We start from the raw sequence: 101,845 nt of genomic DNA on the forward strand, positions 1-101,845 counted from the left end.
TAAATGATTCGTTGGCTTATTTGCAGATTTGACTATTTTATTTGTAAATTTGCCTGATTTATTTGCAGTTTGAGCTTTTTTATTTGCAGTTGAAAAAACGATCTAATGAAAACATACTCAAATCAAAAGCAGATTTCTGATTTGTTACTAGGTCAGCAACAATCTCACCTACTACGCTTGCAAACTTAAAGCCATGGCCGGAGAAACCTGTGGCGATGATTAAATTTTTGTATTCAGGATGCTGATCAATAATGAAGTGCTCATCCGGAGTCATTGTATATAAGCATGTTTTACCTTTTACTAATCTACCATTTGCAAGTGGCATGTACTCACTTAAGAAATTTCTCAGATCCGATTCATCTTCAATGAACTCTCCAAATTCTCGGTTAAATTGATCCGGTTCTACAATTTGTCCTCCATCATGTCGACCAATTTTCAATCCGCTATTATGAAGACTAGGAAAGCCATAGTAATGTCGATCAATTAGATCGATTGTAAATGCCGGTAGCGAACTAGAATCATATAGCTGATGATCACATTCAAACCAAGCAACTGTTTTACGAGTAGGTTTTAGTGGTATATTAATACCAGTCTTTTCAAGAATTTTACCAGACCAAGCGCCTGCACATACTACAAGTTTATCCGCTGTGTAAACAGCATTCTCTGTACGTACTTGTGCCTTATTAGTTCCAACTTCAATATCTATAACAGGCGAGTTTGTTTTAAGACTATTTCCTTTCTCGATATATAGTTCTTTATACGCTCGAACACATTCTTCACTAAAAAGAATTCCGGAAGACGTTTCTAAACAACCAATAAATCCATCCGGTAAACGTAAGCCGGGCCATCTTTCATTGATCTCATTACTATCCATTATTTCAAGCGGCAACGAAAATTCTTTTGCACTATTTATTACTTCATTAGTAAAAGTCGAACCAGGTGCACCAGCACATAAAACGCCGGTTCTTGAGAATAATTGTTTTCCAGACAATTGTTCTAGTTCTTCCCATAGTTTTTGTGCTCGCAATGCTAGCGGCACGTATTCTCTACTTTCTCCATATGCATGACGAATGATCCTAGTATCGCCGTGGTGGCTACCTAAGCTATGAGGTGGATCATAAGAATCTATTAATAATGTATTTTGATTTCCTTTTGATAAGTAGTATCCTGCTGCCATTCCCATAGAGCCTGCTCCAACAATTATTACATCATAGTGATTATTCAATCATTTCACTCCTTACTTACTTCATTCGTATGACATATTCTTTTTGTTTTTACAATTTACCTTCTTAAATAAGCAATTTTTGTAAATCAAGCTTTTTCTAAAAAAACAAAAAACCCGTCTATGATTATTCATAAACGGGTTTTATAGTTTTTAAAGTTTTTCGTATGCTGCTTGGTATTTTTGAATATCTCCAGCACCCATAAAAATTAATACGCTATTTTTATGATTTTGTAAATTGCTGATATTGTCATCAGTCAATAGTTCAGCACCTGCAATTTTACAAGAAAGGTCTTCAATTGTTAAAGTACCTTTATCTTCTCTTGCAGAACCAAAAATATCACATAAGTAAACTTTATCTGCTTTTTCTAATGTATCAGCAAATTCATCTAAAAATTTACTTGTACGTGTAAATGTATGTGGTTGGAACACTGCTACGATTTCACGATCAGGATATTTTTGACGTGCTGCTTGAATCGTCGCTTGGATTTCAGTTGGATGATGAGCATAATCATCAATTAACATTTGATCTCCGAAGCGTTTTTCACTGAAACGACGTTTTACGCCACCGTATGTTAATAATCTTGCTTTAATGATATTAACATCGATTTCTTCATAATGGCAAAGCGCAATTACTGCTAAAGCATTTAAAATACTATGATCACCATATCCTGTAATATCAAAAGTAGCGTAATACGTATTACGGACGAATACATCAAATGTTGTACCATTTGTATGTTTTTCGATATTACGAGCTTGGAAATCATTGTCCTCGTTAAATCCATAATACATTACAGGTACTTTTGCATAAATACGTTGAAGATGTTCGTCATCTCCACATGCAATAATACCTTTCTTTACTTGATCAGCCATTTGTTGGAAAGCATCGAATACATCATCTACACTCTTATAATAATCCGGATGATCAAAATCAATATTAGTCATGATGCAATAGTCTGGAAAGTATGAAAGAAAATGACGACGGTATTCACAAGCTTCAAATACGAAATACTCGCTGTCTTTTTCACCTTTACCAGTACCATCTCCAATTAGAAAAGAAGTTGGACGCGCACCAGAAACTACATGGGCTAATAAACCTGTCGTAGAGGTTTTACCATGTGCTCCAGTAATTGCAACGCTAGTAAATTTATTCATATATTCCCCTAGGAATTTATGATAGCGTGCCATCGGGATTCCTTTTTCAATAGCAGCTGCAATTTCTTCATGAGTATCAGGAAATGCATTGCCTGCTATAACAAATTGGCCTTCTTTAATATTTGCTTTATCAAATGGTAAAATCGTAATATTTTTTTTTCTTAATTCATTTTCAGTGAAAAAGTGCTTTTCATAATCTGATCCCTGAACGGTCAAACCAGAATCATGTAATATTTGTGCCAAAGCACTCATTCCAGTACCTTTAATCCCTACAAAATGGTAAACTGTCATATTAAAAGAACCTCCAAAATCGATCACTAATACAACGGCCTATCTCTTAGACAGTATATGTGTGAATAAAAGAAATGGCATCAATATTTTATAAATTTGATGCATTGTTAAATTGCCGAGTCTAGTTATTTTTCTAATGATAACTAACTTAAATTTTTACGCAATTAGTATTATATCACTTTAACTCCCATAGGACTATTTATTTTAAGTCGCACTATAAGGAAATAGGTGGAAAAGTAAATACTTTAAGTTATCTGCTTATATTAAAATACTATCAATCTAAATTGATTTTTTTGTCCCTTTATAGTCTAGGGCTCATTTCTACTCTTTCTAATCGAGGATTTTCACGAAGCTTTCTTCCAGCTTTCGCTTGTTGTACACCATTTAACTCGACATTATCACCTGTAAAGCCTACATTAACTTTTAATAAACTTCCGCCTACACCATATAAATCTACTGGTACACCTTGTTTCTCAAAAGCTAAGATTCTTTCTACAGTAAATCCACCGCTTACTACAATTTGTACATGCTGATACCCTTCTTGATCTAGTGCATTTCGTAAAGCAAAAATTAATGGAGGATTTACACCCCTAGGGTCAAAACTTCCTAATAATTCTGGATTGCCAATAAAATACTGATCAATCATTGTTTTCGATGTATCTACACGTACAGCCTTTAATTTACTACCATATTCTCGTGCAACCTTTAAAGCGTCATTTATGACATCATTATTATAATCTACTAAGACAATTAAATCATCTTGTGGATAAACTTCTGTGTATGCACGCGCAGCTTCCACAACATCACCATTATACATTTGAATCAATGCATGAGGCATTGTACCCATACCTTCATTGCCCCACCACTCATTCATTGCATGAGTTGCTTGAGCAGTTGCACCACCAATAAATGCAGCGTAACCGTCACCTGCTTGTGTCGTGAAATGATCATCACGATCTCCCATGAAAATAACAGGCTTTTTAATACCTGCGGATTTTGCAGAATGTTTTACATTGTAAACATTTGTAGCAACAGAAGTACGTCTAGCCAAAATACCGTCAATAATTCCCTCTAAATAGCCAAAATCAGCATATTTACCTTTAATTGTTAATACAGTTTCAAATGGTTCAATCATATCTCCATCCTTTAATGAATGAACAATAAGATTTTCTGGATGATCTGCAAAAGTTTGTAAAATCGCAATTGCTTCATCTGTGCCACATAATACTGCACTTTCTCTTTGGAAAAATTGCATTGTTACTTCAGTATCTGGCTTCTTTTTTCGAATGATTTCTCTAGTTTTTAAAAAGTATACAGCTGAAAACCAGCCTTCTCCGATTCTCTCATCAAATTTGAATGTTTGGTTCGTTAATCGGCTTATTTTACCTTGTAATTTTAAATCTAATTCTTTTTCCATGAATCTTCACCTGCTGAAAAGTATCGTTCTTTTTTTTCTAGTATGGGTTAAAAAATCTTTAACATTCGTTACTTAATTTTTATCGAATTTCTAATTTATCACTCAGAACGAATCTCCTCTAATGATGTTATCAGTACATCACGAGGTTTACTTCCATTTTGACTCGATACAATCCCGTGATCAAACATTAGGTCAATTAATCTAGCTGCACGGTTATATCCAATTCGAAAACGTCTTTGTAACATTGAAACAGAAGCACCTTTTTGATCAATAACAAACTCCACTGCTTCTTCAAAAAGTTCATCATCAACATCCTGTGCATCCGCTTTTGCTACAAGTTCCTCTTGGTTAAATAAGTAATTCGGTTTTTGTTGGTCTTTAACAATCTCTACAACTTGTTCGATTTCATCATCCGAAACATAAACTCCCTGTAATCGAATTGCTTGAGATTTTCCATTATCTAAGAATAACATATCTCCTCGTCCAAGTAACTTTTCAGCTCCGCCAATATCAATAATTGTTCTAGAATCTACTTGTGACGATACTGTAAACGCAATACGCGTCGGTATATTTGATTTAATAATACCTGTAATGACATCAACTGAAGGTCTTTGAGTTGCAACTAATAAATGGATTCCGCATGCTCTCGCTTTTTGGGCAATACGACAAATATAAGTTTCTACATCCCCAGGAGATACCATCATTAAATCCGCTAATTCATCAATTATAATGACTAAGTAAGGTAACTCATCATTATAAGCACCTTTTTTCTTCGCTAAATCATTGAATCGCTTAATATCTCTTGCCCCAGCATGAGCAAATAAATCATAACGTCGATCCATTTCTTCACATGCCCATTTTAAAGCAGCAGTCGCGGCTCTAGCGTCCGTAATGACTGGCGAAATAAGATGTGGAATATGATTGTACGGTGCAAGTTCAACCATCTTAGGATCGATTAAAATTAATTTCACTTCATGAGGTTTCGCTTTATATAAAATGCTAACTAAAATTGAATTAATACATACACTCTTTCCAGATCCTGTTGCCCCGGCAATTAAACCATGTGGCATTTTTGAAATATCTGCATAGACAGGCTCTCCACCTATATCAAGTCCTAGAGCAACTGTTAAAGGTGACTCACTTTGCAAAAATTTATCCTGACTAACTAATTCTCTTAAGTACACAGGCTTACTTTCTTTATTTGGTACTTCTATACCAATGGCACTTCGACCTGGAATCGGTGCTTCAATTCGAATATCTCTTGCTGCTAAGCTCAATTTAATATCGTCTTGTAAGTTCGTTATTTTATTTACTTTTACGCCAGGATCAGGCTGTACTTCGAAACGAGTTACTGTTGGTCCTTGAGTTGCAGCAATTACTTTAGCTCCTACATTAAAATTATGTAATGTTTCTTGCAGGAGTTGCTTTTGACCTTCAACCCAATCTCCATCATTAAATTGTTCCATTGGGGGATCAACTAATAAATCTAATTCTGGTAATTCATAAAGGACTGGTGGCAATTCTTCTAAACTTTGAGATTCAACAGTCTGATCAATCTCTTTAGTGATATCCGTTTCTTTTTTACTTTCTTCAGTTTCAAGAACTGGCTGATCTTGAATTCCTTCAGGAGTATTTTCATGAGTAATTGCTTCATCAATTATTTCACTTGGTTGAACTTTCTCTAAAGGTAAAATTTCACTTTGTACAGATAAACTAGCATTCTCAATCATCTGTTCATTTTGTTTTGTCTCAACTTCTTCATTGACCTTTTCTACTGTTGCAGCAGATTCATTTTGTAATTCACGAAGTTGCCTCATTATATTTAATTTTCTTGACGCCTCTACGTCACTTTTAAGCATCATTACATTAAAAGGAAAATGGCGTTTTTTCTGACGTTTCTCGATTGGTTTAGGTTCAGATTCCTCTTTATTAGCTTCAATTTCAGTCTTTATCTGTTCATTAGTGTTTGTATCAGAATGTTGATTAATTTCAACTGATTCCTCTACTTTAGATTCTATAATTGAATTTTCTTGCTCTACCGCTTCTTCTTTAATCTCTTTTAAAACCTCATCTGTTAATTCTGACTCTACATCATACACTTCATTATTTTGAACAGGATCAATACCTTTGTCTTCGTTTTCATCATCTTGGACCAAAGTCTCAACATGATCATTCGAGTCATTTTGTTCAATGATGTCTTCCATATTTAGAGTAAAATCATCATTTTCTTTGTCTTCTTTAATGGAGGCAAGATCCGACTCATGAATATTTACTTCATGCTGTACTTCTTCTATCTCAACTTCAGCCTCTGCGTCGATTTTAATGGTTTTGAGCTGTACTTCTTCCTCTTCTTTCACTTCAACTTCTGTTTCAATTGGATGTTCAACAAGCTGTACAACTTCATTCGTCTCTTCAACTTCAATTTCATGAGTTTCAAGTTGTACATTTTCAACTTCATGTTCTATTTCATTTTGATGAACTTCAACTTGTAGAACTTCATTTTCAACTTGATTAGCTTCAGTTTGAATTTCTTCTTTTTCTACTAGATCTAATACTTCAATTATTTCTTGATTTTGATTGCCGAAACTTCCTTTTTCGAAAGTATCGATTTCAACTTTTTCAAACGAAGTTTCAAGTACATTATTAATTTGAGAAGCTTCAACTCTCAGTTCTTCTTTAGTTGAAGAAAGGTCAGAATCAGTAGCATTCTCTTCTTTTATCGGAGGCTTTTGATAACCATAAATTGGTGAAATATATTCACTTGGTCGAAATGGTGTTTTTCTTTTTGGACGAAAAACAATATCGACCTTTTCTTCTTTTTCTACTTTTACTGGTTCTTTTACTGGTTCTTCCTCACTTTTCGAGACCTGATGTTTTTCAAGTCGACTAGCTAAATTACTTTTATCGTATTGATTGCTTTGAAAAGTATTGCTTTGAAAAGTATTTCTTATAAAATTATTACTCTGGTTATATGTAGGTTTATATTCTTTATTTAAATTGTTTGGTGACTTTTTCCAAATATCATCATTTTTTTCTTGTTTAAAAACTGGTTCAATTTTTGTTTCCTTGATAGGTTTTAGTTCTGGTTTCGGTTTTGGTTCTGGTGTCGGTAATTCTTCATCTAAATCAATTGGAAACCTAAATTTTGGACGCTCAGATAAAGCGTTTCTCTTTTTTTCGATCGAGTGTGATTGATATACATTCTCCTCAACAGGCTTTTCTTCAAACTCTTCTTCAATCTCATTAAGGCTATTCGCCTTAAAAAGGCTTTTTAACCATTTTTTCATTTTTCTCACTCTCTCTATTTCTTTTCATACCTTTTATTTTACCATGTGACATAATGACAAAAAACACATTATTATTACAAATTGCGCTAGTTCAATCATATTTCGATATCAAATATATAATTTAATCAAATTATTATTAAAATAATAATTCTTTTATTGAAAAACATAAAAAATACTAGACCAATTATGGCCTAGCATTTATACGACATATTATTTAGTTAAAAAAAGCTTTTCCAACTTCAGCATCAGCTTCAAGAACTAAGATTCCTTTTTCTTGTGGAGCGTCAGGTAGGTCAAGTTCACGTGCAGAGCAAATCATACCGAATGAATCCACTCCACGTAAATTAGCATCTTTAATGACTAATCCTGATGGCATTACTGCACCAACTTTTGCAACAACAACCTTTTGTCCTTGTTCAACATTCGGAGCACCACAAACAATTTGTAATGTATCTGTTCCAACGTCTACTTTGCAAATATTTAATTTATCAGCATTTGGATGTTTTTCTTTTTCGATCACATATCCAATAACGAATTTAGGTGAAAGGTCTAATACTAATGTATCTTCAAATCCTTCTTTTGCTAGTAATTCATTAACCGTATTAACAATGTGTTCAGTAATCGTAACCATACCATTTTCTTGAACATCTACATAAGTAGATGCCTCAAACACATTAATAGCAACCGTTTCATTCGTAACTACACTATATACGCGTGCAATATCCCCTTTTCGTTCAACTTGACGATCTTCTGATGGAATTTGTTTTAATGTAATTAATAGAGTATCGCCGATTCCTTCTTTGTTATAAAAAATATTCACTGATTTCTTCCTCTCTATTGCTTCTTTTGTTTCCCTAAAATAAATACTGGCATTAGCTTCTCATTTTCGTAAGCAAATGACAATGATGTAATTGGTATTTTCCCACTTGCAAAGAAACTCATATTCATTTGCGCCATTATATCATAACCTACGTTATTTCGAATGTCAGCAAGGATTAGTACATCTCCATGAGGAATTCCTACTAATAATTCACCATTTACTTTTGATTGAATTTCTTTTATAAAAGTACTGTTTAGTACTCTACTCGCATCGTATCCATCATTTGTACGTACAAAATAAAAAGTATTATCTGCAACAATATCTTCTTTTATTTGAACAGGCATTTTTCTTAAATTAAATAAAGCAATAGAATGGAGTTGATCTTTTGTATAACCTGACTTTACTAATAAATTTTCATCGATTAGTTGATACGTTTTTTCTGAATCAATAGCATAGTAAATTCTAGTTTCTGCAGTATGCTCATCAGTTACAAATAAATTTCCTTCTTCCTTTTCTGTCGGAAACGATGTAGCTCGAATGACTGGTCGAATTTGTTCTTCAAGAAATACAGTTTCAGAGTGCATAGCAGAAAGTGCTTCTTTTATATAATAAATTAATTCATTAAATGCCTCTTCACCTTCTGCTTCATACTTTGCTACTGCACTATTTAAAGAGACACTCATCCCTTTATTACTTTCAATCCCTTCAATTCGAAGGTCTTCTTTTTCACGATCATAGATAAAACGCCAATCTTCATTTCCAAGGCGGTTTTCTATCATTTTTTTTAAGTCTAGTGTTGTTTTTTTAGCCAATTGTTTTACCTACCTTATTAGCCTCTTAATCCTTCAAGAAACTCTTCTACTTGTTCTTTTGTTTTACGATCCTTATTTACATAACGACCTATTTCTTCACCATTATTAAACGCTACAAAGCTTGGTATGCCAAAAATATCTAGATTTTGGCATACCTCAATGAATTGGTCACGATCTACATAATAAAACGTAAAATCTTTATTTTCATCAATTATTTCTTGAAAGAACATATCTAAAAATCTGCAATCCGGACACCAATCTGCTGAAAATTGGAAAACCACTTTTTCTCCTTGTTTCGCTTTTTCGAATTGTTCAACTGATGTAATTTTTTCCATTCTTTTTCCCTCACTTAATTCGTTTTCTTTTATTTTATCTTATTTTTATCGATATGCAAAAAGGACGACCTCAATTGTTTTCTTCTTTTCGTTTCTTGAATTCATATTGTCCAAATAGTAATTCACAAATATGTTCAAAGATTTCTGTCCTAGTAATTCGGCCATTCGTAAATACCCCTACTGCCCCTTCTTTACTACGTATATCTTTTTCATTCGTATAACGTTCCATTAATACAGCAAGCTCAGTTCCATTTCGTAGCTCATTAATAAATTCGCTAGGTAATAAAATTTTTGCTCCGCTTGCAAGTATTACTTCATTTTCATATACAAGTGCTCCCCAGTTACAAAGAAAAAGCCGATCGTTTTCTATAATGACCCCACCTTCTAACCCAATACCGATTTCGGACTCACCTGCGACTCTAGCATTATGCGCTCTGTTTATAGCACCTTGCATAGTTTCTTGATCTGTCAAGGGTTGATTCGAAACATTTGATGGAACATTTAGTCCCTCAACTTTATACTGATTAAAAACTTTTTTAACAGCTCCTACTTTTGTAGGATTTAAAGAACCAATTATTATTTTCATTGTCGTAACTCCATTCACTGGTCTTATGCTTTATTAAGTTATATATCTAATTTTAATATACAATAAAAAAGACACTTTCAAAATGAAAGCATCTTTACAATTATCTCACCTATTATTTAATTCAATGACATATCTTCATTGAATCATTCAACTATTACCTTATTTGAGACAATGAATTTTCTACTAAGGTAACATAGAAACATTATACACCTTCCATAACTTTTATCTTTTAGCTACAAAAGTATCAATATATCTATAAATGGCATGGGCAACGCCATTTTCAAAATTATTTAGAGTTGACGTTGTACAAATTGCTTTGATATCTTCTTTTGCATTCCCCATTGCAACACTATATCCGACTTTTTCAAACATCGAAATATCATTATTACTGTCGCCAATAGCCATGGACTGGTCTAATGAACCCCTCAATAAAAAAACTAACTTTTCTAATGCTAATCCTTTTGATGCAGAGCGACTCGTAATCTCAATATTATGCTCCGCAGATGAAACAACCATTAACTCATTACATTTACTAAATTGATTTCTAGCTTCTTCTAATTTTTTCTTATTAAACGTACATGCTAATATATTATTAACTTCTTCATTTCGTTGTATTATTTCTTGATAATGATTAACTAATACATACCCACACTGATCGAATTGTCTTTCAGCAACATTAACTAACTCCTTCATTTCTTCATCTAACTCAGTTCTTTTTAGGCTATTAATCTCATTTTGGAAAATCTTTCTTCTTTCTTTAAGAGCATAAATACTTTTATCTGTAAAAACTTCAAAATAATAGTTTCGGTCATCAAGCCACTTTATTATCTGTTCAACATTAGTTTTTGAGATTGTAATTGATGAGATACATTCTCCGATTTTTGAATGGATTGTTGCCCCATTTGTTCCAATCACATATGGCGAGATCCTGAATCTTTCACAAATTTTTTTGGCATCAAAATACGCTCGACCAGTTGAAATAACGATTTCAATTCCATTTTCCCCTGCAAATTTAATTGCATTAATATTTTCTTCACTAATTTCATTTTCATTATTTAATAATGTTCCATCTAAATCTATTGCAATGAAACTCATTGATTTTGTCCCCTTTAATTTATTATACTTCTCATCTAGTTTAATAATGTTCATTAGACGGTCATCAAACGAATGGCAAGCTTAAGAAGGACAATAACGATTCATTAATTACGCTATTGTCTACTTAACAAAAAAGAATAAATATTATTTAGTCCGTCGATTTTAATTTGCTTGAATCCATTTGATTTCTTCTAATTTTGAATGCTCCTTCCATTCTTCTGGAAATGAATGGTCACATACTATTGCATCAACCTTTTCAAGAGAACAAACTTTACAAAATGTATCTACACCAATTTTCGAGTAATCTGTTAATAAAATCACTTGCTTGGACACTTCCACCATTTTTCGAGAAACTAAAGTTTCATGGAAATGATAATTGCTTACTCCATTTTGAGCTGAAACACCGCCCGCTGAAATAAATGCCTTATCAATATTAAATTGACTTAGTAATTGTTCTGTAATACTTCCACTTATTGATTGTTGCTTTGGATCAACTATTCCACCAAGTAATAATATTTGCCCGGTAAACTTATTTTGATTTAATGATTCTGTTAACAGAGAAGACACAGGTAATGAATTAGTCAATATAGTTATATCTTTTTTATTTTCAATACACTGAGCAAATTCAAGCATTGTTGTGCCTACATCAATTGCAATTACATCTCCATTAGAAATTAAATCCATGGCCTTTTTACCAATCTTTACTTTTGCTTCCTGATTCACAGTCGTACGTTGCATAAAAGGAGGTTCCTCATTTTGATAAACTGTTTTTATTGCTCCACCATACACCTTTTTTAAAAGACCTTTTTCCTCTAATATCATTAAATCTCGACGAATTGTTTCTTCTGATACATTAAATTGTTCAACTAATTCGATAACTTTAACTTTTCCTTTTTTATTAAGTTCTTTTAAAATCTCGTTTTTTCTTTCCTCAGGTAAAACAGACATTTTAATCCTCCAGAAACTTTAATAATTTATAAGATAACGCATTCTTTCTTAGGTACAATAATGTTAACATGCTCACCTTGCTGGAACATTTCACCTCGGTGGTTAAGGTTGTCTACAAGAAATGCAGATTCTTCGGTTTCAACTTCGTACCTTAAAACGTTACCAGTCATCGTAACATCTGAAATAATCCCCTTTATTCCCCAGTTTCGTTGTAAATCCATGCTGTCATTTCCTACAGCTACTAATTTTAATACTTCAGGTCGAATTGCTACATCATTTCCAATTAATTCATTACTACGAACAAGTTTATGGAAAACGTCCATCTCATAAACATTGTAATTTCCGATAAATTTTGCTACGAACTTATTTACTGGTGTTGTATAGATCTCGGAAGGCGTACCTTCTTGTACGACATTTCCATTATTCATAACAAAAATTCGATCCGACATTGTCATTGCTTCTTCTTGATCATGTGTAACAAAAATAGTCGTAATATCTAGTTCTTGCTGTATTCTTTTTAATTCTTTTTGTAAGCTTTTTCGAATTTTTGCATCTAATGCACTTAACGGTTCATCTAATAATAGTACTTTTGGTTCCATGACAAGCGCTCGGGCTAAAGCAACTCTTTGTTGTTGCCCTCCTGATAATTGGTGGGGATATGATTCTTCTTTACCTGTTAAATCAACGATTTCAATCATTTTTTTTACTCTTACATGTATGTTTTTATCTTTTTTCATTTTTAGACCATATGCAATATTTTCAAATACTGTCATATTTGGAAAAAGTGCATATGACTGAAATACCATACCTACCTCGCGTTGGCGCGGAGATAAATTAGTTATGTTCTTCCCATCTATTAATATATTTCCTATATCGACGTCTTCAAGTCCAGCGATAGAACGTAATAAAGTACTTTTCCCGCATCCACTTTGACCTAAAAGCGTAACGAATTCTCCTTTATTAAATGTTAAGGAAATATTATTTAAGACGACTTGATTTTGATATTTTTTAGTCACTTGATCAATATTTACGTAGCTCATTTAACTTCACCTTCTATTGCAGTATTTTTTAAATGACCTTGTTTTTTTAAAATAGACCACCTTTTATTTATCACAGCAGGATTTTTTTTAGTTTTAAACGAGAGTTTTAAGACTGTTCCAGTTAAAAGTAAAATCACCAAATAATAAGTAATAACTATGGCACTTGTTAAATGACCACTACTATTTAGTTTATCGGCAAGATATATTTGAAGGGTTTCAAATCTTCCACCTACTAGTAAATTCGCAAATGCAAACTCACTAAATAAAAGAGCTACGGACAATAAACTTGATACTAATATTCCAGATAAAATATTCGGAAGCACAACTGTTCTAAACGCTTGAAATTTAGTTGCACCAAGTAATTCAGCTGCATCTACAAGTTGAATGGCATTTATTGTTCTAAGACTATTACGAATACCTTGATACATAAAAGGTAGAATGGTTATAAAGTAAGCTCCAACTAGTATCCATGGAGTACCAGCAATTTGAAATGGGCCATTAGAATATAGCTTAATTAACCCAACTGCTCCTACAATTGGTGGGATACCATACGGAAGCATCGCAATTGCTTGGAGAATTCCTTCAAATTTTTTAAAATATACAGTTATAATAAAGATTGTTGGGAGCATGATTGAAACACTTAAAAAGACAGTTATGATAATTAAAAATAATGTTCGTTGAAAAGCCTCAAAAAATCGTCCATCTTGAAATAATTCAATATACCAATTAAATGTATAGCTCTCAGGTAAGATTGAATGATCCCACTTATTTGCAATTGAAAATAAAAATGTACCGACTAGTGGGATTAATAAATAGATTACAAGTAATCCAACTATTACTTTAAAAAATGTTGTTTGTAATTTCATCGTAAATCCCTCCTAATGCGACGCATCATTCTTTCATTAATCCACATTGCTCCAATCATGGTCGCTGCTAGAAGGACTCCTAATGCGCTACCTAATTGTGGTTTTAATGTAACGTCACTTGAGACTAGCGAGGCAATTTGTAATGACAATAAATTATAATTGCTACCAACTAATGCGTAGGCTGTTGCATAAGCTCCCATAGCGTTAGCAAATAAAATACTAAATGTGCCTACTATACTTGGTAATAGTACTGGAATTCCAATTCTTAGCCAAAATGATATTGTTGATCCTCCTAATAATGCAGACGCTTCTTTCCATTGTTGCTTTATTCCTTGAAAAGAAGGGTATATCAACAAAATTGCTAATGGAATCTGAAAATAAATATAGACAAGTATAAGTCCGGTCCAAGAATATAAATTAAAATCCGCAAATATATTCCAACCGAGTTTTGCAAAAAGCAAAGTAAATAGTCCATTGTTTCCAAGTAAAATAATATATGAGAAAGAAAGAGGGATTCCTTCAAAATTTGAAGTCACATTAGCAATCATTAATAGACGATTTTGTATTTTACGTGAAAACTTTGTAAAGGAATAAGCTGTGACAACGGCTATTAGAATAGATATAACTGCCGAAACAATAGAAATAACAATACTATTTTTAATAGCTTGTAAGTAAAACTTACTTTTAAAAATAGTTATATATTGATTCATAGTTAAATGGATTCCATCATCTGCGTAAAAACCATTCTTAATCATTGCAATCATTGGCCCTAATTCAAAACCTATTACAAACAATACAAATGGCAATAAAAGAGCTAATAAGTAAATCTTATGTTTTTTTATTTTGTGCAAAGCTTCTCGCTCCCTAAAATTCTTTATACATTAGAGAATTGGTAAAATTTTCACTAAACCAATTCCCCTTCCATAAAAATCTTCATATCATTAAAACGTCAATTAATTTCTTTAAATCCGGGTAACTGATATGAAATCATCTTATTTGATGGCTCAATATTTAAGAGCTCACAAACAAGTGGAGCAAAAGCCAACTGAGGGATTACTTCGTTATAAACACCAGGCTCAACTTTTGGACTGATGATAAACAGTGGTACATCTCGTTCGCCTGCTGTTATTCCCCCGTGATTACCAGTTTCGCTCATCCCATGATCAGAAGTAATTAAAATGTGATAACCTTCTGACATCCAAATTGGAAGAAGTTGCGCTAACAAACTGCCCATTTTTAAAATTTGTTCTCTATATTCTTTCGATTCCGAACCATATATTTCTCCTTTAACGTCTACACCTAAAGGGTGAATGTATAAAAAGTGGGGATCATATTTTCTACGTAAAGCTTCTGCATCCATAAACACGTGACTGTCTGGATAATCGTCATCCCAATAGAATTTTCCGTATTGAATCGCTTTAGATTGATCATCTTGTTCTCGATCCTCAATAAAATTAAATGGTGCTCGATTATATAGTTCGCTTACCCAGTAATAAGAAACCGCTCCATTTCTAAAACCATTTTCCTTTGTAAGATGAAAGATACTTTTTTCATTCGATAAACGAACTGCTTGATTAGATGTAATTCCATTTACAGATGATGGTGTTCCGGTTAATAACACTTCATATAGTGGGCGAGAAAGACTCGGAAGCTCCGATTTCATCTTGTATAGTGCTGCTTGATTTAATTCCACTAAATGCTGTACATATCCAAGCGCTTCGCATGCTTTGTCATATCTCATTCCATCAACAACTATAGCTATAACTTTATTTGACATTTACTAACACCTCTTCTTGCCAAATTTGAGGTAAAGTTTTTGCAGTTTCTTCCCAAGCCTTAAAATCTTTAATTGGCTTTGCTTTTTTGTATTGCTCTTTTGGAATCATTTTTTCAGCTACATCCTTTGGAAGTTCAACATTACGAATTGGTCGAGCAAATCCTTTTGCTAAGTTGATTTGTCCTTCATCGCTTAAAATATATTCTCTTGTAGCCATAGCAGCATAAGGGTGTTTAGCATATTTATTGATAATAGTTGAGTATCCACTAACAACTGATCCATCACTAGGGATAGATACATCAAATTGACTACGCTTAATTGCTTCAGCATAACCAAGCGCATTAAAGTCCCAAACAAGTGCTACTTCAACCTCTCCTTTTTCGATGTTTGCTGGTTTAGCATCTGTTAAGCTTAAACGGCCTTGCTTAGCAAGCTTTTTAAAAAAGTCGATCCCTGGCTGGATATTTGATTCATCTCCACCATATGCAATAGCAGCAGCAAGTACGGCCATTTGGTTCTGTGAACCACGTTGAACGTCTCCAACCGTTACTTTATAATTCCCCTTCAAAATATCGTCCCATGATTTAGGAGGTGTTTTTACTAGTTCTTTATTTGTTAGAAAAGAAATAGTTCCTTGATAACCGACTACCCAGTCTCCATTGTCATCCTTTGCCCAATCAGGTATCTCGTCCCAGTAAGATGTTTTGTATGGAATAGTTAATTTCTTTTGTTCAGCGAGTGGACCAAAAGACATACCAACATCCCCAATATCTGCAGTAGCATTCTCTTTTTCAGAGTCCATTTTTGCAATTTCTTCCGCACTAGACAAATCTGTGTCAGTGTGTTTCAAATTATACTTTTCATTAACTTCATTCCAAGTTTCAACCCAGTTAGCCCATGAATCGGGCATACCTACACTATTTATTTCACCTTCTTTTTTTGCTTTCACTTCAATTTCTTTAAGAGTTAATGAATTTGGATTTAATACAGATTCACTTTTCGATTCCACGGCTTTTCCGCATGCTGTTAGTCCTAGAACTGTCATACCCATAACGACAACTTGAAATGCCTTGTAACTTTTCTTCTTATATTCAGTTTTCATTTTAGATCTCCTCACATTAATGTGGTTTATTTAATGTTTGTTACTGATTATTACGGTTTTATCATAAAACAACATCGTAAAACCCACATTAACTGCATGTTAAGAATTTATTAATAATATTAATTGAAAGAAGAGTTAAAGCTCTAGGATCAAATGAATGGGGATAGGATAGAGAAGGCATAGGAAGGTTTTTCAATAAAAAAAGAAGCCTATTTTTTAGGCTTCTTTTTTACTTTCTTAATAATTACGTAATGTTTCAACAGTTGTTTTATCAGTCGCTTTAACTAGCTTAACTAGTAATTCCTTTGCAGCTAAATAATCATCAACATGAATAATTGATGCCGCAGTGTGAATATAACGAGAGCAAATACCAATTACAGCAGATGGTACACCATCGTTTGAAACATGTACTCGTCCAGCATCTGTTCCACCTTGTGAAACAAAATATTGGTAAGGAATTTTATTCGTTTCTGCAGTATCTAAAATAAATTCACGGATTCCTTTATGAGTAACCATCGTGCGGTCTAAAATTCGTAATAAAACACCTTTACCTAATTGACCGAACTCGGATTTCGAACCTGACATATCATTAGCTGGGCTAGCATCTAATGCATAAAAGATATCAGGTTTAATCATATTTGCAGCTGTTTGTGCCCCTCTTAGTCCAACTTCTTCTTGAACAGTAGCACCTGAATATAAAATATTTGGTAATGTTTCATTTTGAACTTCTTTTAATAATTCAATTGCAAGTCCACATCCGTAACGGTTATCCCAAGCTTTTGCCATGATTTTTTTCTCATTAGCCATAGGAGTGAACGGACAAACTGGTACAATTTGCTGCCCTGGACGAATGCCAATTTTTAGTGCATCTTCTTTGTTATCTGCACCAATATCGATTAGCATATTTTTCATATCCATTGGTCTAGCTCTTAGCTCATCGCTTAATAAATGCGGTGGAATTGAACCAATCACTCCAATAACAGGTCCTTGATCTGTCATTACTTGAACTCTTTGAGCAAGTAATACTTGGTTCCACCAGCCACCTAGTGGTTGAAATCTTAGCATTCCGTTTTCTGTAATTTGAGTAACCATGAAACCAACTTCATCCATATGACCTGCCACCATTACAGTAGGTCCATCTTCAGTTCCACGTTTAACTCCAAAAATACTTCCTAAACGATCTTGCACAATCTCATTAGTATATTTTTCAAGTTCTTTTCTCATGAAGTGACGAACTTCATGCTCAAATCCTGGTGCACCTTGTAATTCTGTTAAAAATTTAAAAAGCTGTTGAGTGTCTTGATTCATAATTAAAGTTCCTCTCTGTACAAATCATATCTTCTTTTTTTATTTTATCTAAAAATATCACATAATACCAATGCTAACCGTTGAAATGTTGCCCAGGTTTGACTAAGATAAGTAGTAGAATATTTATTCAAGCGCATAATACATAAATAGAGGTGGTACAAATGAAACTTAAACGCGTCCTAATTGGCCTAGGTTTAGGTGTTGCTGGTGGACTATATTTACAAAAAAAATTATCTTCACAATATATTCCAGCAGAAAAAGCATTAAAAACAATTAAACCAGTATTTCTTTCATATGGTAATGTAACTGGAACTTGGATCCATTCAGAACCAAAGTGGGCAGATTTACCTGATTATGAAGGTGATGTTTATGAAGGTGGTTTTACAGTAGTAGAATCAGACAATGACACTACAAACTATTCATTCATCATTAATGCCGTAAATGGTGAGCTAATTTCTGCTCAAATTGTTTAACTACAATAGCCAAATTATTTGGTGCGTTCGATCGACTGTAACACTTGTCCTTCGGCGCTCCATTTTATTGCTCTAAATACATCATCATGATAGAACGTAAACCAAGATTTTTTTTGCAAACCAAAATTAACCCATTTTTCTTTTGCGTAAATAGAAGTCATTGGGTAATCATCATATGCCATAACCCATAATGGTGATTGATGTGCATGTGTAGGCATTAAATCACCCATATGTATTAATAGCTCATCTTCAGTTTCAATTTTTATAATACTGTGCCCATCGCTATGTCCACCTGTGTGAATAATCGTTATTTCATCTGTTAAAGAATATTCTTTTTCAAATGCAATTACTTGGTGCCCGATTGCTTCCCAATTTTCTTTCCAATATGTATTACTTGAACGAATATTCGGATTTCTCATCTCATCCCATTCAATTTGAGAAGTAATAATTTTTGCATTCGAAAATACAGGTTTGAATTCACCATTTTCAAGTTTTGTTAATCCACTTGCATGATCAAAATGCAAATGTGTCATAATGACATAATCAATATCGTCTAGTTTTAATCCGTGCTTCGCTAATGATTCTTCTACCGTTGAATCCTCTGTAACGCCAAAATTTCTTTTTTGTTTCTCATTTAATTTGTTAACACCAATTCCACTATCAATAATAATGTTTAAACCATTTGTTTGAATAAATACTGGATCAGTACGTAAAGGAATTTGGTTTTTCTCATTAACTATATATTTTTTTGACCAAAGTGCCTTTGGAACAACTCCAAACATTGCTCCACCATCTAAATGGGTATTCCCTCCAGTAAGCCACTGAATTGTACAAGTTCCAATTTTCAACTGTTCCATACTTATCCCCCTTCTTTTTTACTAGACTTAAATATTATACCACTTTTACGAATTTACTGAATATTTTAAGAGCAGGAATAGGGAAATGAATCAATAGTGAATATGAAATCAAAAATCGGTTTAGATTGCTTAAACATAAAGAATCTTATTAAAATTTCTTGTGTTGAAGCAAAATAAAAAAGACTATCATGATCAATATATCACGATAGTCTTTTGATTAGTTTCTATAGGCAGCTTCAACTCGGTAAATACGGTTACCTTTTGAAGAAAACTTTTCTTCGTATTCAGTCATAATATTCCCTTCAAAATCACTGTTATGAAGGTCTAGACTTAAGAAATGCATTGTCATTCCGTAGTTCGCCATACTCATGATTGAAAACTCGAATAAATCTTGATTATCAGTTTTAAAATGAATTTCCCCATCATTTTTTAAGATTTGCTGATACATATTTAAAAATGTTTTATATGTTAATCGACGTTTTTCATGACGAACCTTTGGCCATGGATCAGAAAAGTTTAAATATACTCGATCTATTTCTCCATCCTCAAAGAAATCCGTTAATTTTTGAGCATCTACATTTAACAGCTTTAAGTTCGGAACTTCAGCTTCAATTAATTTATCTAATGCATCAGAAACTACACTTGTATATTTCTCAATGCCAATATAGTTAATATGAGGATTGGCTTTAGCCATACCGACCATAAAACGACCTCTACCCGTACCAACCTCGATATGAATTGGTTGTTCATTTTGGAAAACTTCTTTCCATTTCCCTTTTTGTTCAGACGGATTTGGAATTACATAATGAACATTTTGTTTAACTTGATCTGCCGCACCTGGCTTATGTCTTAATCTCATAAGATTTTACTCCCTCTCGATTTTGCAATTTATATTTACTCAAAGAAAAAACCAAGCACGATGGCACTCGGTTATTCACGTATAGTATAAAATCATTTCTTGTAACACAAACTATTTCAAGTGTACTTAATAAAACAAGGATGTGAATTTATGCCTTTAAATCATGAACATCAACTAACAATTTTACGTGATATTTTAATGAATCACCAATCTGACTGTTGTGGAACTATATCAGAATGTGAGCAATTAGAAAGACTTGTTCAATCCTTATTAACGAACGACCAAATAACAGATGATGTAAAAAGCATGTTAAATGACGTTTACTATTATAGTCAGTCTGGAAAGTATTCTGCTGATTTAGACCAGCACATTACAAACCACCAAAATCAACTCTCTCAATGGGTGACTGATTTCAATACTTATTCTTAATCTATATGACAATTTCCGAGGAAATTTTTATTTAATCTAATATCTTCTCTAGCAGGCTCTTCATTTTTTGAGTCTGCTTTTCATTTTCACGAAGAGTATACCATTTAATCCAAATGATTGTTTGAGCGACTACATACCAAGTCATTCGATTGAATAGGTCATCAGTTAATTTTATTCCATAACTTCGAAGCCATTTGTCCCAATCGTTCTGTTCTACATATGTGAATAAAAACATGCCCAAATCAAATGCTTTATCAGCAATGATTGCCTCATCCCAATCGATTAAATATAAATTATTTGTCTCAGTAAGTAACCAATTATGATGATTTAAATCACTATGACAAACGACTAAATCCTCTGAATCAAAAGATGGCATATTTTCCTCTAAATATTCGATGCCTTTTACAATGATCTGGCTTTGTGTAAACTCTTCAGTAAGATTGCCTACAATTGTTTGCAGTAACTCCTGAGGTTCTAATGGATTAATCCCTAGCTTCGTTAACATATATAACAATTCTTTGGAAGAATGGATACGATATAAAAATTGCGCAACCCCTTTCGCAGAGAGCTCATAAGGTTCTAAACTGCGTGCGATCACCCACTCTTGAGCAGTAAGTACATCACCATTTTCTAGTCTTCTAGTCCAAACTAATTTTGGAACAAAACCAGCTGCTGATAACACTGCTAAAAAAGGAGAAGAATTTCGTTTTAGAAATAATCTCTTATCATTATTTTCTGCTATATACGCTTCACCAGTAAAACCACCGGCTGGCGAGATTGTCCATTCTTTTCCGAGTATTTCTTGTATAAGATTATCCATTGTTCTTCCGTTCCTTGTTGTTATATATGTTTGTATTTAAAATTAATTTATTACAAAAAGAAAGATAGCCTATTACAATTAGCTGTAATAAGCCATCTTTTACAAGTTTACATTGTTTAATTAGAATCTGCAAGTAGTAGCTAGTATTTTACTAATACAATAGTCGAAAGCGATGGCATTGGCAATTTATTACAATCCACTTTCATCCCTTTATTAACATAATGATTATTACCATCCCATATATATTCCCAATTGTCTTCTTCATTTCCTAAATCAATATATTTATCAGTAAGACCATTATGAAATAACACCATTATCTCTTTAACTTGGTCGATTTCTTCTAATCCGCTAATTCGGTAACCAATTAGATCTCGATGAAAATTGACTGGCGTTACATACTTTTCTATTTCTTCTTTTAAAGAAAAACGGAAACATTTAAAGCGCTTTCGAATTGCGATAAATTCTTTAACAATATTAATCCATGACGCTTCACGTTCTGCTCTTGCCCAATCAATACTATTAATTGTGTCGCCTGAATTATAACTGTTTTCTATACCCTTTTTTGTTCGAAAAAACTCCTGACCACAATGAAGAAACGGTACACCAAACGAAAATAATACAATACTTGTTCCAAGTATATGCCTTTTCTTTAGTATTTCCTCACATTCTTTCTGATTGGAAAGCTTTAATCTGTCCCACATAGTGTGATTATCATGTGATTCTACATAATTTATTGATTGATATGGCTCTTTAAATAAATTTACTTGTTTAGTAATCCCAACACTTCCTAAAAGTAAATCGGACAAATATTCATTATGAATATTATTACCTTGAATAAACCCTATTTCTTGAAATGAAAAAGTGCTTCCTTTTATTCCATCTCGAAATTTATCATTAAAAAACCCAACCATTGAAAGTTGATGACTTTGGTTAATTGTAGCTTTTCGAGAAGATGGACTTAATGATGTATTTAAATCCCAACCTTCTCCAAAAATGATTATTTCTGGTTTTAAGATTGTCAGTTCAGTTACAATTTGATTCATTGTATCCGTATCCAATATTCCCATTAAATCAAACCTAAACCCATCTATGTCATATTCTTTAGTCCAGTATTTTATTGATTGCAGAATAAAACGTCTAGCCATCAATCTTTCAGATGCAAAATCATTCCCTACTCCTGTTCCATTCGATGGTAATCCACGTTCATCTTGTCTAAAGTAATATCCTGGTACAATTTTTTCGAATTGGCTAGTTTGTAATTCATAAACATGATTGTAAACAACATCCATAATAATTCGTAAACCATGTTCATGATAAACTGAAATAAGTTTCTTTAATTCATTTATTCTTTCGATAGGGTCATCCGGTTTTAAACTATAACTACCTTCTGGTGCATTGAAATTCAATGGATTGTAGCCCCAATTATAGCTTTGGAAAGGATTATTTTCATCTATTCCTTCAAAATCAAAAAATGGTAATAATTCAATATGTGTAACTCCTAGCTTGCATAGATAATCCAAACCTGTTGAAAAATCATTGTACATCGTATCTTTTTCATGAAATCCTTGAAAAGACCCCTTTTTTTGAATCCCACTTAGTGGATGTGAAGTAAAATCTCGAATACTGGCTTCGTAAATAATACAATCAGTATACTTACTTGGTGGTGTACTTTTTACTTTACTAACTTTGCTACTCTTTGATAAATCAATCACTACACTATGTTTACCATTTACAGTAACTGCTTTTACATATGGATCAACAGCTTCACGCCAAATCAGATTCACACATACTAAAAAATTATAAACTAAACCGTCACAATCTCGATTGATTACTGCTTTCCATGTCCCTTTTCCATCTCGTTCCATAAACATTTCAGTAAACTTTTCTACTTCACCATATTCTTGATAAATTCTTAACTTAACCTTAGAAGCAGTAGGTGCCCATAATTTAAATTGTGTAGATTTACGTGTGTAAATCACACCTAAATCCTCTCCATCATAGGCATATTTTTCATCAAAGTCCTTTGAACGAATAACTCCACCTACTTGTAGATCTGTGCGAATACCAAATTCATCTTCAATCTCATACTTTTTTTCTAACAAAAGGACTTCAGTAGTCAAAACAGTATATTTAAAAAATCTATCAAACTCTATTCGAGATACGACAGGAAGCCTAGTTTTCCGACCATCCTCTTCAATTAGTTCAAAATATGACTGCACTGTATGTTTGTTCGACTTGGGAATAATCATTGTTATTTCTTGAAATCCATCTATATAAGCTTCAAAAGCCCTTTTAATATGAAACAACGCTATTCACCATCCAGACTATAAATTTAAAACTTTTACATAAAAACTACTCATTTTCGTTATTTATTAAATCGATATGATTAGTATATTCACAAAGAGATCAAATGGATTCTCAGAACAAACACTTAATGATGTTACTCACTTATTTTGAATGTCAATTCATTCCGCTTTAATGCTTCTTCAGAAAGTATTCGTTTGTTTCTTCAAATATTTCTTATATTTCATCAATTTGTTAAAGATTTTCGGGTAATATTTATTTACTTTAAGTTAATTGGTTTAGCAATATGGTAACTTGGTTTTTTAGAAGGTTGAATCTTATATAAAATGACTTCATTCACTTTGAACTTTAAAGGTTCTTCTTCCCAACTAAGCGGGATTTCAAATTCTTTATCGAACCTATCATTATATTTCTTTGCGATTGTAATATGCGGATTATATGGACGTTTATCAGTTGAAAAACCGATTTCTTCACATATGTTACGAATTCTATTTTGTAACTCCATTAATTCAACACTATTCTCTAAACCAAACCACCATACACGTGGTTGTATAGTACTCCCAAAAATACCTAACTGATGAATCGACAAATCAAAACTTTTAAAATCGTTAAGCTCTTTTTGTAATTGATCCATAAGCTCTTCACTTTTTGTATATGTAACTGGACCTAAAAATGATAAAGTAATATGAAAATCATCTTTAAAAGTCCATTTCTTTAACGGTAATTTTGTATACCATTTTTTTGAATAATCATCTAAAATTTCTTTTATTTGTATCGGCAAAGGAACAGCAAGAAAATAATGTTCACTCAAACTACGCAATCTCCTTTTTATCTTTTATGTTAGAATCCTTTTTTAAGTATTGCATGATTCCAACTGCAACTATACTAAGAGAACCAAATAAAATATAAATTGCTTTAATTGAAAATACCTCTGATATAAATCCACTTATGAAAGTACAGAACCATTCTCCCATCCCTAAGCCTAAACCAGAATATATTGTAACAGCCGTAGCTTTTAAAGAATCTGGTGCTTGATCTCTTACAAACTGGAGAGCTGCAGGAATAAATAATCCAACTGATAGTCCTTGTGTAAGACAGGATAAAAAAAGAATCGAAATCGGAGGATTTGTAAAATAAAAATACCATCTTAAGGCTGATACTAAAGCGGTTGCAATTAATATATTATATATCCCAAATCGATTAATTAATCTCTTTGCTACTTGCAAAAATGGTGCTTCACTACCTGCAGAAATTAGGAATGCAATACCAACACCTGTTAATGTTCCACCTAAGGATTGAATATATAAACCGAAGTAAGTATTATTTGCACTAATTGGTCCAAAAACTAAAAAGGCACAAATTAAAAATAATAAAAATCTTTTATTTGATAGCAAAATCGGGATTCCTTTTAAGATTGGCTCCCTTTTGCTAATTGTCGTAGCGTTAGGAATAAAAATTGAAATACCTAAGCCGACTAAAATACAAAAAGCAAATACGAAAAATATAATGAATAAACCGAAAACTTCAGCTAATCTTCCCGAAACTAATACAGCAAAAGCAAAACCAATTGAGCCATATAATCGAATAGCTCCGTAATTCCCACCAATTTTTTGGACATAATTCAGTGCAATACTATCTGAAAGAGGAATTAAAGCACTTTGTGTCATTGATAACATGATGACAACAAATAAAAGCATGCCATACGAAGTGATTGTAGAATAGAAAAGGGCAATTACGATTGTGGAGATTTGCGCTATAAGCAACATTTTTTTAGGATTAAGCGTCATGTCACTAATCATTCCCCATAAAGGCTGTGAAAAAATAGCAACGATCGGTGTTAGAGACATTAATATTCCAATTTGTGAATTTGATAAATCCAACACATTTTTAAAGTAAGAAGAAAGTAAAGGTCCTAGCGATCCTATTGCAAAAAATAAACAAAAATAATAGCCCTTAAATATTAGTAAGATGCTATTTTTACGTGCTTGTAATGTGTTCAAAATTATTCTCAACTCCCAAAAAAATACATAAAAAAGGGGAGGAATTTTTCTCCCCTTACTGATTAACCGAAAAACGCTCGCTTCACCTTATTGTCTCAAAAAATCGAGTCGTTTAATCAGTCTAAATCTTGTTTTTACTTAACTAACTCAGCAATAGACTGTGCATAAATTGCAATTGCTTTTAATAAATCATCAATTTCAGCATATTCGTCTTTTTGGTGAGCTACTTCCGGTTTCCCTAAGAATAATGGTCCAAAAGCTACACCTGCACTTAATGAACGTGCGTATGTGCCACCGCCGATTGTTAATAATGTTGCTTCCTCACCCGTTTGCTCTTCATATACTTTTTGTAAAGTTTGAATTAATGGGTGATCTTGTGGAACATGGTGAGGCTTCGAATTTTTAATTTCATTATATTCAAAGCTGTATTTACTTCCACGTTCAGTAAGTGTTGATATAACAAAGTCAATATCAGTTGTCACTGGATAACGTAAAGTTAAGCCAAATGAACCACCTTTATTTTCTTCGTATTGCATAATTCCTAAATTAATTGTTAAATCTCCAGTAATATCATCATTAAACGCAACGCCCAAGTTTTTACCACGAGAGTCACCTTTGAAGTTTTCAACGATAAATTTTAAGAATCGATCAGCATTAACATTAAATTCAAATTGATTTAAGAAGCTTGCTAATGCAATACCTGCATTCTTACCTTTATCAGGTTCCATTCCATGTACAGAAACACCTTCTACTTCTAAAACTTGGTGTCCATTTTCTTCAGTAACTTGAGCTTTACAACCTAATTCACTAATATGTTTTGTAAATGCTTCTTGATCAAATTTTGATCCTGTAACGATAGCTTTTGCATAATCAGGAACCATATTTACTCTTCTACCTGAAGAGAATGATACTAATTTATATTCACTCTCGTTATCTTCATTTAATTGCACTTGTTTGAAATTAATATCCAATATTCCCTTTTCAGCGTAAATAATTGGGAAATCTGCATCAGGTGCAAAGCCCATTGTTGGCATTTCTTCTTTTTCAAAGTAGTGATCCACACAACGCCATTGGCTTTCTTCATCTGTTCCAAGAATCATACGGACACGTTTATTAATTGGTAAACCTAATTCTTTCACAATCTTCATTGCATAATAAGCAGCCATTGTAGGACCCTTATCATCAATTGCGCCTCGTGCATAAATATTTCCATCTCTAATAATTGCATCAAATGGATCATGAGACCAGCCATCGCCAGCAGGTACTACATCTAAGTGACAAAGAATTCCTACTAGTTCTTCGCCGCTTCCCATTTCTAAGTGGCCAGCATATCCATCAACATTTTTTGGAATAAAACCGTCTTTTTCACCTAAATTTAACATGTATGTAAGTGCTTCTTTAATACCTTTACCCATAGGTGCTTCTTTTGAAATTGTCGCTTCATCATAAACGCTTTCAATATTAAGAAGTTCAATCGTTTGCTTTAAATAGTCTTCTTTACGTTTTAAAACTTCTTCCATCCAATTAATTTGTGTCATAGAAATACCTCCTTTAATATAAATAGTTTATCATCTTTTAAAATTTAAACATAATTTATTAATAAATGGAACGAAAAAAGAAGGAATATGACACTCTTTGTAGAATATATTACCTTAAACTTGCAACATGATTACGTTTGCGCAAATTTTCATTAAATTTTTGTATTTTTTTCATAAATTTCGTTATGAAACTACTGAAAAAGAGTAAAATGAAAATATAAGCTTAACTAGTAAAATACTTAACTAACCTGTTATGAAACAATGCGGTAGGTAAAGGAGTGGTTTTTTGAATTCTGGAACTTCTCGAATGCTGACTCGAATTAAAGCCATTTACATGTATATTAGTGAAAATGGTACCGTTTCTACAAAAGACCTAGTGGAGGAGTTTGGTATTACACCTAGAACAATCCAACGAGATTTAAACATTTTGGAGTTTAATAATCTAGTTTATAGTCCAAGTAGGGGAAAATGGGCCGTAACAGGGAAAAAAGTAAAAGCTTCTTCGTAAAAAAAGAAAAACAAAAACCTCTGATTGTCTTGTCTGACGTCTAATCAAGGGTTTTTGTTTTTCTTTTGGCTCTCTATCTAATATCCGATTTACGGTTACTCGACATAAGTGAGTCTCAACTGACCACACAAAATGCTCCTAAACTTTATGTTTACATTTTGATTCATCTAATCTCATTTATAAGTAGCACTTTATTTCTCTTCGTTAACAGATTTTAATAGGTCAATTTCATTATCAGTTAGTTCTCTATATTCACCTAACTCTAAATCTTCATCTAACTTTAAAGGACCCATCTCTAATCTTTTTAAGTAAGTAACTTTCTTTCCTACTGCTTCAAACATTCTTTTAACTTGATGGAATTTACCTTCCATAATAACTAGTTCGATCTCAGATTCTTCTCCGGATTCAAGAATTGTTAAATAACCAGGTTTTGTTAAATAACCATCTTCAAGAGTTACGCCTTTTTCAAATGCTTTAATGTCAGCTTCAGTTACTACTCCGTCAATCGTTGCATAATATTTCTTTGGTACGTGTTTTTTAGGAGAAAGTAATTGATGTGCCAAATGACCATCATTCGTTATTAATAATAATCCTTCAGTATCTTTATCTAAACGTCCAACTGGAAATGGCTCGAAAATGATATCTTCATATTCTAATAATCCGATTACAGTTTCATGCTCAGAATCTTCTGTGGCAGATATAACACCTGGTGGTTTGTTCATCATTAAATAAACAAACTCTTTATACTCTACTACTTCACCATTTACCGTTACAACTTGCTGTTCAATATCAACATGCTCTTTTGGGCTTTTTACAATATTATCTCCAACTTTTACAACACCTTGTTTTAGTAGAGACTTTACTTCTTTCCTACTGCCATATCCCATATTGGCTAAAATTTTATCAATTCTCATTAATTAGCACCTTTTCTTTCTAAATAAAAATTTAAGAAAACTCGCCGATTAGCGAGCTTTTTTAGCGAAGTCAGAGGCGTAGTTGCATTTATACTTCATTCCTGAAATTGGCTACTACTTCGTTTTTCTTCTCCGCTATCAATTTATACTTACTTTCTTAATGTGTAAAAAAAGGTGAACCATTACAAAAGAAGGTTCACCATATATTTTTATCCTCTTTTTCCAAACTTAAAACGATTATTTAAACGAGCTCCTAAAATAATTTCAAATAAGTTTAATTTGTAAGCAACACCTAAATAAACAATGGCTCCTACAATTGCTCCAATAATGACAAGGAACATTGAAATCATTCGACCATCTTTATAAGTCCACCAGAATCCTAATAAGTATTCTACAGCATAAACCGCTCCGGCCATTAAGCCAGATAAGATAATCATAAAGATAATCCTTCTAAACACTTTATTGAAAGAGAACTGCGCATTTTTACGAATATAATAGAAATTGTATACGATTGAAAATGAATAGCCTAATGCCGTCGCTAATACCGCGCCATATGTTTTAAATGCATAAATTAACGGTACATTTAATACGATTTTTAATATTACTCCGCCTATTAAACCAATAATCGCATATTTTTGTTTATCTAAACCTTGTAAAATGGCTACATTTACTGTGAAAAGTGAATACAATAAAGCTACTGGAGCATAAAAGCCTAGTATACTTCCACCAAGTGTACTTTTTTGATAAAAAGCACTATAAATTGGTTCAGCCAAAACTGATATACCTACTACAGCAGGAAGAGTTAGGAAGAATACAACCTGGTAAGTTTGGGTAATTTGACTTTGTAGCTTTTTATGATTTTTATTTACGAAAGCTTCAGTTATAGCAGGAACAAGTGTTAAACCAAATGCCGTTGCTAATGAAACTGGAATCATTACTAGCTTGTGACTTGTGTATGAAAACATTACATAAGTATTCTCTGCAATATCTTTTAATCCAATTGTTTCCATTGCTCTATTGTAAGTAAACTGATCCACTAACTGATATAACGGGATTGCAAGTCCAACAAACACATAAGGAATTGAATAAGAAAATAACTCTTTAAACATTTCCATTTTAGTAGGATAGATTAATCCTTTTGATTTTGGAAGAAGTTCATCTAAATGAACTTTTCGCTTTCTCCAATACCATAGTAAATTTAAAATACCACCTACAGCACCAATTGTAGCTGCAAACGTTGATAACCCTACTGCTTGTGTTATTGTTCCACCCATAAATTTTAGAATGATATAACTTCCAACTAGTGTAAATACAATACGTACAATTTGTTCAATTAGCTGTGAAACAGTAGTTGGGCCTGTTGATTGATGCCCCTGGAAAAAACCTCTATATAAACTTTGAGAAGGTACTAATATTAATGCAGTACTTACTATTCGCATAACTGTAACAACATCTTCTACACTATTACCTTTTGAATCCTTTGGAATCATAAGAGGTGCAATATAAGGTGCAATGATATATAACGTTAAAAACGAAAATATACCTGTACATATTAGGAGTAGCTGACTTGCATGAAAAAGCCTTCTACTTGTTTCATATTCTTCAATAGCATTGTATTTGGAAACGAACTTTGCTACAGCTAACGGAACACCTGCAGTCGCTATACTGATAAACAATGTATATGGAACGTAACCATAATTATATAATGCAGACCCTTTTGAACCAACTAGCGCATAAAAAGGGAATGTATAAATCATTCCTAGAAATTTTATTAAAAATGTACCAGCAGTTAATATGAAGGTACCTCGTAGCAATTTTGAATCTGACATAAACTGCCTCCTACCAATTCTCGATCAAACTAACTAATCTATCTTACCATATCATGTAAAAAGAAAAAATTAAAAAATGATAAGAAGTTGGAGCTTACTTGAAATAATGGTAAACTTACTAAAAGAAATTTGTAACGAAAGTAGTGAAATAATGGTTTATGATGTGATTGTAATTGGTGGCGGAACTTCTGGTCTGATGGCTGCAATTAGCGCTGCTGAAAACAAAGCTAAAGTACTTTTACTTGAAAAAGGAACTAAATTAGGACAAAAACTGCTTATATCAGGTGGTGGGCGTTGTAACGTAACAAATCGCTTACCTATTGAGGAAGTAATTAAACATATACCTGGAAATGGCCGGTTTTTATATAGCGCATTCTCTCTATATAATAACGAGGATATCATACAGTTTTTTGAAAACATGGGAGTCGCATTAAAAGAAGAGGATCATGGGAGAATGTTTCCTGTTTCAAATGACTCAAAATCAGTATTAAATGCATTAATGCAAAAACTAAAAAAACATCATGTAGATATTCAGACCAATCGAACTGTTAAAGACGTAATATATGAAGATGGTAAAGTAGTAGGAATCCTATTGGATGATCGAACAGTCATTCACTCAAAAAGTGTTGTCCTTGCGGTAGGTGGTAAATCTGTTCCACACACAGGTTCGACAGGTGACGGATATGCTTGGGCAAGAAAAGCTGGTCATACAATTACTGAACTCTTTCCTACAGAAGTACCAATTACTTCAAGTGAAGAATTTATTCAAAATAAATCATTGCAAGGCCTTGCTTTACGAGACATAGAATTAAGTGTATTAAATCCAAAAGGCAAAAAAGTGATCGGCCATAAAATGGACATGCTCTTTACTCATTTTGGAATTTCAGGCCCTGCTGCACTACGTTGTAGCCAATTTGTATATAAAGTACAACAAAAGTTTAAAACAAAAACTGTATCGATGGCGATTGATTGTTTCCCAGAGCAAAATGAAGAATCACTATTTCAAGAAGTAAACAGTATTCTAAAAGAAGAACCCAAAAAAGCGATTAAGAATGTACTGAAAGGTTATGTACCTGAAAGATACTTACTATTTCTGCTTTCAAAATGTGGAATTGAAGAGTCAACTCCTTGTAATGAAATTGCTACTATGAAATTAAGAGAGCTTGTCCAATTATTTAAGAGCTTTTCATTTGTAGTAAACGGAACTCTTTCAATTGAAAAAGCTTTCGTTACAGGTGGTGGCGTTTCAACAAAGGAAGTTCACCCAAAAGAAATGTCATCTAAAATCATGAATGGTCTTTATTTTTGTGGAGAAATATTAGATATTCACGGTTACACTGGTGGCTATAACATAACCGCTGCTTTGGTAACTGGTAGATTAGCAGGAGCATCTGCTGGGGAATACTCTCAAACGAATTTTTAACAAATAAACAAAGGACCGAACGAATACATTTTTTCGCTAGGTCCTATAATCTTTCCATATAGAAAAGCATAAGAATTGATCCATAAGAAACTTTATAAAGTCTAAACTGTTATTCCCCAAGGTTATTGCCATAGTTGTATTCGAAAAACAATCAAACTGATTTTCTAGTTTTAACTTATGCTTTTCAATTATTATATTTTTCTTTGGCACAAATCCACCGTCCCTAATTTAAGGTCAAAGGCGAGCGTTCGATTGTTCGTGTTGCAAGTTCACTAATAAATAGAATCGTCCATCCTCTTCAACATATCCATCTGCCAATTCGAAAGATTGTTTTAAGTCTTTAAAATAAAACCTTCCAATTAAATACTTTGAAGAATACAATTCCATATGCCCATCTTTAAATTTACCAATTATTTTATCGGTAATATCAATTTTTAATGTTTTAGGCAAATCAACCCCCTCCTTTCTAACAAGCAAAGACCTCAATGAAAAAATATATGAGGTTCTACTTTAATATATGTCACAACTCCATGGTTAATATTCCTTATGCCAAAAAACATTAGCCTAATTTAAACCAAATAAAGAAAAAATCCAACAAAAACGTTGGATTTCAGTAGTTTAGACAAAGTATAGACACAGACAATTTTTTTTATTCAATCTCGCCTTCCCAGGCCATCATTCCACCTTCCATGTTGATCGCCTTATAGCCTTGCTCATTTAAATATTCGCAAACATTCTCACTACGAACGCCTGCCTTACAAATAAAAATGTATTCAAATTCTTTATTAAAAACATCTAATTTGCTAGGAATTTGTCCCATTGGAATATGAACTGCTTCTGGAATTTTCCCATACTCAACCTCATAGTCCTCTCGTACATCTACTAAAAATAGCGTTTCTCCTGCTTCTAAACGCTCTTTAACTTCATTTGCAGAAATCGTATTCATCTTAATTCATCCTCCCTATATAGCAACATCTTAACAACTAATTATTTTCTATGCAAAAAGTACGTTTCATTGGTTAAATTTACAGATTAACCATAAGTTTTTCTATTTACAAAAATCTTTAAGGCAAAGTCTCTGGCTAACTTAAAGCTTTCATAAAGGTTTCATGAATTAGAAAGTAAAAATATGAAATAAAAAAAGAAAAAACCTCAATAAGAGGTTTTTTCGAATTAACTATTTAGTTAGCAACGATATTGACTAATTTACCTGGTACAGCAATGATTTTTCGAACCGTTTTACCTTCAACTTGTTCCTTAACTGCATCGTCTGATAATGCAATTTGCTCCATTTGCTCACGAGAAGCATCTTTTGCAACAAGTAATTTTGCTTTTACTTTACCATTAATTTGTACTACGATTTCAATTTCGTCTTCTACAAGCTTAGCTTCATCGTATGCTGGCCATGTAGCATATGAAATTGAATCACTAGCCCCTAGCTTACTCCAAAGTTCTTCACCGATATGTGGAGCTACTGGTGCTAATAGCTTTGCAAAACCTTCAACCATTTCTTTTGGTAATTGGTCAGCTTTATATGCTTCATTAATAAACACCATCATTTGTGAAATTGCAGTGTTAAAGCGTAAACCTTCAAAGTCCTCTGTTACTTTCTTTACTGTTTGGTGATATGTTTTTTCAAGACTGCTAGAAGTAAGACCTTCAACAATTTTATCTGAAAGTTCTTCGTTATCAGTAATAAATAAACGCCATACTCGGTCTAAGAAGCGACGAGAACCATCTAATCCATTTTCTGACCAAGCGATTGATGCATCTAATGGACCCATGAACATTTCATATAAACGTAATGTATCAGCACCATGGCTAGCAACGATATCATCAGGATTTACAACATTTCCTTTAGACTTAGACATTTTTTCATTATTTTCCCCTAAGATCATTCCTTGGTTGAATAGCTTTTGGAATGGCTCTTTTGTAGGAACTACACCTAAATCATAAAGGAATTTATGCCAGAAACGAGCGTATAGTAAGTGAAGAACTGCATGCTCTGCTCCTCCAATGTATACATCAACTGGTAACCAATGCTTTAGTAATTCAGAATCTGCGATTGCTTCGCTATTATTTGGATCAATATAACGTAAGTAATACCAACAGCTTCCGCCCCATTGTGGCATTGTATTTGTTTCACGTCTTCCTTTTTTACCTGTTACTGGATCAACTACATTAACCCAATCAGCAATATTCGCTAATGGAGACTCTCCAGTTCCACTTGGGCGAATATCTTCTGCTTTCGGGAGAATTAATGGTAATTCCTCATCAGGAACAACTGTCATCGTACCATCTTCCCAGAAAATTACTGGAATTGGTTCTCCCCAATATCTTTGACGAGAGAATAACCAATCGCGTAGACGATACGTAACTTTTTTCTCACCTGCTTTTGAAGAATCTAACCATTCGATCATTTTAACAAGTGCTTCTTCTTTATTTAAACCGTTTAAGAAATCAGAGTTAACATGTTTGCCATCTCCAGCGTAAGCCTCTTTTTGAACGTCTCCACCTTCAACAACTTCAACGATTGGTAATTTAAATTTAACTGCAAATTCGTGATCGCGCTCATCATGTGCTGGTACTGCCATAACTGCACCAGTTCCATAGCTTGCAAGTACATAATCAGCAATCCAAATTGGAAGTTTTTCGTTATTTACAGGGTTAATTGCATATGCTCCTGTGAATACACCAGATTTATCCTTCGCTAAATCAGTTCGCTCTAGATCACTTTTCGATTTAACTGAATCGATGTATGCTTCAACTGCATCTTTTTGGTCTGCGGATGTAATTTTATTAACGAAATCATGTTCTGGAGCTAATACAACATAAGTTGCACCGAATAATGTATCTGGGCGCGTTGTAAATACTGTTACTTTTTCATCGAATCCATCAACATTAAAGTAAACTTCAGCACCTTCCGAACGACCTATCCAGTTACGTTGCATTTCTTTTAAGCTTTCAGGCCAATCTAATTCTTCTAGATCTTCTAATAATCGATCAGCATAAGCTGTGATTTTTAAGATCCATTGCTTCATTGGACGACGTTCAACCGGATGTCCTCCGCGCTCACTTTTCCCATCAATTACTTCTTCATTAGCTAAAACTGTACCAAGAGCTGGGCACCAGTTAACTGGAACTTCATCTACATAAGCTAATCCTTTTTCAACCATTCTTAGGAAAATCCATTGAGTCCATTTGTAATAATTAGGATCAGTTGTATTTACTTCACGATCCCAATCATATGAGAATCCTAGCGCCTGAATTTGATTACGGAAAGTATTAATATTCTTTTCAGTAAACTCGGCTGGATCATTACCTGTATCTAATGCATATTGTTCTGCAGGTAGACCAAATGCATCCCAACCCATTGGATGAAGTACATTATAGCCTTGCATTCTTTTCATTCTTGAAAGGATATCAGTAGCTGTGTACCCTTCTGGATGACCTACATGTAATCCCGCTCCAGATGGATAAGGGAACATATCAAGTGCATAAAATTTCGGCTTGCTTGTATCGTCAGTTGTTTTAAACGTTTTATTTTCTAACCAATACTTCTGCCATTTCTGTTCAATAGTACGATGATTAAAACTCATATTATTGCCTCCTTTTTTCATGTATAAATGGCTCGGCTGTGGTACTAGCGGTCTACAAATAAAAAAAACCTCCCATCCCAAAAGGGACGAGAGGATTTCCCGCGGTACCACCCAAATTAATGTAAAAATACATTCACTTGTTTCCGTAACGTGGAACACGACATTTATTACTTGGTAAAAACCGTTCACAAATGTGGCTTATGGGCGAGTTCATGAATAGAATGGATTGACTTTCACCAACCGTCAACTCTCTAAACCTCTTCATATTCACTACTATTCCCAATCATTGCCGATCATTTAGATTTAATTTATACCATTTTATTATAACCAAAGAAAAAGGTCAATTATACATTGCCTATTTTTAAGAAGCAAAAGTTTGATTTTCTGCTTTTACTACTTTTTTTACAAATCTTTCATAGAGCACAGAGAAAACCATGCTAATTAATAAAAAGACAACTAAAATGATAAATAATACCCTCATATTAAAAGTATCAACAAGTGCTCCTCCAATAACAGGTCCAAGCATTCTTCCAACCGTCGCTGCACTATTTACAATCCCTTGATACATTCCTATACGATCTTTTGGAGCAAGCATATTTGCAATAGTTGGTACTGCGGGCCATACAAACATTTCTCCTATCGTTAAAATGATCATACCAGTCATAAACATTGAGAACTGTTCTGCAGTACTTACAAAAATAGTCGAAACGATAAAGAATCCAATTCCAAATAACATTTGCTTTCTCATACTTAAAGCATATTTACGAATAGCAGTTGATATTACAGGTTGAGCTAATACAATAAGTGCACCATTTACAGTCCATAATAGACTATATTTTTTTAAGCCAATGTGTAGATTTTGCATTTCTGAAGCAATCGTAGTTTGCCATTGAACATAAACTAACCAACATAAAACGTACGCACAACAAACAATCATCAAAGCCTTCATTGAAGGAGTAAATGAAAATTTTTGTTTTTCTGCTTTTTCTACTTGAGAAGTTTCTTTTATTTCCTTAGGTACTCCAATATCTCTAAATCCAAATAAAGCTACTAAGAAGAAAACAATGTATAATAGCAAATTAGCAGTGAAAATATAATTAATATTAGCGGCCGCAACAACTCCACCTAATGCCGTACCAATCGCCACACCAAGATTTTGAGCTACATAAATTGCATTAAAAGCTTTACGTCCACCTTCTGGCCATGCCGCTCCAACCATTGCATACATTGATGGAAATACAATACCAACTCCAAACCCTAATATGACGAAGAAACAACTGTAATATGTCCAAGAATGATTAATAACCAAACCTAAAATCGACAAAAACGTAATACTAATACCAGTAAGGATTGACCTATATCCTCCAAATTTATCAAAAAGCCAGCCTCCCAGCATATTACCAAATACACCGGCCAATGAATTAAACATTAAAATAAGCCCCGCAACAGACAAGGACTTTCCTAAATATATATGGATGTATACTGTATTGAATGGCCATAAAAAAGAATTACCTGTAACATTTAAAATCATACCGATTAACAAAAACCATAGTTTTTTTGGCATCCCGTACTCCCCTCAAAGCTGTCCCTTTTTATCTATTTTTATCTCTTTAACTCATTAATTGTAGAGGAGAATCGACCTACTTTCAAGAGGGACGCTTTGAGTGAGGAGAGCTAAGAAGGACAAAAAACCTAGATTGAGTTAGAAAAGCATCATAAAAACCCTAAAATTACCAAATAACAAAGAAAAAAGAAGGCAGTGATGCCTTCTTTTAAGATTGCTTTTCTATTTCATTATCCCTGCTTTGATCTCTGTGGTTGACCTTTTTTAGAGTTATTTATTTTGACTTGATCTACTGCTGAAAGTTCACCTGAGAATTCTGTTTTTGTTTTATTTTTTGTTGTTTGTTCAGGGTTATTACTTTTTGATTTCTTTTTTACCACTTTTGGATTCCTCCCAAGGATTGCATATTCTTGAACGTATTCTTGCATATTCTAATCTCCTTTAGTGCGGAGTTATAATCATCTGATGTTGTAGTTGTGTTAATTGTCTACGTAAACGATAGAACTCATCTTTATTTTCTGCATTTGCAAGGTTTGCAACTTTTTCAAGCTCAATAAGTGCTTCTTCAACACCTGCCTGTGCTTGTGAATATTCAATATCATTATAATGCTCTTGTCTCATCCCAATTTCTAATTGTTCTACTGCGTAATCATACGCTTCTTTTGCTTTTTGTACTTGTTCTTGTCCGAATGCGCGATCTGTTATTCCCATGAAAATACCTCCTTCAGACTTTAATGAAGTATCCGATATGTAGGTTACCTCAAGGATAGTATTTCCGAACCTTTCAATCAGAGTACAATTATTTCTTTACAAATAAGAAAGGTTTTTCCATTTGGTTTTCTTTTTAGAGCATGATAAAATCGATAATATTGACTTAAATTAAGGGAGGGATGAGGAATGACAAAAAACAATCCTTTTCCATATACAATAGATCATAAAAGATATCATTCGTGGAATTATCATTTAAGACAACAATTTGGCGAAAAAGTTTTTAAAGTTTCAATAGATGCTGGATTTGATTGTCCAAATAGAGATGGTACAGTTGCGTTTGGGGGTTGTACTTTTTGTAGCGCATCTGGTTCAGGCGACTTTGCAGGAGACCGAGCTGAAGATGTTGTAACTCAATTTCATAAAATAAAAGATAAAATGCATGAGAAATGGCAAAACGGAAAGTACTTAGGCTATTTCCAAGCATATACAAATACTCACGCACCAGTAGAAGTATTAAAACAAAAGTTCGAACCAATATTAGAGCAAGAAGGCGTAGTAGGTTTATCAATCGCAACAAGACCGGATTGTTTACCAGATGATGTCGTTGAATATCTTGCAGATTTAAATAAACGAACTTATTTATGGGTTGAATTAGGATTACAAACTGTTCACGAAAAAACTGCAAATATTATTAATCGTGCACATGATTATAAAACTTACGTAGAAGGCGTAGAAAAATTAAGAAAGCACAACATCCGTATTTGTTCACATATTATTAATGGGTTACCTCTGGAAACACCAGAAATGATGATGGAAACTGCGATGGAAGTTGCTAAACTTGATATCCAAGGAATTAAAATTCACTTACTTCACCTATTAAAAGGTACGGCAATGATGAAGCAATATGAAAAAGGACTAGTTGAATTCATGGATTTTGACGCTTATATTAACTTAGTCGTTGATCAGCTTGAAATCATTCCAAGTGATGTAATCGTACATCGTATTACTGGAGACGGTCCACCTGATTTATTAATCGGACCAATGTGGAGCTTAAAAAAATGGGAAGTATTGAATGCAATTGATCGTGAGTTTGAACGTAGAAATAGCTGGCAAGGTAAATTCGCAAACAATCGAGTACAATTAACATGATTCTAGATCGTATTTTACCGTACGCTAGAAAGCTTCTCCAATCAACTGTTAAAGAAGGCGATATTACCATTGATGCCACAATAGGTAATGGTCATGATACAGTATTTTTAGCAAAATTGGTTGGTGAAACTGGTCATGTATACGGATTCGATATCCAAGAATTAGCTATTCAAAAGACGACTGAAAAAATAAATAATGAAAATTTAAGCAATCAAGTTACACTTTTGCAAAGAAGTCATGCAGAAGTAAAAAAAGTAATCCCAGCTTCATTTCATGAGAAATTAAAAGGTGCAATTTTTAATCTTGGTTATTTACCTGGTAGTGATAAATCAGTTGTAACAGTACCCGAGTCAACCATTTCTGCAATTGAACACATACTCGAAATGATGGCTCCTGAAGGGATTATCGTAGTTGTGATTTATCATGGTCATGAAGGCGGAGAAATTGAAAAAGATGCATTAATGAACTTTGCTCAAAACATCCCTCAAGACTTGGCACATGTATTAACTTATCGATTTATTAATCAAGCAAATAATCCTCCTTTTATATTAGCAATTGAAAAAAGGGGTTTAGAAAAAAACTGTCTAATTTAAGACAGTTTTTTTATTTTCTCCCTCATTTTTTTAAAAAGTACTATATAGAATTTTGTTTTGACTCCCTCATATCCATTATAAATACCTTAAAAATTCATTAAAAATTCATTAATGGTAAATTTTTCTTTGGAAATTGGTAAAGATAAAAAAATCCAAATAAGAAAAGAGGTAATCAAAATGAAAAAAGCTATTTTTGCAAGTGCAGTAGTTAGTCTTTTTACACTTAGTACAATTACAGTAAATGCCGAAAACATTGCGGCAGCAAATTATTATGTGCATCCACATCATGATCACGATGCAACAACAGAAGATGGTGAGCATCATAGACATCATCACCATCACCACAAAGCAAATAAAATGTTAGAAAGCCACAAAAAAGAAGTTGTTAAGTATATTTCAAATTACTTAAACCAACCTGAAGCAAATATAAATAAAGCTGTTGATCAACATAAAATGGAAATGAAGAAATTAATATTTATTGCAGTTGTATCAAAACTTTCAAATAAACCTTTGGAAAATATCATCGCTCAAAAAGGTAAAACAAATTCATTTAAAGAAATTTTAGATAATAATAATATTAAACGTGAGCAATTTTTTGAAGAAATGAAAAGAGTTCATCGAGATATATTTACTCAAATTGAACCAACTAAAAATTAAATTAAACAGAGCGCCTTTTAAGTTGTTTTACTTATTGGGCCTCTTTTTTTTGTTTAAATTATTCGTTTTCTAAAGAAGTGTAGTAAACAGATCATCAAGTTTTTTATTAAGAACATATCCTTTTTAGATAAAACATAAAATTTATTTATCTAGTTACTTTATCGTTCTATAAATATTTACAAAAAATTATTTATAATATCTAATTACGGCGTATTCATGGAATCAATTGAATATTATGTAAAGATATTACCACTTAATTGATTTGTTCTCGTAGTTGATTGATCTAAACCAACTCTAGGAGCGTGAAGAGTTGACTACAAACCTAAACTATATGAATAAAATATTTCGTAATGTTTTTCAGTTCATTTTACGGAATTCGAATTGGATATTATTATTAATTGGATTAATTGCGTTCATCAATTACTGGTCAGTTTTTTATCTTGTCTCATTATACAGAGGATTTCGTACTGAATCTTCACAAGTAAATCAGATGACCCTTTGGGTAATTTTTGGATATTTCTATGGTTTTTTCGGGAGTATGATTTTAATTTATGTACACTCTTTTGTACTAAAACATATGTTATTTTTTCGAAAAATAAAAAGTGCCATTTCGTTTATACTCCTTCATTTTGCTTATTTTATTTCGCTTATTTTATTAATTCTATTAAACTAAGTTTCTATCTAATTGTTACCAATCTATTACTTAAGCTTGTTTTCTAATTCAATTTTAGTTTATACTTAGATTAAATTTAATGCATTGTTCGGAGGAGCCTGTCACGATAGGGATAAGTATGTAGTATTTTACTTACCCTATTGTGGCAGGTTCTTTTTTTATGCGATCAGACAGGAGATGAATTTATGCTTTATGTGCAACTTGCGATTATATTGATTGCCTCTAAAGTTTTTGGGGATTTAAGTACAAAGCTTGGTCAACCTGCAGTTTTAGGAAAGCTTTTAATAGGGATCATACTAGGTCCAGCTGTACTTGGAATCATTACTGAAACAGAAACATTACATGAAATGAGCGAAATTGGCGTCATTTTACTTATGTTTATTGCAGGTTTAGAAACCGATGTTAATGAATTTAAACGAACTGGGAAAGCTTCTTCTTATGTAGGTGTACTTGGAATACTATTCCCATTATTCTCAGGTTATCTTTATGGTATCTCTATAAATTTAAGCCAATTTGAAGCTATTTTTTTAGGGTTGATTCTTTCTGCAACTAGCGTAAGTATTTCTGTAGCTACATTAAAAGAAATGGGTAAACTTAAAACAAAAGATGGTGCGACAATTTTAGGTGCTGCTGTAATTGATGATATTGTTGTCATCATAGCTTTAGCATTTGTTATGAGTTTCAGCGGTAGTGCCGTTAGTTTACCAATTCTTTTATTTAAAAAGTTTATATTTTTTACATTTGCTATATTAATCGGGTGGAAGGTTGTACCTTGGTTCCTAAAAAAGTTTATAAAACTAAACGTTTCAGAAACACTAATCTCTGCTGCCTTAATAGTATGCTTCTTATTCTCGGCCTTTGCAGACCAAACAGGAATTGCTGCAATAATCGGAGCTTATATCGCAGGTATTTCGATATCCGTTACTAAGTTTAAACAAGAGGTTTTTGAAAAGGTCGAAACGATTGCTTACTCTGTATTTGTACCTGTGTTTTTCACTTTAATCGGTGTATCAGTTCAATTTACAGGGTTAAGCCATTCGATTCCGACCATTATTATGATAAGTATTATCGCTATATTAACGAAACTAATAGGTGGAGCATTAGGAGCAAAACTGGCGGGTTTTCCAACTAAAAATTCACTCGGAATTGGTTCAGCAATGGTATCACGCGGAGAAGTTGCCCTAATTATGGCATCAACTGGCTTAGCAAATAATCTTTTAAGTAAGGAAATGTTTGCGATTCTTGTTATAGTGGTACTAATCACAACAATTGTAACTCCACCACTTATGAAGAAATTTTTTACAGAGAGTAATGGAGCAACTATGACATGAGCCCGAATGGAGCTTATGGATTTAGATATAATATATTGAAAAAAAAGAATAAATAAATGAAAGCAGATTGTATATGTACGAAACAAACTGCTTTTTTATTTTACGATCATATTAAAAATTTAGTATTCCATTAAAAAGCCTTAACTAAATCAAATCACTCGAAAGATAAATATGACCAAGAAATTTTAAATTATTACACTCAAAAATAGAAGTAGTTTTTATAGACAAAAAATTTAAAGTTAAATAATAGGTTAATGATTGCAGGGTTATATGCAGCTTTTAAAATTGTATCCGATAATGTTGATTATGCAAGAATGTATAAAATATCAAATAGTTGTAAAAATAAAATATCCTATTTACCCCTATTTACCTGTATTTTCATTTCCCTTTTATAATTATGTGTAAATATAAAAGGGAAATCTAAATCAAATGAAAGGAGTTTATTTATGGAAGAAAACCAAAATAAAATGAAAACATTACTTAACAAAGTACCAGAAGTTACAATCTATTTCTGGATTATCAAAGTTTTATGTACAACGGTAGGGGAAACATTTGCTGATTTCCTAAATTTTAACTTAGGTTTAGGATTAGGACCTACTACGTTTATCATGGGTGTAGCATTTTTCATCTCATTGTTTTTTCAATTCAAAGTAAATAAATATACTCCAAGTATTTATTGGATAACTGTTGTTCTGATAAGTGTATTCGGAACATTGGTAACTGACAATTTGACAGACGCAATGGGAGTACCTCTTGAGACAAGTACAATTGTTTTCTCAGTACTACTAGGATTAACGTTCCTTTTTTGGTATCTTAGTGAAAAAACACTCTCTATTCACTCAATTTTTACAAGAAAAAGAGAAGTTTTCTATTGGCTTGCCATTCTTTTCACTTTTGCACTAGGAACTGCAGTTGGAGATTTATATTCCGAACAACTTGGTTTAGGGTATTTTAATACAGGATTAACAGTAATTGTTATCATTCTTTGTGTATTTTTAGCTTGGAAGTTTTTAAAACTTGATGGGATGTTAGCTTTTTGGATTGCATATATTCTAACTCGCCCACTTGGGGCATCTTTAGGAGATTACTTATCTCAGCCCAAAGTGAATGGTGGGTTAGGTTTAGGAACAACAAGTACAAGTATCATTTTTCTTATCGCAATCTTAGCGATCATCGTATTCCTTGCTGTTACAAAAATTGATTCTTCAGCAAAAGATGAAACTACAAAAACGAAAGAAGCAAATAGAAGTAAGAAAAATGTAATGACACAAACTATTTTGGTACTGTGCATTTTCTTAGCAGTTGGTATTGGCGGTTATGTTAAATTATCATCAAAAGCCGCATCTACTAAAACAACATTATCAGGCCAATTATCTGATTTTGTAACAATAGAAAATAAAATACTAACTGAAGTGAATACTAAGAACTTTGCATCAGCCAAAAAAGATGCTGATACTCTGGAGCATCAATGGGATACGTCAGAGGCTAAACTTAGAAAAATAGATGGCTCGACATGGACTAAAATTGATGGAACCATCGACGTTGTATTAGCAACTGTACGCACATCAAATCCAGATGCAAGTAAATGTAAAACTGCAATTAATCATTCGCTTAGTGTAATAGACGCCGCGAATAAATAAAAACCGTTTAAGAATTGCAAATTGAGATTCCTTATTTTATTAAGGATCTAACTTAAAAACCCCCTTATCAGTAAAAAGACAAAAAAGGATAGAGGGTAAGGCAAGCGTAATTGATAAATTCCCCATATACATTATGATTGATTTTGGCACTAGTTTTTTGAAGATCAACTTCATATGCTAGTGTCTTAATTTTTATACAGCCCTTCTTACAAGTGTTTCTTCTCTTCGTTTGTCATAATAATTAGCACCCATTTTTTAATAAGGTTCTCTCTTCTTTAAAAGGTTATAAACGTTCTTTAAAACCGCGTGACTAATCGAAATGGCAGCTCGATTTTTAAATCACCTTGAGCCATTCAATGATATTTGGATGTTAAGAACTTCCATTTGTTGTACAATAAATTCATGCTTAATTTATTGAGCAAATAATCTTTTTTGATTTTTTAGCTGTCTATATTTAGAACTGCATTCAAAAATATATCTGTAAATAGAAGAGGAATCGTTTACTACTTTATATGAGACTTTAAGATAATAGAATAATTACGGATTCCACATGTTAAGTGGGCTTGAAATCTATATTTATTTTTAAAGAAAAATAAAAGGAACTAGTTTTAATTTAAAATAAAATAGTGCATTAAAGCATTTTTTATTATTTCCATATATTATTAATCGTTTTAACTGATTTACTTGTACCTGCATGTTCTAATCCGTAAATATCCTCAATAGTATGTAAGAGATTAAAATGGTTTAACTTTTCGTTAAATTGCCCTTTTTTTACCATGGGACCGACAAAAAAAGTGGGAATTTTGTTATTATGTGAAAGGTCATCTTCATCCCATGTTACAATTAATAGACTATTATTCATTTTTGCCCAATTGACATAAGCACTTATTTGTTTTTTTAACCACTGGTCTCCTTCTTTAATTGATCCATCGTGCATGTCATTTTGGATATTAGGGATTATAAATGAAACAGTTGGCAGTTGCCTAAAATTTGTTGGGAATTTTTCTAATGGCTGATTTGCTTTTTTTGTGACGTTAGTAAAATTAACCCAGGGATTGTGCCTACGTGCATAATCTTTGTTGTATTCTCCATTAAATCCAATTGAAGGTAGGTCTTCAGAATAACCGACAAACGTTAATTTTTTTTCAATAAGCTCATTTGCTAAATTTTCTGATGAGAATTTTGTTTTTGGTAAATCATCGTCAGTGATACCTTGATTTGATCCAGAGAACAAATCCAAATAATTCGGCTGGCTAGGATGTTCTATTGCATGATAGTTAGTTAAATTGGCACCTTGGGCCATTAGTGAATTTATATAAGGTGCCGAATGATTTCCCATAATCTGTTGCTTCGCGTGATTTTCCTCAATTACTATAACGACGTGATCAATTTTCGGAATTTTCAACTCTTTTGACGGATTAATTATAAATAATTTATTCGTAGTCTGTTTTTTTGTATTAATTTGAATACAAGCAATTAAAACAAAACATACTGAAAAAAGTACTAAACCCCATTTTTTCAACATAACACTACCCTTTATATTAATTATTTTATTGTTTTAATAAAATTAAAGGATCTTTAACATCCTCTAATTATTTCCTCTGTATTATTCCTTAAAGCATAAATTCTCTGTGCATAAGCAAAAGCAATTACCAATCTTGGATCCTTCTTGTCATTTAGCAAAAAAGAGGGTGTTCAAAATTAAGATCATCTTCTTATTAATGTTGAAGTATTTGAGGACATTTAGTACAAAAAAGAACAGATAAAGCAGCTATATATTGCTCCTTATCTATCCTATTTTCTATACTTTTACAATGAGAGACTTTTATAAAAGTATAACTTGCAAGTTTTAAAGGATATGCTCTTTCTTAATTTAAACTTCTTAACACTTCAGAAATACATTTAAAATCAATTTCCAATGTAAATCTAACTTTAGACTGATCCCATAGACATATATTCAGAGAAATAAAGGCTAGTAAAATCAACTTAGATTACTAAATTAATACTCTTGTTTATCAAAAAAATAATATCCGATTATAAAAAAAACGATCATGTATCCTAATAGCATGAAAAAATGATTTAAATTATATAAAAGTGTTCCACTTGATAACCATTCGTGTGACCAGTTTAAATAATTGGTAAATAGTATATTATTAAGACCTGAGATAAATAAAGTTATTATTTGTATACCAATATAAACTAAAATTCCACTGATCAGTGCTGTACTGCTACTTTTAAAAAATTGCACCACAAAGGTTGTGAAAACCATAAAAACAACAGCCGGAATAACATCCATAAAATAAGTACTTATCACATATAAAATATGGTCAATGGGTAATTTTAATATCATACTTGAAATAATTGAAACCAATAACGCCATCACTAAACAACTAACAATATAAAAAGCAATTGCTATATTTTTTGAAATAAAAACTTTTAAACGACTTATCGGTCGAATCAATACTAATTTCATCGTTCCGTCAGCTACTTCTCCAGAAAAAAGTTCTGCAGACACCATAAATATAAATAATGGTAATAGTAAATTCGTTAGTATACTTAAGATAATGGAAGGATAATCTATAGAATCCATCGCTATAAAAACTAATTTTTGTTTTATTGAAGAGATAAAGAATGCAGGTAAGAAGCTGATCAAAGCTATTAAAAGTAAAGAGACAATTGTCTTTTTCTTCAAAAAAAGCTTCTGTGTTTCGTTTAAAACATTACCAACCAATGTATCCATTATTTTAATACCTCTTTTTTTATTGAGGACATATAAAATTCCTCTAATGAATTAACCTCTTTTTTAATTTCAGAAATTTCTTTTCCATTATTCACTAATTCTCCATAATGGATAATTGCAACTCTACTACACATAAGTTCAATTTCATGGACAAGATGACTAGAAATAAAAAATGTAATTTGCTGTTCTTTAGCTAATTTTATTATTAGATTTCTCATTTCAATGGTACCTTCTATATCGAGACCATTTGTAGGTTCATCTAATATAACGAACTTTGGCTTTGATAACAGTGCTATCGCTAATGCTAGTCTTTGTTTCATACCTAATGAAAAATTTCTGACTTTCTCGTTTTTATATTCTTTTATTTTAACAACGTCCAGAATCTCGTCAATATCAGTTTCGCTTATTGACTTATAAAATCTTGATGCTATTTTCAAATTATTATAAGCCGTCATATATAAATATAAATCAGCTGTTTCAATTATCGATCCAACATGTTTTATAGCTTCTTCAAAATTTTCATGCAAGTTCGTTCCAAATATGCTCACGGTCCCAGTTTGAATTGTATTTAATCCCACTATCGCCTTCATTATTGTTGTTTTGCCCGCCCCATTAGGGCCAAGAAATCCAAACACTTCACCTTTATAAACTTCAAAGTTTATATTTTTAACTCCTCTACCATTTTTATATATCTTTGTTAAATTATTGACCTCAAGAATTTTTTCCATATATGCCTCCATTTAGAAAAGCCAAGCGCCTACGTCAATATCAGACCAATTACGATGTTTTTCTCGTATTTTTAGATACTATTTGTCTGTTAAAATATAGAAATCTGAAATTACTTCAAATTTTTCACTACAAGTAATAACATACTTAAGGCTCTCATTACATATAACAATGAGTTTGTTTTATCATGTTCTACCATCTCTATATTAATTCTATTTATTATTTAAGATAAAGTTGAAATTTGAAAAACAAAGAAGGGAGAACCAAAAGCTAAGCTTTTGGATCGCTCCCAATCAAAATATTATTATTCTCTATGGTCTTCTTTAAAATGGCGAGTGATAACCTTTACTTTTTTACCAGATAAGTTAATAGTATCTGGTGTTGTTTTGTTTATATTTGATAAATCTAGATTAACATCAATTTCGATGCTGTGAGTTTTACCTTTAGCATCTGTACCATTTATTACGATTACAGCATCTTGGTGATTAATAACTTTATTATTAATATCCACATTAGATTTCACACTATTTATTGTAATATCGCTCTGAAGTTGTGGAATTAAATTTTTTAAATTTTCTACCTCTGTAAATTGTTCATCTTTGTTATTTTCCTTGTTATTATCCATTTCGTCATGAGATTCACCAGCTTTAGTTAAGGCAATTGATGCAAATGCATTTACTAACGGAGTAACTTGATTTTTATCCATTGCAATTGTTAATTTAGATCCATCTTGATTAGCTGTTACACTATCTTTCATATTACCAACTAAAGAGTCAATGATAACTCCCACACTCTTTTGTATTTGAGGGTTCACTTGATCATGATGGTCTTTAAATTTTTCAAATTCATTTTCATGAACTAAATATTGATTACTGCTACTTGATTTTGTAATTTCTTTTCCACCTTGATTGTAGGAATTAATAGTTTCAGTCTTAGCTCCTACTGTGATAGTCTTTGTGCTGCTAGAAGCATTTTCTTTTTGGTTTTGTTTCATGTTTGCGCTAGCATCAAATAATTGAACTCCATTATCCTTAACAGCAACATGTAAAGCAACCGTTTCATTTGTTAATTGCTTAGTTTGCATTACAGCTTCTTTATATGCTTCATAGCCAGATACTTGAGAGGCACTAGCAAAAACCGTACCACCTAGTAAAGCTCCACCTATTGTAAGACTTGAAATCATCATAATATTTTTTTTCTTCATAATCAGTTCCTCCATTTACTTATTTTAATTAAAGTATTTTAAATAAATTCCGTTCTCGTCCCAAGTTCAACCCCAAAAAAGAAGTAGCATTTATGTATGACTAATCTAAAGGTTGATTTTGACTCCTAAATCATTTTAAACAAGGAAACTATTTCATAAACATTTAAGAAAGTAACTTAGGTAACATTGTTATATTCTAATTACATATACATCACCACCTATTTCAAAGATTCTTTAATTACGATAATACAAGTTATTTCAAAGTCTCTTTAACTTTCAATAAATATTTAGCATTATAATTAGATACGATACAAAATAAAAATGAAAACTTGATGAAAATATGTTCCAATTCTATTTAATTTTTGGTGTTTACAAAAACGAGCTTCAATTAAACTGCCAGTTACTTCGAAATCGAGTAGGAGGCGCGTTACCGCGCCGACCTCTCACACCACCGTACATACGGTTCCGTATACGGCGGTTCGAAAGTTTATGAAATTATCTCACTCAATAATTTTAATTTTAGTTCTTTCCAGTAGTTATTATTTAAGGCATAATCTAGAGTAGGATTATTTGAGGTGCGCCAATATCCTTTCCTTGAGTTGGCACATCTCTAAAGAAAATGCCATTTTAGTGGGCTTCCTCACTTTTCGAAAAGTCGCCAACTTACTCCGCCGCCGTGCTTCACACTTCTTGCATTAGGGTCTATCTTTTCGTCTACGGGTCTCTCGATTTACCGCATCTCCTTCAGACAATACCTCGCGATAATGCCCTAGATTAGACTTCTCGAGCTAGGGCAGTCTCCTCGAGTATGGATTTTCACCATCTGGAATTCATAATTTTATCCTTCATCCAGTCGTTAAACCGAAGTGTCGTCTCTGTCTAAATAAAATAATTGAATGGCGCTGACTAGGTCAGCACCCTATGCGACTGCCCGTCGCACAAAAAGTTACCATTGGCAACTTATACTAGTTGAGTAGAATGGAGTATTTGATTGAGGTGATTTAATGGCAGTTAAAGAGGTTGGAACACTAGACGTATTAAAATGGATCGAATTGCTATTAAAGTCAAAAATCATTGAAGAGAGAAATAATGGTTACACCTGAGGCTACCCATTAATTATTAGTCTACTCTGTTTAGGATCTGTTTTAATTGGGTTAGGAGTTTTATTTGGAGGGGAAAACTCATTGTTCAAGAGTCTGTCGATCAGGAAAATAAAGGGATTGCGCTTGCAACTGTTCCGTTATTCCAGACCATAGGTGCTACAGTAGGGGTTAGTCTGTTTGGAAATTTATTATCAACAACACTTACATCCAAATTACAAAGCTTAGGTGACATACTTCCTGAAAGTATGGCAATAAATATGAAAGGTTTAGCTGGTGCGGGTGTTCACATGGGTTAACTGGTGAGCTATTAACACAAATTAAAACATTATTTATTGAATCATTTCAGCATATTTACATGTATTCATTTTTCATCGCAATACTTGCGTTTGTCTTAAGTTGTTTTTTGAAAAAAGAAGTATTATCCCCGAAATCAGAAGAAGAAAACTTACAAGAAAATTAGTCGAGGAAACTGTAAAGTAGTTATGCCTTGATAAATAATTAAGTGTAGTTAAACGAATCTTTTAAAAAATAGCCTTTGCTCTCAAAAAAAGAGCAAAGGCTATTTTTTAGTATTTTATAACACTACTTATTATTAACAAACTTAACACTTTAGTTTTCATGTAATTATTTTCAAACTGATTCCTTCACCCTTTTATTACTCGCCTTTAACTCTTTTAATTTAAAATATAACTTAGCATTTCCGTAGAAAAAGAATGATGTCAAGCCACCGTTCTTAACAATCCCTCTTCTAATTCTTTTCATCTCGTCTGGTCCTGCCATTTTTTTATCGGCCAAGTAAATGCCTAACAATCCTTGACAGATCATTCGATGAAAACGATAGTCTTTTAAATCTTTTAAGGCTTGATTACTCTTAGTTGAAAAATACTCAATCCTTTTTAACATGACATCTTTTGAAGGATAATAACTGCAGAAATTTAAATCTCCGCCTTCTTCGTCTTCCTTTTGATCAATTACATAATCTAGTAGTATATGAAGTCCTTGGACATAAGGGAAATAACTCTTATAAACTTGTTCAAATAATTCTTCAGAAATCACTTCGTTAAATGAATAAGAAACTAAACAAAAAATCCCAAGAGTTGAACCTGCGCACGCAGAGAATTCATACCATTCTAAGTCAGAAAGTTCTGGTTGATATTTTTCAAACCAATTTGTTAATCTAGGAACTCGCTCTTCTTTTTTTACATGCTTATGTATTTGTAACTTACAATAATAATCAGCAAGCTGGACTAAGTACTCTTTAATTCCCTCATAATGCTTCGATTGATTTAAACTACTATGACACTTTGAAACTAGTGCACGTAAATATCCACCATCATCTTGTTCTTCTCGGAAGCGATAATACATTTGATCTGATTTTTGACATTTTACTGCATCAATCATTGACTCATGTAATGCTTCAAAATCAACTGGATCAAGCGAAGTACTACGATCGCATAAATTATCTAAGTAATCACTAATTGTTTGATATGCAACGATAAACTCTATTACTGGTTTTAAATTCTTTTCAGAAAGTAATGCTAAAATTGCACCACCTTCACAATGGAATGTTTTTGTATCGATACTCATTAATGCTTGTTTTCTAAGTTCTCGATTTGGAATTGTCGTCGCAAAATTTCTCCAATAGTTTAATTCCTGATGCACTAAAGGAAAAACAGCTTTATAAACTTTCGGCATTAATTGTATCGGATTTTTAGGTAGTGACATTTTTTCACTCCTCCCTATTTTTCATTAATTACATATTGTTAAAATAAGTTATACTCATATTGAAGTAAATATTATGGAGGTGAACTACGTTGCCTTGTTGTTTAGACAATAACACTAAACAATCATCGTATTTTTTATATGCTTGGCAACGGTATAGTATGATATTACCATACAAAGGGAAGCAACCCAAAATCGAACCATCAGCTTTTATCGCTTCAACTGCAACTGTTACCGGTTCTGTCACAATTGGAGCAAATAGTAGCGTATTTTTTGGTGCAGTAATCCGTGGCGACGTTAATGATACAATCATTGGAAATGATGTAAATGTGCAAGATTTATCTGTTCTTCACCAAAGTCCAAAATGCCCTCTTATTTTAGAAGATGGCGTAACAATTGGACATAGTGTTATTTTACATAGCTGTACAGTTAAAAAGAATGCATTAGTTGGGATGGGTTCAATCGTTTTAGACGGTGCCGAAATTGGTGAAGGTGCAATGATTGGTGCAGGAAGCTTAGTCCCAGGCGGAAAAGTAATACCTCCTAACACATTAGCCTTTGGTAGACCTGCTAAAGTAGTTCGAGAATTAACAGAAGAAGACATCACTGATATGGATCGAATTCGTAGAGAATATATTGAAAAAGGACAATTCTATAAAAAAGCAGAAGAAGAAAATCTGTCAAAGTAATTTGAGGATTTGTTTACATACTAGTGAAAAAGAGAAGGACTGGATTTAAGCCTTCTCTTTTTGTTTCACTGATAAATTTATTAATTTCGGTCTATTTTAAATCTATTTTATGAGAATTTCATGTAAATACTGTTGTTTTGGCTCAGTTTATTTATCATTTGTGATCTTATTTGCAGTTTTACAGGTTTTATTTGCAGTATTGACTTTTTTAATTGCAGATTTGATAGTTTTATTTGTAGTTTCAGCTTTTTTATTTGCACCTTCAAGGATTTATTTGCTGTTTTAGCCTTTTTATTTGCACTTTCCTATTTTTTATTTGCACTTTTCATAAATTTATTTGCACTTCACGGTTAATGCATACCCCAATCATCCCCGCTCCAATCCGTTTAATAAAAATTTACATATCTAAATTATTCATTTACAAAAGCTTCTATTTAAATCCATAAACCCTTTTTATAATGAAGTTACAACAATCAGCATATTGGAGGATGAAAAATGAGCGCTATTCTTCAAAAGATTCACACTTATGAATGTCAACTGTTTTATCGCGTTAATTCATTGTTCCAGAAGCGTTACTTGAATTTTTTCTTTCGTAATATTACACATCTTGGAGGAGCTACTTTTACAATTGCATCAGCATTAATTTTATTAATTTATTCCAAAGGTGAATTGCATGAAGCATCAATCTTATGTTGTTGTACCCTTGCTCTTAGCCATATTCCAGTTCATTTTCTTAAACGTTTTTATCCACGTAAAAGACCTTATCTTAAACTAGAAGGTACTTTTGTTCTAAAAAACCCTTTAAAAGATCATTCCTTCCCTTCTGGTCATACAACAGCATTTATTTCTGTTGCACTTCCAATTATGATTTATATACCATTTACAGCATTTATTTTACTTCCTTTAGTTTTGTGTGTTTCTTTCTCTCGAATTTATCTTGGCTTACATTATCCATCTGATGTATTTTTCGGAATTTTACTAGGTATATTTACTACATTTATTTCACAATTTTTCATCTATCATTTGTAAGGAGGAGAAGTTATGAGAGTAGCTATTTTTACAGACACCTATATTCCTCAAGTGAATGGTGTTGCCAAAACATTAAATAGATTTACAAATTACTTAAAAGATCATGGCCATTCATACCATGTGTTTGCTCCTGAGGACTACGGTTTATCTTCAACGGAAGATGTAACAAGATTAAAATCTGTTCCATTTAAAATTTATCCTGAATGTAAAATTTCATTTCCAAACCTTTCTAAAATGAAAAAGACACTCAAAGAATTTAATCCTGATATTATTCATATCGCAACGCCATTTACTATTGGATTAAGTGGTCTTCATATTGCTAAAAAAATGAAAATACCTTTGGTAGCTTCGTACCACACAAATTTTGATCATTATCTTCAGTACTATAACTTAACCTTCTTAGAAAATATTTTATGGAAGTATTTAGATTGGTTTCATAAACCTACTCAAAAAATATTTGTACCTTCGAAGGATACATTCAATCATTTAGTGACGAAAGGTTTTAATAATCTTTCTATTTGGACCCATGGCGTTGACTGTTCAATTTTTCGTCCAACTCTAAATCATAATGAAATAAAACAAAAATATAATATTACTTCTAAATATACGGTTTGTTTTGTCGGAAGAATTGCACCTGAAAAAGATTTAGAAACCTTATCGAAAATAATAAACTATACTAAACAACGTTTTAACAAAAATTTAACTTGGTTAATCGTTGGAGATGGTCCAAAAAAAGAAGAAATGATCAAGAAAACGGGTAATGATCAAATTATTTATACAGGCTATCTTCAAAAAAAGGAGTTAGTTGAGATATACGGTTTGTCTGATTTAATGGTCTTTCCTTCAGATACTGAAACATTTGGAAATGTAGTACTTGAAGCAATGGCGTGTGGAACACCAGTGATTGGTGCAAATGCAGGTGGAGTTAAAAATATAATTAGAGATTATTCAACTGGTGTTCTTTGTGAGCCTCAAAATACATCTTCTTTTTGCCAAGCAATTGAGGATTGCTTACTTGGAAACGAGATGTTGAAGCATATGTCAAAAAAAGCAAGAGATTATGCATTAACTCAAGATTGGAATAGCATCTTTAATAAATTAGTACTGGAATTTGAACTAATCTTTAAACCACAACCACCAATCCTCATATCTAAGAAGGCTTGAGATTTTTCAAGCTTTTATTTTCTGAATATTTTTAATAAAACAACAAAAAAACTTATCGATCAGTAACTCATCAATCCTCAACTTATGTGAATAATGAATAATTCAAAAACAAACAATATATATTGAGTAGTTACACTAGCGACTATTGTACAGTCGCTTTTACTTTTGATACGTACTTTTTCACTTTGTAAAATTAGGAGGACAATAGATGAATATTTCATCGTCAAATAATTTTCAACTTTATGGTTTTAATAACTTAACGAAATCACTAAGTTTTAATATGTATGATATTTGCTTTACAAAAACGAAAGCAGAACGTGAAGCATATATTCAGTACATCGATGAACAATATAACGCTGATCGTTTAACAAAAATTTTAACTGAAGTTACGCATATAATTGGAGCTCACATTCTAAATGTTGCAAAACAAGATTATGATCCTCAAGGAGCAAGTGTAACAATTCTCGTTTCAGAAGGTCCGGTTGATAATCCTTCATCTGAAACCTTTTCCGAATCACCTGGTCCATTACCGGAGCTAGTAGTAGCAGCTTTAGATAAAAGTCATATTACTGTTCATACCTACCCAGAATATCATCCGGATGATGGAATTAGTACGTTTAGAGCAGATATTGATGTATCTACTTGTGGAGAAATTTCTCCCTTAAAAGCCTTAAACTATTTAATTCACCAATTTGATGCCGATATTATGACAATTGATTATCGTGTTCGAGGATTTACTCGTGATGTTAGTGGTTATAAATTATTTATTGATCATGATATAAACTCAATCCAAAATTACATTCCTCAAAAAATAAAGGACATGTATCAAATGATTGATGTGAATGTGTTCCAAGAAAATATTTTTCATACGAAATGTAAGCTGAAACAATTTAATTTAGATAATTATCTTTTTGGCTACACAAAAGAAAAATTAGATGCGGATGAAATTTCAGAAATAGAAGAAAAAGTGAAGTATGAGATGGATGAAATCTTTTACGGTAAAAATTTGTGGAATGGTCCTGATGTGGAGGATATTGATGGATGATGGATCACAGTAAAACACCTCTTTTAACTGAATTAGTCCGTTATGCTAAGGAAGATATTACAAGCTTTGATGTTCCAGGGCATAAAAGAGGTAATTCACTCGAGGAATTAAGAGAGCTTTGGAGTGATCTGGCTCTTAAAATGGATGTCAATTCTTCGAAGCGTGTTGATAACTTATCGCATCCAACAGGTGTAATCCAAGAAGCCGAAACTTTATTAGCAGATGCGTTTCATTCAGATAACGCTTATATGTTAGTAAATGGTTCGACTTCTGGAGTTCAATATATGATTATGAGTGCACTTGAACATGGAGATAAAATTCTCCTGCCAAGGAATGTACATAAATCAGCAATAAATGCATTAATCTTAGCGGGTGCTAAACCAGTATTTATTGAACCAGAAATCGATTATGAGTATGGAATTGTAAATGGTGTTTCAGTAAAATCTGTTCTTCATGCCCTAGATTTAAATTCGGATGTTAAAGCCATTCTTATTATAAATCCAACTTATTTTGGAGCAACTTCAGATTTAAAACAAATTATCGACATTGGTCATTCCAGGGGGATTCCTGTTTTAGTAGACCAAGCCCATGGTGCTCACTTTTCGTTTCACCCTGATTTACCAAGTAACGCTGCCCTTCTTGGTGCTGATCTTGTTACCCTTAGTTTGCATAAAACTGGTGGTGCTTTAACACAAGCATCAGTTCTATTACATAATGATGGGATCATTACTAAAAATAGGGTTCGATCTACAATTAATTTATTTCAAACAACATCTGCTTCCTATTTACTTATGTGTTCAATCGACGTTGCAAGAAAGAAATTAGTTTTAGAAGGTCAAGAGCGTTTTGAAAAATTACTCAATTTATCAAGACAAGCTAAAGAAGAAATTAACTCTATAAAAGGATTAAAATGTATTACGCGAGATTCATATCGAAATGGCGTTGGAGTTTTCGATTATGATGAGTTAAAACTCGTTGTGAAAGTTTCAGATTTAGGAATGTCTGGTTTTAAAGTATATGACATGCTTGCAGAAGAATATAAAATTCAAATCGAACTTGCCGAACCTAATGTCATTTTAGCAATTATCTCGCTAGGTGATAATGAAGACACCATTCAAACATTAATTGATGCATTAAGAGATATTAGTAACCGATATTACGGTAAACTTCCAAAACTTGAGACAGATATAAGTGTTGCATTAAAAAATCCTAAAATGGTCATGACTCCTAGAGAAGCGTACTATCATCCAAAACGTATTATTTCAATTCATGATGCTAGCGGTTTAATTAGTGGTGAATCAATCATGATTTACCCTCCTGGTATCCCTCTTTGTATACCTGGTGAACTAATTTCAACCGAATTGATTCAGCATTATCTTTATTTAAAATCAGAAGGAACGATCACAATCAACGATGATGATGATCCTTATATTATAAAGGTCGTCGATCGAAGTTTGGAGGAAAATTTAATGGATTTATGGTATACAGAGAATCACCAAGAAGATACGAAGTTCTCCATAAAAGTTCAAGAGCATATTCATTCTGAAAAAAGCGAATTTCAACAAATCGATTTCTTTAGAAGTGAAACATTTGGAACATTCTTTACTCTAGATGGATATATGATGGTGACTGAAAAGGATGAATTTATTTACCATGATATGATTACGCATGTATCAATGGCCGTTAATCCAAACATAAAAAAAGTGCTAATTATCGGTGGAGGCGACGGAGGTACTGCTCGTGAAGTACTACGTTACCCAAGTGTGGAAGTTGTTGATATGGTAGAAATTGATGAGCGAGTTGTTAGACTATGCCAACAATACTTGCCTTTAACGGCTTCAAAATTAGATCAAGACAGTCGATTAACCTTATATTTCGAAGATGGCCTAAAGTTCGTACAAGAAGCTGATGAAGGTTATTACGATTTGATTTTGGTAGATTCAACGGATCCAATTGGACCTGGTGAAGGGCTTTTTACAGTTGCTTTCTATAACAATTGCAAACGGGTATTAAGTGAAGAAGGTATACTGATTAACCAGCATGAAAGTCCATATTACGCTAGTTACGCCCACGAAATGAAACGTGCTCATTCCAAAATTAAAGAAACATTTCCGATTTCAAAAGTCTATCAATTCCATATGCCAACTTATCCATCTGGTCATTGGTTATTCGGATTTGCTTCAAAAAAATATGACCCAATCAAAGACATTAAAGCTGATGAATGGAATAAGTTAGGGATTGAAACAAAATATTATAATACAGACCTACATGTTGGGTGCTTTATGCTTCCTACTTATGTAAAAAAACAATTAGATAATGAAGAGTAAGTAAATTTAATGTACTTTGTCTACAAACTAAAACCAGCAAACTGCTGGTTTTTAAATTGCAATTAAAAAAGCTGCCCCAAAAGTACTTTTACTTTAGGGACAGCTAGATTTTATTATAGTACTTCAGCATCCTTCGTTCCATTTAAAGTGAAACTTGCTGTAATGTTAGCGTTTAAAGAATGAGCTACTGAGCAATATTTATCCTTTGATAATTTGATCGCTTTTCGAACTTTTTCTGTATCTAACTCTCCACCTAATATATAATGCAAGTGAATATCAGTAAATCGCTTAGGGTGCTCCTCAGCTCGTTCACCATTTACTTCAATTTCGAATGAAGTTAGTTTTAATCTCATTTTTTCAAGGATTAATACGATATCAATCGCTGTACATCCTGCTACTGCATTAATTAAAAGTTCAACTGGTGTAGGTGCACTATTGTCCCCACCTAATGACTCAGCAGTATCCATTTTTATCTCATGGCCAGATGGTGCAATTCCTGAAAAGGCTAACTTACCATCCCATTTAATACTTGTTTTCATTACCTATTTCCCCTCCAATAAATAGATTCTTTCATTTATTATTTTTTCATTTCTACTACTAAATAATGTGAAAAATCTTTTGATTTTATTTTAATATCTTCTTCAATTATTTTTGCAGCATCGCTAGCTTCCAATAGTTCTCCATTCACAATGGCATTTCCTTCTAATAAGACTAAATACGCTTGTCGATCCTTTTTCATTTCAAAAGTAATTTCTTCATTTTCATTTAATGCAAGCGAGTAAATATTTGCATCTTGGTGAATTTTAATTGGGGCACTCCCTTCAACAGGAGATACCATATGATACCATTTTCCTTCTCTCTCTTCCCAATCTGATATTAAGTCACCGTAATTTGGAGTATGACCTGCTTTGTCAGGAATAATCCATAATTGAATTAATCTTAATAAATCCTTGTCCATATTGTGTTCACTGTGATATACACCCGTACCTGCACTCATGTACTGTATATCGCCACGTCCTATTTCATGTTTATTCCCCATACTATCAGCGTGTGTTAAATTCCCATTAATGACATATGTTATGATTTCCATATCACTATGTGGATGAGTACCAAATCCTCTGTGTGCTTTAATTAAATCATCATTTAATACTCTTAATACACCAAAGTTCATATTACTTGGATCATAATAATTTGCAAATGAAAAATGATGAATTGTTTTTAACCAACCGTGATCAGCGTGGCCTAATTGTTTACTATTGATTTTTTCGAACATAGTTTATCGCTCCTTTAATTTTTATCTTTAATTCGAGATATTTAACAAAGAATAACTCATCTAGATATCTTATTATTTTACATGTTTAAAACGATATTTTATATTTCATTTTACCGAGCTCTTAACTATATTGTATCAAAAAATATCTTTAATTCAAGATATTTTTTTGTAGAAAGTTTAGCTAAACTTCCTATCCAACAACTAAATATAAAAATCCATATGTGGTTTTGTTTGCTTATAATATTCGATTCGATCTCGCAGGGTACCAGTATGAAATTCAAATTTATGTCCATCTGAATCAGTAAAATAAATTGAATTTTTATCCCGGTTATCTCTTTCACGTCCATTTAATATATTCACCTTAAGTTGAACTAATTTATCATACATTTTTTCAAATTGGTCTTCATCAATTGTAAAAGCCATATGGGTATATGAATGATGAATTTCATTTCTAGGAATAGCCTTCTCTTCATTTAATGCAAGCCATATTCCATTCAAATCAAAATAGGCTGTTGTTTTGCCCTTTACTAAGAGAGTTGCATCAAATACGTTTCTATAGAAGTCGATCGCTATATCAAGATTAGATACTGAAAACAACAAATGATTGATTCCTTTAATCTCCATTTTTACTCCCTCATTTCATAGCTAATTATCAATATTTTACTAAATCCTCCATTCGAACCATTTCCCATGACCTTCTGTTTCACCAATTACTTCGTCATGCTTTACCCCATCAATATAATAGTCAAGATGTAGCATTCGATCCCAAATATTGTTATATAGATGAAACACATCTCTATTTTCACCAATACCTTCAATAGTTTTTAGTAAACTTTGTTTTCCCTCAACTGGTATTTGATTTGCGACATGTGTATGAAAAATACATAGAATGGAATCATTTGATAGCTGTTTAACTACTTCTGGAAGTATTTTAATTCCGTCTGCTTCTATTAAATTGATTTCATTTTCCTTCATACTTATAACAGCTTTTTCAAATAATTCTCTTCGTTCAAAATGCTCTGGCCATATTAAGGCTTTTAGCCACAAATAGTCTTCTTCGTTTGTTAAATCATTTACGTGTAAATCTATTCCATATCGATCAACAACTGGAGGCACTTTGTCTAATAATGGGAGAATAGTTGGACCTTTATCTTTTACCTCTGAATCAATGAGTACATTAGATTTTATATTCCCATAAATAGTTTCGCTTGAGCTATAAGAATACTTATATTGATCCCATAATAGTTGAAGTCCAGCACTAGTTCCTATTTCTATTAACGAGATTGGTTTATTCACCTTTTGATAAATGTAGGAAAAGCATGGATAAAGATATGCACAACGTCTAACTTCATTTGTTTGGACAATTTTCGTTTGAATAAGCTGAATAATTTCGTTTCTAAATTTTTTACAAAAATCCTGAAAATATGGATAAGAATCTTCTAATTTTTTTGGCCTTTCTACAAGACTCGGATAGTAATCTTTCAACGGATGATGATTGCCATTCATTAATAAATAATGAATGGAACCTAATAATAAATTAGGAATAGGCTGACCACCTTCCGCAAAAGTACACAAATCAAGTATCTCTTCGTCTTCTGATATTTTTAATGATAAATATTCATATAATCCACTAGAATTTTCACATTCATTTTTCGCAAATTGCTTAAAACGTTGCTTCAGCTGAATATTCATATTAATCATCCTTAATATTTTTATTTTTCAAACTTCTATTTACATAATTTTACCATAATATATAATTTCCTTATTGTACTATGCTTTGTTGATCTTTAATCTTAAAACTTTGAGGTGATTAATAATGATGTCTAGACCAAATTCAAACGAATATAACCCACACTTTAAAGGTTATATTGGACTAGTTCCTGAAGGGGACTTACAAACTATTTTGAGGAAGCAGTTAGATGAATCAATCAGTTTTTTTAAAGGAATCTCTAAAGAAAAATCCGAATACCGATATGCGGAAGGCAAATGGAGTATTAAAGAAGTTCTTGGACATTTAGTCGATACTGAGAGAATAATGTGCTATCGTCTATTGGCAATTGCAAGAGGAGACCATACTCCATTGCCATCTTTTGATGAGAATGCCTATAATGATAATGCAAACTTTAACCGGCTTGAGCTAGAGCAAATTATTTATGAATTTCAAACTGTTCGCCAAGCGACTTTATCTATGCTAGAAAATTTATCTAATGAAACATTAGATAATGAGGGGAATGTTCTAAATCACCCAACGACACCTCGTGCCATTGCTTATATTATTGCAGGACATGAGTTACATCACTTAAAAATCATCAATGAACGATATTTTTAAATTAGAAAGAGCAGGAAAATCCTTTTCCTGCTCTTCTTTGTAAACTTACTTTTAAGCAAATCTACTCTGTAATCGATTTACTTCTGCGATTACTTTTTCTTCATCAATTGTTAAACTAATACGGTCTTTTACGATTGCTTTTCCATCAATGAAAACATCACATACATCGCTACCACGTGCAGCGTATAGTAAGTGAGAATATGCATTACTTAATGGTTGTAAATGCTCTTTATCAAATGGATAAATTGTAATAAAGTCTGCCTTTTTATTGGCTTCAAGTGAGCCAGTATGTCCCATTCCTATAGCATCTGCGCCACCTCGAGTAGCCATCGTTAATGCAGTTTGTGCTGAGAATTTCGTAGCATCTTTATACATTCCTTTTTGTAGCAGAGCAGCTATCCTCACTTCTTCAAACATGTCTAGATTGTTATTAGATGCTGTGCTATCCGTTGCTATACCTACTTTTATTCCGGCGTCTAATAAACTAACCACATCAGCAACCCCAGAACCTAACTTCAAATTACTAATTGGATTATGGGCAACTCGTACATCATATTCCTTTAGTATCGCTCTTTCTTCATCATTTAGAACTACACCGTGAGCCATTACTGTCGGCTGATTAAATACACCTAATTTGCGAAGATGTTCTACAGGTCGATTCAAATAGCGGGTTTCAATATCTTGAATTTCAAAATCTGTTTCAGATACATGAATGTGCATCATTAGATCATTTTCTTTTGCAATACGTGCACTTTCAATTAGAGCTTCTGGTGTACATGCGTATGGACTATGAGGTGCAACCATCGTTGTTAGACGGCCTTCAGCAAACCTTTTGTAGTCTTTTGAGAATTGCTCAGCACCTTTAAGATTCAATCTTTGCTCTTCTTCTGTTCCAAAGCTAAATATTGAATATGAAAATGCTCCTCTAATTCCAGTTTCACCAATCGTCTCCATGACAACATTTGGATCGATTCCATTAGGGTTAAACATATCTGAAAATGTTGTAGTTCCCGACTTAACCATTTCTAAAATACCAAGCTGTGCACTTACAGAAGCAATTTCCGTAGTATATTGTCTTTCGATTGGCCATATTTTAGTTTCTAACCAAGGCTTTAGTAGCATGTCATCTCCAATACCACGTAAAAGCGTCATAAGAATATGAGAATGTGTATTTACAAGTCCTGGCATTACCCATTTCCCTTGAAGATTAACTACTTGATCCGCATCCTTCATTAATTCTTCAGAATGATTTCCGACATAAGTAATGAATTGATTTTGTACAATCATCATCCCATTTTCAAAAATTTGATTCTCCTGATCCATTGTAAAAATTGTTGCATTTATATAGACTGTTTTCATTATTATTTCCTCCCTAATCCTCTTTAAAATTGTTTGAAAATAAAAAAAATCCTGATTACGAAGAAGGATGTAAATAAAATTACATTCTTTTTCGTAATCAGGATTTTACGGTTCCTGGTAGAGACCCTCATACCATATCAATGAGGTTATACAAGTTTTGTATGTTGTTATATTAAAACATAATAAATGATTAGTAAGTTTTGTTCAAGCATTTCCATAATTTAACAAACAAAAGAGGGCATCGTCGAAATTCCTCCGCTTTGATATACTCTCTATTCTAATTTGCCAAGTATTCTTATGATCTTGTGCATTGAATAATCTAAATCAAGCAAGTCCTCCTCATCAAGTTGTCCAATCCGTTCACAAAAAATATGATAAAAATCTTCCCATCGTTTTGTGACAACTTTTTTTCCTTTTTCAGTCAGTATAATTTTTACACTTCGTTTATCATTCAGATCCTGAATCTTAGATACATATTCTTTTTCTTCTAATTTCATAATTAATGGAGTCATTTGCTGTTTAGAAATGCTTATATTTTGAGCTAGCTCTGTAATTGAGATTCCATCTGCTGTTTGAAACAATTCTTCTAGTATATGACTTTGTAAATGCGTTAACTCGGACTGCTTATTCTTTAAAGAATTTTTTGAGCCCGGCTTGTTAAACTTATTAAAAACTAGAGGAAGTAGTTGAATAAACTTCTCTGCAATTTGATTTGGATTTGAATTCATTTTATTACAAACCTTTCTAGGAAAAATTTAAAAATTGACATATAGTAAATAAAAGTTTATTATTTATCCGAGATATAATTCGATATTATCATATTTAAATAAATAAAACCAATTTAATAAGTAAATATCTATTTACTATTTAACTAAAGGGGTGATGTAGATGAATTCAACTGGATTAACTTTTGGTATCTATCCACTTAGCGTAGCTGGTACACCAATAGGATTAGCTACAGGTCCCGATGATAATTATGAAAAAATATCATCCGCTCTTAAAGAGCTAAAGGGTAATGCTAATCAGCTTTTACCAAGAATGTATGCTGTCTATATGGGACCAGAAACAGAAGAAAAAGTATTTAACGCTCTAAATCGATATAAAAACGCAGATTTATTAGGTGATTTAACAATAGGCTGCCTTATGGATCCAAGCCTGTCACTGGATTATTGGTTGAATTTTGTTCGTAAAGTAATTAAAGAATTTGGCATCTTCCTTGATTCCATTCAAATCACGAATGAGCCTAATTTATCGTTTATGGATGGATCTAAACCTTATGTATTAGAAGCGCTTGTACAAGGCGTTCTAACTGTAAAAGAAGAAATAGAAAAAAGCAATTTACCTATTAAAATTGGATTTGGCTCGGTTCCTGAGGGAGATAAGACCATTCCACATTTTTGGGAAAATCTAATGAAAATTGGTGGGGACGAATTAATTCATTCAATTGATTATGTAGGCCATAATTTTTATGTGGATGTATTTGAGGAACCATTAAAAATTGAAGAAGTTGCTGTTTCAGTAGAAAACATACTACGCAAATTTCGAAAAACATTGAAAAATAATGGTTTCCCTTTCACTCTTCCAATCCACATTACAGAGAATGGGTGGCCAACCGGGAAAAATCCGTTTATACAAATTGAAAGGTCATATGAGCAACAATCAATCGTACTTGAGAAAATTATTCGAACAGTCTATTCATTGCGTCAGGAACTAAATATTACTCATTATGAATTTTTTGGTTTAAGGGATGCTGATAGTTCCAAAGACGACCTATTTCATCAATTTGGAATTATGAAGGATGATTATACTATTAAGCCTGCTTATCTAATCTTTCAAAAATTAATAAATGAATTAAGCGAGTAAATCAATTACTTCTATAAATTTGAATGAAGTTAGTCAATTCGTTAAGACTAAAACAACGGAGTTTCATCGACTTTCTACTATTTATATGGAGGCAATATAATTGAGCAAAAAAAATAAACCCATCATAAACGAAGAGCAAATGAAAATACAAGCTGACCTTAATAATCTCGATCCAGGGCATTCCGTGGATGAGCACCGTAAAATTGAAACAGCTAATATAATGTTTGCTGGAGAAGAAATCCGACAGCAAAATGAAAATCTATAAAAGAAATCCCTCAAAAGGTCATTTTGAGGGATTTCTTTGTAGATAAAGTTAAAAAGTTGCACTTTTCTTTCGAGGCGCAGAGTTACCCAATATGGTAGTGAGCATGGTACAAGCAGGCAATTTTAACGAAGAAAGCGAGCGTTTGTCAACAGTCTGATATCCCTCGAATGTTAATTACGACATTCCCCTTCTTATGCCCTTTTTCTACGTAACGATGCGCTTCAACAATTTGATCAAGCGGGTAATGTCGATCAATAACAGCTTTTAACTTATCCGCTTCAATAAGTGCTTTTATATAATTTAAGTCTTCATTGTTCATATTTGCTACACCAAATATAGCTTTTTTATTACTAATCAAATTACACCATATTGCTTGAAAATAAACTGAAAGCTTCCATACAGCACTTAATAAATAGACGCCATCTTTGTTAAGCAATCTTTTACAATTTGAAAAGGTGCTTTTTCCTACCGTATCAAAAATAATGTCATAAGTTTTCTTACCCTTAGCAAGATCTTCATTTGTATAATCTATAACTTCATTTGCTCCTAGAGATCTCACCAATTCTAAATTAGATGTACTACATAATGCGGTAACTTCTGTACCAAAATATTTAGCTAGCTGAATTGCATAGGTTCCAACACTTCCTGAAGCACCATAAATAAGTACTTTTTGTCCATTTTGAATAATACTTTTCCTTAGAAAATGTAGTGCAGTAAGCGCCCCAACAGGTACTGCTGCAGCTTGCTCAAATGACATATTTATTGGCTTTTTAGCTAGAACACCTTCTTCATGTAAAGAGATATATTCAGCATTAGCCCCAAAAGTAAAACCACTATATCCAAAAACTTGATCACCTGTTTTAAAATTTCTTACGTTTTTGCCAACTGTGACTATTTCTCCTGCAAGCTCACAACCCGTTATTTTATTTTTCGGCTTAGTCAGGCCAAACATAAGGCGGGAAGGCAGCCAGTACATATAAGGAAAATCGGAGCTTCGAAGTTTTACATCTCCTGCGGTTACAGTTGTTGCATGGATTTTAATTAATACTTCATCATCTTTTATTTTTGGTTTTTCAACTTCTGTTATTTGAAGAACTTCTGGTGGACCATATTTTGTACATATAATCGCTTTCATAGGTTCCTCCATTACAAACTTTAATTTAGTCATTTAAACCTATGAAAAATGATTTTTAAGTATACCTATATGTAGAATAAAACAGATGTAATGTAATTCTAGCTAAACAAAAAAGACTGAATATAGCATATGCCATATTCAGCCTTAATCATTTTATTATAGACCTGCTTCAGTTTTTAAAACTTCTGCTTTATCAGTACGCTCCCAAGGAAGATCGATATCTGTACGGCCAAAGTGACCATAAGCAGCAGTTTGTTTGTAAATCGGGCGACGTAGGTCAAGCATTTTAATAATTCCAGCTGGACGTAGGTCGAAGTTATTGCGAATTACTTCAACTAATTTTTCTTCTGAAACTTTACCTGTACCAAAAGTATCAATAGCGATAGAAACTGGTTTAGCTACACCAATTGCATATGCTAATTGAACTTCAGCTTTATCAGCTAAGCCAGCAGCTACGATGTTTTTCGCAACGTAACGTGCAGCGTAAGCAGCAGAACGGTCAACTTTAGTTGCATCTTTACCAGAGAATGCGCCACCACCGTGACGAGCATATCCACCGTAAGTATCAACAATAATTTTACGACCTGTTAAACCAGCATCCCCTTGAGGTCCACCGATTACGAAACGACCTGTTGGGTTGATAAAGAATTTTGTGTTTTCATCAATTAACTCAGCAGGTACAACTGGTTTGATTACAAGTTCTTTAATATCATTTTCAATTTGAGCTTGAGTAGCTTCTGGACCATGTTGTGTTGATACAACAATTGCATCAATACGAACTGGTTTGTTGTTTTCATCATACTCAACTGTAACTTGAGTTTTACCGTCTGGACGTAAGTAAGAAACTGTTTCATTTTTTCTAACTTCAGTTAAACGGCGAGCAATTTTGTGAGATAATGAAATTGGAAGTGGCATTAATTCAGGTGTTTCATTAACAGCGAAACCGAACATTAAACCTTGGTCTCCTGCACCGATTGCTTCAATTTCTTCATCTGACATGCTACCTTCACGAGCTTCTAATGCTTGGTCTACACCTAAAGCGATATCTGCTGATTGCTCATCAATAGAAGTTAAAACTGCACATGTATCTGCATCAAATCCGTATTTTGCACGGTCATAACCGATTTCACGGATTGTTTCGCGAACGATTTTTGGGATATCTACATAAGTAGAAGTTGTAATTTCACCTGCAACAAGTACTAAACCTGTTGTAACTGAAGTTTCCGCTGCTACACGAGCATTCGGATCATTTGCTAAAATTGCATCAAGAATTGAATCTGAGATTTGGTCACAGATTTTATCTGGATGTCCTTCTGTAACTGATTCTGAAGTAAATAAACGACGTTGTGACATTGAGTCCCCTCCTAAATTGAATTGACGGATCTCTTTTTTCTCAACATAAGAATAAAAAGTTTGTTCCTATTCCTATGTTTCCCATTTAAGATAAAGATAACTCAGTGTAAATTACGAAATTGCCACTGTACTTAAGTTTTGAGCAAAAAAAAAGCCTTCCTCTTATCAAATATTACCTGAGGAAAGGATTCTTGGTATTTGCCTTTCGCTCTTATCGTCCAAGACATAAAAAAAAGTCTTGCATCAGGTTCAGCACCTTTCACTAAAAGTGAGGTTGCTGGGCTTCGTAGGGCCTGTATCCCTCCACCTACTCGGGATAAGAGAGTATCCGTATGAAAAGTATCATATTAAAATTTCACTTTCTTGTCAACAATTTTCATCATAACTTAGACATAATTCTACAATAACTTTATCTCTACATTCATTTCTATTTAATGGGAAATTACTAAATATTATATTTACATTTATATAACTTACTTCATTTAATAAGTAAATTTTACTCAAATTTATTTTTTAATCAAATTCATAACACATTTTGCCAACTAATAGTATACACTATTAAAATAAATGTGTTATACTATTTATCGAGATACCTACATGGCAGACAAATATATTTAAAGGATGGTATTAGTATATGAAGACAGTTGATGTAAACTTTGAATTAAACGAATTACTTACTAGTAATCAAATGTATAACCAACTAAGCGTTTCTGAGTTAGTTGAAAAAGTCCTAACAAGACAAGAAGGAATTTTAACGTCAACAGGAGCAGTTAGCGTTTCAACAGGCAAATATACTGGACGTTCACCTAAAGATAAATTTATTGTTCAAGAGGCATCTGTTGAAAATTTAATCGATTGGGGTTCAGTAAATCAACCAATCTCTGCTGACGTATTCGAAAAATTATATAGCAAAGTACTTAACTACTTAAAAGATCGTAACGAATTATTCTTATTTAAAGGATTTGCTGGTGCTGATACTGAGTATCGTTTACCTATCCAAGTAATTAACGAATTTGCATGGCACAACTTATTTGCTCATCAATTATTTATTCGCCCAACTGAGCAAGAGCTTCAAACACATGAAGCAGAGTTTACAATTGTTTCTGCTCCGACATTTAAAGCAGACCCTGTAGTTGATGGAACAAATTCAGAGGCATTTGTTATTGTATCATTTGAAAAGAAAATAATCTTAATTGGTGGTACGGAATATGCTGGAGAAATGAAAAAATCTATTTTCTCAATCATGAATTTCCTATTACCACAAAATAATGTTTTACCAATGCACTGTTCTGCTAACGTTGGTAGCGAAGGCGATGTAGCATTATTCTTTGGACTTTCAGGAACTGGTAAAACTACATTATCTGCAGATGCAGACCGTAAACTAATCGGTGATGACGAGCACGGCTGGTCAGATAATGGCGTATTCAATATTGAAGGCGGTTGCTACGCTAAATGTATCAATTTAACATTTGAAAAAGAGCCACAAATTTTCTCTGCAATTAAATTTGGTACAGTTTTAGAAAATGTAGTTGTTAAATCTGATAGCCGTTTAGCTGACTATGATGATACAACTTTAACAGAAAATACTCGTGCTGCATACCCAATGCAAGCAATTCAAAATATCATTGAGCCAAGCGTTGCTGGACATCCACATGCAATTATCTTTTTAACTGCTGATGCATTTGGAGTATTACCTCCAATCAGTAAATTAACAAAAGAGCAAGCTATGTATCACTTCTTAAGTGGATTTACTAGTAAATTAGCAGGTACTGAGCGTGGTGTTACTTCTCCACAAGTAACATTCTCAACATGTTTCGGATCACCATTCTTACCGCTTCCAGCTGTAGAATATGCAAAAATGCTTGGTGAAAAAATTGAAAAGCATAATGTAAATGTATTCTTAGTAAACACTGGTTGGACTGGTGGAGAATACGGCGTAGGTAAACGTATGAATCTTTCTTACACAAGAGCAATGGTTCACGCTGCACTTGAAGGTGATTTAAACAACATTGAAACTACACAAGATGAGTTTTTCGGTTTAGCAATTCCAACTCATGTACCTGGTGTACCTGATAGCGTATTAGTTCCTTCAACAACTTGGGAAGACAAATCAGCTTATGATCAAAAAGCTCTTGAATTAGTAACTAAATTCAAAGAAAACTTCAAAAAGTTTGAAGGCTTTGATGCTCAATTAGCTGAACTTGGTGGACCTTTAAAATAATCTAATAAATTAAAATGTAAGGGCTGTCCAAAAAGTCGGAATCTATGACTTTTTGGCAGCCTCTTTTTATTTTCAGTATTAAAAAACAACCTCACTCAATAAAAGGAAATTATTAACATTTATAGAATAGGATTAAAGTAACATTAAATAAACTGAACATGAATACTAATCACTATTTATTTATCGAATTAAATGGAGGATTAAAATGAGATCCATAAAGATATTCACTCTGATTTTTTCATTTACTGCAATTTTATTAACTTCCTTTTTTTTATTTAATACTGGTACCTCGTCTAAAAATTTAGATAAGCATGATTCACTGTCTTCTAAAGAAATTGAACCAAAAATTGAATCATTATCCAAAAGAGATTATGAGATCAAAGATTCTGTGAATAATCAATTACTTTATGGAGTGGAATATTATTTAGTCTTATCAGTACCAGAACGTTATAAAAACGATATAGAAAATGCTCAAATAGAAATCCTACTACCTAAAAAAGTCCAATCAATATTTGGAGTCAATATTGAAGAAATAAATCATAATCAAGTATACGAAACCATAAATGGAAGAGCCTTTTTTAATCTCTCTAGTTCTATTGCTACTTCAAATATAACAATAGATCAAAAAAATTATATTAAAAATAATAATGATCTTTACACTATAAAAATTTATTCTAATAAAAATAAATTAATAAAAAGCGATGTTATAAAAGTACAAAATTTTAATAAGAATTGAAAAATTTCATTAAAAAAATGAGCCAATCTTCGGCTCATTTTTTATTTTTTAATTTTATTAGGATATTATTTTTCAGCTGGTCTATTTCCCATAGAAATAGAGATACGATTCCAACTGTTAATTTGATTGATTGTGAATACAAGATTTACATATTCTTTTTCGCTAAAGTGTTTACTTACACGATTATATAGTTCCTCAGGTACACCTTTATTCGAAATCAGTGTAATATGCTCAGTTAATTCTAAAGCTGCTTTTTCTGCATCTGTGTAAAAGTCACAATCTCTCCATGCACTAACACAGTATAAACGTTGTTCAGTTTCTCCTATTTCCCTCGCTTCAGAGGAATGCATGTCAAGGCAAAATGCACAACCATTTATTTGTGAAGCACGAATTTTAATCAGTTCACGAAGTTTATCATCAATACCCGCTGATTTAATATACTTTTCCATTTCCATCATTATTTTAAGTGCTTCTGGTGCTAATTTTGAATAATTAATTTGTTTTTCCATTTTAATTCCCCCTAAAAAAGTTAATTCTAAAAATAATTAAATTAAATGTAGTTTTTGGAAATATCAAAATTAGCGACATAAGTAATCGCCGATTCATATTATCTATAATAAGTCGTTTATCTGTTTATGTCAAACTTCTTTTAACATTGAATTGCTCCTAAAAGTAAATGTTTGACAAAGAAATAAAACATTTCTAAGATTAATTAAAAATAATCTCATTTATGAAGAAGGTGTTTTCATGCAGTATAGCGTTGGAGTTGAGTATGCACTTCACTGCCTTGTTTATTTAATTGACACTCCTGAAGATTCTCCAATTGGAATAAAGGAACTATCCTTCTTTCAAGGTGTTTCAGATACATATCTTTCAAAGATTTTTAGTAAGCTGTCTAAAGCTGGTATTGTAAGTTCCGTTCCAGGAGTTAAAGGTGGCTTCAAACTTGCCAAGTCACCAGAAGAAATTTCTTTTTGGGATGTAATTGAAGCAATTGAAGGCTCTAAGCCAATATTTCAATGTAAAAATATTAAAGATAACGGATATCTTATTAGAGAAAAAGGTTGTACTCCAAGTGCCACCTGCACGATTAATTTAGTCATGCTCTCTGCCGAAGAAAAAATGCATGATTATTTACGTAATAAAACACTTTCATGGTTAAACAAAGAATTAGAAAGTGTTTTACCTAACGAAATACGGGAAGATACTCGAAAATATTTTACAAAAAGTAGATAAAAAACCTCTCTAATTTCCTAAAAAGGAAGTAAGAGAGGTTTTTTCTTTGTTCAACCACCTCAGATTACACATAAGTAACCGAGCTATTTTAGTAGAGTCCGTACTCCGCATTCACCCATTTTCTCCTATTGCATAGGCTAATTGTATATTTTCGATTAGGAGGGATTAAATGAAAATCAAATGGCTTGTTATTTTGTTTTTATTAGTTGCTTCTATTTTAGGTGCATGTTCGAAAGATAAACCTAAAGATGGTACTACAAAGGTAAGAGTTGCAGAAGTGACACATTCATTGTTTTATGCACCTCAATATGTGGCCATTAGTGAAGGAATCTTCAAAAAGCATGGTTTGGATGTTGAGATCACAACTACTGCTGGTGGAGATAAAACTATGACTGCTGTATTGTCAAACGGTGCAGATATAGGATTAGTTGGGCCTGAAACAACAATATATGTATACGCTCAAGGTGCAAATGACCCAGTAAAAAGCTTTGCCCAATTGACTCAAACTGATGGAACATTTCTAGTAGCTAGAAATCAAACTGTACCATTTAATTGGGACCAACTAAAAGGCAAAACATTTTTAGGTCAAAGAAAAGGTGGAATGCCACAAATGGTTGGCGAGTATGTCCTAAGTAAACATGGGATCGATCCACAAAAAGATTTGAACCTTATTCAGAACATTGACTTCGCAAATATCGCGAATGCATATGCTTCAGGTACTGGAGAGTATGTTCAATTGTTTGAACCTACAGCAAGTATTATGGAAAAAGAAGGAAGAGGTAAAATTGTTGCTTCATTCGGCTTGGAATCTGGAAAAGTTCCTTACACAGCTTTTATAGCAAAAGAAAGTTATTTGAAGAAAAATGCGAAAACAGCTCAGAAATTTACAGATGCAATTTATGAAGCTGAACAATGGGTTGATACTCATTCTGCAGAAGAGATTGCAAAAAGTGTTGCACCATTCTTTAAAGATACTCCCTTAGACATTTCAATAAAAGTTATTGATCGTTATAAGTCTCAAAATTCATATTCAACAAATCCAATATTAGAAGAAGATGAGTGGAATAATCTTCAAAAGATTATGAAGAACTCTGGTGTATTACCAAAAGAAGTTCCACACTCAGTTTTAGTTGATACAAAATTTGCCGAAAAATCTACGGAGAAGTAGTAGGTTAACAAAATGAGTTATCTAACAGTTAATGATATTTCTCATGTATTTTTATCGAAGGAAAAGGCAATTAAAATATTGGATGGCTTAACGTTTGAAGTTGAAAAAGGTGAATTTGTATCTGTATTAGGTCCAAGTGGCTGTGGAAAAAGCACACTTTTATCGATTATTTCTTCATTGCTTACACCATATGACGGTTCAGTAAAGTTTAAAGGTAAGCCTTATGATATAAAATCGGGAGAAATTGGTTACATGCTTCAGCATGACTATTTATTCCCTTGGAAAACAATTAAAGAAAATATCTTTCTAGGTCTTCAGATTCTAGATAAGGATACCGAAGAAAATAAAAATCGAACGCTAGAATTGTTAAATGAAGTTGGACTAAAGGATTATGAAAATGCATACCCAAGAGAACTATCCGGCGGAATGAGACAACGCGTTGCATTAGTGAGAACTCTTTCTACAAGTCCATCAATTGTATTATTAGATGAACCATTTTCCGCTCTAGATTATCAAAATAAAGTAAAGCTTGAAGAATTAGTTTTCAACTTATTTAAGAAGTTAAATACTACTGCTATCTTAGTAACTCACGATATTGAAGAAGCAGTAGCCATGTGTGACCGGGTTATAACGCTAACAAATGCTCCTACAAAAATATCAAAAATTTTCAATTTACCAGAAGAATTAAGTATTCGCTCCCCTTTTGAAACACGACACCAATCACTCTTTTCTTCTTATGTTTCTGCGATTTGGAAGGAGTTGGAGAAACGTGGCTAAAGTAAATGACGAACTAAAATCCTATCACGCCAGTATCGTCAAAAAAAATCGCCGTAAAAAGCTACTCATATTTTTCTTCCAACTATTAATTATTATTGTCTTTTTTATAGCTTGGGAGCTTTTAAGTCATCGAAGAGTAATTGATCCTTTATTGTTTAGTTCACCTACTAAAATTTACGATTTACTCAGTGCAAAATTGGGAGATGGCTCTATTTATCATGATGCTATGACTACAATCACTGAAACACTCGTTGGATTTATTTTAGGAACAATTATCGGGGTCATTCTGGCAATCATTCTTTGGTGGTATCCATTTGCCTCAAAGGTACTTGATCCATTCTTAGTAGTCTTTAATGCCATGCCAAAAGTCGCGCTTGGTCCAATCATCATTGTAATTTTTGGTCCTTCATATTCGTCCATAATTGCAATGGGGATCATAATAAGCTTTGTCATAACAGCGCTTGTTATTTATCAAGCCTTCTTACAGGTAGATGAAAATTACGTAAAAGTCATTAAGAGTTTTGGTGCTACTAAAACTCAAATCTTTAAAAATGTCATCTTTCCTGCTAGTATACCTACCGTCATTTCAACATTAAAAGTAAATGTCGGATTAGCTTGGGTAGGAGTGATTGTCGGAGAGTTCTTAGTTTCAAAAAGCGGACTTGGCTATTTAATCGTTTATGGTTTCCAAGTATTTAATTTCACTCTTGTTCTAATGAGTGTATTTATCATAAGTGTATGTGCTGGTTTGATGTATATTATTGTTGAATTTATTGAGAGAAAAACAGTAAAGAAATAATTTAAGATAAAAGTATTGGAAAAGTTTAATATAAAGAAGTTCACTTAAAATAGTAAGCTTTTTTTACGCTGTTGAAAAAGAGATATCAATTAAATTGTTGGATTGATCATTGATAAGTAAGTTGTGTGATATTGATTTCCACTACAGGCTCTAGATAAAAAATAATAATCTTAAATACAATAGAATAGTCAATTGAATAATGCATTACCCTTTATTAATCTAATTGTAAGTTATGATGACGCCTTACACATCTTTACAAATATTGATTGTCAAAAAAGATTATTTTAATTTTTTTGCAAGTTAGTTATAACACTTTAAAATAAAACAAAATCACTTGTTTACCAATAAAATTGCTCAAACAGATTAATATTTAGAATCATTTATAGATCATGAACCTCTCATGAGTAACCTTTTTTCCTTTTTTTCCTGTTTTACTTACTCATGAACCCCATATGATATATTTCAACACTAAAAATGCTCACCTTATAAAAGTGAGCTTTTTTTAGTATTCAAGTAACTTAAACTTTGTGAAAATACTTCGTCACGCATGATAAAACTAAATCGGCGATCTTTTTTTATGTTTGGTGGAAACTCGTCTAACAATACAGGGCCGTTTGTTTCAAAATAGTGCTTTTGGGTTAAAAGTTCTCCTATTTCGGCAAAATAAATATTTTTGATGATAATTTTATCCTTACCTGTAACACGGTATTGCCCTAAATATTTAATTTTAGATACATTTCCACCTGTTTCTTCTAAAACTTCACGTTTAGCTGCTTCTTCAGGTGATTCGCCTTCCTCGACTTTTCCGCCTGGGAATTCGTATCCTCTTCTTTGATGGTCTGTGAGTAACCATTGATCATTGTATTTACAAATAACCCAAACATGTTTTGGATCGGGTGAAAATGGATGTTTCTCAAACGATAATTCAACTGTATTATGGTAAAAATCTTTAAATATGTACATTTTAACCTTCCTACATTCATACTTGTTTTTCCATTGTACTATTTCTATTAAAATGTTTCATCATTATTAAAATAATATTCCTGAAACTTTATGAAAATATTTGATTGCCTTGCATATTGGACAGTATACTATATCATAGTAGTATAACTATTTAGGAGGATATAGTATGACTGGAGTATTTGTTGTTAGTGGAATTATTATCGTTGTTGTGTTCGGTGCTTTCGTTCTTACTGTAAATAAAGGCTATGGTGTACAACATAAAGTCGATAAGCTAGAAGACGTAAAAATGAAAAATAACCATGAAGAGAAATAATTCTAGCAGACGAAAGGTTTGTATATGAATAAAATTTTAATTGGAATCATTAGATTTTATCAAAAATGGATTTCACCTGCAACGCCACCATCATGTAGATTCTATCCAACTTGCTCAAGTTATGGACTAGAAGCAATACAAACCCATGGTGCGCTTAAAGGAACTTATTTAACGACTAAAAGAATACTTAAGTGTCACCCACTACATCCAGGTGGATATGATCCTGTACCTGATAAAATAAATAAGGAAACAAAAAATACGGTCAAAGAAACTTGAAACGAATAACAAGTTTAATTTGATCGTATTTTTTTTAGGCTATTTCTGTATAGATTGAGTGTGTTGAATTCCTAGACAGAATGCGCGATTTGCAGTGTAAGATCTGAGCTAACAAATCTTCTATTTTTGAGAAGAATATTTATAAATCTTTTTAGAAATACTTCGGATTCTCTCTTCATCCACTTCTACCCCTAAACCAGGACCAACTGGTACTTTAACTTTTCCATTTATTAAAGCTACCTCTGGAAAAATGAGATCATGCTCCCAATGTCTAGATGAAGCCGAAATATCTCCTGGTATTGTAAATCCGGGAAGAGATGCTAATGCAACGTTTTGAATTCTAGAAATCCCTGTTTCAATCATGCCTCCAACCCAAATTGGAATATTTTTTTCCACACAATAATCATGAATTTCAATTGATTTAGTTAATCCTCCGACTCTCCCAGGCTTTACGGTAATGATTTTGCAAGCGTTTAATTCATACGCAATTTGAACATCCTCTAAGGAACATATACTTTCATCTAAACAGACTGGAGTAAAAATTTCCTTTTGAAGAATGGCGTGCTCGATGAATTGGCGTTCGCCGAAGGGCTGTTCAATCATTAACAGATTAAATTCATCTAATTTTTTTAGTTTCGGAATGTCTTCAATCGAATAATCTGAATTGGCATCAATCATTAGAGGGATTGTTGGATAGCTTTTTCGTATAGTTGATACAATTTCATAATCATTTTCTTTTGAAACTTTAACTTTAAATCGTTCATATCCTTCTGCTATATATGCACCAATTTGTTTCAACATTTTTATTGGCTCGTCTATACTAATGACAACCCCAACTGGTATATCTGCCTTATTGCCCCCTAAAGCTTGTGCTAAAGTGATTGAATTTAGTTTACTATACAAATCCCAATATGCACCTTCAAGCCCAGATTTAGCCATTTGATTGCCTTTAAATTGATTTAATAGGATCGCGATTTCACTGGGATGATTAAACTGTTTATTTAATAGGATTGGTATAAAGAAATCATTTAAAGTATGAAGAGCTGTTTGAATCGTTTCCTCGGTATACCAAGGCTCTGAAAAAGCAACGACTTCTCCATAACCGCATATTCCATTAGCATCTAAAATTTTAACAATAATACTTTCACGTTTTTCATATGTACCATAGCTTGTTTTAAAAGGTATTTTTAAAGGCTGTTCAATTAAAAATAATTCAATTTGCCAAATCAACATATTTATTCCCCTTATAGAAGCTTAAGTAGCTCTCTTCTAACTAGCTTGTTTGTTGCATTTCTTGGTAGGTTGTCCACATAAAATATTTCCTTTGGTATTTTATACCCTGCGATTTTATCTCGACAATACTCGATTAGTTCTTCTTGTGACGGAGGATTAGAGGATTTACTTACAACAAATCCAACAGGTACTTTCCCCCAATTTGGGTCTTCTTTACCTGTTACGCCAGCTTCAATGATATCTGGATGCGATAATAATACTGATTCAATCTCTGCTGGATATATATTCTCTCCACCGGAAATAATTAAGTCACTTCGACGGTCAACTACAAATAAAAAACCATCCTCATCTACATAACCCAAATCTCCTGTATATAGATACTCAGACGAATCAGATAACTTAGCGAGTTTATAATAACCTTTACTCACGTTTGGCCCTTTGACTACAATTTCTCCTACTTCTTTTGGTAAACAAGTTCGATGATCGTCTCTTATTTCTAGCGTACATCCAAATAAAGCTTTACCTGCGGAACCAATTTTAGAAAGCATATATTCAGGAGAAAGCGTTGCAATTTGTGAACAAGTTTCTGTCATTCCGTAAGTTTGATATACTGGCACATTTAATGCTCTTGCCTTTTGTAAAAGAGGTAATGGAGCAGGTCCTCCACCAAGTAAAGCTGCCCTTACGCTGTTTAAATCATTTGTATCCTCAACAATCGTTAAGAGGTCATTTAATACTTTTGTTACAACAGATAGTATTGTTACATTATGTTTTTTGACACATTCCTTAATGGTATGTGCATCAGCTTTATTCGTTAACACAATTTTCATGCCATAAATCGCACTTTTATATACAGTAGATAAGCCACCTACATGGAACATTGGCAAACAAACTAGCCAAACATCTTTATGATCTAATCCTAAATTTAATACTGAAGCAATTGCACTGCTCCAATGATTAAAATAAGTTTGTAAAACTGCTTTTGGGAAACCTGTTGTACCAGATGTGTACATCATAGTTGCGATTTTATCTCCATCAAAGTTTGACTTAATCGGAAATTCTTTAGAACCACTGTTTTCCATTTCATTTCTATTTAACAGTTTTATATTTTCAGGTATCTTCAACGTATTTGAATTCGCTACGATTAAAAATTCAGAATCACTATTTTCTAATTGATACACTATTTCGTCATGACTTAATCTTATATTCAGTAAAATTGACGTCGCTCCAATATAATGAAGTGCATAAACAACTTCTATAAATTCAACGGAATTATTCATTAAAACCGAAACGTGAGATCCGTCTTTTATGCCACAATGGTGAAATTTGTATGCAAGATTTATAACTCGTTCATGTAAATCCTTAAACGTAATTTCTTTCCCATCTGTTGCAATTGCTATTCGATTAGGAGTTAATCTGACTCTCTCAAGCAAAAAATTCGGAATTTGGTTCATCAAAAAACACTTCCTGACTATTTTCAAAATGTACAAAATTTCATTTAAAGAAAACTCTCCGATTGGCGAGCCTTTAGGCGAAGACAGAGGCGTAGTTGCACTTATACTTAATTCCTAAAATGGGCAACTACGTCGGTTTCTTCTCCGCTGCCAAATTTTACTTTCTTAATGTGCAAAAAAAGCTTGATGATTTCTCATCAAGCTTTCAGACTGTTGGCAAACGCTCGCTTTCTTCGTTGCTTCGCCTGCCTACGGTGCTCATTACCGTCAAAGGTAACTCCGCTCCTCATCAAGCTTCGCGCCTCGAAAGACAAGCGTTTTCAATCAGTCTGAAAATCAAACTTTTAGGATATTTTGATTATAAACTGAAAAGCTTGATGATTTCTCATCAAGCTTTTATCATCTTTCAAATCAAGGAAAACGTGGGAACTTATCGAAATCTGGTGTACGTTTTTCTTTAAATGCATCGCGACCTTCTTTTGCTTCCTCAGTTGTGTAGTAAAGAAGTGTTGCATCTCCAGCTAGCTGTTGAAGTCCAGCTAAACCGTCTGTATCTGCATTCATTGCTGCTTTTAAGAAGCGAAGTGCAGTTGGACTTTTTTCAAGCATTTCTTCAGCCCATTTAACTGTTTCAGCTTCTAATTCTTCTAAAGGTACTACTTTATTAACTAAGCCCATATCTAATGCTTCTTGTGCATTATATTGACGGCATAAGTACCAAATTTCACGAGCTTTTTTGTGTCCTACTATACGAGCTAAGTAGCCTGAGCCATAACCAGCATCAAAGCTACCTACCTTTGGACCAGTTTGTCCAAATTTAGCGTTTTCAGCTGCGATTGTTAAGTCACATACTACGTTTAATACGTTACCTCCACCAATTGCATAACCAGCTACCATTGCGATTACAGGTTTTGGAATAACACGAATTAAGCGTTGTAAATCTAATACATTCAGGCGAGGAATGCGGTCTTGTCCAACATAACCACCGTGTCCGCGAACACTTTGGTCTCCACCAGAACAGAATGCTTTTCCACCTTCACCTGTTAAAATAATAACACCAATTTTTTCGTCGTCTCTTGCATAAGCAAAAGCATCAATCATTTCTGATACTGTTAATGGTGTAAATGCGTTATGTACGTGCGGACGATTGATTGAAATTTTAGCAATTCCATTATATGTAGAATATAAAATTTCTTCATATTTTCTTTCTTGTACCCATTCAATAGTCATGAAATTTCCTCCTTTTCACTTTTCAATAAAAACCCAATTACTATTGTAGCAAATTTTTCCGAATGTTCCACATGAATTGCATGGCCTGCATGTGGAATTTTAATAATTTCGCTTTTTTCTAGCTTCTCGTTCATTTTCCCCATTATTAAACAAAACTTTTCATCATATTCTCCACAAACTAATAAAGTAAGTTTTTTAAATTGCTTCAAGTAGCTCCATAGAGATGGTTGAATGCCCGTCCCCATCCCTTTTAGACTATTACTTAACCCAATTGGTGACTGATTTAATCTTCCTTGTTTAATCTTTTGTTGTGACTCTGATGTCAAATACTTTTGAGTTGAAAATAACGGAATGTTTTCCCAATAATTAACAAATACTTCAATACCTTCATTTAGGATCATTGAAGATAAATGATCGTCTTGTTCGATTCGAGCTAATCTTTCATTTTCAGTTATAAGACCAGCCGTGCAGCTTTCTAAAATAAGCGATCTAATTTTTGTTGGATAGGCTAAAGCGAAATAGAGGGCTAGTCTACCTCCCATCGAATAGCCTAATAGATGCACAGAATCAATTTGCTTTTGTACTAAAAAATCATGTAAATCTTTAGCAGCAAACTCCATTCTATACCGCTCATCATTAATTGGACAATCTGTCATTCCATGCCCTAATAAATCAATTGCTATTACATGATAATTTCTTTCTAGTTTACTTATTAAACTTCCCCATGTATCCTTTGAACCTGTGAAACCATGCAATAATAGTATTGTTTGCCCTTGGCCAGATTCAATATATGAATATGTGACTTCATTTATTTTAATTTCCATGAACAAGAACACCTAATTTCATTTCTCGTATTCTGCTTTTACAAAACTCCAAACTTTTTGATGAAGATCATAATTTTCTTTACGATTTGTCTGAATTTCAATTACATGTAATCCATTATTCTTTTTAGCTAATTCATCTTCAAGTTCAAACCAATTATGAATTTTCGTATGAATTCCACCGAAAAGGGCTGTTGCATGCTCGAATTCCAATCCTAAAGGAGTTCCGAATAGTGCTTCGAAATGTTTTTCTTCTTTTGATTGAGGTAAAAATGAGAAGATTCCACCCCCATCATTATTAACAAGTATCACTCTTAAAGGTAAATGATGTAGTTTAGAAAGGACTAGACTATTTAAATCATGGTAGAAAGATAAATCTCCAATTAATAATGTGACTCTTTCTCCAGCTGCTGCCATTCCTAATGCTGTTGCAATTGTCCCGTCTATTCCATTTACCCCTCGATTACAAGCAATTTTTAGCTTTTTAGATTGATTATGTAAAAACGTATCCACATCACGTATAGGCATACTGTTTGAAACAAACAATGTACTTTCTTCAAGTAAATTTTTTGCTAAAACTTGAACAATTTTCCCCTCAAAAAGTTCATCAAACTGTTCTGCTTGTTGTAGTCCATTTTTTGTTTTTTCATTAATTGTTTTCCATTTATTCAACCAATCTATTTCTAGACTACTTGTTTTCAGATATGACTCCAAAATTGCATTACAAAACTGGATATCATCACAAGAAATCATTTGAGTTGCTTTTAACGTCGGATCCCTCCATAAGTCTCCTTCATCAATTACAATTAGCTCGCAATCTTTTTGCTTTTGTATATATTGGCTAAACGTTTTCGATACAGGCATTGCCCCGAATCGTACAATCACTTCAGAATCAAGCGAATCAACAACGTCTTCAAAACGAAGAAATGTATCATATGTATCAATTACATTCGAGTCTTCATTACCACTAATCGTTCTTCCATTTGAAAGAGGATCACATAGAACTGGATAGTCTAATAAATTCCCTAAAGTTTTAATCTTCTTTAAAGCTCCTTCTTCAACATAAGGACCACAAACTAATAAGCCTTTTCTTTTTGATTGAAAAAGCTTGATAAACTCACTACTTGTTTCGTTTGAAATTGTCGCAAGAGTTTCAGTAAGTATCGTGTGGGCAGAATTTTTACGCTTTCCTGCTGAAAACAAATCATCAATCCCAAAGTTTGGAACCAATGGTTCTCGAAGTGGCACATTCATATGTACTGGCCCCATTGGAGCGGTCACACAAGAACGGTAAAGTCGATTAACGCTTGAACGTGCATATTGGTACATTGCCTCAGAAGCCTCTGGTAAGGCTAGTTCAATGAATTTTTTTACAAATGAACCGTATAAACCAATTTGATTCATAGCTTGTGGTGCGCCTATATCTCGAAGCTCATGTGGTCGATCAGCTGTCAATACGATTAATGGAATTCTAGATTCTTTTGCCTCAGATATAGCTGGCAAATAGTTAGAAGCAGCTGTTCCAGAAGTACAGATTAATACTGTAGGCTGTTTCGTGCTTTTAGCGATACCTAAAGCAAAAAATGCTGCCCCTCTTTCATCTATTGCGATATAAGACTTTAACTTTGAATGCTCATTTACTAACATCGATATTGGTGTTGAGCGTGATCCTGGACTTATTACAACGTTTTGAATATTTAATGCACTTAGTTCATCTACAAGAGCACCAATATACTTTGTTAGTGCTTCATTATCTTTCATTTCGTAACCCTCCTAATGCATTTAGCATTGGCAGAAACTTTACACCAGTTTCAAAAAATTCTTCCTCTGGTTTTGAATCTTGTACAACACCACAACCGGCATATAATTTTGCTTTATCTTCTTTTATTAAGGCACTACGTATACCTACAGCAAAATCGCCATTTCCGTTTAAATCAATCCATCCGATCGGTGCACCATACCATCCCCGGTCCACAGGTTCAAGTTCACGGATTAATTTACATGCCTCTTCCTTAGGAAATCCTCCAAGTGCGGGTGTTGGATGTAATGCTTGAATCAACTCAAATAAAGAAACGTGATTATATAATTTCCCTTCAACTGGCGTGAATAAATGCAATAAGCTTTTTGTCGCCATTATTCTTGGTGTTGAAGGTATTGATAATTCATTACAATATTGTTGTAGCGTTTCTCGTATATAGTTTACAACAAAAGCATGTTCACCATTATTTTTTTTACTATTTAATAACCAATCGGCGGCTTCTGTGTTTTCTTCCTTAGTTATTCCTTTTGCGGCAGATCCTGCAAGACACATCGAAGAAACTGTATTATTTTTCTTTGAAATTAATCTCTCAGGTGTAGCGCTTATAAATACAGTATCTTTTAATTGATAAGAAATAACATAGTTAACATTTCTCGTTGCTTCTAGTTCATAAATTACTGTTGTTGAATTTACTTCTGAAGAAAATGTTGTATTTAACGTTCGATTTAAAACAACTTTTTCTAATTCTTCGTTTTTCATTTGATGAATTGCTTCTTTTACACTCTGAATCCATTCATCTGGTTCAAATTCATCTTTGTTTATACATTCTGATTGTGTAAAGCTTGGTTGCTTCATTCCAAATTTTTCTAAAAAGTCGTCATATTCTTTATATTGAAGCAATAAATCCTCTACTGAAGTTTGTTCATTTATTTCATAATTAGAGGTGATGAATGTCCCTTCGTTTGTAACCGTCACCATTAATTTAGGTACATAGAAATGAGAAGTACCAAAATTCTTCCAATCTTGATCATTTTTATAATTATCAAAAAAAGAGAAACCCCCAAGAGCTATCGGTCCTGTACCAAAGCAATTTTCTTGCTCGATATACACTTGCTCTCCAAAGCGTTTCCATTCTTTTTCTATTGCAGAATACTGTTCTTCTGTACTATGATGAAAAGGAACTAAAGTACCAATTCCTGTGAGAATTAACGAGTTTTCTTGGTTTGACCAATAAAAGCGTTCAGTAAAACCCAATTCATGATAAAAATGGTAAACACTTAGGGGATGGATATTCATTATTTTTTCCACTTTACAAATGAAGCGTTTTGAACAAGCTTTTGCCTTTTGAAGAGAATGCTCAAAGAAGGCAATCGATTCCAGTTGACCTGTTCTAAGCATAATAGTTCCCCCTAGCTTAAATATACGTTAAATACATGATATAACTAAAGATACAACGATGAATGTAGACTGTCAATTTTATGAAGTTCGTCCATACTTTTTTAAAGTAAAATGACCTACATTTTCAAATAATATTAAAAAGGAGGATGTTAACATGCAACCAACTGTTCAATCTCCAACTTCCTCAACAGGTTTTAGAACATGGTGGAATTTATTAAGACCACATACATTAACCGCAGCGTTCATCCCTGTTGCGATTGGAACAATGTTAGCGCACATAAATCACTCATTTCATTTACTTTTATTTCTTTCAATGCTTATTGCAAGTTTACTGATCCAAGCCGCTGCAAATATGATTAATGAATATTATGATTATAAAAGAGGGCTAGATCATGAAGGTTCTGTTGGTATCGGAGGAGCAATCGTAAGAGATGGTATTAAACCTTCAACTGTCTTAAATCTTGCTTTTACTTTTTTTGGTATCGCTCTTCTACTAGGCATTTATATTTGTATTCAAAGTAGCTGGTGGATAGCAGTTATTGGACTTATTTGTATGGCAGCAGCTTATTTTTATACTGGAGGACCACTTCCAATCGCATACACTCCATTTGGTGAGTTAGTTGCGGGCTTTTTTATGGGAGTTGTAATTATTGGTATTACTTACTATATTCAAGCTGGAAATTTACCATCAAATGTGATCTTACTTTCTATCCCTACTTCAATTACAATTGGAGCAATTTTAACTGCAAACAATATTCGTGACCTAGATAATGACAAAGAAAATGGACGTAAAACACTTGTTATCTTATTAGGTAAAAAGAATGCAATTATCTTTATTGGTTCATTATTTGCAGTTGCATATGCTTTAGTTATTGTATTTGTTATCATGAATTTAATTACACCTTTTGCCCTTATTTCATTAATAAGTATTCCTGTTGCAATTAAAGCAACAAAAGGATTTATAGGTAAAACTCAACCAATGGAAATGATGCCAGCCATGGCAGCAACAGCAAAAACAAATACTATAATGGGATTCCTTCTTGTTATAGGCTTAATAATTGGAAGTATTTTTTCCTAATTAAGGCAGAACAATTCCTCAAAAAACTTAATTCATGTTTTCCTCCTTTTTGAACAAAATATGGATAGTCATATTCATTTATTGAAAAGGGGGAGCATGATGCTTTCACAATCACAAATCCAAACATTTAAAAACGAATTACTGAAACAAAAACAACATATAGAAGAAAGACTTAATGATCCAGCCTTTACACCATACTCACTTAGAGATTCAGTTGATGAGCTTTCTCTTGCAGACAACCACCCAGGTGATTTAGGTACTGAATTATTTGAGCGTGAAAAAGACATATCTCTTCATGAACATTTAAGAAACGAATTAATTGATGTTAATGCAGCGTTAGAAAAAATTGAAAATGGAACATATGGTATATGTGAAGTAAGTGGTGAAGAAATACCGTTTGAACGGTTACAAGCTCTTCCTACAGCAAAAGCGATGATCGAACATACTCACGATCAGCATATTTCAAGTTCTAGTATAAGATACGATCGTCCCGTTGAGGAAGAAGTACTAAACCCTCCGTTTAGTAGAGACCCTAAAGATCGCTCAATGATGTATGACGCTGAAGACGCTTTACAAGATGTTGAAAGATATGGAAATTCTCAAACACCGTCTGATTTTGAATTTAATAATATTGAGGAGTATGGAAGCACATTTACTGAGAGCTATGAAAATGTAGGTTATGTCGAAGAATTTGAAAACTTTATCGGTACTGATATTTATGGAAAAAATCAAACTGTCTACCCTACAAAAAAACATGAACAATATGAACAAGATCTTGATGACTATGAAGAACAAGCTTTAAACGGAGAATTATCTGAAATTGATGTGAAAGATATTGAAAAGTACTAAATGAGTTAAAATTTCATTAAAAAACGATTACTACAATGTGGTCGTTTTTTTTATATTTTTAAATTAACTACATATACTTAATCAAGACAACTTAATTGAGGAGGTTTTATGAATATTAAGTTAATTGTATTATTTTTCTCCATATACTGTTTATTTTTTGTTTCTTCTATTTTATTTCCGATCGACTACGAGTGGTATAGTCATCTAAATAAACCAAGCTATACTCCTTCAGGTAAAACAATCGGAATCATTTGGGCATTCTTATATTCTTTCATTTCTTTAAGCGTATGTATAATCGTTTCTTTAGGAGAATCCTTTAAAAAAGCAAAATGGTTTTATATTCTATTGATTATTAATTATATATTTAACCAGTTGTTTAGCTATTTTCAATTCAAACAAAAAGATTTACTGATGGCTACAATCGACTGTGGACTCGTCTTTGTCACAGCAATTCTTTTAACGGCCATCGCTTATAAACATTCAAAAACTTCATTTGTATTACTCATTCCCTATTCTATTTGGTCATTATTTGCAACCTATTTAAACTACAATATCTACTTACTAAATAGATAGATATCTAGATTAATATAAAAAGGCATCCTAAAAAAGGATGCCTTGAACATAACAAAAATTATTTTTTGTTTACGTTAGCTGCTTGTGGTCCACGGTTTCCTTCGATGATTTCGAATTGAACTTCTTGACCTTCTTCTAAAGTTTTGAAACCTTCGCCTTGAATTGCAGAGAAGTGTACGAATACGTCGTTTCCACTTTCAGTTTGGATGAATCCAAATCCTTTTTCGCTGTTAAACCATTTAACTTTACCGAATTCCATCGATAATACCTCCTAAAAATACATATATACACTATTAATGCGTGCATAAAAGAGGGGTAAAGAAAAAGAACGTCATTGTTCAATCGGTTTAAGATCGCTACAACATTGAAAGTGGTCAAAACTTCTTTTCAAGACAAAGAAAATGAGCGTTACTAAAAATTTTGTAGTGCAAATATCGTTAATTTCTTACCTTCAAATAAATATGCAGTTAATAGTAAGTTAAATATAACATATCTGAAAAAGAGCGTCAATGACACTCAGGCTAAATTGAGAGAATTTTTTATATAATTCTTAATATTTATCTTTTATACATTTAGACTACCCTAGCTCTCTATAAAAATGGTAAATTTTCTCATTAATTAGTCAAAATAAATGAGGATTCTGTAATAATTTATCAAATTTTTTATTATTAAATAACTGGATTTTCGTATTACAATATTTGTATAGTTAAACTAAAAGGAGGCATAAAAATGAAAAATTCACATGAAGTTACATATAAAATTCATGGCCATGATATGCAGTTTGTACAAGTAGAGCTTGATCCAAAGGAAACAGTGGTTGCTGAAGCTGGAGCAATGATGATGATGGATGATGGAATCGAACTTGAAACAATTTTTGGCGACGGTTCTTCACAATCAGGTGGTTTATTTGGAAAATTGGTTGGTGCGGGTAAGCGCCTTGTTACAGGTGAGAGCTTGTTTATGACAAGTTTTACTAACCAATCAAGCTCACTAAAAACGGTCAGTTTCTCGGCACCATACCCTGGAACAATTATACCGTTAGATCTACATGAGTATGGAAATAAAATTATTTGTCAAAAGGATTCTTTCTTGGCTGCAGCAAAAGGAACTTCAGTTGGAATCGAGTTTAGAAAGAAATTAAGTACCGGCCTATTTGGTGGCGAAGGCTTCATCATGCAAAAACTCGAAGGTGATGGCCTTGCTTTCCTACATGCTGGTGGTTCAATTTACAAAAAAACTCTTCAACCGGGTGAAAAAATTAAAATCGATACTGGATGTATTGTTGGCTTCACCGGAGATGTTAATTATGAAATTGAATACGTTGGAAATGTAAAAACTGCTCTTTTTGGAGGAGAAGGTCTATTCTTCGCTACATTACAAGGCCCAGGAACAATTTGGGTTCAATCATTAACTTTAGCAAGATTGGCGTCCCGTATTGGTCAATACTTACCATCTTCATCTAGAGAAGAAGGAAGTATATTAGGTGGTCTTGGTAATCTATTAGATGGTAAAGATTAATTCAGACTATTGAAAAGTGTTTGTTTTGTTTACGTACAAAAAAACTAGTCAAGAAATTTTGACTAGTTTTTTCTGTACAATTAGATTACTTCCTCTTCCTCTGGCTCCGCTTCTCGTAATTTATAAGTAAATGTAGGAGTATAATCATAATCCAACTGCATCTTTTTAACGCCTTCAATATAAGTCGATAGATGATGACTATTCTTAATAGACCCTTTATTTAGTGAAAAAGTGATTGGATGCTTCACTTGAACGTATTCTAAATAAATGTTTAATGGCTTCACTTCTACTTTAAAGGGCGGGCTTAATGGGACCATATCATATAAATTTACAAATCTTAAACTATGCCTAACATTTTCATCGTAGTTTTCTTTAAACTTTATATTTCCTACTTTAGGAGAGCCAAATGAATAGACATTCGGGTTACAAATTCCAGTCATTGCTATTTCATATCCTAATAACGTGGCCAATGAACCGCCTAAACTATGACCGGTTATGAATATTTTTTTTGAAAGTGCCTTTTCCTTCACAATTGCTAAAAGCATTTCTCGACAAGATTGATAAATTGATAGAAACCCCGAATGGACACTCCCACCGTTCATCACATAAGGAAATAAGTCTTGATCAATTTTTAAATCAGCTAACCAATCCAAATCTGATTTCGTTCCTCGAAACACAATGATCACAGATTCATTATTTTCAATAATATAGCCAAACCATTCTAGCTCGCTAATTACACATGCCTTAATTGTATCTACTAATGAATAGCTTGCTGGAATCATAAATTTACCATCATTATCAAACTGAGCATATGCCTGTTCAATGCAAAGTAATAATTCTAAGGCCTTATCATAGTCAACTGAAAGGAATTTCAACGTATCTCTCCTTTCTCGCTTTTCATCATTATATGAAAAACCTCCTAATAATCTAAGAGGAGGTTAAGAATGGTGTAACGTTCTTTGATGAATATTCCATATTTCTGATGCGTATTGACGAATCGTGCGATCACTCGTAAAAAATCCCGATTTCGCAACATTGTTAAGACTCTTTATAGCCCAATCCCTTTTATTTTGATACGTGTTATTAATACATTCATGCGCTTTTACATATGAAGAGAAATCTCTAAGTAAGAAATACTCATCATTATAAGACATAAGCGAATCAAAAATTGGTTCAAATTCTTCTCTTGGTAACGGAAATAATCCATGGAGCAATTGATCTAACACCTTTTTTATTCGCAGATCATGATGGTAATAATCACTGCTTTTATATCCACCGTATTGGTAATAATTTAATACCTCGTCAGCTGTAAGTCCGAATGTGAAAATATTCTCCTCGCCAACTTCTCTTAAGATTTCAATATTTGCACCGTCAAGTGTACCAAGCGTTAAAGCACCGTTCATCATAAATTTCATATTCCCAGTACCTGAAGCTTCTTTACTTGCTGTCGAAATTTGTTCACTAACATCCGCTGCTGGAAAAATAATTTCACCTAATGAAACTCGATAATTTTCAATAAAAATTACTTTAATAAATTGGCTTATATAGCGATCATTATTAACAATATCAGCCACTGAATGAATTAATTTAATGATTTTCTTAGCAAAGTAGTAGCCAGGAGATGCCTTTGCTCCAAAAATAAAGGTTCTAGGATGCATTTTAAAATGTGAATCTTCCTTCAAACGATTATATAAATACATGATATGTAAAACATTTAGTAATTGTCTTTTATATGCATGCATCCGTTTTACTTGAATATCAAAGATTGAATCTGTATCTAATGCAATTCCATTTGTATAGTGAACATAATGTTCGAGAACTTCTTTTCTCTTTTTCTTTACATTCATAAATTGCGATAAGAATGCATCGTCATTTTGATATTCTAATAGATTCTCAAGTTGAGTTGGTTCGTGTATCCAATCGTCTCCGATCGAATCATTTATTAAGCTACTAAGCTCAGGATTACATTGGAGTAACCATCTTCTATGAGTAATACCATTTGTTTTATTATTAAACTTGAATGGTTCATACTCATAAAAAAGCTTCATTTCTCTTTGTTTTAAAATTTCAGTGTGGATTTCAGCAACCCCATTAACGCTCTTACTGCCTACAATTGCTAAATGAGCCATTTTAACGACTCCATGAGCAATAATAGCCATTTGTTCAATTCGATCCCAATCACCTGGGTATTTGTTCCAAAGCTCTTTACAATATCTTTCGTTTATTTCTTCTACAATCATATAAATTCTTGGCAATAAAGGCTTAAATAAATCAACTCTCCATTTTTCGAGTGCTTCCGATAAAGTTGTATGATTCGTGTATGAAATCGTTTGAGTTGTAATTTCCCATGCTTCATCCCAGGATAACTTTTCAACATCGATTAAAATTCTCATTAACTCTGGAATCGCTAAAACTGGGTGTGTATCATTTACATGAATAGCAATTTCTTCATGGAGCTTACGAATATTACCATACTGCTCCTTATATGAATCTACTATTCTTTGAATACTTGCAGAAACTAAAAAATATTGCTGTTTTAGACGTAAAATCTTTCCTTCATCATGTGTATCATCTGGATATAAGAATTCTGAAACTGCTTCTGCCTCTCGCTTATATTTCATCAGTGATTTATTTGAGGAATGAGTAGACGCTTCAGCACTCCATAGTCTCAATGTATTTACCGTGTTTGTATGGTAGCCAATAATCGGTAAATCATACGGTACCGCTGTGATTGCTTCTGCATCATGTAGGCGAAATTCCAATCGATTTTTATTATTAAATGATTCTACTTCTCCCCCGAATAAAACTTCAATTGCTTCATCATCTCTTCTAACTTCCCAAACATTTCCGTATTTCAGCCATTGCTCAGGTAGCTCCACTTGATATCCATCAACAATTTTTTGGTCAAATAGGCCATGTTTGTAGCGGATGCCACATCCATGACCTGGCAAGTCTTGTGATGCTAACGAATCCAGAAAACATGATGCTAGCCGTCCAAGTCCACCATTTCCAAGTCCAGCATCGCTTTCAAACTCCTCAAGATCACTTAAAGAAATTCCTAATTTCTCAAGGCCAGATTCACATAGTTCTCTAAGCCCTAGATGAATTAAATTACTTTTCAAAAGCTTTCCTAATAAGAATTCAATTGATAAATAATAAACTTGTTTTTTTCGCTCTAAGCGGTATTGTTCACTCGTTCCTAACCAATTACCGCTTATATGTTCACGAATCATCGTTCCAAGTGTTTGAAATTGCTCTTGAGTAGTACTATCAGCAGTACTCTTTCCATGCATACTTTCTAGTTTCTCTTTAAAACACCACTCAAACTCCTCCACACTAGAAAACATGGAATCACCTCACCCTAAAAGATTTTTACTTTGAAGACTGCATATATAGTTTTGCATATTCTTTAGCTGATTTTAACCAACTTGAATCTCTTCTAATTGCATTCCTTCTGACTGATTTCCAATGTTTTTTATTCTCATAAATACTCAATCCACGTTCAATTGTGTGAAGCATATCGTGAGCATTATAGTTACTAAAAGTAAAACCAGTTCCACTCTTCGTCTCTTCATTATATGACTGGACAGTATCATTTAGCCCCCCAGTCTCTCTTACAATTGGAACACACCCGTACTTCATCGCAATAAGTTGACCTAGTCCACATGGCTCAAATTGTGAAGGCATAAGGAATAAATCTGCACCTGCATAAATCCGATGAGCAAAGCATTCATCAAATCCAATATAAGCTCTTACTTTATCGTAGTAGTTATGCTCCATTGCCTTAAAAAAGTTCTCGAATTCTTCATCACCAGAACCTAAAATGACTACTTGGACATTATAATCCATAATTTGAGGGAATACGTGTTGAATGAGATCAATGCCTTTTTGACTTGTTAATCGGGAAACCATTGCAATAATAGGAATATTTTCATCTATTTTTAATGCAAGTGACTCCTGCAATTTCAATTTATTTTCTGTCTTATTTTCGATTGTAAATTCATCGTAACTAGAGTGAATTTTTCGATCAGTAGCTGGATTATAAATTGTTTCATCAATTCCGTTTACAATTCCAAAAAGTTTGTGATCTTGCTCACGTAATAGTCCATCTAATTGCTCTCCAAAAAATTCATGCTTAATTTCTTCTTTATATGTTGGACTAACAGTTGTTACGAAATCGCTTGAAATGATTCCAGCTTTCATAAAGTTGATACAATCGTAAAATTTCAAATAGTCATCGCGAAAATATTGTTCATCAATCCCTAACATATCGTCCATTACTTCTTTTGAAAATACGCCTTGGAATTGAAGGTTATGGATTGTAAAAACAGATTTCATTTTTGGATTAATATCTTTTAATGCACCATACTCTTTCATGAAAAATGGGATCATTGCTGTATGCCAGTCATGACAGTGAATTACATCAGGTTTAAAGTCTAATTCTTTAATACATTCGATTGCAGCTAGAGAAAAGAATGCAAAACGCTCCCCATCATCAAAATGACCATACAACTTATCTCGATTGAAATAGTATTCGTTATCAATAAAATAATAGGTTGTACCTTCTACTTTCAATTCAAATAAACCACAATACTGTTTTCTCCATCCTAGATTTATAGAAAGCTCTTTTACTAGCTTAGCTTCTTCTCTAAATTTAGCGGGAATTAACGAGTAGAATGGAAGCATTACTCTTACATTCATATTTAGTTTATTTAAATACTTAGGGAGAGCGCCTGCAACATCTGCAAGCCCTCCCGATTTAACAAATGGTACACATTCTGAAACAATATATAAAACATTTACCACTGAATCAACGCTCCTTGGACTGAACCTTTTTGAAGCACTACTGGCTCACTTAAGCTTCCTTTTATTTCAACACCATCTTCAATTCGAACATCTTTATCTAATATAACGCCATCTAATATACAATTATCTCCAATGATTGATTTTTGCATAACAACACAATTGCGAATAATCGTATTTTTTCCAATTTTCACAGCTCTTGAAATAATACTATTTTCAACTGTTCCCTCAATTTCACATCCATTAGCTACAATTGAATTTTTTACAATTGCTTCTTTTGAATATTTTGTTGGTGGCTCATCTTTAACCTTAGTAAAGACAGGATAAGATTTTAAGAATAATTGATTCCATATCTCAGGATTTAATAATTTCATACTTTGCTCGAAATAATCCTCAATTGTTTGAATGATTGAAACTTGTTGAGGTATTTCATACGCACTTAGTTCAACCTCATTATTTTGATCGCGTACAACGTCCATAATTGTTTCATAGCCTTTTTCGTGGAAGTTTTCAAAAAGCTTTAACAATAACTCTTTTTCAAGGATATAGATATTTAAAGATTTACCGAATTGCTTTAACTCAGTAATTTGTGCATTTGTTTCGATATGTCTCTTTAAAACTGGTCGAAAATCAACTGAACAAATCGTATAAGTATTTGCTACTACTACATACTTTTGAGTAGAACGTTGTAAAAACTGAATATGCTTTTCAATAAAATCGAATGTACCAAAAGCGCCATCAGTTGGCTCAGGCGTAAAAATAAATAGTCCATCCTTTTTACGATTTAAGTCCCAATGTTTACCAGAGCCTAAGTGATCAATAATTGATCGATAAGGTTGATCAGGAAATACAGCGACACTCGTAATACCTGAGTTCACCATATTACTTAACATAAAATCGATTAAACGATATCGACCTGCATAAGGAAGTGTTGCCAATGGTCGATGCTGTGTTAACGGCTTTAAAGATTCAAAATGTGTTGACGCCTCAATTATTCCTAGCATAGTATGTTTCATCAAATAACCCTCTCAATCTATTTTTCTATTTGAGGAATGAGCCACCTCTTATTCTTCGCTTGTAACTAGAATTACCTCTTCATAATCTTTCACTGGACCCAGAAGACTTCCATCAGGAATAACCATACCAGGCGCTACTACTGCACTTTCAATTCGAACATCTTTTCCAATAACACAACCTGGCATAACGACAGAATCTTTAATCATACTGCCTTCTCCGATTGTTACTCCTTGGAATAATACAGAATGCGATATAAACCCTTCAACAACACACCCCTCATTAATTAGAGAGTCTTCAACGATTGCCGTAGGTGCAATATATTGTGGTGGTTGATTCGGATTAACTGAATAGATGCGCCAATCACGATCATATATATTTAGTTCACTATCTTCATTTAACAAATCCATATTAGCTTCCCATAAGCTTTTAACTGTACCAACATCTTTCCAATAACCTTTGAAAGGGTAAGCAACTACTTTTTTCTTTTCTTCTAATAAAAGTGGAATAACGTCTTTACCAAAGTCATTACTTGATTCTGGATTGCGATCATCCATCTCTAAAAACTCTTTTAAAACATTCCATTTAAAAATATAAATTCCCATTGATGCTAAATTACTCTTTGGATATTGAGGCTTTTCTTCAAATTCTATAATATCCATTTCATCATTTGTATTCATAATTCCGAAACGGCTAGCTTCATCAATCGGAACTTCGATAACTGAAATAGATACATCTGCCTCTTTTTCAACGTGATAGTCTAACATTTTACTATAATCCATCTTATAAATATGGTCACCTGAAAGAATTAACACATATTCAGGCTGATATTGCTTTATATAATTTAAATTTTGATAAATTGCACTTGCAGTACCTGTATACCATTTAACGCCAGATGCTTCTGAATATGGTGGTAAAACAGTTACTCCACCATTTAAGCGATCTAAATCCCATGCACTTCCAATACCAATATATGAGTTTAGTACTAGTGGTTGATATTGGGTTAGCACCCCAACAGTATCAATACCTGAATTTGTGCAATTACTTAAAGTAAAATCTATTATTCGATATTTACCTCCGAAAGCCACGGCTGGTTTTGCTAGTTCTTTTGTTAAAGAACTTAATCTACTCCCTTTTCCCCCTGCTAGTAACATTGCTACGCATTTTTTCTGAACCATTGCTGCTAATCCCCTTTCGCATTTTAACTGGACGAATGATTGTAAAACTAAAGGCAGGTAATGCTATTTCAATACTGTATGGTAAACCATGAAATGGTATTTCTTCTGATTCAATGGCAGAACGATTTATTTTACTATCGCCACCAAATTGTACATAGTCACTTGAAAGCAATTCTTTATATCGATGCTTTGCAGGTACTCCAATTCGATATGTGTCATAAGAAATTTCTCTAAAATTACAGATTACGATGACATAATCGTCTTTGTTTTTTCCTTTTCGGATAAATGAAAATACACTTTGATCTGCATTATTTGCATCAATCCATGAAAATCCATCCCAATGATTATCAACTTCATAAAGTGATTTATTTTTTTTATAAATCGATAATAACTCTTTGAAATATTTGTTCATCTTGGAATGATATTCATAATCTTTAATGATCCAATCAACTTGCTCTAAATCCTTCCACTCATCAAATTGCCCAAATTCACTTCCCATAAATAAGAGCTTCTTACCTGGATGAGATAAATAATAACCAAATAGTACCCTTAATTGAGCAAACTTTTCTTCGTATGTACCTGGCATTTTATTTAGCAAAGATTTCTTACCATGTACTACTTCATCATGTGAAAAAGGTAAAACAAAATTTTCTGAGAAGGCATATAAAAACGAGAAAGTCATCTGATTATGATGATGCTTTCTTTCCGTTGGGTGAGTCTCCATATAAGTCAAAACATCATTCATCCAACCCATATTCCACTTAAAATTAAAACCTAATCCACCTTCGTATGTAGGTGCAGTAACTAATGGCCAATCAGTAGAATCTTCTGCAATCATTAATACTTGTGGATCGTGTTCAAATACCGCTTCATTTAATCTTCTTAAAAAGTGAGTTGCAAAAGGATTCTCTTCATTTCTATTTTTCCAATATAATATATTTGCAACAGCGTCTACTCTGAAACCATCAATATGAAAATATTCCATCCAATATAAGGCGTTTGAAATAAGAAATGATTTTACTTCTGGTTTTGATAAATCAAAATTCGCTGTTCCCCATACTTCATTTTCTCTAGCATCATAACCTTCATATTCATATGTAGGTTCACCATCAAACATGTATAATCCGTGAGAATCCTTACAAAAATGACCAGGCACCCAATCCATAATGACTCCTAATCCTTGCTGGTGGCATTCGTCAATAAAGCTCATTAGCTCATGGGGATTTCCATATCGACTAGTAGAAGAAAAATAACCTACTCCTTGATACCCCCAAGAACGATCATATGGATGTTCGACTAATGGTAATATTTCAATATGTGTAAAACCATGATCTTTTACATATGGAATTAGTTCTGTCGCTAGTTCTGCATAAGTGTAGAAGTCACCGTTTTTCTTCTTTTTCCAAGAACCTAAATGTACTTCATAAATCAAAACTGGTTCTTCATATACAGACTTTTTAAATTTCTGCTTACGATATTTTGCATCTTTCCATTTATAGCCCGAAAGATCATAAACGATCGAAGCTGTACTTGGTCGTAGTTCACTATAGAAAGCAAAAGGATCACTTTTTAATAAAACATCACCCTGTTTGGTTGAAATTTCATATTTGTATATCGTCCCATGACCAATTTCGGGGATATATATCGTCCAAATCCCTTGATCGTTCAACTTTTCCATTTTATGATCAGAACCATTCCAATTATTAAAGTCCCCAACAACTGAGACACCTTGCGCATGTGGAGCCCACACTGTAAAAATAGTTCCAACTTTATCCCCTTTTTTTACTACATGTGCCCCAAAACATTCATGGCTATGGAATAAACTTCCCTCATGGAATAAATGTACATCAAACTCAGTTGGCCGTGTCAAAAGCAACATCCTCACCTCATTACAATCTCTTAAATTCTTCTATCTCTTAATATTCTACAAATATATATATTCACCTTGTTTTTATGCAAAAAAAATTCAAAAAATTTTTTCGCAAAATGAATAACCATTCATGAAACCGTTGTCATTATTGCATTTGTCGTAAAAATGTCGAATTTGTCGAACGAATATTTATGTATTTTTATACATTGCGTTTCGGAATTCCCTTGTAACAATTTGTAAAAATTTGATTTTTCATAAAATTTCATTCATATTTCACACTTTTATCTCATATAAACTTTATATTTAAAAAGATTTGTCGAAGATTGTCGGATTAAGAGGGAGAGTTTTTTTTGAAAAATATTTAGAAATCACTAACAAATTATTTGGAAATTCAGGTGCAAAATTAAAAATAATATCTAAACTAAAATTCAACTTATGCGGTTATATGGAAGACCAAGCAAAAATACATGTTGATCAAAATAGTGGAATTAAATTAACTAACATTCGTTTTAGGCAATGCAATAAAATTATTGAGATCCATGTAAATAGCTTCACTTCAAAGTTACTAAATCTCGTGTCAATATCATTATTTTCCTAGATGTGCTACCTCCTATGTTTAGACACCTTTTTTTAGCTCAATAAAACAACAATCGTAATATAGTAAAAAGGATCTTCGTTTTTACGAAAATCCTTTTTTGTCTTATTATTTAAAAACCTATTAAACGTGCATTCGCTTACTTGATGATACTACACGTAAACGAATATCTGAAATTAGAAATACACCACATAAAATGACTAGAAAACCAAACAACATTCCTAATGTAATATGTTCTTTCAAAATAAGAACTCCCCAGATCATTCCAAACACAGGTATTAAAAAAGTAACACTTAATGTTTTGGTAGGTCCAACACTTTCGATAAGATAAAAATACAATAAATAGGCTATAGCAGTACATAATAATGCTAATCCTAGAACTGCTAATATCGCAACTCCCGATACTTTATCTGTAAATGCAGTGAAATTTAGAAATGTAAAAGGTAAAAGTAAAATTGCAGCACCAATTTGTTGACCAGCTGCAAGTGAAAGTGGTGGCACCCCAATAAATGCTTTCTTTGCATAAACACCTGCAAGTCCATATGAAATAGTCGACAAAACTGCAAGTCCAATTGCTATTTTAACATCATAAGTAAACGGAATTGAACTCCATCCTACTAACAAGATCACTCCTATTACTCCCACTATTATTCCAGTCCACTTTCGCATACTCAACTTTTCTTTCGTCCATAAAAAGACAACAAGCGCAGTAAATAGTGGCGTCAAAGAGTTTAGAATGGATGACATTGAGGCTGTCAGATGCAATGCTGATGTAGCAATTAATGTAAATGGAATTGCTGCATTTAATGCCCCTATTATTAAATATTGTCTCCATCTCTTTTTAAAGTTTAATGATTTTTTAGTAATAACCAAATATAGTACCAGGGCAAAAGCAGCAATTGTAACTCTTCCTTGTATTGTTAAAATTGGTCCAAAAACTGGTGAAGCTATTCGAATAAATAAAAATGAAGCTCCCCATAATGCAGCTAGGCTCAATAAAGCTATTCCATCTTTTAATTTCATTTATTTAACCCCTTTCTGAATGTAGTTGGAGTGTAATTAAAACGATGACGAAACATGCTTGAAAAATGTGCCGAGCTTTTAAAGCCAAGTTTATGCGCTATTTCAGTTATCGTTTTCTCAGTATCTCGTAACAATCCTAAAGCTTCTATCATTCTTAACTTAGTTGCGTATTCTAACGGTGATAAACCAGTGGATTTTTTAAATAATCTTTGCAAATGAAATTTACTTACTCCAACTTCAATTGCTAACCGATCCAATGTTAAGCTATTTCGATATTCTTTTTCAATAAAATGTTTAGCTGATAAAATAATATCCTCTTCATTTGAGTAAAGTAAATCAGGGCGACACCTTTTACATGGACGGTATCCATCGTTAATTGCCAAAGAAAATGACGGATAATATGATACATTTTCTTTTAATGGGATTCTTGACTTACACGAGGGTTTACAACAGATCCCAGTAGACTTAACTGCATAAATAAACACTCCATCATAGTTTTCATTGCATGATTCAACTGCATTCCACATGACCTCATTATTTAATCCGTTCATTTAATCACCTCATCTTTAGCTATTCACATTTTAACACTAAGATAATGCGCTTGCTTTCAATTTCTTGCTTTCTAATTTCTATGGAAGAAGGATAATAGTTAATAGACCAACTCTTGATGTTTGGATTTAAAATGAGTGAAAAGGATATTAGTATTGAAAATGAAGAATATGTGATCCGAATAAAGATTAATGGGTAAGGGGAAGAGCGAGACAATGGAGAGAGGACAAGGATATGAATTTAACGAATTCAAAGAATACTTGAGTTGAGTGAAACGCTTAGCAACTAATATCTTTTCAGATGATGAAATTAAAGCATATCAAAAAATGATAAAGAATGACCCAACGTAACTCCCTGTCATCTTAAAACGAACGAGAACACTCTAATATAATGAAGAAAGCCGTATTGAGCTAAATATCGTTCACTAAAATCCTAAAAAAGACAAATAAAAAACTCAGTTACCTGTGTTATCACAAATAACTGAGCTTTAGATATGACCCGTACGGGACTCGAACCCGTGTTACCGCCGTGAAAGGGCGGTGTCTTAACCGCTTGACCAACGGGCCAAAAAAAATATGGCAGAGAAGAAGGGATTCGAACCCTCGCACCGGTTACCCGATCTACACCCTTAGCAGGGGCGCCCCTTGAGCCACTTGGGTACTTCTCTATCATATGGCTCCGCAGGTAGGATTCGAACCTACGACCACTCGGTTAACAGCCGAGTGCTCTACCACTGAGCTACTGCGGAAAAACTAATTATAAAATTAATGGTGGGCCTAAATGGACTCGAACCATCGACCTCACGCTTATCAGGCGTGCGCTCTAACCAGCTGAGCTATAGGCCCATTAAATTTTATAAAAAGCGGGTGATGGGAATCGAACCCACGACCGAAGCTTGGAAGGCTTCTATTTTACCATTAAACTACACCCGCAAAATATGGGGCGACCGATGGGAATCGAACCCACGAGTGTCGGAACCACAATCCGATGCGTTAACCACTTCGCCACGACCGCCATAAAGAGTGCCGACTAGAGGACTTGAACCCCCAACCTACTGATTACAAGTCAGTTGCTCTACCAATTGAGCTAAGTCGGCTTATTATTAATTAAATCACTTTGTATAGTTACTTATATAACATATATCCCACTCAAACTTAGGTTTTGTGTAGTAATCTTCATAAAGTCGTCCTTGTCTCATATAGATAATTCAAGGTGTTTTTCGACAAGTACGCTGATGTTTCGCTACGAAGCTTATTCGTTCGTGCTCTACCAATTGAGCTAAGTCGGCTTATTATCATAATCATTTTTTGTATTTAAGATGGTGGCTCGGGACGGAATCGAACCGCCGACACGAGGATTTTCAGTCCTCTGCTCTACCGACTGAGCTACCGAGCCAACTTAAATGGCGGTCCCGACCGGGATCGAACCGGCGATCTCCTGCGTGACAGGCAGGCATGTTAACCGCTACACCACGGGACCATTTGGTTGCGGGGACAGGATTTGAACCTGCGACCTTCGGGTTATGAGCCCGACGAGCTACCAGACTGCTCCACCCCGCGATAATGTGGATACTATTTAATATAGTTCCATGAAAGTTATTTCGTTAAGACCATCCCAATCTCAGGATGATTATGCAAGTAGCAGCTCGATTGGTATGCTGAAGTAATTTCTTCGAAGCATATTCGTTCGTGCTCCACCCCACGATAATGTAGATACTAACTAAGTTAGTTCCATTAGTATGAAATTTAATAAAAATGGAGGAGTAAGAGGGATTCGAACCCCCGCGGGCTGTTACACCCCTGTCGGTTTTCAAGACCGATCCCTTCAGCCAGACTTGGGTATTACTCCATTATAAGTGGTGGACCTTGTAGGACTCGAACCTACGACCGGACGGTTATGAGCCGTCTGCTCTAACCAGCTGAGCTAAAGGTCCTTAAATAAGTAGCGGCGGAGGGAGTCGAACCCACGACCTCACGGGTATGAACCGTACGCTCTAGCCAGCTGAGCTACACCGCCATAATAAATTAATTTAAGTTCTTTAAGTGGAGCCTAGCGGGATCGAACCGCTGACCTCCTGCGTGCAAGGCAGGCGCTCTCCCAGCTGAGCTAAGGCCCCATGTTTTAAATGGTCGGGAAGACAGGATTTGAACCTGCGACCCCCTGGTCCCAAACCAGGTGCTCTACCAAGCTGAGCCACTTCCCGTTCAGAATTACAGGTGAAACAATATGGCGCGCCCGAAAGGACTCGAACCCATAACCTTTTGATCCGTAGTCAAACGCTCTATCCAATTGAGCTACGGGCGCATATTATAAAAATGGTACCGAGGGCCGGACTCGAACCGGCACGGGGTCAACCCCCGCAGGATTTTAAGTCCTGTGTGTCTGCCATTCCACCACCCCGGCAGTATATATGGAGCGGAAGACGGGGTTCGAACCCGCGACCCCAACCTTGGCAAGGTTGTATTCTACCACTGAACTACTTCCGCATATACTGATTAACAAGATAAATGGTGCGGGTGAAGGGACTCGAACCCCCACACCGAAGTACTAGATCCTAAGTCTAGCGCGTCTGCCAATTCCGCCACACCCGCAATATTTTCTTTTTAGAAAATGGTGAGCCATGAAGGATTCGAACCTTCGACCCTCTGATTAAAAGTCAGATGCTCTACCTACTGAGCTAATGGCTCATAAAGAGTGCCGACTAGAGGACTTGAACCCCCAACCTACTGATTACAAGTCAGTTGCTCTACCAATTGAGCTAAGTCGGCATATGGTGGAGGATGACGGGCTCGAACCGCCGACCCCCTGCTTGTAAGGCAGGTGCTCTCCCAGCTGAGCTAATCCTCCATCAAACCAAGCGACGTTCTACTCTCACAGGGGGAAACCCCCAACTACCATCGACGCTGAAGAGCTTAACTGCCGTGTTCGGTATGGGAACGGGTGTGACCTCTTCGCTATCATCACTTGATTCATTTTCTTTAGGACATTAATTATTATATCAAAATATCTACCGAAGTCAATAACTTTTTCAAAGTTTTTTTATAATAATTTTGTACCTTCAAAACTAGATAATGTCATGATCAAACTTGTTAGTTAAGTCCTCGACCGATTAGTATCAGTCAGCTCCACGTGTCACCACGCTTCCACCTCTGA

General features: G+C 33.2%; 90 protein-coding genes, 22 tRNA genes, 1 rRNA gene, 2 riboswitches and 1 other annotated feature. Of the genes, 29 read left to right on the plus strand and 84 right to left on the minus strand.

Annotation, left to right across the window (positions count from 1 at the left end; all coding sequences use genetic code 11):
- Positions 1-79: 79 nt before the first annotated feature.
- From solA to ACFVR2_RS21705, 16 genes are all read right to left on the minus strand, one after another.
- Positions 80-1,225, minus strand: coding sequence for an N-methyl-L-tryptophan oxidase (solA, locus tag ACFVR2_RS21630; protein ID WP_387366629.1), 1,146 nt, complete (start codon positions 1,223-1,225; stop codon positions 80-82).
- Between the two features lie 150 nt (positions 1,226-1,375).
- Complete coding sequence (murC, locus tag ACFVR2_RS21635; RefSeq protein ID WP_387366632.1) at positions 1,376-2,668, minus strand: UDP-N-acetylmuramate--L-alanine ligase; 1,293 nt, start codon at positions 2,666-2,668, stop codon at positions 1,376-1,378.
- Between the two features lie 301 nt (positions 2,669-2,969).
- Entirely contained in the window at positions 2,970-4,085 is a 1,116-nt protein-coding gene (locus ACFVR2_RS21640; protein WP_129691241.1) for a nicotinate phosphoribosyltransferase, read from the minus strand.
- Positions 4,086-4,183: 98 nt separating this feature from the next.
- Complete coding sequence (locus ACFVR2_RS21645; protein ID WP_387366636.1) at positions 4,184-7,372, minus strand: DNA translocase FtsK; 3,189 nt, start codon at positions 7,370-7,372, stop codon at positions 4,184-4,186.
- A gap of 214 nt (positions 7,373-7,586) precedes the next feature.
- Positions 7,587-8,192, minus strand: a complete 606-nt coding sequence (ytpR, locus tag ACFVR2_RS21650; RefSeq protein WP_387366639.1) for a YtpR family tRNA-binding protein — start codon at positions 8,190-8,192, stop codon at positions 7,587-7,589.
- A gap of 14 nt (positions 8,193-8,206) precedes the next feature.
- On the minus strand, positions 8,207-9,004 hold the full coding sequence (locus tag ACFVR2_RS21655; RefSeq protein WP_387366642.1) for a DUF1444 family protein: 798 nt from the start codon (positions 9,002-9,004) through the stop codon (positions 8,207-8,209).
- Positions 9,005-9,021: 17 nt separating this feature from the next.
- On the minus strand, positions 9,022-9,339 hold the full coding sequence (locus ACFVR2_RS21660; protein ID WP_387366645.1) for a thioredoxin family protein: 318 nt from the start codon (positions 9,337-9,339) through the stop codon (positions 9,022-9,024).
- 70 nt (positions 9,340-9,409) lie between these two features.
- A complete protein-coding gene (locus tag ACFVR2_RS21665; protein ID WP_387366648.1) occupies positions 9,410-9,925 on the minus strand; it encodes a DUF84 family protein in 516 nt (171 codons plus the stop codon).
- 222 nt (positions 9,926-10,147) lie between these two features.
- On the minus strand, positions 10,148-11,020 hold the full coding sequence (locus ACFVR2_RS21670) for an HAD family hydrolase (protein ID WP_387366651.1): 873 nt from the start codon (positions 11,018-11,020) through the stop codon (positions 10,148-10,150).
- A gap of 162 nt (positions 11,021-11,182) precedes the next feature.
- Positions 11,183-11,968: a DeoR/GlpR family DNA-binding transcription regulator gene (locus ACFVR2_RS21675; RefSeq protein ID WP_387366654.1), complete on the minus strand. Its 786-nt coding sequence runs from the start codon at positions 11,966-11,968 to the stop codon at positions 11,183-11,185.
- Between the two features lie 26 nt (positions 11,969-11,994).
- A complete protein-coding gene (locus ACFVR2_RS21680) occupies positions 11,995-13,008 on the minus strand; it encodes an ABC transporter ATP-binding protein (protein WP_387366657.1) in 1,014 nt (337 codons plus the stop codon).
- Complete coding sequence (locus tag ACFVR2_RS21685) at positions 13,005-13,874, minus strand: ABC transporter permease (protein WP_387366660.1); 870 nt, start codon at positions 13,872-13,874, stop codon at positions 13,005-13,007. The genes ACFVR2_RS21680 and ACFVR2_RS21685 overlap by 4 nt, the downstream gene beginning before the upstream one ends.
- The gene (locus ACFVR2_RS21690; protein WP_387366663.1) at positions 13,871-14,725 is read right to left on the minus strand and encodes an ABC transporter permease; all 855 of its coding nucleotides are present in this window, start codon (positions 14,723-14,725) and stop codon (positions 13,871-13,873) included. The genes ACFVR2_RS21685 and ACFVR2_RS21690 overlap by 4 nt, the downstream gene beginning before the upstream one ends.
- A gap of 98 nt (positions 14,726-14,823) precedes the next feature.
- Entirely contained in the window at positions 14,824-15,651 is an 828-nt protein-coding gene (locus tag ACFVR2_RS21695) for an alkaline phosphatase family protein (protein WP_387366666.1), read from the minus strand.
- Entirely contained in the window at positions 15,641-16,753 is a 1,113-nt protein-coding gene (locus ACFVR2_RS21700; protein WP_387366669.1) for an ABC transporter substrate-binding protein, read from the minus strand. The genes ACFVR2_RS21695 and ACFVR2_RS21700 overlap by 11 nt, the downstream gene beginning before the upstream one ends.
- Positions 16,754-16,990: 237 nt before the next feature.
- Complete coding sequence (locus tag ACFVR2_RS21705) at positions 16,991-18,061, minus strand: M42 family metallopeptidase (protein WP_387366672.1); 1,071 nt, start codon at positions 18,059-18,061, stop codon at positions 16,991-16,993.
- 161 nt (positions 18,062-18,222) lie between these two features.
- On the opposite strand from ACFVR2_RS21705, the gene ACFVR2_RS21710 reads away from it, so the two are divergent.
- Entirely contained in the window at positions 18,223-18,534 is a 312-nt protein-coding gene (locus ACFVR2_RS21710; protein ID WP_056473349.1) for a PepSY domain-containing protein, read from the plus strand.
- A gap of 14 nt (positions 18,535-18,548) precedes the next feature.
- Here ACFVR2_RS21710 and ACFVR2_RS21715 read toward each other — a convergent pair whose 3' ends face one another.
- Together ACFVR2_RS21715 and trmB are read right to left on the minus strand one after the other, a co-directional pair.
- Positions 18,549-19,391: a YtnP family quorum-quenching lactonase gene (locus tag ACFVR2_RS21715; RefSeq protein WP_387366675.1), complete on the minus strand. Its 843-nt coding sequence runs from the start codon at positions 19,389-19,391 to the stop codon at positions 18,549-18,551.
- A 217-nt stretch (positions 19,392-19,608) separates the two neighbouring features.
- Positions 19,609-20,250, minus strand: a complete 642-nt coding sequence (trmB, locus tag ACFVR2_RS21720; protein ID WP_387366678.1) for a tRNA (guanosine(46)-N7)-methyltransferase TrmB — start codon at positions 20,248-20,250, stop codon at positions 19,609-19,611.
- Positions 20,251-20,400: 150 nt separating this feature from the next.
- On the opposite strand from trmB, the gene ACFVR2_RS21725 reads away from it, so the two are divergent.
- Positions 20,401-20,679 carry a YtzH-like family protein gene (locus ACFVR2_RS21725; RefSeq protein WP_056473344.1) on the plus strand — a complete coding sequence of 93 codons (279 nt, stop codon included), beginning with the start codon at positions 20,401-20,403 and terminating at the stop codon, positions 20,677-20,679.
- 31 nt (positions 20,680-20,710) lie between these two features.
- Here the strand turns inward: ACFVR2_RS21725 and ACFVR2_RS21730 are convergent, their stop codons facing one another.
- The 5 genes from ACFVR2_RS21730 to pepV form a co-directional block, all read right to left on the minus strand.
- The gene (locus tag ACFVR2_RS21730) at positions 20,711-21,499 is read right to left on the minus strand and encodes a phosphotransferase family protein (protein WP_387366681.1); all 789 of its coding nucleotides are present in this window, start codon (positions 21,497-21,499) and stop codon (positions 20,711-20,713) included.
- Between the two features lie 140 nt (positions 21,500-21,639).
- Entirely contained in the window at positions 21,640-23,805 is a 2,166-nt protein-coding gene (pulA, locus tag ACFVR2_RS21735) for a type I pullulanase (protein WP_387366684.1), read from the minus strand.
- Between the two features lie 257 nt (positions 23,806-24,062).
- Positions 24,063-24,614 carry an RNA 2',3'-cyclic phosphodiesterase gene (gene thpR / locus ACFVR2_RS21740; RefSeq protein ID WP_387366687.1) on the minus strand — a complete coding sequence of 184 codons (552 nt, stop codon included), beginning with the start codon at positions 24,612-24,614 and terminating at the stop codon, positions 24,063-24,065.
- Between the two features lies 1 nt (position 24,615).
- Positions 24,616-25,803: an MFS transporter gene (locus tag ACFVR2_RS21745; protein WP_387366690.1), complete on the minus strand. Its 1,188-nt coding sequence runs from the start codon at positions 25,801-25,803 to the stop codon at positions 24,616-24,618.
- Positions 25,804-25,937: 134 nt separating this feature from the next.
- Positions 25,938-27,341: a dipeptidase PepV gene (gene pepV, locus ACFVR2_RS21750; protein ID WP_387366693.1), complete on the minus strand. Its 1,404-nt coding sequence runs from the start codon at positions 27,339-27,341 to the stop codon at positions 25,938-25,940.
- Between the two features lie 307 nt (positions 27,342-27,648).
- Between pepV and ACFVR2_RS21755 the strand changes: the two genes are divergently transcribed.
- On the plus strand, positions 27,649-27,849 hold the full coding sequence (locus ACFVR2_RS21755; protein ID WP_056473526.1) for a DeoR family transcriptional regulator: 201 nt from the start codon (positions 27,649-27,651) through the stop codon (positions 27,847-27,849).
- 191 nt (positions 27,850-28,040) lie between these two features.
- Here ACFVR2_RS21755 and ACFVR2_RS21760 read toward each other — a convergent pair whose 3' ends face one another.
- Positions 28,041-28,763, minus strand: coding sequence for a pseudouridine synthase (locus ACFVR2_RS21760; RefSeq protein ID WP_387366696.1), 723 nt, complete (start codon positions 28,761-28,763; stop codon positions 28,041-28,043).
- A 209-nt stretch (positions 28,764-28,972) separates the two neighbouring features.
- Complete coding sequence (locus ACFVR2_RS21765) at positions 28,973-30,592, minus strand: putative polysaccharide biosynthesis protein (RefSeq protein WP_387366699.1); 1,620 nt, start codon at positions 30,590-30,592, stop codon at positions 28,973-28,975.
- Positions 30,593-30,743: 151 nt separating this feature from the next.
- Here ACFVR2_RS21765 and ACFVR2_RS21770 point away from each other — a divergent pair, with 151 nt between their 5' ends.
- The gene (locus ACFVR2_RS21770; RefSeq protein WP_387366871.1) at positions 30,744-32,015 is read left to right on the plus strand and encodes a BaiN/RdsA family NAD(P)/FAD-dependent oxidoreductase; all 1,272 of its coding nucleotides are present in this window, start codon (positions 30,744-30,746) and stop codon (positions 32,013-32,015) included.
- 234 nt (positions 32,016-32,249) lie between these two features.
- On the opposite strand, the gene ACFVR2_RS21775 is transcribed toward ACFVR2_RS21770, so the two are convergent.
- The 6 genes from ACFVR2_RS21775 to ACFVR2_RS21800 all read right to left on the minus strand — a co-directional run bounded on the left by ACFVR2_RS21775 (position 32,250) and on the right by ACFVR2_RS21800 (position 37,889).
- The gene (locus ACFVR2_RS21775; protein WP_387366702.1) at positions 32,250-32,465 is read right to left on the minus strand and encodes a DUF2553 family protein; all 216 of its coding nucleotides are present in this window, start codon (positions 32,463-32,465) and stop codon (positions 32,250-32,252) included.
- 199 nt (positions 32,466-32,664) lie between these two features.
- A complete protein-coding gene (locus tag ACFVR2_RS21780) occupies positions 32,665-32,961 on the minus strand; it encodes a rhodanese-like domain-containing protein (protein WP_056473331.1) in 297 nt (98 codons plus the stop codon).
- A 235-nt stretch (positions 32,962-33,196) separates the two neighbouring features.
- On the minus strand, positions 33,197-35,614 hold the full coding sequence (leuS, locus tag ACFVR2_RS21785; RefSeq protein WP_387366706.1) for a leucine--tRNA ligase: 2,418 nt from the start codon (positions 35,612-35,614) through the stop codon (positions 33,197-33,199).
- Between the two features lie 79 nt (positions 35,615-35,693).
- Positions 35,694-35,910: a binding site (T-box leader), on the minus strand.
- Positions 35,911-35,975: 65 nt separating this feature from the next.
- Positions 35,976-37,178 carry an MDR family MFS transporter gene (locus ACFVR2_RS21790; RefSeq protein WP_387366709.1) on the minus strand — a complete coding sequence of 401 codons (1,203 nt, stop codon included), beginning with the start codon at positions 37,176-37,178 and terminating at the stop codon, positions 35,976-35,978.
- A gap of 230 nt (positions 37,179-37,408) precedes the next feature.
- Entirely contained in the window at positions 37,409-37,558 is a 150-nt protein-coding gene (locus tag ACFVR2_RS21795; RefSeq protein ID WP_129691216.1) for a glycogen biosynthesis protein GlgD, read from the minus strand.
- 61 nt (positions 37,559-37,619) lie between these two features.
- Positions 37,620-37,889, minus strand: coding sequence for a DUF2524 family protein (locus ACFVR2_RS21800; protein ID WP_387366712.1), 270 nt, complete (start codon positions 37,887-37,889; stop codon positions 37,620-37,622).
- 186 nt (positions 37,890-38,075) lie between these two features.
- On the opposite strand from ACFVR2_RS21800, the gene mnmL reads away from it, so the two are divergent.
- The 5 genes from mnmL to ACFVR2_RS21825 all read left to right on the plus strand — a co-directional run bounded on the left by mnmL (position 38,076) and on the right by ACFVR2_RS21825 (position 43,932).
- Positions 38,076-39,038: a tRNA modification radical SAM protein MnmL/YtqA gene (gene mnmL / locus ACFVR2_RS21805; protein ID WP_114346696.1), complete on the plus strand. Its 963-nt coding sequence runs from the start codon at positions 38,076-38,078 to the stop codon at positions 39,036-39,038.
- Positions 39,035-39,631 carry a tRNA 5-(aminomethyl)-2-thiouridylate-methyltransferase MnmM gene (gene mnmM, locus ACFVR2_RS21810; protein WP_387366717.1) on the plus strand — a complete coding sequence of 199 codons (597 nt, stop codon included), beginning with the start codon at positions 39,035-39,037 and terminating at the stop codon, positions 39,629-39,631. Before mnmL ends, mnmM begins: the two co-directional genes overlap by 4 nt.
- A gap of 177 nt (positions 39,632-39,808) precedes the next feature.
- Positions 39,809-40,288 carry a hypothetical protein gene (locus ACFVR2_RS21815; protein WP_387366720.1) on the plus strand — a complete coding sequence of 160 codons (480 nt, stop codon included), beginning with the start codon at positions 39,809-39,811 and terminating at the stop codon, positions 40,286-40,288.
- An 858-nt stretch (positions 40,289-41,146) separates the two neighbouring features.
- Complete coding sequence (locus ACFVR2_RS21820; RefSeq protein WP_387366723.1) at positions 41,147-42,292, plus strand: cation:proton antiporter; 1,146 nt, start codon at positions 41,147-41,149, stop codon at positions 42,290-42,292.
- A gap of 446 nt (positions 42,293-42,738) precedes the next feature.
- Complete coding sequence (locus ACFVR2_RS21825) at positions 42,739-43,932, plus strand: COG4705 family protein (protein ID WP_387366726.1); 1,194 nt, start codon at positions 42,739-42,741, stop codon at positions 43,930-43,932.
- A gap of 646 nt (positions 43,933-44,578) precedes the next feature.
- Here ACFVR2_RS21825 and ACFVR2_RS21830 read toward each other — a convergent pair.
- The 5 genes from ACFVR2_RS21830 to ACFVR2_RS21850 all read right to left on the minus strand — a co-directional run bounded on the left by ACFVR2_RS21830 (position 44,579) and on the right by ACFVR2_RS21850 (position 51,430).
- Positions 44,579-45,457, minus strand: coding sequence for an alkaline phosphatase family protein (locus ACFVR2_RS21830; RefSeq protein WP_387366729.1), 879 nt, complete (start codon positions 45,455-45,457; stop codon positions 44,579-44,581).
- A gap of 474 nt (positions 45,458-45,931) precedes the next feature.
- Positions 45,932-46,672 carry an ABC transporter permease gene (locus ACFVR2_RS21835; RefSeq protein WP_387366732.1) on the minus strand — a complete coding sequence of 247 codons (741 nt, stop codon included), beginning with the start codon at positions 46,670-46,672 and terminating at the stop codon, positions 45,932-45,934.
- Positions 46,672-47,400, minus strand: a complete 729-nt coding sequence (locus tag ACFVR2_RS21840; RefSeq protein ID WP_387366735.1) for an ABC transporter ATP-binding protein — start codon at positions 47,398-47,400, stop codon at positions 46,672-46,674. Before ACFVR2_RS21840 ends, ACFVR2_RS21835 begins: the two co-directional genes overlap by 1 nt.
- Positions 47,401-47,702: 302 nt before the next feature.
- Positions 47,703-48,602, minus strand: coding sequence for a hypothetical protein (locus ACFVR2_RS21845; protein WP_387366738.1), 900 nt, complete (start codon positions 48,600-48,602; stop codon positions 47,703-47,705).
- A 1,733-nt stretch (positions 48,603-50,335) separates the two neighbouring features.
- Positions 50,336-51,430 carry a tetraprenyl-beta-curcumene synthase family protein gene (locus tag ACFVR2_RS21850; protein WP_387366741.1) on the minus strand — a complete coding sequence of 365 codons (1,095 nt, stop codon included), beginning with the start codon at positions 51,428-51,430 and terminating at the stop codon, positions 50,336-50,338.
- 158 nt (positions 51,431-51,588) lie between these two features.
- On the opposite strand from ACFVR2_RS21850, the gene ACFVR2_RS21855 reads away from it, so the two are divergent.
- The 5 genes from ACFVR2_RS21855 to speE all read left to right on the plus strand — a co-directional run bounded on the left by ACFVR2_RS21855 (position 51,589) and on the right by speE (position 57,681).
- Positions 51,589-52,116 (plus strand): gamma carbonic anhydrase, encoded by a 528-nt coding sequence (locus ACFVR2_RS21855; protein ID WP_335411555.1) that lies wholly within the window; start codon positions 51,589-51,591, stop codon positions 52,114-52,116.
- Positions 52,117-52,611: 495 nt separating this feature from the next.
- Complete coding sequence (locus ACFVR2_RS21860; RefSeq protein WP_387366744.1) at positions 52,612-53,145, plus strand: phosphatase PAP2 family protein; 534 nt, start codon at positions 52,612-52,614, stop codon at positions 53,143-53,145.
- A 12-nt stretch (positions 53,146-53,157) separates the two neighbouring features.
- Positions 53,158-54,309, plus strand: a complete 1,152-nt coding sequence (locus ACFVR2_RS21865) for a glycosyltransferase family 4 protein (RefSeq protein WP_387366747.1) — start codon at positions 53,158-53,160, stop codon at positions 54,307-54,309.
- A 208-nt stretch (positions 54,310-54,517) separates the two neighbouring features.
- Positions 54,518-55,354, plus strand: coding sequence for an adenosylmethionine decarboxylase (speD, locus tag ACFVR2_RS21870; RefSeq protein ID WP_387366750.1), 837 nt, complete (start codon positions 54,518-54,520; stop codon positions 55,352-55,354).
- Positions 55,354-57,681, plus strand: a complete 2,328-nt coding sequence (gene speE / locus ACFVR2_RS21875; RefSeq protein WP_387366753.1) for a polyamine aminopropyltransferase — start codon at positions 55,354-55,356, stop codon at positions 57,679-57,681. Before speD ends, speE begins: the two co-directional genes overlap by 1 nt.
- 113 nt (positions 57,682-57,794) lie before the next feature.
- Here speE and ACFVR2_RS21880 read toward each other — a convergent pair whose 3' ends face one another.
- From ACFVR2_RS21880 to ACFVR2_RS21895, 4 genes are all read right to left on the minus strand, one after another.
- Positions 57,795-58,220, minus strand: a complete 426-nt coding sequence (locus ACFVR2_RS21880; RefSeq protein ID WP_387366756.1) for an OsmC family protein — start codon at positions 58,218-58,220, stop codon at positions 57,795-57,797.
- 38 nt (positions 58,221-58,258) lie between these two features.
- Positions 58,259-58,954 (minus strand): pirin family protein, encoded by a 696-nt coding sequence (locus ACFVR2_RS21885; protein ID WP_387366759.1) that lies wholly within the window; start codon positions 58,952-58,954, stop codon positions 58,259-58,261.
- A 201-nt stretch (positions 58,955-59,155) separates the two neighbouring features.
- On the minus strand, positions 59,156-59,578 hold the full coding sequence (gene fosB / locus ACFVR2_RS21890; RefSeq protein WP_387366762.1) for a metallothiol transferase FosB: 423 nt from the start codon (positions 59,576-59,578) through the stop codon (positions 59,156-59,158).
- Between the two features lie 39 nt (positions 59,579-59,617).
- A complete protein-coding gene (locus ACFVR2_RS21895; RefSeq protein WP_387366876.1) occupies positions 59,618-60,652 on the minus strand; it encodes a DUF2332 domain-containing protein in 1,035 nt (344 codons plus the stop codon).
- A gap of 121 nt (positions 60,653-60,773) precedes the next feature.
- Between ACFVR2_RS21895 and ACFVR2_RS21900 the strand changes: the two genes are divergently transcribed.
- Positions 60,774-61,283 (plus strand): DinB family protein, encoded by a 510-nt coding sequence (locus ACFVR2_RS21900; RefSeq protein ID WP_387366765.1) that lies wholly within the window; start codon positions 60,774-60,776, stop codon positions 61,281-61,283.
- 51 nt (positions 61,284-61,334) lie between these two features.
- Here ACFVR2_RS21900 and ACFVR2_RS21905 read toward each other — a convergent pair whose 3' ends face one another.
- Both ACFVR2_RS21905 and ACFVR2_RS21910 read right to left on the minus strand, forming a co-directional pair.
- Positions 61,335-62,660, minus strand: a complete 1,326-nt coding sequence (locus tag ACFVR2_RS21905) for an amidohydrolase family protein (RefSeq protein WP_387366879.1) — start codon at positions 62,658-62,660, stop codon at positions 61,335-61,337.
- 56 nt (positions 62,661-62,716) lie between these two features.
- Positions 62,717-62,816, minus strand: a riboswitch (purine riboswitch).
- Between the two features lie 98 nt (positions 62,817-62,914).
- On the minus strand, positions 62,915-63,370 hold the full coding sequence (locus tag ACFVR2_RS21910) for a MarR family winged helix-turn-helix transcriptional regulator (protein ID WP_387366768.1): 456 nt from the start codon (positions 63,368-63,370) through the stop codon (positions 62,915-62,917).
- A 160-nt stretch (positions 63,371-63,530) separates the two neighbouring features.
- On the opposite strand from ACFVR2_RS21910, the gene ACFVR2_RS21915 reads away from it, so the two are divergent.
- Together ACFVR2_RS21915 and ACFVR2_RS21920 are read left to right on the plus strand one after the other, a co-directional pair.
- On the plus strand, positions 63,531-64,505 hold the full coding sequence (locus ACFVR2_RS21915; RefSeq protein WP_387366771.1) for a hypothetical protein: 975 nt from the start codon (positions 63,531-63,533) through the stop codon (positions 64,503-64,505).
- A gap of 100 nt (positions 64,506-64,605) precedes the next feature.
- A complete protein-coding gene (locus ACFVR2_RS21920; RefSeq protein WP_387366774.1) occupies positions 64,606-64,770 on the plus strand; it encodes a hypothetical protein in 165 nt (54 codons plus the stop codon).
- A gap of 145 nt (positions 64,771-64,915) precedes the next feature.
- Here ACFVR2_RS21920 and ACFVR2_RS21925 read toward each other — a convergent pair whose 3' ends face one another.
- Positions 64,916-65,905, minus strand: coding sequence for an NAD(P)-dependent alcohol dehydrogenase (locus tag ACFVR2_RS21925; RefSeq protein WP_387366777.1), 990 nt, complete (start codon positions 65,903-65,905; stop codon positions 64,916-64,918).
- Between the two features lie 156 nt (positions 65,906-66,061).
- The gene (gene metK / locus ACFVR2_RS21930; RefSeq protein ID WP_098119567.1) at positions 66,062-67,258 is read right to left on the minus strand and encodes a methionine adenosyltransferase; all 1,197 of its coding nucleotides are present in this window, start codon (positions 67,256-67,258) and stop codon (positions 66,062-66,064) included.
- A gap of 208 nt (positions 67,259-67,466) precedes the next feature.
- Positions 67,467-67,581, minus strand: a riboswitch (SAM riboswitch).
- Positions 67,582-67,892: 311 nt separating this feature from the next.
- Here metK and pckA point away from each other — a divergent pair.
- Positions 67,893-69,479 (plus strand): phosphoenolpyruvate carboxykinase (ATP), encoded by a 1,587-nt coding sequence (gene pckA / locus ACFVR2_RS21935; protein ID WP_387366781.1) that lies wholly within the window; start codon positions 67,893-67,895, stop codon positions 69,477-69,479.
- 205 nt (positions 69,480-69,684) lie between these two features.
- Positions 69,685-70,215, plus strand: a complete 531-nt coding sequence (locus tag ACFVR2_RS21940) for a hypothetical protein (RefSeq protein ID WP_387366784.1) — start codon at positions 69,685-69,687, stop codon at positions 70,213-70,215.
- 65 nt (positions 70,216-70,280) lie between these two features.
- On the opposite strand, the gene ACFVR2_RS21945 is transcribed toward ACFVR2_RS21940, so the two are convergent.
- Positions 70,281-70,724: a carboxymuconolactone decarboxylase family protein gene (locus tag ACFVR2_RS21945; RefSeq protein WP_387366787.1), complete on the minus strand. Its 444-nt coding sequence runs from the start codon at positions 70,722-70,724 to the stop codon at positions 70,281-70,283.
- A 238-nt stretch (positions 70,725-70,962) separates the two neighbouring features.
- On the opposite strand from ACFVR2_RS21945, the gene ACFVR2_RS21950 reads away from it, so the two are divergent.
- From ACFVR2_RS21950 to ACFVR2_RS21965, 4 genes are all read left to right on the plus strand, one after another.
- Positions 70,963-71,451, plus strand: a complete 489-nt coding sequence (locus ACFVR2_RS21950; RefSeq protein WP_387366790.1) for an RrF2 family transcriptional regulator — start codon at positions 70,963-70,965, stop codon at positions 71,449-71,451.
- 175 nt (positions 71,452-71,626) lie between these two features.
- Complete coding sequence (locus ACFVR2_RS21955; RefSeq protein ID WP_387366882.1) at positions 71,627-72,619, plus strand: ABC transporter substrate-binding protein; 993 nt, start codon at positions 71,627-71,629, stop codon at positions 72,617-72,619.
- A 12-nt stretch (positions 72,620-72,631) separates the two neighbouring features.
- A complete protein-coding gene (locus tag ACFVR2_RS21960; protein ID WP_335411591.1) occupies positions 72,632-73,396 on the plus strand; it encodes an ABC transporter ATP-binding protein in 765 nt (254 codons plus the stop codon).
- Positions 73,389-74,195: an ABC transporter permease gene (locus tag ACFVR2_RS21965; protein ID WP_387366794.1), complete on the plus strand. Its 807-nt coding sequence runs from the start codon at positions 73,389-73,391 to the stop codon at positions 74,193-74,195. The genes ACFVR2_RS21960 and ACFVR2_RS21965 overlap by 8 nt, the downstream gene beginning before the upstream one ends.
- 483 nt (positions 74,196-74,678) lie before the next feature.
- On the opposite strand, the gene ytkD is transcribed toward ACFVR2_RS21965, so the two are convergent.
- Positions 74,679-75,158 (minus strand): RNA deprotection pyrophosphohydrolase, encoded by a 480-nt coding sequence (gene ytkD / locus ACFVR2_RS21970; protein ID WP_331224092.1) that lies wholly within the window; start codon positions 75,156-75,158, stop codon positions 74,679-74,681.
- Between the two features lie 166 nt (positions 75,159-75,324).
- Here ytkD and ytzI point away from each other — a divergent pair, with 166 nt between their 5' ends.
- Together ytzI and yidD are read left to right on the plus strand one after the other, a co-directional pair.
- The gene (ytzI, locus tag ACFVR2_RS21975; RefSeq protein ID WP_387366798.1) at positions 75,325-75,471 is read left to right on the plus strand and encodes a YtzI protein; all 147 of its coding nucleotides are present in this window, start codon (positions 75,325-75,327) and stop codon (positions 75,469-75,471) included.
- A 24-nt stretch (positions 75,472-75,495) separates the two neighbouring features.
- Positions 75,496-75,747, plus strand: coding sequence for a membrane protein insertion efficiency factor YidD (yidD, locus tag ACFVR2_RS21980; protein WP_387366801.1), 252 nt, complete (start codon positions 75,496-75,498; stop codon positions 75,745-75,747).
- Between the two features lie 120 nt (positions 75,748-75,867).
- Here the strand turns inward: yidD and menC are convergent, their stop codons facing one another.
- The 6 genes from menC to ACFVR2_RS22010 all read right to left on the minus strand — a co-directional run bounded on the left by menC (position 75,868) and on the right by ACFVR2_RS22010 (position 83,642).
- Positions 75,868-76,980 (minus strand): o-succinylbenzoate synthase, encoded by a 1,113-nt coding sequence (gene menC, locus ACFVR2_RS21985; RefSeq protein WP_387366804.1) that lies wholly within the window; start codon positions 76,978-76,980, stop codon positions 75,868-75,870.
- Positions 76,981-76,991: 11 nt separating this feature from the next.
- Positions 76,992-78,434 carry an o-succinylbenzoate--CoA ligase gene (locus ACFVR2_RS21990; protein WP_387366885.1) on the minus strand — a complete coding sequence of 481 codons (1,443 nt, stop codon included), beginning with the start codon at positions 78,432-78,434 and terminating at the stop codon, positions 76,992-76,994.
- Positions 78,435-78,845: 411 nt separating this feature from the next.
- Positions 78,846-79,664, minus strand: a complete 819-nt coding sequence (gene menB, locus ACFVR2_RS21995; protein ID WP_056473277.1) for a 1,4-dihydroxy-2-naphthoyl-CoA synthase — start codon at positions 79,662-79,664, stop codon at positions 78,846-78,848.
- Positions 79,661-80,488, minus strand: a complete 828-nt coding sequence (gene menH, locus ACFVR2_RS22000; protein ID WP_387366808.1) for a 2-succinyl-6-hydroxy-2,4-cyclohexadiene-1-carboxylate synthase — start codon at positions 80,486-80,488, stop codon at positions 79,661-79,663. Before menH ends, menB begins: the two co-directional genes overlap by 4 nt.
- 18 nt (positions 80,489-80,506) lie before the next feature.
- Positions 80,507-82,246, minus strand: coding sequence for a 2-succinyl-5-enolpyruvyl-6-hydroxy-3-cyclohexene-1-carboxylic-acid synthase (menD, locus tag ACFVR2_RS22005; protein WP_387366811.1), 1,740 nt, complete (start codon positions 82,244-82,246; stop codon positions 80,507-80,509).
- Entirely contained in the window at positions 82,236-83,642 is a 1,407-nt protein-coding gene (locus tag ACFVR2_RS22010) for an isochorismate synthase (protein ID WP_387366814.1), read from the minus strand. Before ACFVR2_RS22010 ends, menD begins: the two co-directional genes overlap by 11 nt.
- A 154-nt stretch (positions 83,643-83,796) precedes the next feature.
- Here ACFVR2_RS22010 and ACFVR2_RS22015 point away from each other — a divergent pair, with 154 nt between their 5' ends.
- From ACFVR2_RS22015 to ACFVR2_RS22025, 3 genes are all read left to right on the plus strand, one after another.
- A complete protein-coding gene (locus ACFVR2_RS22015) occupies positions 83,797-84,720 on the plus strand; it encodes a 1,4-dihydroxy-2-naphthoate polyprenyltransferase (protein ID WP_387366817.1) in 924 nt (307 codons plus the stop codon).
- Between the two features lie 99 nt (positions 84,721-84,819).
- Positions 84,820-85,569, plus strand: coding sequence for a TraR/DksA C4-type zinc finger protein (locus tag ACFVR2_RS22020; protein WP_056473272.1), 750 nt, complete (start codon positions 84,820-84,822; stop codon positions 85,567-85,569).
- Between the two features lie 108 nt (positions 85,570-85,677).
- On the plus strand, positions 85,678-86,142 hold the full coding sequence (locus ACFVR2_RS22025) for a TspO/MBR family protein (protein ID WP_387366822.1): 465 nt from the start codon (positions 85,678-85,680) through the stop codon (positions 86,140-86,142).
- 58 nt (positions 86,143-86,200) lie between these two features.
- Here ACFVR2_RS22025 and ACFVR2_RS22030 read toward each other — a convergent pair whose 3' ends face one another.
- On the minus strand, positions 86,201-86,401 hold the full coding sequence (locus ACFVR2_RS22030) for a cold-shock protein (RefSeq protein WP_056473269.1): 201 nt from the start codon (positions 86,399-86,401) through the stop codon (positions 86,201-86,203).
- A gap of 470 nt (positions 86,402-86,871) precedes the next feature.
- Here ACFVR2_RS22030 and ACFVR2_RS22035 point away from each other — a divergent pair, with 470 nt between their 5' ends.
- The gene (locus tag ACFVR2_RS22035; RefSeq protein WP_387366825.1) at positions 86,872-87,660 is read left to right on the plus strand and encodes a TIGR00266 family protein; all 789 of its coding nucleotides are present in this window, start codon (positions 86,872-86,874) and stop codon (positions 87,658-87,660) included.
- Between the two features lie 80 nt (positions 87,661-87,740).
- On the opposite strand, the gene ACFVR2_RS22040 is transcribed toward ACFVR2_RS22035, so the two are convergent.
- From ACFVR2_RS22040 to rrf, 31 genes are all read right to left on the minus strand, one after another.
- Positions 87,741-88,535, minus strand: a complete 795-nt coding sequence (locus ACFVR2_RS22040) for a lipase family protein (protein ID WP_387366828.1) — start codon at positions 88,533-88,535, stop codon at positions 87,741-87,743.
- A 63-nt stretch (positions 88,536-88,598) separates the two neighbouring features.
- Positions 88,599-91,007, minus strand: a complete 2,409-nt coding sequence (locus tag ACFVR2_RS22045) for a glycogen/starch/alpha-glucan phosphorylase (protein ID WP_387366831.1) — start codon at positions 91,005-91,007, stop codon at positions 88,599-88,601.
- A 25-nt stretch (positions 91,008-91,032) separates the two neighbouring features.
- Positions 91,033-92,466 carry a glycogen synthase GlgA gene (glgA, locus tag ACFVR2_RS22050; RefSeq protein WP_387366834.1) on the minus strand — a complete coding sequence of 478 codons (1,434 nt, stop codon included), beginning with the start codon at positions 92,464-92,466 and terminating at the stop codon, positions 91,033-91,035.
- Positions 92,460-93,479 carry a GlgC family sugar phosphate nucleotidyltransferase gene (locus ACFVR2_RS22055; RefSeq protein WP_387366837.1) on the minus strand — a complete coding sequence of 340 codons (1,020 nt, stop codon included), beginning with the start codon at positions 93,477-93,479 and terminating at the stop codon, positions 92,460-92,462. The genes glgA and ACFVR2_RS22055 overlap by 7 nt, the downstream gene beginning before the upstream one ends.
- Positions 93,480-93,527: 48 nt before the next feature.
- Positions 93,528-94,655 carry a glucose-1-phosphate adenylyltransferase gene (locus tag ACFVR2_RS22060; RefSeq protein WP_387366840.1) on the minus strand — a complete coding sequence of 376 codons (1,128 nt, stop codon included), beginning with the start codon at positions 94,653-94,655 and terminating at the stop codon, positions 93,528-93,530.
- On the minus strand, positions 94,603-96,534 hold the full coding sequence (gene glgB, locus ACFVR2_RS22065) for a 1,4-alpha-glucan branching protein GlgB (RefSeq protein WP_387366843.1): 1,932 nt from the start codon (positions 96,532-96,534) through the stop codon (positions 94,603-94,605). The genes ACFVR2_RS22060 and glgB overlap by 53 nt, the downstream gene beginning before the upstream one ends.
- 709 nt (positions 96,535-97,243) lie before the next feature.
- Positions 97,244-98,143 (minus strand): DMT family transporter, encoded by a 900-nt coding sequence (locus ACFVR2_RS22070; protein WP_387366846.1) that lies wholly within the window; start codon positions 98,141-98,143, stop codon positions 97,244-97,246.
- The gene (locus tag ACFVR2_RS22075) at positions 98,140-98,694 is read right to left on the minus strand and encodes a bifunctional transcriptional activator/DNA repair enzyme AdaA (protein WP_387366849.1); all 555 of its coding nucleotides are present in this window, start codon (positions 98,692-98,694) and stop codon (positions 98,140-98,142) included. Before ACFVR2_RS22075 ends, ACFVR2_RS22070 begins: the two co-directional genes overlap by 4 nt.
- 492 nt (positions 98,695-99,186) lie before the next feature.
- A tRNA-Glu gene (locus tag ACFVR2_RS22080) sits at positions 99,187-99,258 on the minus strand.
- 10 nt (positions 99,259-99,268) lie between these two features.
- Positions 99,269-99,359 (minus strand) — tRNA-Ser (locus ACFVR2_RS22085).
- A gap of 6 nt (positions 99,360-99,365) precedes the next feature.
- Positions 99,366-99,440: transfer RNA gene (locus tag ACFVR2_RS22090), tRNA-Asn, on the minus strand.
- A gap of 20 nt (positions 99,441-99,460) precedes the next feature.
- Positions 99,461-99,537, minus strand: a tRNA-Ile gene (locus tag ACFVR2_RS22095).
- Positions 99,538-99,553: 16 nt separating this feature from the next.
- Positions 99,554-99,624: transfer RNA gene (locus ACFVR2_RS22100), tRNA-Gly, on the minus strand.
- A gap of 6 nt (positions 99,625-99,630) precedes the next feature.
- A tRNA-His gene (locus ACFVR2_RS22105) sits at positions 99,631-99,706 on the minus strand.
- Between the two features lie 9 nt (positions 99,707-99,715).
- Positions 99,716-99,788 (minus strand) — tRNA-Thr (locus ACFVR2_RS22110).
- Positions 99,789-100,011: 223 nt separating this feature from the next.
- Positions 100,012-100,087: transfer RNA gene (locus ACFVR2_RS22115), tRNA-Phe, on the minus strand.
- 8 nt (positions 100,088-100,095) lie between these two features.
- Positions 100,096-100,171, minus strand: a tRNA-Asp gene (locus tag ACFVR2_RS22120).
- Positions 100,172-100,174: 3 nt separating this feature from the next.
- A tRNA-Met gene (locus ACFVR2_RS22125) sits at positions 100,175-100,251 on the minus strand.
- 196 nt (positions 100,252-100,447) lie between these two features.
- Positions 100,448-100,540, minus strand: a tRNA-Ser gene (locus ACFVR2_RS22130).
- Positions 100,541-100,548: 8 nt separating this feature from the next.
- Positions 100,549-100,625 (minus strand) — tRNA-Ile (locus ACFVR2_RS22135).
- A 9-nt stretch (positions 100,626-100,634) separates the two neighbouring features.
- A tRNA-Met gene (locus ACFVR2_RS22140) sits at positions 100,635-100,708 on the minus strand.
- Positions 100,709-100,735: 27 nt separating this feature from the next.
- Positions 100,736-100,808: transfer RNA gene (locus tag ACFVR2_RS22145), tRNA-Ala, on the minus strand.
- A 10-nt stretch (positions 100,809-100,818) separates the two neighbouring features.
- Positions 100,819-100,895, minus strand: a tRNA-Pro gene (locus tag ACFVR2_RS22150).
- Positions 100,896-100,919: 24 nt separating this feature from the next.
- Positions 100,920-100,996: transfer RNA gene (locus ACFVR2_RS22155), tRNA-Arg, on the minus strand.
- Between the two features lie 12 nt (positions 100,997-101,008).
- A tRNA-Leu gene (locus ACFVR2_RS22160) sits at positions 101,009-101,095 on the minus strand.
- An 8-nt stretch (positions 101,096-101,103) separates the two neighbouring features.
- Positions 101,104-101,178 (minus strand) — tRNA-Gly (locus tag ACFVR2_RS22165).
- Between the two features lie 22 nt (positions 101,179-101,200).
- Positions 101,201-101,283: transfer RNA gene (locus tag ACFVR2_RS22170), tRNA-Leu, on the minus strand.
- 20 nt (positions 101,284-101,303) lie between these two features.
- A tRNA-Lys gene (locus ACFVR2_RS22175) sits at positions 101,304-101,379 on the minus strand.
- Positions 101,380-101,387: 8 nt separating this feature from the next.
- Positions 101,388-101,460, minus strand: a tRNA-Thr gene (locus tag ACFVR2_RS22180).
- A 3-nt stretch (positions 101,461-101,463) separates the two neighbouring features.
- Positions 101,464-101,539 (minus strand) — tRNA-Val (locus ACFVR2_RS22185).
- 5 nt (positions 101,540-101,544) lie between these two features.
- A 5S ribosomal RNA gene (rrf, locus tag ACFVR2_RS22190) occupies positions 101,545-101,660 on the minus strand.
- Positions 101,661-101,845 lie beyond the last annotated feature (185 nt).

Origin of the sequence: Gottfriedia sp. NPDC057991, assembly GCF_042886615.1 — a bacterium.
Classification (GTDB): Bacteria; Bacillota; Bacilli; order Bacillales; family Bacillaceae_G; genus Gottfriedia.

What these genes read in the sequence shown, in the direction of transcription:
- ACFVR2_RS21780 (WP_056473331.1), bottom strand. Translation starts at nt 32,961, where the DNA reads ATGAATACGATTTCTGCAAATGAAGTTAAAGAGCGTTTAGAAGCAGGA.
- ACFVR2_RS22055 (WP_387366837.1), bottom strand. Translation starts at nt 93,479, where the DNA reads ATGAAACATACTATGCTAGGAATAATTGAGGCGTCAACACATTTTGAA.
- ACFVR2_RS21710 (WP_056473349.1), top strand. Translation starts at nt 18,223, where the DNA reads ATGAAACTTAAACGCGTCCTAATTGGCCTAGGTTTAGGTGTTGCTGGT.
- mnmM (WP_387366717.1), top strand. Translation starts at nt 39,035, where the DNA reads ATGATTCTAGATCGTATTTTACCGTACGCTAGAAAGCTTCTCCAATCA.
- ACFVR2_RS21760 (WP_387366696.1), bottom strand. Translation starts at nt 28,763, where the DNA reads ATGAGAATTGATAAAATTTTAGCCAATATGGGATATGGCAGTAGGAAA.
- menH (WP_387366808.1), bottom strand. Translation starts at nt 80,488, where the DNA reads ATGGAAATTAAAATAAATGAAGTCACATATTCATATATTGAATCTGGC.
- leuS (WP_387366706.1), bottom strand. Translation starts at nt 35,614, where the DNA reads ATGAGTTTTAATCATCGTACTATTGAACAGAAATGGCAGAAGTATTGG.
- ACFVR2_RS21865 (WP_387366747.1), top strand. Translation starts at nt 53,158, where the DNA reads ATGAGAGTAGCTATTTTTACAGACACCTATATTCCTCAAGTGAATGGT.
- ACFVR2_RS21925 (WP_387366777.1), bottom strand. Translation starts at nt 65,905, where the DNA reads ATGAAAGCGATTATATGTACAAAATATGGTCCACCAGAAGTTCTTCAA.
- ACFVR2_RS21860 (WP_387366744.1), top strand. Translation starts at nt 52,612, where the DNA reads ATGAGCGCTATTCTTCAAAAGATTCACACTTATGAATGTCAACTGTTT.
- ACFVR2_RS21880 (WP_387366756.1), bottom strand. Translation starts at nt 58,220, where the DNA reads ATGAAAACAAGTATTAAATGGGATGGTAAGTTAGCCTTTTCAGGAATT.
- ACFVR2_RS22010 (WP_387366814.1), bottom strand. Translation starts at nt 83,642, where the DNA reads ATGCTTAGAACAGGTCAACTGGAATCGATTGCCTTCTTTGAGCATTCT.
- ACFVR2_RS21680 (WP_387366657.1), bottom strand. Translation starts at nt 13,008, where the DNA reads ATGAGCTACGTAAATATTGATCAAGTGACTAAAAAATATCAAAATCAA.
- ACFVR2_RS21730 (WP_387366681.1), bottom strand. Translation starts at nt 21,499, where the DNA reads ATGGATAATCTTATACAAGAAATACTCGGAAAAGAATGGACAATCTCG.
- ytkD (WP_331224092.1), bottom strand. Translation starts at nt 75,158, where the DNA reads ATGTACATATTTAAAGATTTTTACCATAATACAGTTGAATTATCGTTT.
- ACFVR2_RS21830 (WP_387366729.1), bottom strand. Translation starts at nt 45,457, where the DNA reads ATGTTGAAAAAATGGGGTTTAGTACTTTTTTCAGTATGTTTTGTTTTA.
- ACFVR2_RS21820 (WP_387366723.1), top strand. Translation starts at nt 41,147, where the DNA reads ATGCTTTATGTGCAACTTGCGATTATATTGATTGCCTCTAAAGTTTTT.
- ACFVR2_RS21675 (WP_387366654.1), bottom strand. Translation starts at nt 11,968, where the DNA reads ATGTCTGTTTTACCTGAGGAAAGAAAAAACGAGATTTTAAAAGAACTT.
- mnmL (WP_114346696.1), top strand. Translation starts at nt 38,076, where the DNA reads ATGACAAAAAACAATCCTTTTCCATATACAATAGATCATAAAAGATAT.
- ACFVR2_RS21815 (WP_387366720.1), top strand. Translation starts at nt 39,809, where the DNA reads ATGAAAAAAGCTATTTTTGCAAGTGCAGTAGTTAGTCTTTTTACACTT.
- ACFVR2_RS21940 (WP_387366784.1), top strand. Translation starts at nt 69,685, where the DNA reads ATGAGATCCATAAAGATATTCACTCTGATTTTTTCATTTACTGCAATT.
- ACFVR2_RS21840 (WP_387366735.1), bottom strand. Translation starts at nt 47,400, where the DNA reads ATGGAAAAAATTCTTGAGGTCAATAATTTAACAAAGATATATAAAAAT.
- ACFVR2_RS21800 (WP_387366712.1), bottom strand. Translation starts at nt 37,889, where the DNA reads ATGGGAATAACAGATCGCGCATTCGGACAAGAACAAGTACAAAAAGCA.
- menD (WP_387366811.1), bottom strand. Translation starts at nt 82,246, where the DNA reads ATGAAAGATAATGAAGCACTAACAAAGTATATTGGTGCTCTTGTAGAT.
- ACFVR2_RS21960 (WP_335411591.1), top strand. Translation starts at nt 72,632, where the DNA reads ATGAGTTATCTAACAGTTAATGATATTTCTCATGTATTTTTATCGAAG.
- ACFVR2_RS21950 (WP_387366790.1), top strand. Translation starts at nt 70,963, where the DNA reads ATGCAGTATAGCGTTGGAGTTGAGTATGCACTTCACTGCCTTGTTTAT.
- ACFVR2_RS22075 (WP_387366849.1), bottom strand. Translation starts at nt 98,694, where the DNA reads ATGAACGGATTAAATAATGAGGTCATGTGGAATGCAGTTGAATCATGC.
- ACFVR2_RS21765 (WP_387366699.1), bottom strand. Translation starts at nt 30,592, where the DNA reads ATGTCAGATTCAAAATTGCTACGAGGTACCTTCATATTAACTGCTGGT.
- menB (WP_056473277.1), bottom strand. Translation starts at nt 79,664, where the DNA reads ATGACTATTGAATGGGTACAAGAAAGAAAATATGAAGAAATTTTATAT.
- ACFVR2_RS21850 (WP_387366741.1), bottom strand. Translation starts at nt 51,430, where the DNA reads ATGTCACTACCTAAAAATCCGATACAATTAATGCCGAAAGTTTATAAA.
- ACFVR2_RS21910 (WP_387366768.1), bottom strand. Translation starts at nt 63,370, where the DNA reads ATGAATTCAAATCCAAATCAAATTGCAGAGAAGTTTATTCAACTACTT.
- ACFVR2_RS21915 (WP_387366771.1), top strand. Translation starts at nt 63,531, where the DNA reads ATGAATTCAACTGGATTAACTTTTGGTATCTATCCACTTAGCGTAGCT.
- ACFVR2_RS22020 (WP_056473272.1), top strand. Translation starts at nt 84,820, where the DNA reads ATGCTTTCACAATCACAAATCCAAACATTTAAAAACGAATTACTGAAA.
- ACFVR2_RS21845 (WP_387366738.1), bottom strand. Translation starts at nt 48,602, where the DNA reads ATGAAGAAAAAAAATATTATGATGATTTCAAGTCTTACAATAGGTGGA.
- ACFVR2_RS21670 (WP_387366651.1), bottom strand. Translation starts at nt 11,020, where the DNA reads ATGAGTTTCATTGCAATAGATTTAGATGGAACATTATTAAATAATGAA.
- pckA (WP_387366781.1), top strand. Translation starts at nt 67,893, where the DNA reads ATGAAGACAGTTGATGTAAACTTTGAATTAAACGAATTACTTACTAGT.
- ACFVR2_RS22035 (WP_387366825.1), top strand. Translation starts at nt 86,872, where the DNA reads ATGAAAAATTCACATGAAGTTACATATAAAATTCATGGCCATGATATG.
- ACFVR2_RS21725 (WP_056473344.1), top strand. Translation starts at nt 20,401, where the DNA reads ATGCCTTTAAATCATGAACATCAACTAACAATTTTACGTGATATTTTA.
- ACFVR2_RS21755 (WP_056473526.1), top strand. Translation starts at nt 27,649, where the DNA reads ATGCTGACTCGAATTAAAGCCATTTACATGTATATTAGTGAAAATGGT.
- ACFVR2_RS21790 (WP_387366709.1), bottom strand. Translation starts at nt 37,178, where the DNA reads ATGCCAAAAAAACTATGGTTTTTGTTAATCGGTATGATTTTAAATGTT.
- ACFVR2_RS22060 (WP_387366840.1), bottom strand. Translation starts at nt 94,655, where the DNA reads ATGGTTCAGAAAAAATGCGTAGCAATGTTACTAGCAGGGGGAAAAGGG.
- ACFVR2_RS21715 (WP_387366675.1), bottom strand. Translation starts at nt 19,391, where the DNA reads ATGGAACAGTTGAAAATTGGAACTTGTACAATTCAGTGGCTTACTGGA.
- murC (WP_387366632.1), bottom strand. Translation starts at nt 2,668, where the DNA reads ATGACAGTTTACCATTTTGTAGGGATTAAAGGTACTGGAATGAGTGCT.
- ACFVR2_RS21835 (WP_387366732.1), bottom strand. Translation starts at nt 46,672, where the DNA reads ATGGATACATTGGTTGGTAATGTTTTAAACGAAACACAGAAGCTTTTT.
- trmB (WP_387366678.1), bottom strand. Translation starts at nt 20,250, where the DNA reads ATGAGATTAAGACATAAGCCAGGTGCGGCAGATCAAGTTAAACAAAAT.
- ACFVR2_RS21700 (WP_387366669.1), bottom strand. Translation starts at nt 16,753, where the DNA reads ATGAAAACTGAATATAAGAAGAAAAGTTACAAGGCATTTCAAGTTGTC.
- ytzI (WP_387366798.1), top strand. Translation starts at nt 75,325, where the DNA reads ATGACTGGAGTATTTGTTGTTAGTGGAATTATTATCGTTGTTGTGTTC.
- pepV (WP_387366693.1), bottom strand. Translation starts at nt 27,341, where the DNA reads ATGACACAAATTAATTGGATGGAAGAAGTTTTAAAACGTAAAGAAGAC.
- ACFVR2_RS21695 (WP_387366666.1), bottom strand. Translation starts at nt 15,651, where the DNA reads ATGTCAAATAAAGTTATAGCTATAGTTGTTGATGGAATGAGATATGAC.
- ACFVR2_RS21990 (WP_387366885.1), bottom strand. Translation starts at nt 78,434, where the DNA reads ATGAACCAAATTCCGAATTTTTTGCTTGAGAGAGTCAGATTAACTCCT.
- ACFVR2_RS22015 (WP_387366817.1), top strand. Translation starts at nt 83,797, where the DNA reads ATGCAACCAACTGTTCAATCTCCAACTTCCTCAACAGGTTTTAGAACA.
- speE (WP_387366753.1), top strand. Translation starts at nt 55,354, where the DNA reads ATGGATCACAGTAAAACACCTCTTTTAACTGAATTAGTCCGTTATGCT.
- speD (WP_387366750.1), top strand. Translation starts at nt 54,518, where the DNA reads ATGAATATTTCATCGTCAAATAATTTTCAACTTTATGGTTTTAATAAC.
- ACFVR2_RS21900 (WP_387366765.1), top strand. Translation starts at nt 60,774, where the DNA reads ATGTCTAGACCAAATTCAAACGAATATAACCCACACTTTAAAGGTTAT.
- ACFVR2_RS21945 (WP_387366787.1), bottom strand. Translation starts at nt 70,724, where the DNA reads ATGGAAAAACAAATTAATTATTCAAAATTAGCACCAGAAGCACTTAAA.
- menC (WP_387366804.1), bottom strand. Translation starts at nt 76,980, where the DNA reads ATGTTGATTTGGCAAATTGAATTATTTTTAATTGAACAGCCTTTAAAA.
- ACFVR2_RS21770 (WP_387366871.1), top strand. Translation starts at nt 30,744, where the DNA reads ATGGTTTATGATGTGATTGTAATTGGTGGCGGAACTTCTGGTCTGATG.
- ACFVR2_RS21685 (WP_387366660.1), bottom strand. Translation starts at nt 13,874, where the DNA reads ATGAAATTACAAACAACATTTTTTAAAGTAATAGTTGGATTACTTGTA.
- ACFVR2_RS21825 (WP_387366726.1), top strand. Translation starts at nt 42,739, where the DNA reads ATGGAAGAAAACCAAAATAAAATGAAAACATTACTTAACAAAGTACCA.
- ACFVR2_RS21640 (WP_129691241.1), bottom strand. Translation starts at nt 4,085, where the DNA reads ATGGAAAAAGAATTAGATTTAAAATTACAAGGTAAAATAAGCCGATTA.
- ACFVR2_RS21645 (WP_387366636.1), bottom strand. Translation starts at nt 7,372, where the DNA reads ATGAAAAAATGGTTAAAAAGCCTTTTTAAGGCGAATAGCCTTAATGAG.
- ACFVR2_RS21665 (WP_387366648.1), bottom strand. Translation starts at nt 9,925, where the DNA reads ATGAAAATAATAATTGGTTCTTTAAATCCTACAAAAGTAGGAGCTGTT.
- ACFVR2_RS22070 (WP_387366846.1), bottom strand. Translation starts at nt 98,143, where the DNA reads ATGAAATTAAAAGATGGAATAGCTTTATTGAGCCTAGCTGCATTATGG.
- ACFVR2_RS21855 (WP_335411555.1), top strand. Translation starts at nt 51,589, where the DNA reads ATGATATTACCATACAAAGGGAAGCAACCCAAAATCGAACCATCAGCT.
- ACFVR2_RS21705 (WP_387366672.1), bottom strand. Translation starts at nt 18,061, where the DNA reads ATGAATCAAGACACTCAACAGCTTTTTAAATTTTTAACAGAATTACAA.
- fosB (WP_387366762.1), bottom strand. Translation starts at nt 59,578, where the DNA reads ATGGAGATTAAAGGAATCAATCATTTGTTGTTTTCAGTATCTAATCTT.
- glgB (WP_387366843.1), bottom strand. Translation starts at nt 96,534, where the DNA reads ATGTTGCTTTTGACACGGCCAACTGAGTTTGATGTACATTTATTCCAT.
- yidD (WP_387366801.1), top strand. Translation starts at nt 75,496, where the DNA reads ATGAATAAAATTTTAATTGGAATCATTAGATTTTATCAAAAATGGATT.
- ACFVR2_RS21885 (WP_387366759.1), bottom strand. Translation starts at nt 58,954, where the DNA reads ATGTTCGAAAAAATCAATAGTAAACAATTAGGCCACGCTGATCACGGT.
- ACFVR2_RS22045 (WP_387366831.1), bottom strand. Translation starts at nt 91,007, where the DNA reads ATGTTTTCTAGTGTGGAGGAGTTTGAGTGGTGTTTTAAAGAGAAACTA.
- metK (WP_098119567.1), bottom strand. Translation starts at nt 67,258, where the DNA reads ATGTCACAACGTCGTTTATTTACTTCAGAATCAGTTACAGAAGGACAT.
- ACFVR2_RS22030 (WP_056473269.1), bottom strand. Translation starts at nt 86,401, where the DNA reads ATGGAATTCGGTAAAGTTAAATGGTTTAACAGCGAAAAAGGATTTGGA.
- ACFVR2_RS21660 (WP_387366645.1), bottom strand. Translation starts at nt 9,339, where the DNA reads ATGGAAAAAATTACATCAGTTGAACAATTCGAAAAAGCGAAACAAGGA.
- ACFVR2_RS22025 (WP_387366822.1), top strand. Translation starts at nt 85,678, where the DNA reads ATGAATATTAAGTTAATTGTATTATTTTTCTCCATATACTGTTTATTT.